The 111,716-nt window shown below is 75.0% G+C and carries 108 protein-coding genes, 1 tRNA gene and 2 pseudogenes (2 of these 111 only partly in view); 48 read left to right on the top strand and 63 right to left on the bottom strand.

Features of this window, described 5'->3' with window-relative positions; all coding sequences use genetic code 11:
* A protein-coding gene (gene smpB / locus GA0070213_RS02550; RefSeq protein ID WP_091056713.1) for an SsrA-binding protein SmpB crosses the window boundary here: on the top strand, positions 1-358 show its 3' portion. The gene continues 134 nt to the left of window position 1, outside the view; only the last 358 of its 492 coding nucleotides appear in the window; its start codon lies off the left edge, out of view; its stop codon occupies positions 356-358.
* Here the strand turns inward: smpB and GA0070213_RS02545 are convergent.
* On the bottom strand, positions 327-1,328 hold the full coding sequence (locus tag GA0070213_RS02545) for a helix-turn-helix transcriptional regulator (RefSeq protein WP_175441169.1): 1,002 nt from the start codon (positions 1,326-1,328) through the stop codon (positions 327-329). The two genes, smpB and GA0070213_RS02545, sit on opposite strands and share 32 nt — an antisense overlap.
* A gap of 118 nt (positions 1,329-1,446) precedes the next feature.
* On the opposite strand from GA0070213_RS02545, the gene GA0070213_RS02540 reads away from it, so the two are divergent.
* The 9 genes and pseudogenes from GA0070213_RS02540 to GA0070213_RS02505 all read left to right on the top strand — a co-directional run bounded on the left by GA0070213_RS02540 (position 1,447) and on the right by GA0070213_RS02505 (position 11,662).
* Positions 1,447-1,884 (top strand): VOC family protein, encoded by a 438-nt coding sequence (locus GA0070213_RS02540; RefSeq protein WP_091056324.1) that lies wholly within the window; start codon positions 1,447-1,449, stop codon positions 1,882-1,884.
* A gap of 103 nt (positions 1,885-1,987) precedes the next feature.
* Positions 1,988-2,563 carry a winged helix-turn-helix domain-containing protein gene (locus GA0070213_RS02535; protein ID WP_091056322.1) on the top strand — a complete coding sequence of 192 codons (576 nt, stop codon included), beginning with the start codon at positions 1,988-1,990 and terminating at the stop codon, positions 2,561-2,563.
* Positions 2,560-3,852: an MFS transporter gene (locus GA0070213_RS02530; protein ID WP_245716219.1), complete on the top strand. Its 1,293-nt coding sequence runs from the start codon at positions 2,560-2,562 to the stop codon at positions 3,850-3,852. Before GA0070213_RS02535 ends, GA0070213_RS02530 begins: the two co-directional genes overlap by 4 nt.
* Positions 3,853-3,920: 68 nt before the next feature.
* Positions 3,921-4,247 carry a CU044_2847 family protein gene (locus GA0070213_RS02525; RefSeq protein WP_091056319.1) on the top strand — a complete coding sequence of 109 codons (327 nt, stop codon included), beginning with the start codon at positions 3,921-3,923 and terminating at the stop codon, positions 4,245-4,247.
* Between the two features lie 79 nt (positions 4,248-4,326).
* Positions 4,327-6,087: a VMAP-C domain-containing protein gene (locus tag GA0070213_RS02520; protein WP_091056316.1), complete on the top strand. Its 1,761-nt coding sequence runs from the start codon at positions 4,327-4,329 to the stop codon at positions 6,085-6,087.
* Positions 6,084-7,049 (top strand): AAA family ATPase, encoded by a 966-nt coding sequence (locus GA0070213_RS02515; protein WP_091056314.1) that lies wholly within the window; start codon positions 6,084-6,086, stop codon positions 7,047-7,049. The genes GA0070213_RS02520 and GA0070213_RS02515 overlap by 4 nt, the downstream gene beginning before the upstream one ends.
* 2 nt (positions 7,050-7,051) lie before the next feature.
* Positions 7,052-9,250: pseudogene (locus GA0070213_RS32630) on the top strand (SAV_2336 N-terminal domain-related protein); the annotation flags it as partial.
* 723 nt (positions 9,251-9,973) lie between these two features.
* Positions 9,974-10,240 (top strand): annotated as a pseudogene (locus GA0070213_RS32000) (DivIVA domain-containing protein); the annotation flags it as partial.
* Positions 10,241-10,426: 186 nt separating this feature from the next.
* Positions 10,427-11,662, top strand: coding sequence for a glycoside hydrolase family 16 protein (locus tag GA0070213_RS02505; protein WP_091056308.1), 1,236 nt, complete (start codon positions 10,427-10,429; stop codon positions 11,660-11,662).
* Positions 11,663-11,690: 28 nt separating this feature from the next.
* Here the strand turns inward: GA0070213_RS02505 and GA0070213_RS02500 are convergent, their stop codons facing one another.
* Positions 11,691-11,933 carry a hypothetical protein gene (locus GA0070213_RS02500; protein ID WP_091056305.1) on the bottom strand — a complete coding sequence of 81 codons (243 nt, stop codon included), beginning with the start codon at positions 11,931-11,933 and terminating at the stop codon, positions 11,691-11,693.
* Positions 11,930-12,277 (bottom strand): hypothetical protein, encoded by a 348-nt coding sequence (locus GA0070213_RS02495; protein ID WP_245716234.1) that lies wholly within the window; start codon positions 12,275-12,277, stop codon positions 11,930-11,932. The genes GA0070213_RS02500 and GA0070213_RS02495 overlap by 4 nt, the downstream gene beginning before the upstream one ends.
* 120 nt (positions 12,278-12,397) lie before the next feature.
* On the opposite strand from GA0070213_RS02495, the gene GA0070213_RS02490 reads away from it, so the two are divergent.
* From GA0070213_RS02490 to GA0070213_RS02475, 4 genes are read left to right on the top strand one after another with little or no spacing between them, the layout of a single operon-like run.
* Entirely contained in the window at positions 12,398-13,165 is a 768-nt protein-coding gene (locus GA0070213_RS02490; RefSeq protein WP_091056703.1) for a Scr1 family TA system antitoxin-like transcriptional regulator, read from the top strand.
* The gene (locus GA0070213_RS02485; protein WP_091056302.1) at positions 13,156-13,347 is read left to right on the top strand and encodes a DUF397 domain-containing protein; all 192 of its coding nucleotides are present in this window, start codon (positions 13,156-13,158) and stop codon (positions 13,345-13,347) included. Before GA0070213_RS02490 ends, GA0070213_RS02485 begins: the two co-directional genes overlap by 10 nt.
* Before the next feature lie 5 nt (positions 13,348-13,352).
* On the top strand, positions 13,353-13,952 hold the full coding sequence (locus GA0070213_RS02480) for a GNAT family N-acetyltransferase (RefSeq protein WP_091056300.1): 600 nt from the start codon (positions 13,353-13,355) through the stop codon (positions 13,950-13,952).
* A 27-nt stretch (positions 13,953-13,979) separates the two neighbouring features.
* Complete coding sequence (locus GA0070213_RS02475; RefSeq protein WP_139128608.1) at positions 13,980-14,426, top strand: hypothetical protein; 447 nt, start codon at positions 13,980-13,982, stop codon at positions 14,424-14,426.
* Positions 14,427-14,435: 9 nt separating this feature from the next.
* Here the strand turns inward: GA0070213_RS02475 and GA0070213_RS02470 are convergent, their stop codons facing one another.
* The gene (locus GA0070213_RS02470) at positions 14,436-20,207 is read right to left on the bottom strand and encodes a WD40 domain-containing protein (RefSeq protein ID WP_091056295.1); all 5,772 of its coding nucleotides are present in this window, start codon (positions 20,205-20,207) and stop codon (positions 14,436-14,438) included.
* Positions 20,208-20,316: 109 nt separating this feature from the next.
* On the opposite strand from GA0070213_RS02470, the gene GA0070213_RS02465 reads away from it, so the two are divergent.
* Positions 20,317-21,546 carry an ArsB/NhaD family transporter gene (locus GA0070213_RS02465; RefSeq protein ID WP_091056292.1) on the top strand — a complete coding sequence of 410 codons (1,230 nt, stop codon included), beginning with the start codon at positions 20,317-20,319 and terminating at the stop codon, positions 21,544-21,546.
* Between the two features lie 18 nt (positions 21,547-21,564).
* On the opposite strand, the gene GA0070213_RS02460 is transcribed toward GA0070213_RS02465, so the two are convergent.
* Both GA0070213_RS02460 and GA0070213_RS02455 read right to left on the bottom strand, forming a co-directional pair.
* Positions 21,565-21,993, bottom strand: a complete 429-nt coding sequence (locus GA0070213_RS02460; protein ID WP_091056290.1) for a hypothetical protein — start codon at positions 21,991-21,993, stop codon at positions 21,565-21,567.
* Positions 21,986-23,386, bottom strand: coding sequence for a molybdopterin-dependent oxidoreductase (locus GA0070213_RS02455; protein ID WP_245716218.1), 1,401 nt, complete (start codon positions 23,384-23,386; stop codon positions 21,986-21,988). The genes GA0070213_RS02460 and GA0070213_RS02455 overlap by 8 nt, the downstream gene beginning before the upstream one ends.
* A 143-nt stretch (positions 23,387-23,529) precedes the next feature.
* Here GA0070213_RS02455 and GA0070213_RS02450 point away from each other — a divergent pair, with 143 nt between their 5' ends.
* Positions 23,530-24,600 (top strand): NAD-dependent epimerase/dehydratase family protein, encoded by a 1,071-nt coding sequence (locus GA0070213_RS02450; RefSeq protein ID WP_091056284.1) that lies wholly within the window; start codon positions 23,530-23,532, stop codon positions 24,598-24,600.
* Positions 24,601-24,991: 391 nt separating this feature from the next.
* Here GA0070213_RS02450 and GA0070213_RS02445 read toward each other — a convergent pair whose 3' ends face one another.
* Positions 24,992-26,410, bottom strand: coding sequence for a hypothetical protein (locus GA0070213_RS02445; RefSeq protein WP_091056282.1), 1,419 nt, complete (start codon positions 26,408-26,410; stop codon positions 24,992-24,994).
* Between the two features lie 145 nt (positions 26,411-26,555).
* Here GA0070213_RS02445 and GA0070213_RS02440 point away from each other — a divergent pair, with 145 nt between their 5' ends.
* Genes GA0070213_RS02440 through GA0070213_RS02425 form a run of 4 tightly spaced genes read left to right on the top strand, consistent with a single transcriptional unit; the run spans position 26,556 to position 29,599 of the window.
* Entirely contained in the window at positions 26,556-27,230 is a 675-nt protein-coding gene (locus GA0070213_RS02440; RefSeq protein ID WP_091056280.1) for a glycosyltransferase family 2 protein, read from the top strand.
* Entirely contained in the window at positions 27,227-27,907 is a 681-nt protein-coding gene (locus GA0070213_RS02435; protein WP_091056277.1) for a TIGR04282 family arsenosugar biosynthesis glycosyltransferase, read from the top strand. Before GA0070213_RS02440 ends, GA0070213_RS02435 begins: the two co-directional genes overlap by 4 nt.
* Before the next feature lie 56 nt (positions 27,908-27,963).
* Positions 27,964-28,656, top strand: coding sequence for a methyltransferase domain-containing protein (locus tag GA0070213_RS02430; protein ID WP_245716217.1), 693 nt, complete (start codon positions 27,964-27,966; stop codon positions 28,654-28,656).
* 55 nt (positions 28,657-28,711) lie between these two features.
* Positions 28,712-29,599 carry a GNAT family N-acetyltransferase gene (locus tag GA0070213_RS02425; protein ID WP_091056275.1) on the top strand — a complete coding sequence of 296 codons (888 nt, stop codon included), beginning with the start codon at positions 28,712-28,714 and terminating at the stop codon, positions 29,597-29,599.
* 6 nt (positions 29,600-29,605) lie between these two features.
* On the opposite strand, the gene sigJ is transcribed toward GA0070213_RS02425, so the two are convergent.
* Positions 29,606-30,484 (bottom strand): RNA polymerase sigma factor SigJ, encoded by an 879-nt coding sequence (gene sigJ / locus GA0070213_RS02420; protein WP_091056272.1) that lies wholly within the window; start codon positions 30,482-30,484, stop codon positions 29,606-29,608.
* A gap of 133 nt (positions 30,485-30,617) precedes the next feature.
* On the opposite strand from sigJ, the gene GA0070213_RS02415 reads away from it, so the two are divergent.
* Positions 30,618-31,427, top strand: coding sequence for an SDR family oxidoreductase (locus GA0070213_RS02415; protein WP_091056696.1), 810 nt, complete (start codon positions 30,618-30,620; stop codon positions 31,425-31,427).
* Here GA0070213_RS02415 and GA0070213_RS02410 read toward each other — a convergent pair.
* The 6 genes from GA0070213_RS02410 to GA0070213_RS02385 all read right to left on the bottom strand — a co-directional run bounded on the left by GA0070213_RS02410 (position 31,387) and on the right by GA0070213_RS02385 (position 36,331).
* Positions 31,387-31,791, bottom strand: coding sequence for a VOC family protein (locus GA0070213_RS02410; RefSeq protein WP_091056269.1), 405 nt, complete (start codon positions 31,789-31,791; stop codon positions 31,387-31,389). The genes GA0070213_RS02415 and GA0070213_RS02410 overlap by 41 nt on opposite strands.
* A 38-nt stretch (positions 31,792-31,829) precedes the next feature.
* Complete coding sequence (locus GA0070213_RS02405) at positions 31,830-32,726, bottom strand: inositol monophosphatase family protein (RefSeq protein ID WP_245716216.1); 897 nt, start codon at positions 32,724-32,726, stop codon at positions 31,830-31,832.
* A 21-nt stretch (positions 32,727-32,747) separates the two neighbouring features.
* Complete coding sequence (locus GA0070213_RS02400; RefSeq protein ID WP_091056264.1) at positions 32,748-33,401, bottom strand: hypothetical protein; 654 nt, start codon at positions 33,399-33,401, stop codon at positions 32,748-32,750.
* Positions 33,398-34,399: a hypothetical protein gene (locus GA0070213_RS02395; protein WP_091056262.1), complete on the bottom strand. Its 1,002-nt coding sequence runs from the start codon at positions 34,397-34,399 to the stop codon at positions 33,398-33,400. The genes GA0070213_RS02400 and GA0070213_RS02395 overlap by 4 nt, the downstream gene beginning before the upstream one ends.
* Before the next feature lie 55 nt (positions 34,400-34,454).
* Positions 34,455-35,231: a class I SAM-dependent methyltransferase gene (locus GA0070213_RS02390; protein ID WP_091056259.1), complete on the bottom strand. Its 777-nt coding sequence runs from the start codon at positions 35,229-35,231 to the stop codon at positions 34,455-34,457.
* 140 nt (positions 35,232-35,371) lie between these two features.
* Complete coding sequence (locus GA0070213_RS02385) at positions 35,372-36,331, bottom strand: TolB family protein (protein ID WP_091056257.1); 960 nt, start codon at positions 36,329-36,331, stop codon at positions 35,372-35,374.
* 140 nt (positions 36,332-36,471) lie between these two features.
* On the opposite strand from GA0070213_RS02385, the gene GA0070213_RS02380 reads away from it, so the two are divergent.
* Positions 36,472-37,065 carry an HD domain-containing protein gene (locus GA0070213_RS02380; protein WP_091056255.1) on the top strand — a complete coding sequence of 198 codons (594 nt, stop codon included), beginning with the start codon at positions 36,472-36,474 and terminating at the stop codon, positions 37,063-37,065.
* 75 nt (positions 37,066-37,140) lie between these two features.
* Here the strand turns inward: GA0070213_RS02380 and GA0070213_RS02375 are convergent, their stop codons facing one another.
* A complete protein-coding gene (locus GA0070213_RS02375) occupies positions 37,141-38,136 on the bottom strand; it encodes an ArsR/SmtB family transcription factor (protein ID WP_091056252.1) in 996 nt (331 codons plus the stop codon).
* A gap of 70 nt (positions 38,137-38,206) precedes the next feature.
* Here GA0070213_RS02375 and GA0070213_RS02370 point away from each other — a divergent pair, with 70 nt between their 5' ends.
* The 8 genes from GA0070213_RS02370 to GA0070213_RS31375 all read left to right on the top strand — a co-directional run bounded on the left by GA0070213_RS02370 (position 38,207) and on the right by GA0070213_RS31375 (position 44,063).
* Entirely contained in the window at positions 38,207-39,439 is a 1,233-nt protein-coding gene (locus GA0070213_RS02370; RefSeq protein WP_091056249.1) for an MFS transporter, read from the top strand.
* 108 nt (positions 39,440-39,547) lie between these two features.
* Positions 39,548-40,102: an AMIN-like domain-containing (lipo)protein gene (locus tag GA0070213_RS02365; protein WP_091056247.1), complete on the top strand. Its 555-nt coding sequence runs from the start codon at positions 39,548-39,550 to the stop codon at positions 40,100-40,102.
* A gap of 95 nt (positions 40,103-40,197) precedes the next feature.
* Positions 40,198-40,878, top strand: a complete 681-nt coding sequence (locus GA0070213_RS02360) for a response regulator transcription factor (protein ID WP_091056692.1) — start codon at positions 40,198-40,200, stop codon at positions 40,876-40,878.
* 7 nt (positions 40,879-40,885) lie between these two features.
* Complete coding sequence (locus GA0070213_RS02355) at positions 40,886-42,265, top strand: sensor histidine kinase (RefSeq protein WP_091056244.1); 1,380 nt, start codon at positions 40,886-40,888, stop codon at positions 42,263-42,265.
* Positions 42,265-43,158 carry a Gmad2 immunoglobulin-like domain-containing protein gene (locus GA0070213_RS02350; protein WP_091056241.1) on the top strand — a complete coding sequence of 298 codons (894 nt, stop codon included), beginning with the start codon at positions 42,265-42,267 and terminating at the stop codon, positions 43,156-43,158. The genes GA0070213_RS02355 and GA0070213_RS02350 overlap by 1 nt, the downstream gene beginning before the upstream one ends.
* A gap of 46 nt (positions 43,159-43,204) precedes the next feature.
* On the top strand, positions 43,205-43,684 hold the full coding sequence (locus GA0070213_RS02345; RefSeq protein ID WP_091056239.1) for a DUF2975 domain-containing protein: 480 nt from the start codon (positions 43,205-43,207) through the stop codon (positions 43,682-43,684).
* Positions 43,684-43,902 carry a helix-turn-helix domain-containing protein gene (locus GA0070213_RS02340; RefSeq protein ID WP_091056236.1) on the top strand — a complete coding sequence of 73 codons (219 nt, stop codon included), beginning with the start codon at positions 43,684-43,686 and terminating at the stop codon, positions 43,900-43,902. Before GA0070213_RS02345 ends, GA0070213_RS02340 begins: the two co-directional genes overlap by 1 nt.
* Positions 43,899-44,063: a hypothetical protein gene (locus tag GA0070213_RS31375; RefSeq protein ID WP_175441168.1), complete on the top strand. Its 165-nt coding sequence runs from the start codon at positions 43,899-43,901 to the stop codon at positions 44,061-44,063. The genes GA0070213_RS02340 and GA0070213_RS31375 overlap by 4 nt, the downstream gene beginning before the upstream one ends.
* Before the next feature lie 30 nt (positions 44,064-44,093).
* Here the strand turns inward: GA0070213_RS31375 and GA0070213_RS02335 are convergent, their stop codons facing one another.
* The 3 genes from GA0070213_RS02335 to GA0070213_RS32455 form a co-directional block, all read right to left on the bottom strand.
* A complete protein-coding gene (locus GA0070213_RS02335; RefSeq protein ID WP_091056233.1) occupies positions 44,094-45,293 on the bottom strand; it encodes an RtcB family protein in 1,200 nt (399 codons plus the stop codon).
* A gap of 25 nt (positions 45,294-45,318) precedes the next feature.
* A tRNA-Glu gene (locus tag GA0070213_RS02330) sits at positions 45,319-45,391 on the bottom strand.
* A gap of 73 nt (positions 45,392-45,464) precedes the next feature.
* On the bottom strand, positions 45,465-45,587 hold the full coding sequence (locus tag GA0070213_RS32455) for a hypothetical protein (protein WP_281182219.1): 123 nt from the start codon (positions 45,585-45,587) through the stop codon (positions 45,465-45,467).
* 148 nt (positions 45,588-45,735) lie between these two features.
* On the opposite strand from GA0070213_RS32455, the gene GA0070213_RS02325 reads away from it, so the two are divergent.
* A complete protein-coding gene (locus GA0070213_RS02325; RefSeq protein WP_091056230.1) occupies positions 45,736-46,116 on the top strand; it encodes a VOC family protein in 381 nt (126 codons plus the stop codon).
* A gap of 30 nt (positions 46,117-46,146) precedes the next feature.
* Here the strand turns inward: GA0070213_RS02325 and GA0070213_RS02320 are convergent, their stop codons facing one another.
* Positions 46,147-47,154, bottom strand: coding sequence for a S66 peptidase family protein (locus GA0070213_RS02320; RefSeq protein WP_091056228.1), 1,008 nt, complete (start codon positions 47,152-47,154; stop codon positions 46,147-46,149).
* A gap of 41 nt (positions 47,155-47,195) precedes the next feature.
* A complete protein-coding gene (locus tag GA0070213_RS02315; RefSeq protein WP_091056226.1) occupies positions 47,196-47,588 on the bottom strand; it encodes a hypothetical protein in 393 nt (130 codons plus the stop codon).
* Positions 47,589-47,741: 153 nt separating this feature from the next.
* On the opposite strand from GA0070213_RS02315, the gene GA0070213_RS02310 reads away from it, so the two are divergent.
* Positions 47,742-48,512 (top strand): alpha/beta hydrolase, encoded by a 771-nt coding sequence (locus GA0070213_RS02310; RefSeq protein ID WP_091056224.1) that lies wholly within the window; start codon positions 47,742-47,744, stop codon positions 48,510-48,512.
* Positions 48,513-48,567: 55 nt separating this feature from the next.
* Here GA0070213_RS02310 and GA0070213_RS02305 read toward each other — a convergent pair whose 3' ends face one another.
* The 4 genes from GA0070213_RS02305 to GA0070213_RS02290 form a co-directional block, all read right to left on the bottom strand.
* Positions 48,568-49,605, bottom strand: coding sequence for a zinc-dependent alcohol dehydrogenase family protein (locus GA0070213_RS02305; protein ID WP_091056221.1), 1,038 nt, complete (start codon positions 49,603-49,605; stop codon positions 48,568-48,570).
* Positions 49,606-49,735: 130 nt separating this feature from the next.
* Positions 49,736-50,242, bottom strand: coding sequence for a DinB family protein (locus tag GA0070213_RS02300; protein ID WP_091056218.1), 507 nt, complete (start codon positions 50,240-50,242; stop codon positions 49,736-49,738).
* A 68-nt stretch (positions 50,243-50,310) separates the two neighbouring features.
* Positions 50,311-51,120, bottom strand: coding sequence for a M15 family metallopeptidase (locus tag GA0070213_RS02295; protein ID WP_217628571.1), 810 nt, complete (start codon positions 51,118-51,120; stop codon positions 50,311-50,313).
* Positions 51,121-51,190: 70 nt separating this feature from the next.
* Positions 51,191-52,153 (bottom strand): acetylxylan esterase, encoded by a 963-nt coding sequence (locus GA0070213_RS02290; protein ID WP_091056216.1) that lies wholly within the window; start codon positions 52,151-52,153, stop codon positions 51,191-51,193.
* 199 nt (positions 52,154-52,352) lie between these two features.
* On the opposite strand from GA0070213_RS02290, the gene GA0070213_RS02285 reads away from it, so the two are divergent.
* Complete coding sequence (locus GA0070213_RS02285; RefSeq protein ID WP_091056214.1) at positions 52,353-53,378, top strand: LacI family DNA-binding transcriptional regulator; 1,026 nt, start codon at positions 52,353-52,355, stop codon at positions 53,376-53,378.
* Positions 53,379-53,393: 15 nt separating this feature from the next.
* On the opposite strand, the gene GA0070213_RS02280 is transcribed toward GA0070213_RS02285, so the two are convergent.
* From GA0070213_RS02280 to GA0070213_RS02245, 8 genes are all read right to left on the bottom strand, one after another.
* The gene (locus GA0070213_RS02280) at positions 53,394-54,692 is read right to left on the bottom strand and encodes a D-alanyl-D-alanine carboxypeptidase family protein (protein WP_091056211.1); all 1,299 of its coding nucleotides are present in this window, start codon (positions 54,690-54,692) and stop codon (positions 53,394-53,396) included.
* A 97-nt stretch (positions 54,693-54,789) separates the two neighbouring features.
* The gene (locus tag GA0070213_RS02275) at positions 54,790-55,512 is read right to left on the bottom strand and encodes a polysaccharide deacetylase family protein (RefSeq protein WP_091056209.1); all 723 of its coding nucleotides are present in this window, start codon (positions 55,510-55,512) and stop codon (positions 54,790-54,792) included.
* Positions 55,509-56,678: an MGDG synthase family glycosyltransferase gene (locus GA0070213_RS02270; protein ID WP_091056684.1), complete on the bottom strand. Its 1,170-nt coding sequence runs from the start codon at positions 56,676-56,678 to the stop codon at positions 55,509-55,511. The genes GA0070213_RS02275 and GA0070213_RS02270 overlap by 4 nt, the downstream gene beginning before the upstream one ends.
* 188 nt (positions 56,679-56,866) lie before the next feature.
* Positions 56,867-58,138 carry a D-alanyl-D-alanine carboxypeptidase family protein gene (locus GA0070213_RS02265; protein WP_091056207.1) on the bottom strand — a complete coding sequence of 424 codons (1,272 nt, stop codon included), beginning with the start codon at positions 58,136-58,138 and terminating at the stop codon, positions 56,867-56,869.
* 104 nt (positions 58,139-58,242) lie between these two features.
* The gene (locus tag GA0070213_RS02260) at positions 58,243-58,662 is read right to left on the bottom strand and encodes a protein-tyrosine phosphatase family protein (RefSeq protein WP_091056205.1); all 420 of its coding nucleotides are present in this window, start codon (positions 58,660-58,662) and stop codon (positions 58,243-58,245) included.
* A 98-nt stretch (positions 58,663-58,760) separates the two neighbouring features.
* Positions 58,761-59,390, bottom strand: a complete 630-nt coding sequence (locus GA0070213_RS02255) for a hypothetical protein (RefSeq protein ID WP_091056203.1) — start codon at positions 59,388-59,390, stop codon at positions 58,761-58,763.
* Positions 59,391-59,403: 13 nt separating this feature from the next.
* Positions 59,404-61,125: a DUF4012 domain-containing protein gene (locus tag GA0070213_RS02250; RefSeq protein ID WP_245716215.1), complete on the bottom strand. Its 1,722-nt coding sequence runs from the start codon at positions 61,123-61,125 to the stop codon at positions 59,404-59,406.
* Between the two features lie 133 nt (positions 61,126-61,258).
* Positions 61,259-62,494, bottom strand: a complete 1,236-nt coding sequence (locus GA0070213_RS02245; protein WP_091056665.1) for a glycosyltransferase family 4 protein — start codon at positions 62,492-62,494, stop codon at positions 61,259-61,261.
* 69 nt (positions 62,495-62,563) lie between these two features.
* On the opposite strand from GA0070213_RS02245, the gene GA0070213_RS02240 reads away from it, so the two are divergent.
* Entirely contained in the window at positions 62,564-63,193 is a 630-nt protein-coding gene (locus tag GA0070213_RS02240) for an arsenate reductase/protein-tyrosine-phosphatase family protein (RefSeq protein ID WP_245716214.1), read from the top strand.
* On the opposite strand, the gene GA0070213_RS02235 is transcribed toward GA0070213_RS02240, so the two are convergent.
* Positions 63,174-64,628: a tyrosine-protein kinase domain-containing protein gene (locus GA0070213_RS02235; protein ID WP_091056198.1), complete on the bottom strand. Its 1,455-nt coding sequence runs from the start codon at positions 64,626-64,628 to the stop codon at positions 63,174-63,176. The two genes, GA0070213_RS02240 and GA0070213_RS02235, sit on opposite strands and share 20 nt — an antisense overlap.
* A 185-nt stretch (positions 64,629-64,813) precedes the next feature.
* Here GA0070213_RS02235 and GA0070213_RS02230 point away from each other — a divergent pair, with 185 nt between their 5' ends.
* Together GA0070213_RS02230 and nhaA are read left to right on the top strand one after the other, a co-directional pair.
* Entirely contained in the window at positions 64,814-66,670 is a 1,857-nt protein-coding gene (locus tag GA0070213_RS02230) for a nucleoside-diphosphate sugar epimerase/dehydratase (protein ID WP_091056195.1), read from the top strand.
* 153 nt (positions 66,671-66,823) lie between these two features.
* The gene (gene nhaA, locus GA0070213_RS02225; protein WP_091056193.1) at positions 66,824-68,125 is read left to right on the top strand and encodes a Na+/H+ antiporter NhaA; all 1,302 of its coding nucleotides are present in this window, start codon (positions 66,824-66,826) and stop codon (positions 68,123-68,125) included.
* Between the two features lie 53 nt (positions 68,126-68,178).
* Here the strand turns inward: nhaA and GA0070213_RS02220 are convergent, their stop codons facing one another.
* From GA0070213_RS02220 to GA0070213_RS02185, 8 genes are all read right to left on the bottom strand, one after another.
* A complete protein-coding gene (locus GA0070213_RS02220; RefSeq protein ID WP_091056190.1) occupies positions 68,179-68,382 on the bottom strand; it encodes a hypothetical protein in 204 nt (67 codons plus the stop codon).
* 117 nt (positions 68,383-68,499) lie between these two features.
* Positions 68,500-69,087 carry a TMEM165/GDT1 family protein gene (locus tag GA0070213_RS02215; protein ID WP_091056188.1) on the bottom strand — a complete coding sequence of 196 codons (588 nt, stop codon included), beginning with the start codon at positions 69,085-69,087 and terminating at the stop codon, positions 68,500-68,502.
* A 225-nt stretch (positions 69,088-69,312) separates the two neighbouring features.
* Complete coding sequence (gene egtD / locus GA0070213_RS02210) at positions 69,313-70,284, bottom strand: L-histidine N(alpha)-methyltransferase (protein WP_091056185.1); 972 nt, start codon at positions 70,282-70,284, stop codon at positions 69,313-69,315.
* A gap of 34 nt (positions 70,285-70,318) precedes the next feature.
* Positions 70,319-71,065, bottom strand: a complete 747-nt coding sequence (gene egtC / locus GA0070213_RS02205; RefSeq protein WP_091056183.1) for an ergothioneine biosynthesis protein EgtC — start codon at positions 71,063-71,065, stop codon at positions 70,319-70,321.
* A gap of 9 nt (positions 71,066-71,074) precedes the next feature.
* The gene (egtB, locus tag GA0070213_RS02200; protein WP_091056180.1) at positions 71,075-72,397 is read right to left on the bottom strand and encodes an ergothioneine biosynthesis protein EgtB; all 1,323 of its coding nucleotides are present in this window, start codon (positions 72,395-72,397) and stop codon (positions 71,075-71,077) included.
* Positions 72,394-73,629, bottom strand: a complete 1,236-nt coding sequence (gene egtA, locus GA0070213_RS02195) for an ergothioneine biosynthesis glutamate--cysteine ligase EgtA (protein WP_091056177.1) — start codon at positions 73,627-73,629, stop codon at positions 72,394-72,396. Before egtA ends, egtB begins: the two co-directional genes overlap by 4 nt.
* 160 nt (positions 73,630-73,789) lie before the next feature.
* Positions 73,790-74,551, bottom strand: a complete 762-nt coding sequence (locus GA0070213_RS02190; protein WP_245716213.1) for a hypothetical protein — start codon at positions 74,549-74,551, stop codon at positions 73,790-73,792.
* 16 nt (positions 74,552-74,567) lie between these two features.
* Positions 74,568-75,224: an RNA polymerase sigma factor gene (locus GA0070213_RS02185; RefSeq protein WP_091056661.1), complete on the bottom strand. Its 657-nt coding sequence runs from the start codon at positions 75,222-75,224 to the stop codon at positions 74,568-74,570.
* Positions 75,225-75,747: 523 nt separating this feature from the next.
* On the opposite strand from GA0070213_RS02185, the gene GA0070213_RS02180 reads away from it, so the two are divergent.
* Positions 75,748-77,139, top strand: a complete 1,392-nt coding sequence (locus GA0070213_RS02180) for a serine/threonine-protein kinase (RefSeq protein WP_091056658.1) — start codon at positions 75,748-75,750, stop codon at positions 77,137-77,139.
* A 51-nt stretch (positions 77,140-77,190) separates the two neighbouring features.
* On the opposite strand, the gene GA0070213_RS02175 is transcribed toward GA0070213_RS02180, so the two are convergent.
* The 5 genes from GA0070213_RS02175 to GA0070213_RS02155 form a co-directional block, all read right to left on the bottom strand.
* Positions 77,191-79,671: an ABC transporter permease gene (locus GA0070213_RS02175; RefSeq protein ID WP_091056175.1), complete on the bottom strand. Its 2,481-nt coding sequence runs from the start codon at positions 79,669-79,671 to the stop codon at positions 77,191-77,193.
* 5 nt (positions 79,672-79,676) lie between these two features.
* A complete protein-coding gene (locus GA0070213_RS02170) occupies positions 79,677-80,441 on the bottom strand; it encodes an ABC transporter ATP-binding protein (RefSeq protein ID WP_091056173.1) in 765 nt (254 codons plus the stop codon).
* A gap of 147 nt (positions 80,442-80,588) precedes the next feature.
* Positions 80,589-81,254: a response regulator gene (locus GA0070213_RS02165; protein WP_091056171.1), complete on the bottom strand. Its 666-nt coding sequence runs from the start codon at positions 81,252-81,254 to the stop codon at positions 80,589-80,591.
* A complete protein-coding gene (locus tag GA0070213_RS02160; protein ID WP_091056168.1) occupies positions 81,251-82,474 on the bottom strand; it encodes a sensor histidine kinase in 1,224 nt (407 codons plus the stop codon). Before GA0070213_RS02160 ends, GA0070213_RS02165 begins: the two co-directional genes overlap by 4 nt.
* A gap of 38 nt (positions 82,475-82,512) precedes the next feature.
* A complete protein-coding gene (locus tag GA0070213_RS02155; protein ID WP_091056166.1) occupies positions 82,513-83,220 on the bottom strand; it encodes a DUF305 domain-containing protein in 708 nt (235 codons plus the stop codon).
* A gap of 138 nt (positions 83,221-83,358) precedes the next feature.
* Between GA0070213_RS02155 and GA0070213_RS02150 the strand changes: the two genes are divergently transcribed.
* A complete protein-coding gene (locus GA0070213_RS02150; protein WP_091056164.1) occupies positions 83,359-84,810 on the top strand; it encodes an LVIVD repeat-containing protein in 1,452 nt (483 codons plus the stop codon).
* A gap of 71 nt (positions 84,811-84,881) precedes the next feature.
* Positions 84,882-85,496, top strand: coding sequence for an HD domain-containing protein (locus GA0070213_RS02145; protein ID WP_091056161.1), 615 nt, complete (start codon positions 84,882-84,884; stop codon positions 85,494-85,496).
* Here the strand turns inward: GA0070213_RS02145 and GA0070213_RS02140 are convergent.
* From GA0070213_RS02140 to GA0070213_RS02115, 6 genes are all read right to left on the bottom strand, one after another.
* Positions 85,493-86,485 carry a linear amide C-N hydrolase gene (locus GA0070213_RS02140; RefSeq protein ID WP_091056159.1) on the bottom strand — a complete coding sequence of 331 codons (993 nt, stop codon included), beginning with the start codon at positions 86,483-86,485 and terminating at the stop codon, positions 85,493-85,495. The two genes, GA0070213_RS02145 and GA0070213_RS02140, sit on opposite strands and share 4 nt — an antisense overlap.
* A gap of 49 nt (positions 86,486-86,534) precedes the next feature.
* Positions 86,535-87,011, bottom strand: coding sequence for a DUF1203 domain-containing protein (locus tag GA0070213_RS02135; protein WP_175441167.1), 477 nt, complete (start codon positions 87,009-87,011; stop codon positions 86,535-86,537).
* Positions 87,012-87,091: 80 nt separating this feature from the next.
* A complete protein-coding gene (locus GA0070213_RS02130; RefSeq protein ID WP_091056157.1) occupies positions 87,092-88,054 on the bottom strand; it encodes a hypothetical protein in 963 nt (320 codons plus the stop codon).
* A 101-nt stretch (positions 88,055-88,155) separates the two neighbouring features.
* Positions 88,156-88,950 (bottom strand): isocitrate lyase/PEP mutase family protein, encoded by a 795-nt coding sequence (locus GA0070213_RS02125; protein WP_091056154.1) that lies wholly within the window; start codon positions 88,948-88,950, stop codon positions 88,156-88,158.
* Positions 88,947-90,011, bottom strand: coding sequence for a cytochrome P450 (locus tag GA0070213_RS02120; protein ID WP_245716212.1), 1,065 nt, complete (start codon positions 90,009-90,011; stop codon positions 88,947-88,949). The genes GA0070213_RS02125 and GA0070213_RS02120 overlap by 4 nt, the downstream gene beginning before the upstream one ends.
* Before the next feature lie 326 nt (positions 90,012-90,337).
* Positions 90,338-91,078, bottom strand: coding sequence for an ArsR/SmtB family transcription factor (locus GA0070213_RS02115; protein WP_091056152.1), 741 nt, complete (start codon positions 91,076-91,078; stop codon positions 90,338-90,340).
* Between the two features lie 130 nt (positions 91,079-91,208).
* Between GA0070213_RS02115 and GA0070213_RS02110 the strand changes: the two genes are divergently transcribed.
* Positions 91,209-93,404 (top strand): glycoside hydrolase family 43 protein, encoded by a 2,196-nt coding sequence (locus tag GA0070213_RS02110; protein WP_091056649.1) that lies wholly within the window; start codon positions 91,209-91,211, stop codon positions 93,402-93,404.
* 37 nt (positions 93,405-93,441) lie between these two features.
* Here GA0070213_RS02110 and GA0070213_RS02105 read toward each other — a convergent pair whose 3' ends face one another.
* The 3 genes from GA0070213_RS02105 to GA0070213_RS02095 form a co-directional block, all read right to left on the bottom strand.
* Complete coding sequence (locus GA0070213_RS02105; protein WP_091056150.1) at positions 93,442-93,975, bottom strand: 2'-5' RNA ligase family protein; 534 nt, start codon at positions 93,973-93,975, stop codon at positions 93,442-93,444.
* 62 nt (positions 93,976-94,037) lie between these two features.
* On the bottom strand, positions 94,038-94,643 hold the full coding sequence (locus GA0070213_RS02100) for a response regulator transcription factor (protein ID WP_091056147.1): 606 nt from the start codon (positions 94,641-94,643) through the stop codon (positions 94,038-94,040).
* Positions 94,640-95,782 carry a sensor histidine kinase gene (locus GA0070213_RS02095; protein ID WP_091056144.1) on the bottom strand — a complete coding sequence of 381 codons (1,143 nt, stop codon included), beginning with the start codon at positions 95,780-95,782 and terminating at the stop codon, positions 94,640-94,642. The genes GA0070213_RS02100 and GA0070213_RS02095 overlap by 4 nt, the downstream gene beginning before the upstream one ends.
* Positions 95,783-95,893: 111 nt before the next feature.
* Between GA0070213_RS02095 and GA0070213_RS02090 the strand changes: the two genes are divergently transcribed.
* Complete coding sequence (locus GA0070213_RS02090; RefSeq protein ID WP_091056141.1) at positions 95,894-96,721, top strand: hypothetical protein; 828 nt, start codon at positions 95,894-95,896, stop codon at positions 96,719-96,721.
* Positions 96,722-96,793: 72 nt separating this feature from the next.
* Complete coding sequence (locus GA0070213_RS02085; RefSeq protein WP_091056138.1) at positions 96,794-98,554, top strand: DEAD/DEAH box helicase; 1,761 nt, start codon at positions 96,794-96,796, stop codon at positions 98,552-98,554.
* A gap of 63 nt (positions 98,555-98,617) precedes the next feature.
* Here GA0070213_RS02085 and GA0070213_RS02080 read toward each other — a convergent pair whose 3' ends face one another.
* Both GA0070213_RS02080 and lon read right to left on the bottom strand, forming a co-directional pair.
* Positions 98,618-99,118 carry a hypothetical protein gene (locus GA0070213_RS02080; RefSeq protein ID WP_091056136.1) on the bottom strand — a complete coding sequence of 167 codons (501 nt, stop codon included), beginning with the start codon at positions 99,116-99,118 and terminating at the stop codon, positions 98,618-98,620.
* A gap of 226 nt (positions 99,119-99,344) precedes the next feature.
* Positions 99,345-101,681 (bottom strand): endopeptidase La, encoded by a 2,337-nt coding sequence (lon, locus tag GA0070213_RS02075; protein ID WP_091056134.1) that lies wholly within the window; start codon positions 101,679-101,681, stop codon positions 99,345-99,347.
* Positions 101,682-101,913: 232 nt separating this feature from the next.
* Between lon and GA0070213_RS02070 the strand changes: the two genes are divergently transcribed.
* Positions 101,914-102,261, top strand: a complete 348-nt coding sequence (locus GA0070213_RS02070; RefSeq protein WP_091056648.1) for a histone-like nucleoid-structuring protein Lsr2 — start codon at positions 101,914-101,916, stop codon at positions 102,259-102,261.
* 208 nt (positions 102,262-102,469) lie between these two features.
* On the opposite strand, the gene GA0070213_RS02065 is transcribed toward GA0070213_RS02070, so the two are convergent.
* Both GA0070213_RS02065 and GA0070213_RS02060 read right to left on the bottom strand, forming a co-directional pair.
* Positions 102,470-103,828, bottom strand: a complete 1,359-nt coding sequence (locus GA0070213_RS02065; protein WP_175441166.1) for a hypothetical protein — start codon at positions 103,826-103,828, stop codon at positions 102,470-102,472.
* Positions 103,829-104,078: 250 nt separating this feature from the next.
* On the bottom strand, positions 104,079-104,945 hold the full coding sequence (locus GA0070213_RS02060; protein ID WP_091056129.1) for a PDDEXK family nuclease: 867 nt from the start codon (positions 104,943-104,945) through the stop codon (positions 104,079-104,081).
* Positions 104,946-105,082: 137 nt separating this feature from the next.
* Between GA0070213_RS02060 and GA0070213_RS02055 the strand changes: the two genes are divergently transcribed.
* Positions 105,083-106,171 carry a DICT sensory domain-containing protein gene (locus tag GA0070213_RS02055; protein ID WP_091056126.1) on the top strand — a complete coding sequence of 363 codons (1,089 nt, stop codon included), beginning with the start codon at positions 105,083-105,085 and terminating at the stop codon, positions 106,169-106,171.
* Positions 106,172-106,175: 4 nt separating this feature from the next.
* Here the strand turns inward: GA0070213_RS02055 and GA0070213_RS02050 are convergent, their stop codons facing one another.
* On the bottom strand, positions 106,176-106,832 hold the full coding sequence (locus tag GA0070213_RS02050; protein ID WP_091056644.1) for a nitroreductase family protein: 657 nt from the start codon (positions 106,830-106,832) through the stop codon (positions 106,176-106,178).
* Between the two features lie 89 nt (positions 106,833-106,921).
* Between GA0070213_RS02050 and GA0070213_RS02045 the strand changes: the two genes are divergently transcribed.
* Complete coding sequence (locus GA0070213_RS02045) at positions 106,922-107,638, top strand: helical backbone metal receptor (RefSeq protein WP_091056123.1); 717 nt, start codon at positions 106,922-106,924, stop codon at positions 107,636-107,638.
* Between the two features lie 11 nt (positions 107,639-107,649).
* Here the strand turns inward: GA0070213_RS02045 and GA0070213_RS02040 are convergent, their stop codons facing one another.
* Positions 107,650-108,348, bottom strand: coding sequence for a CBS domain-containing protein (locus tag GA0070213_RS02040; protein WP_091056642.1), 699 nt, complete (start codon positions 108,346-108,348; stop codon positions 107,650-107,652).
* A 215-nt stretch (positions 108,349-108,563) separates the two neighbouring features.
* Between GA0070213_RS02040 and GA0070213_RS02035 the strand changes: the two genes are divergently transcribed.
* Together GA0070213_RS02035 and GA0070213_RS02030 are read left to right on the top strand one after the other, a co-directional pair.
* Positions 108,564-109,121 carry a DoxX family membrane protein gene (locus GA0070213_RS02035; protein WP_425412797.1) on the top strand — a complete coding sequence of 186 codons (558 nt, stop codon included), beginning with the start codon at positions 108,564-108,566 and terminating at the stop codon, positions 109,119-109,121.
* A 162-nt stretch (positions 109,122-109,283) separates the two neighbouring features.
* Entirely contained in the window at positions 109,284-109,652 is a 369-nt protein-coding gene (locus GA0070213_RS02030) for an FKBP-type peptidyl-prolyl cis-trans isomerase (RefSeq protein WP_091056121.1), read from the top strand.
* 54 nt (positions 109,653-109,706) lie between these two features.
* Here the strand turns inward: GA0070213_RS02030 and GA0070213_RS02025 are convergent, their stop codons facing one another.
* Positions 109,707-110,066, bottom strand: a complete 360-nt coding sequence (locus GA0070213_RS02025; RefSeq protein WP_091056119.1) for an anti-sigma factor antagonist — start codon at positions 110,064-110,066, stop codon at positions 109,707-109,709.
* 182 nt (positions 110,067-110,248) lie between these two features.
* On the opposite strand from GA0070213_RS02025, the gene GA0070213_RS02020 reads away from it, so the two are divergent.
* Positions 110,249-111,268, top strand: a complete 1,020-nt coding sequence (locus tag GA0070213_RS02020; protein ID WP_091056116.1) for an SMP-30/gluconolactonase/LRE family protein — start codon at positions 110,249-110,251, stop codon at positions 111,266-111,268.
* A 59-nt stretch (positions 111,269-111,327) separates the two neighbouring features.
* Here the strand turns inward: GA0070213_RS02020 and GA0070213_RS02015 are convergent, their stop codons facing one another.
* Positions 111,328-111,716, bottom strand: partial view of a L,D-transpeptidase gene (locus tag GA0070213_RS02015; protein ID WP_175441165.1) — the 3' end only. Its footprint extends 883 nt past the window's final position; 389 of the gene's 1,272 nt are visible here — the last part of the coding sequence; the start codon falls outside the window, past its right edge; it ends in the stop codon at positions 111,328-111,330.

The following is a 111,716-nucleotide window of genomic DNA, read 5'->3' as shown; positions in this document are numbered from 1 at the left end:
GTCGCTGGTCGACGCGTTCGCCCAGGAGCGCGACGGCGAGCTCTGGCTCTACGGCCTGCACATCGCCGAGTACGGCTTCGGCACCTGGACCAACCACGCGCCCCGGCGCACCCGCAAGCTGCTGCTGCACCGGGTGGAGATAGCCCGGATCCTGGAGAAGCTGCGCGACGGCGGCGTCACGCTGGTGCCGCTGTCGATGTACTTCGCCGACGGCTGGGCCAAGGTCGAGCTGGGCCTGGCCCGGGGCCGCCGGTCGTACGACAAGCGCCAGGCGCTCGCCGAGCGCGACGCCAAGCGGGAGATCGCCCGGGAGATGGGCCGGCGGCTCAAGGGCCGGGCGGCGACACGTCGGGGCTGAGCGCCCCGGCCCCGTCCGCTCCGGCGAGCGTCGAGAGGCGGCCGGCGAGCCGGGCTGCCGCCGCCCGCAGCTCGGGCGGCTCCAGCACCTCCGCCGGGAGGTCCAGCCGGGCCACGTGCGCGGCCAGCCACTCCAGGTCGTCCCCGCCGATCACCAGCACGCACCATCCGTCGCGATCGTCCTCGACCCGCCCCACCTGCGGCGGCACCAACCCGCGCAGTTCCTCCGGCCGGGCGCGCACCCGCACCCGGGCGAGATGACGGTACGGCGCCTCGGTCACCGCCCGTTGCACGTACGCGACCGGGTCGGGATGCTCCCGGGGCCGGAACCGCCAGGTGGTCGGGGTCACCGCGAGCATCCGGTCCAGCCGGAAGGTGCGCCACTCGTCGCGGTCGACGTCGCGGGCCATCAGATACCAGCGACGGCCGGTGGTGACCATCCGGACCGGCTCGACAGTGCGCTCGCGCCGCTCCCCGTCGCGGCCCGCGTAGCCGAACCGCACCCGGACCGCGTCTCGGCACGCTCGCGCCAGGGTCACCAGGACATCCGGGTCGATCTCGGCCCCGGGACCGACGAGCGTCTCCGTGGCGCCCTGCACCGCGCGCACCTCGGCACGCAGCCGGGGCGGCATCACCTGGTCGAGCTTCGCCAGGGCACGAAGCCCCGCCTCGCCCGCCCCGGCGACCGTGCCGCCCGCCGCGAACCGGAGGGACACCGCCGTCGCGATCGCCTCCTCGTCGTCGAGGAGCAGCGGCGGCAGCCGGGTGCCCGCGCCGAGGCGGTAACCGCCGCCGACGCCGGCGACCGCGTGCACCGGATAGCCGACCGCGCGCAGCCGTTCCACGTCACGGCGTACCGAGCGGTCGGTGACGCCCAGCTCGGCGGCGAGTTGGGCGGCGGTCCAGGACGGCCGGCGCGGCAGCAGCGCCAGCAACCGCAGCACCCGCTCGGTCGTTCCCTCGGCGGTCACCCGCGCATCGTTCCACGAATCACGGAACGGAACGGTCCGCAATAGGTGGCAGGCTGACATCACGGCCCGGGACGACGACCCGACCGCCGTCCGCACACCCGACAGGAGACGAGCTGACATGGCCCGCGACGTTCAATTCACCATCGACTGCGCCGACCCGGCCAAGCTGGCCGCGTTCTGGGCCGAGGCGCTCGGCTACCGGGTGCAGGGGCCGCCACCGGGATTCGACTCGTGGGAGCAGGCGCTGACCGCGATGGGCGTGCCCCCGGAACGGCACAACGACGCCTCGGCCGTGGTCGATCCCGACGGCGCCGGGCCACGGGTGTTCTTCCAGCGGGTGCCGGAACCCAAGCGGGTCAAGAACCGGGTGCACCTCGACGTACGGGCCGCGCCCGGGCTCGCCGAGGAGGCCCGGATGACGGCGCTGGAGGCGGCCGCCGACCGGCTCGTCTCGCACGGCGCCACCCGCCTCGAACGCCACGAGCCCGCTCCCCCGCTCGACGCCGGTCACATCGTGATGGCCGACCCCGAAGGCAACGAGTTCTGCCTCGACTGAGGGGAATCTCAAGGACTGACCACGTGACCGGGGCGGGGCGGTCACCGGTCGGTGATACACAAGACTCCTTGTACTTCATCTCTTGTCCGTCTAGCCTGTCTCCATGGCGGACGAGCCGAACCACGTACACCTGAGCGATCCGCGCGCCATGCGGGCGCTGGCCCATCCCACCCGACTGCGGCTGCTCGGCGAGCTGCGCATCCGCGGCCCGCAGACCGTGGGCATGCTGAGCGAACGCACCGGCGAGGCGGTCGGCTCGGTCAGCTGGCACATCGGCAAGCTGGCCGAGCACGGCTTCGTGGCCGAGGCGCCCGACCTGGCCCGCGACCGCCGCGAGCGGTGGTGGCGGGCGGCGCACGCCTCCACCGACTGGGACCCGGTCGAGCTGCTCGACGACCCGGAGCGACGGCTCGCCGGCGACCTGCTGCGCCGCGCCGCGATGGCGCGCTACGTGGCCCGCTACCAGGCCTACCTCGAGTCCGAGGCGAGCCTCGACGTGGCCTGGGTGCGCGGCACCACCAGCAGCGACACGGTGCTGCACCTGACCCCCGACGAGCTGGTCGAGCTGCGCGACGAGTTGTCCGAGCTGGGCCGGCGGTGGCGGGAGCGCGGCGCGTCCGGCCGACCGGGCGCGGAGATGGTCACGCTGATCTGGCAGGCCTACCGGGGGCCGCAGTGACCCGCGACCGCCGGCCGCTGGCCGGGCTGCTGATCGGGCACGCCGTCTCGCTGACCGGCAACGTGCTGACGCTCATCGCGCTGCCGCTCTACGTGCTCGCGGAGACCGGCTCACCGGCGGCCACCGGGCTGGCCGGCGCGTTCGCCACCGCGCCCGTGGTGCTCGGCGGCGCGTTCGGCGGCGTGCTCGTCGACCGGATCGGCTACCGCCGGTCCAGCGTGCTGGCCGACGTCGTCTCCGGCGTGACCGTCGCCGCCGTACCCCTGTTGCACGCCACGGTCGGCCTGCCGTTCCCGGCGCTGCTGGCGCTGGTCTTCGTCAGCGGCCTGCTGGACACGCCCGGCCAGACCGCCCGCACCGCGCTGCTGCCGGAGGCCGCCACCGCGGCCGGGGTGCCGATCGAGCGGGCGGTCGGCTGGGCGGAGGCCACCTCGCGGGGCGCCCGCATGATCGGCGCGCCGGTCGCCGGCCTGCTGGTCGGCGTGCTGGGTCCGCTGCCGGTGCTGGCCGTCGACGCGGCGACGTTCGCCGTCTCGGCTCTGGTCGTGACGCTGCTGGTGCCGCGCGGCCTGCGCCCGTCCACCGAGGACGACGAGGTGGAGGCGGGCGGCTACTGGCGGCAGTTCGCCGCCGGGCTGCGCTTCCTCGCCCGGGAGCCGCTGCTGCGCGCCATGGTGCTGCTGGTGCTGGTGACCAACCTGTTCGACGCGGCCAAGAGCAACGTGCTGCTGCCGGTCGTCGCCGACCGCGAACTCGGCGGCCCGGCCGCGTTCGGTCTGCTGGTCGGCGTCATGGGCGGCGGCGCGCTGATCGGCTCGCTGGTGTTCAGCGCGATCGGGCACCGACTGCCGCGCCGGGCCACGTTCGTCACCGCGTTCGCGATCTGCGGCGCGCCACCGCTGTGGGCGCTCGCCGCCGCGCCGCCGCTGCCGGTGGTGGTCGCGGTGGTCGCGGTGGCCGGGCTGGCGGCCGGCGCGCTCAACCCGCTGATGGGCGCGGTGGAGCTGGAGCGGGTGCCGGCATCGATGCGGGCCCGGGTGTACGGAGTGATCGGCGCGGGCGCCTGGGCGGCGATGCCGCTGGGCGCGCTGGGCGCCGGGCTGGCCGCCGACCGGTTCGGTCCCGCCTCCACGCTCGTCGTGATGGGCTGCTGCTATCTGCTGGTGGTGCTCACGCCGCTGCTGGGCGGGCCGTGGCGCACGATGGGCCGCCCGGCGCCGGTGGCGCGGCAACGGCCGCCGACCGAGTCGGCGCGGGAATGGGAAGAGTCAGAAGTCAGACAAACGTGAGGTCGATACGTGACCGCCTACCGATAAACTCCTTCACCATTCACTCCGTCCAATGAAGAGGGTTTCGCGTGCGGGAAATTGTCCAGGTCGAGCTACCCGACGGTCAGATCGCGTGGGCGACGATCGAGAGCAACGGGGTGAGTGACGTCGGTCTGGGCGCGCGGCTCCTACCGTTGACCGGGCTGTCGGAAACGCTCTCCGCGGTCGCCACGAATGTGCGCAACGGGGTGCGGAACGTCCGCCCGGACAATGTCTCGGTGGAACTCGGGCTCGATCTGGAGATCGGCAGCCAGGGTCTGGTGGCAGCGCTCGCCGGATCGGCCGTGAAGGCGGCCCTCAAGGTCACCCTTACCTGGACCGCGCCGGCTCCGCACGCCGCCGCCTCCGTCGAGTGAGCCGGCCCGCGTGTCGGATGCGGTGACGGCGTGGGCGGAGAGCCATCTCGGTGAATGCCTCGTGCTGGTCGACGGGCGAATGGCGGGCAGTGGCTTCTTCGTCGCGCCGGGCATGATCCTCACCTGCGCCCACGTGGCCGGTCCGACCGCGAGCCAGGTACGCGTCCAATGGCAGGGCGTCCCCCACCTGGGCACGGTCCTCGACGCCTCGCCGCCACCGACCGGCGCCGCGACCCTGTGGCCGTGGCCGGACCTCGCGGTGATCCGCGTCGACGGCCTGACCGGGCATCCCTGCGTCTGGCTGACGACCAGAATGCCCGGCCTGGGAAACCCGTGCGTCGGCGCCGGTTACACGAGCACCCTGGCACCGGCGTTGAAACCCGCGGTAGGGCTCCTGCACCTCACCGGCCGGCACGACTTCCCTCCCGGCGTCCTGCTGAAGATCTCGCACGAGGAGGTGACGCCGGGAATGTCCGGCGGTCCCGTCCTCGACCCGGCGACCGGGGGCGTCTGGGGAGTCGTCAAGGCCAAACGGGACCACGGAGGCGGTTTCGTCGCTCCCCTGATCGGTCTGCGACACCTGGCCCCCGCCGTCCATCGGGCGCTGTGGCGGGCCCACGATCTGCATCACCGCCGCGCCGACCACCACCGTCGGCCGGCGTTCGACGCGGACCGGTCCGGCACGTACGTCGTCCCCGCGGAGGAGCGGGATCTGCGGGGCATCCTGGCCGGCCTGCCGGAGATCCCGGCCGAGCAGCACCGGGCGGACTACGAACGCTCCGCCGGCCCGCTCGCGAAGCCTCCGTCGGCGCCGCACCACGACTACGGCGACGTCGCCGCGGACCTGATGGGCCTCGTGGCGCCACCCGCCGGCGAACCACCGCAGGTGCTGGCCTACGCCGCCGACCTGGCCCGACGACACGGCGAGCTGCCCGAGTTGCGGGACTGGTTGTTGTACCGGGCGGGCCGACTCGGCGTGTCACCGGTGATCCGGAACCGGCTGACCGAGACGTCGTCCACGGCACCGGTCTCCGTCATGGTGCGGCTGCGCCCCGCGGGCAACAACCACCTGCGCTACCACGTGACCATGTGGCGCTACGTGGACGCCGACCACGTCGTGCCGGTCGTCGACGACCTCGACGCCGTCCCGTGGCCCGAGGCCAGGCAGCGGGTGCAGGACAGTCTGGTCGAGCAGATCCGCCAGCTGACCGCCCACGAGCGGGACATCATGGTGGAGTTCATCCTGCCCCAGGAACTCCTCAACGAGCCGGTCCACTCCTGGGCCCTGTGGCGGTCGCGCCGGTGGGAGACGCTGGGCAGCAAGTACGCCGTCGTGGTCCGCGACCTCGAACGACTGGAGGACGCCGAGAGCATGGCGTTCCTCAAGCGACGGTGGCGGATGACCGCCCGGCAGTTCCTGCGCTCGGGTCTGGTGTCCGTCCACTGCGACGACCGGCGCAGCCACGAGGCGATGTGGGCCTGGATCGGCGGCCACCCCCTGCTGTCCGCCGTGGCACTCCCCGGTCCGCCGGACGACGCGCCGTCGCGGGTGGCGTTGGAGGTGGCGCTCCCCGAGGGGGTGCCGGCGTTGGCGTGGTGCGGCATGCGCTGCGAGAAGTGCTCCGGTGACGCCTGTCCGGTGCGGCTCTTCCAGAGCGCGCTGGCCGGCTCGTTGGCGGAGACCCGCCACGACGCACTCCCCCAGCGGGTCCTCGAACTGCGACGGGCCGCGGCGGCGGACAACCACTGGGGGCGGGACCTGGTGCTGCTCTGGGACGATCCGACCCGCCGTCCGCCCCGTCAACAGATGCTGCCGCCCGGCGAAGCGGAGGTCGCGTGAACACCTGGTGGGTCTTCCGAGGAAGCGGCGAGCCGCACGACGGCATCGCCCGGCTGCCGAGCCCTCCGCCGTGGCGGACCTTCGACGGGCGGGACAACCGGACACAGCGGCCGGAGCAGGCCCGCACCTATCAGGCCGACGAGGAAACGCTCAACCTCGTCAACACCGCGATCTACCTGCGCCGGCCGCTCCTGGTGACCGGGCAGCCGGGCGTGGGGAAATCGACCCTGGCGTACGCGATCGCGCACGAGTTGGGGCTGGGTCCGGTGCTCCGCTGGCCGATCACCAGCCGCACGACGGTCCGCGACGGCCTCTACCGCTACGACGCGATCGGCCGGATCGAGGAACACAACCTGCGCGGCACCGAGGGAGCGGGTGGACAGGATCCGCCGGACGTCGGGCGGTTCCTGCGTCTCGGCCCCCTCGGCACCGCCCTGGCACCGAGCGAGCGGGAACGGGTACTGCTCGTCGACGAGATCGACAAGAGTGACATCGATCTGCCCAACGACCTGCTGGACGCGTTCGAGGAGGGCGAGTACGAGATACCGGAGCTGTCCCGGCTCGCCGAGGCCGTGCCCCAGGTGACGATCGGCACCTCCGACGGCCGTCGCATCACCGTGGACAACGGCTACGTCCGCTGCACCACGTTCCCCATCGTGGTGCTGACCAGCAACGGCGAGCGGGACTTCCCGCCGGCGTTCCTCCGGCGCTGCGTCCGAATGGAACTGCGGCCACCGGACGAGGCCCGGTTGGACGACATCGTCCGGGCCCACCTCGGCGCCGACCTCGACGGCCGCGCCCAGCACCTGGTCCGCGCCTTCCTCGACCGGCGGGAGCAGGGCGAACTGGCGACGGACCAACTGCTCAACGCCGTGTACCTGACGCGGCACGTGCCCGGCGACCAACTCGATCCGGAGCGACTGGCGAACGTCGTCCTGCAGTACCTGACCGAGTTGTCGTAGCCGTGTCGGTCGCGCGGGTGTCGCGGGTCTTCGCCCGGGCCGGCCTGGAGCTGGATGCCCGGGGCCTCGCGGACGCGCTGTGGCTGGCCGATCACCTGCCGGCCGCGCGACCGCGCGACGCCGAGGAGCCGGTCTCCACCGTCGACGAGGGCGACGGCGTGCCGGTCGAGCCGGTCGAGCCGGTGCCGGACCCGCCGGACGACGACCCGGTGCCCGACCCGGATCCGGCTCCCGACCGCGCCGCCACGGTGTCGCCGGCCGACCCGCCGCAGGAGGACCTGCTGCCGCTGCACCTGCGCCCGCGGCAACCCGGGCGGCCCGAGACGAACCCGGCGGTACCGCTGCTGGCGCACGCCGCGCCGGCCATCCCCGACACCCTGCGCCTGATGCGGTCGCTGCGCCCGCTGAAGCGGACTGTCGACTCCCGGCACCGGACGGTCCTCGACGAGGAGGCGACCGTACGCCGGATCGCCGAGCGGCGGATCTGGCTTCCGGTGCTGCAGCCCGCCCGGGAGCCCTGGCTCGACCTGGTGCTGGTCGCCGATCTGGGCGCGGGCGGGCAACTCTGGGGCCGGCTCGCCCACGAGCTGTACGGCGTCTTCCGGCGGCTCGGCGCGTTCCGGGACGTGCGCCTGCGTCACCTGCACGCGGACTCCGAGGGCAGATCGTGGGTCACCACGTCCGGGCGGGGTGCGGGAAGCGCCCCACGAAGCCCGTCGGAACTGATCGACCCCACCGGCCGTCGCCTCATCCTGTTGCTGACCGACGGCATCGGCGCCGCGTGGCGCTCGGGCCACCTCGGGGCGGTGGTCCACCGTTGGGGCGGGTCCGGGCCGGTGGCCATTCTGCAACCACTGCCCGCCCATCTCTGGGAACGGACCGCACTGCGGCCGTCGCCCGGACGGTTGGGGACCCCGTCGCCGGGCGCGCCCAACAACCGGCTGTCCTTCGTCAGCTACCGACGCCGGCAGCACGGGCCCGACCTGCCCGTGCCGGTGCTGGAGATCGACCCCGGGTGGCTGGCGCCCTGGGCACGCCTGGCCGGCGGCACCGCGCACGGCGGGGTCGACGCGTCGGTCATCTTCCCGGGTGACGCCGCGCGCGGCACACCGGCCGACCGGCGGGAGCCGCACGACGCGGTCGAGCGGGTGCGGGCGTTCCGCGCCGAGGCCACGCCGGAGGCGTACGAGCTGCTCACGTACCTGTCCGCGGCGCCGTTGAGCCTGCCGCTGATGCGGACCGTGCAGGCGACGATGATGCCCCGCTCCTCGCCGGCGCACCTCGCGGAGATCCTGTTCAGCGGCCTGGTCGCGACCGTCGACGACGGGCCGGCGGCCGACGACCGCTACGAGTTCGTCGACGGGGTCCGCGACGTCCTGCTCGGCACGTTGCAGCGGCACGAGGCGGAACGGGTCGACCAGGAGGTCTCCGCCTTCATCGAGCGGTGGCTGCGGCTGCCCGGCGCCGGTCTGGCCGCGGCGGTGCCCACCCCGTCCGGTGCGCTGGACCTGCCGGCGGAGAGCCGCCCGTTCGCGAGGATCCGGGCCGAGATCCTCGACCGGATCACCGGTGTCTCCGCACCCGCTGCCTCGACCGTGCCGACCGACGACGGTGTGGCCGGCGAAGGCGCAGCGGCCGAGAGCGATGATCCAGAGGTCGACCCGGCTCGAAGCGGCGTCAGCGGCGGAGAACCGGGGGCGCCGTCGGGCATTCCCGGCGAGCCGGTGGTCGGTGAAGTGCTGAACGCGCATGGCCAGATCGTCGGCAGCGGCTTCATGGTGAGCCCGCGCTACCTCGCCACCTGCGCCCACGTGGTCAACACTGCCCTGGGCAAGAGCCCTACCTCCCAGATGTGGCCGTCCGACCAGGTGTCGGTCCTGATCGGTCGCCGCCGCGGAGGGTATGTCCGCACCGCAGTCATCGCGGCCTGGCCCGCTCACCAGTCCACCTTCGATCAGTTGGACGTGACGATCCTGAGGGTCGAGGGCGAGGCGCTGGCCGAGGTGCCCAGCGCGGTCCTGTTCGGAGCGCCGGAAGCCGATGAGATGGCGCACATCCTGTCCTCTTCCTCGAGGATGTCGGGACGGATCACCGCGGTGGCGTCGGGTGGGCTGGCGCACCTGCATCTGAGCGCCGACACCGGGGACGAGGTGCTCCAGCCGATGAGCGGCGCGCCGGTGTGGCGGCCCTCCACCGGAGAGATCGTCGGCATGGTGAACGGTCGTCCCGCCCTGTCGGGCAGCCGAGGCGAGATCGCCGTGCTGCCGGCCGCGGTCGTCCGGCAGGTCGTGGTCGACTACCTCGTCCGGCCCCAACCGGCCAAGGCGGAACCGTCGGACGACACGACGCAGGGGCGGCACGCCCGGCCCACCGCGACGCCGACCTCCGCACGCGTGGTCTCCGGATTCTTCCGGGGGGCCGCCATAGGCAAGGACGGGGAGTTCCACCCGTTGAACGAGGTGGAGAGGCACCTGTGGAATGCGATCCGGGTCTCCGTCGAGGAGGCGGTGAAGGTGCTGTCGTCCGCACCGCTCTGGGCACCGGCTGGTCCGTCGACGGGCTCGGCCACGGAACTGATCGCCGCGTTGAGGAGCCGCCGAGACGGCGTGATCGATGAGATCGTCCTCGTCACCGCACCGCAGCGCTTCAGCGAGCGGCCGTCCGGCCCCTGGCCCTTCCGCGAGGTGGCATCGGTGTGGCCGTCCAGCGCCACGATGGTGGTGAATCCCGGCACGCCCATCCGCCTGGCGTTGACCGCCTACGAGATCCGGGCCCTGGTTGCACCGACCGGCGAGCCGACGGTCGACCTGGCCACGTCGACCGAGACCAACGAGCCGACGGTCGACCTGACGACCTCGACCGAGACCAGCGAGCCCACCGTCGACCTGGCGACCTCCACTGAGACCGGCCCGCCCACCCTCGACCTGACGACGCCCAGGTCGACAGCACGGGGACAACGCTTCCCACGTCAACGCCTGCGTCGTGGCTACGACCCCGACGAGGTCGACGCGTTCGCCGAGCGCATCGACGACACGCTGTTCCATTACCAACACGGTGGCGCGCGTGCCGGTGCGCCATTGACCGCCCAGGAGGTGCACGATGTCGTCTTCCGGGTGCGCTTCAACGGGTACGACGAATGGCAGGTCGACCTCTGGCTGGACCGGGTGAGGCGGGCGATCGCCGAGGCCGAGCGGTAGCGCCGGCCGCAGCCTGTGGCGCGGCAGCGAAATCCCGGGCCGGAGTGGTGGGAAGCGCTCTCTTGACAGCGAGCGACTTCGTTCATACCTTCATCGAAGCCTATCTTTATAGTTTGTTTACCGTTCGACGGGGCCGGCCGACCGCACGGTGAGCGAACCCACCACCGCAGGAGGCACCCCGTGCGCAGTTTCCGTACCGTCGCCGCCCTGGCGATGGCGACGGTCGGCCTCACCGCCGCCCTCACCACCGTCCCGAGCACCCCAGCGGTGGCCGCCCCGGGCGCGGTCACCTGGTCCGACGACTTCACCGGCCCGGCCGGCGCCGCCCCTGACGCGAGCAAGTGGCGCTACGACATCGGCGGCGGCGGTTGGGGCAACAACGAGTTGCAGTACTACACCAACAGCACCCGCAACGCCGCGCTCGACGGCAACGGCAACCTGGTGATCACCGCCCGCAGGGAGAACCCGGCCGGCTACAACTGCTGGTACGGAAGCTGCCAGTACACCTCGGCCCGGCTGCTCACCAACGGCACGTTCACGCAGGCGTACGGTCGGTTCGAGGCGCGCATCAAGATCCCGCGCGGGCAGGGGCTGTGGCCGGCGTTCTGGATGCTCGGCAACGACATCGGCAGCAACCCGTGGCCCAACAGCGGCGAGATCGACATCATGGAGAACGTCGGCTACGCCCCGTCCACCGTGTGGGGCACGCTGCACGGCCCGGGCTACTCCGGCGGCAACGGCATCGGCGCGTCCACCTCGCTGCCCGGCGGCCAGGCCCTCGCCGACGCGTTCCACACGTTCGCGGTGGACTGGGCGCCGGACTCGATCACCTGGTACCTCGACGGCGTGCAGTACTCCCGCAAGACGCCGGCCGACGCGGGCGGCAACCGCTGGGTCTTCGACCACCCGTTCTTCATGATCATGAACGTGGCGGTCGGCGGCAACTGGCCCGGCTCGCCGGACGGCTCCACCGCGTTCCCGCAGACCATGACCGTCGACTACGTCCGGGTGCAGGCCTGGGACAACGGCGGCGGGGGCACCGGCGGGCAGATCGTCGGATACGGCGACAAGTGCGTCGACGTGGCCAGCGCGAACACCGCCAACGGCACCCCGGTGCAGCTCTGGACCTGCAACGGCACCGCCGCCCAACGCTGGACCTGGGCCGCCGACGGTTCGGTGCGCGCGCTCGGCAAGTGCCTCGACGTGACGTCCGGGTCGACCGCCAACGGCGCCAAGGTGCAGCTCTACGACTGCAACGGTTCCGGCGCGCAGAAGTGGGTGTTCAGCGCCGCCGGGGACATCGTGAACCCGCAGGCCAACAAGTGCCTGGACGCCACCGGGAACAGCTCGGCCGACGGCACCCGGCTGCAGATCTGGGAGTGCGGCGGCACCGCCAACCAGAAGTGGCGGCGCTGACCGCCCGGTGAGCCGGGGCGGGCGGCGCTCACCGCCCGCCCCGGCGCCGCGCCCAGCCGACGAAGCGCCGGTAGCGGTCCGCCGCCCCGCCGTCCGGCGCGGGTCGCTCCGCCTCGGCCTCCGCCCACAGCGTGGCCAGGTGCACCAGCAGCGCCGGCCGGGCGTCCCGAAAGGCGGCGAGCAGCCGCAGCTTCGCCGGCGAGCAGGGCCAGGCGATCCCGCAGGCCCGGCACCGCCAGGTCGGTCGGGACGGGACGTGCTCCCGGCTCACCGCAGCCTCAGCGCGACCGCGCGCGCCTCCTCGTCGCTCAACGGCAGGAACCACAGGAACCGCCGCACGATCTCCGGCGGCTGCGGCCCTCCGGGACGCCCGCGCAGGTCACGGATGGCCCGCCGGGTCAACCGGACGAACTCCGGCAACAGCTCCGCCCGCCGCGCCGCGTCCGTCGGCGCCGATGTCCACGCCGGACACGGCCAGTCCGCGCCGCAGCCGTCGCAGACCCAGGCCGGAGCGGCCGTCGAGTGCGACGCGGTCACCTCCGGCGCCGTCCGCGACTCGTCCGGTTCCCCGGTGGGTACGTCCGGCCGCTCGACGCGCGTCTGGTCCTCCGCCATCGGGCACCCCTCCGTCGCTCGACACACCGTCCACCAGAACCCTGCCGACCGTTGCGGGCCCATCACACTGCGTTGCAGGATGGTGTCGGGATGATCGGGACGTTCGAGGAGCGCATCGGGATGAACCGTGCCGTGGCAGCGGCGATGTCCGAGGCCGGGCACACCGCCGAGAGTCTGGCCGAGCGGGTCGGCGTCGACCCGAAGACCGCCGCCCGCTGGGCAAGCCAGGGCCGGATCCCGCAGACCCGGCACCGCGCCCAGGTCGCCGACCTGCTCGGCAGGGACGCCGCCGAGTTGTGGCCGGACGCGCTCAAGCGGCGCGAGCCCGCGTGGTTCCGCCCCTGGGCCGACATCGAACGCGAAGCACTGTCGCTCCGAACCTTCCAACTGGCCTGGATCCCCGGCCTGCTGCAGACCGAGGCCTACGCACGGGCAACCCTGGCGGGCGAGGCCCTGTCGGACGCCGAGATCGCAGGCCTGACCTCCGCCCGCATCGCCCGGCACGCCATCCTGCGTCGAGACCGGCCGCCGCTCCTGATCGCGGTAATCGACGAGTCCGTCCTCAGACGGACAGCCGGCGACGATCGGGAGTTGATGGCAGAGCAACTCGACTACCTGACGGAGTGCGCCGAACTGTCCGCGGTCCAGGTCTACGTCGTGCCGCTGTCGGCCGGCATGTATCCGGGACTCGGCGGACCGTTCACCCTGGCGGAACTGCCGGACGGCGGGCGGGTCGCGCACGTGGACAGTCAGGCGCAGGCGCAGATCATCGAGAAAGCTGAGGAGATTGCTACCCTGGAGCGGCGCTGGCAGCGGCTGCGCGGCGAGGCGCTGTCCAGGGCACACTCCCTCGACGTCATCAGAGAAGCGGCACGTTCATGGGCCTGACCGGTGCGCGGTGGCGCAAGAGCACGAAGAGCGGCAACAACGGCGGCGACTGCGTCGAGGTGGCCGACAACCTGGCTGCCGTGGTCGGCGTGCGTGACTCCAAGGATCCCGGCGGACCCGTCCTCGTCTTCGGGCCGCCGGCCTGGCGAGCCTTCGTCGCCCACCTGACGCGCCGGCGCTGACGCCGATGAGCGGGTTCGCGCCGGAGCCCGTCGAGACCGCACGGCTGCTCCTGCTGCCGCTGGCCGTCGCGCACGCCGAGGAGATGGCCGTCGTGCTCGCCGACCCGGCGTTGCACACCTTCATCGGCGGCGAGCCGGCCGCGACGGCCGCGTTGCGGGCCCGCTACGAGCGGCTGGTCGCCGGCTCGCCCGACCCGGCCGAGACGTGGTGCAACTGGGTCGTGCGCCTGCGCGACGACGGCCGGCTGGCCGGCTACGTCCAGGCCACCGTGACCGCGCCCGAGCGCCCGGCCCGACACGCCGACACGGCGGGCGCCCGCGCGGTCGGCCACCGGCACCTCCACGACGCGACGCCGGTCGACGCCGGGCCGGTCGCGGAGATCGCCTGGGTGGTGGGGACGCCCTGGCAGGGGCGCGGAATAGCCACCGAGGCCGCGCGGGGCATGACCGGCTGGTTGGGGCGACGCGGTGTGCGTACCCTCGTGGCCCACATCCATCCCGACCACCGCGCGTCGGCGGCGGTGGCCACGGCCTGCGGCCTGGCCGCCACCGACGTGTGGCACGACGGCGAACTCCGGTGGACCGGCCCGGCCGCGCACCCGTAGCGGAGCGTCGAGTTCACGCTCGATAGCATGCCGCGCATGTACGCGCTCTACGCCTGGGGAAACTTCATCAGCGAGGTCGGACTCGACCGGCGGCCGGCCTGGCTCGACCCGGCGGTGCTGCGCGGCGACCAACAGGTCGTCGATGCGAACCTGATGATCGGCGACACCGACACGCTGCTGGTCGACGGTGCCGGCACCTTCTTCGAGATCGATCACGACGACAAGAATCTCGTCCCCGGTCGTGAGCTCGTCGGTCGCGACCTCAGCGGTGTCACGTGGCGGGTCTCCCGCATCCGGGCGGCCACCGACGGCACCCGCGAGGACGCCCTGCGCATCGTCGCGGCGATCGAGGAGGACGGCGACTACTCCGAGGAGGACGAGCGGCACGCGTACAACTCGGTGCCGGTCGGCGAGATCGTCACGCTCTGGGAAGACGATCACGGCCAGTGGACGCTGGCCCTGGTCGAACTCTGAGACAGGGGGTCAGAAGGGGGCGTCGACGGCCAGGCGGCGGACCTGGGTGAGGTAGGGGTCCAGTTCGCCGACCTCGAAGCGGCAGGTGCCGATGACGTGCCAGAACTGGCCACCCGGGTCGCCGTCCAGCTTGTACCGGCCGTCCGGGCTCACCGCCGCCCAGCCGTCCGCCAGGCCGATCAGCGTGGTCCGCAACTGCGCGTGCTCCGGGTCCGCCACGTCCCACAGCCGGACCGTGCCGTCGTCGCCGGCGCTGGCGAGCAGGCTGCTGTCCGGGCTGAAGTGCACCGACCACACCCGCCGGGTGTGCGCGGCCAGGGTGCCGTGCAGCCGGCCGGTGACCGGGTCCCAGAGTCGGATCACCAGGTCGTCGCCGGCGGTGGCGAGCAGGTTGCCGTCCGGGCTGAACGCGCACGACCAGAGCCGCCCGACGTGCTCGTCGAGCACGAGGCGCCGCTCGCCGGTGGCCACGTCCCAGATCACCGCCGTGCCGTCGTTGCCGGCGCTGGCCAACAGCGTCCCCTCGCTGTTGAACCCGACCGAGTAGACCCGGTCGGTGTGGTGTTCCAGGGTCAGCCGGCAGGTGGCGGTGGCCGCGTCCCAGAGCCGGACCATCTGGTCGTCACAGCCGGTGGCGATGGTCTCGCCGTCCGGGCTGAACGCCACCGTGCGCACCCGCCCCCGGTGCGGGGTGAGCGTGGCGAAGTGCCGGCCGGTACGGCGGTACCACAGCCGCACGGTGTCGTCGTCGTTCGCGGTCGCGAGCGCGTCGCCGTCCGGGCTGAACGCGACCGCCCAGACGTGGTCGGTGTCCACGTTGAGTTCCCGCTCGTCGGCGCCCGTGTCGGTGTTCCACAGGTGCACGCCGCCGTCGCCGCTGGGCGTGGCGACCAGCGGCTCGTCCGGGCAGAAGACCACCGACAGCAGGCGGTCGGCCGGGCTGGCGAGCTGCCCCAGCAGGCGCCCCGTACGCGGCTCCCAGAGCCGGATCACGCCGTCGTTGCCGCACGCCGCCAGCACCTCCCCGTCGTCGCGGAAGGAGAGCGCGGTGACCCGCCGGCCGTGCCCGCGCAACGTGTGCTGGAGCTGCCCGGTGTGCACGTCCCACAGCCGGGTGGTGCCGTCGTTGCTGCTGGTCGCGACCTGGTTCTGGTCCGGCCGCCAGACCACCGGCCAGACCGAGCCGCGGTGCCGGGTCAGCTCGTGCCGCACCTGACCGTCGGCGGTGTCCCAGAGCTGGATCGCGCCGTCGCTGGCGGCGGTGGCGAGCAGGCTGCCGTCGCCGTTGAACCGGACGCTGTAGATGGCGCCACGCTGCCGGCCGAGCACCCGCACCGGCCGGCCGGTCTCCGTCTCCCACAGCCGCAGGGCGCCGTGCGTGTCACCGGTGGCCATCAGCGTGCCGTCGGGGCTGACGTCGAGCGCGTACACGTCGGCCTCGTGGCCGCGCGGCTGGCGCAGCAGCTCGCCGTCGGTGGCCCGGCGGATCCACACCCGGCCGTGCTGCCCGACGGCGACCAGCAGTCGCCCGTCCGGTGAGTGCACCACCCGGTAGACCACCTCCGGCTCGCGCACCTCGAACGCCTGCCGGCCGGTGTGGATGTCCCAGCCGCGCACCGTGCCGGCGCTGTCCGCCACCACCACCCGCCGGCCGTCCGGGCTGAACGAGGTGCCCCAGATCGGCGCGACGTGCCCCGGCCACTCGTGCCGCAGCCGGGCGGTGCGGGTGTCGAAGAGCCGGACCACGCCGGCCGCGTCGCCGACCACCAGCCGCCCTCGGCGCCCGTCGGTGAGCAGCGGCCAGACCCAGCCGGCGAAGACGTCCTCGATGACGTGCCGCACGTCGCCGTGGTCGGCGTCCCACAGCCGCACGGTGAGGTCGGCCGCGCCGGTGACCAACTGGTGCGAGGCGGCGTCGTAGCGGACCGCGTAGACCCGGGACCGGTGTCCCGGCAGGGTGCGCACCGGCAACCCGGTGGCCGTGTCGCAGAGCAGCACGCCACCGTCGTCGCTGCCCACCGCCAGCACCGCACCGTCCGGGCTGTACGCGACCGGCACCGGCAGGCGTCCCACCTCGAAGCCGTACCCCACGCCCACCGCGGGCGGGGCCAGGCCGGGCGCCACCGGGCGGCCCGGCGCGACCACGGCGCCGCGCAGTTCCGGCGCGCGCAGCGTCGCCGGGTCGGCGCTGACGTCGATCAGCGCGGTGCGGTGCCAGCTGCTGCCGGCGATCCGCGCCCCACGCAGGTCGGCCCGGAACAGCCGGGCGCCGGCCAGTTCCGCGCCGCGCAGGTCCGCCCCGGACAGGCGGGCCTGGTCCAGGCGGGCGCCGCGCAGCCGGGCGTGCTCCAGCCGCGCCTCGGTCAGGTTCGTGGCGACCAGCCGGGTGTCGGTCAGGTCGGCGCCGGTGAGGTCGGCGCCGGCCAGCTCCCGGTGCGACAGGTCCTCGCCGCGCAGCACCGCGCCGCGCAGGTCCGCCCGGTCGGGCAGGCGCAGCCGGGCGCTGAGCCGCAGCGCGTTGGCCCGCAGCGTCTCGCCGGCCGCCTCGTCGCCGAGCACCCGGGCCGTCCACGCCGTGCAGCGGGCCGGGTCGGCGAGGTCACCGAGGAACTCCACGGCCAGCGCGGACAACGACCGCACCGCCAGCGCGGCCGGCTCCTCACCCCGGTTGAGCTGCTCGGCCACGCCCTCGGCGACCAGCCACTCCATCACCGAGGTGTGGATGAAGCCGAACAGCCCGTCGTCGGTGCGGACCAGCAGGCTGCCCGCGCCGACCGCGTGGGTGGCCTGCGGCCCGGACAGCCGCGAGTCGGCCCGCCCGGCGAGCTGGCCGGTGGACTCGGCCAGCTCGGCCAGCCGCAGGTAGGCCTCGCCGCTCTCCCAGAGTTGGAACGCCAGCCGGCTCACCGCCTGCCACAGCTCCGGCCGGCGCAGGCTGACCGGCGCCCCCGGGATGCCCTGGGTACGCCGCTCCTCGAAGTCCAGCCAGGACTCCAGGATCTCGCGGTAGAGCGCGGCGGCGCTGAACGTGCCGCCGGCACCGGCCACCGCGGCCAACCGGCCCTCGTCCAGGTTGGCGATGAAGCCGAGCATGCGCGGGTTGCGGGAGAGGCCGAGCAGGTCCTTGACGCCGCCGAGCAGGGTCATCCGCTCCCGGGCGGCCTGCTCGTCACCGCCGTAGCGGTTGCGCAGGAACGCCTCGATCTGGCCGGGGGTGAAGTCCTCCACGGCCAGCACCCGGCGGTGCGGCAGCAGCCCGACCCGCTCGCCCAGCGCGGTCAGCACCTGCGAGTTGGTCTTGAAGTGCTGGGTCCGGCTGCTCACCACGATCTTGGCCGCGCCGTCGGCGGCCTGGAGCAGCGTCTCCAGGTGGTCGGCCGCCCGGTCGTAGGTCACCCGGGCCACCAGCTCGTCGAACCCGTCGAAGAGCAGCACGATGCGGCCCTGTCGCAGCATGTAGCGGAACGCCTTGAGGTCGATCACCTGCTCGCCGTGGTTAGCCAGGTGCGCGGCGACCAGGCCGTCGACGGAGTGCGCCTTGTCCAGCGCGCGCAGCTCCACCAGGATCGGGATCAGGTCCGGCGCGGCGGTCGGCAGCCGGCGGGCCACCTCGCGCAACGCGAACGTCTTGCCCCGCCCGAAGTCGCCGAGCACCAGCACGAACCGGCCGTCCGGCGCGGAGACGGTCTCCAGCAGCTCGTCCACCACGTCGTCGCGGACCCGCTGGTCGGCGCCGACCAGGTGCCGGTAGCGCTGCGGCACGTACTGCCCCGGCGGGTAGAGCCGGTCGGCCTGGAGCCGGGCGGTCTGCGCGGCGACGTAGTCGCGCAGGTCGAGCAGGCCCTGGAACTCGGTCAGGTGCAGCACCCGCACGCCGCGCCGCTGCGCCTCCTCGGCCAGCCCGCGCGGCACCCGGTCGCCGTCGTAGACCAGCTCGGAGGCGATGTCCGGGTCGGCGGCGTGCACCCGGCGGGCGAACCGGTCCAGGTCGGCCGGCGCCGGGGTGCCGACGTGCGCGCCGACCCGCTGCTGGCGCACCACGCCGTCGGAGCGGTAGCTGACGTACAGGTGCGGCGGGTCGGCCTCGACCCGGCGCACCACCACCCGGTCGTAGCGCGCCTCGCACACCTCGGCCAGCCGGTCGAGCAGCCGCTCCACCGGCGTCCCGGCCGCGGGCGTGGCCTCGCGCCGGGTGGCGCCCTCGACCTCGGCGGGACGACGCGGATCCGGCACCTGCGCCGGGCCGGCCGCGCCGAACGTCGCGTCGGCCCGCGGCCACGCCACCACTGTGGACTCGCCGCCGTCCAGCCGGTCGTCGCGGCCGAGCACCCAGCGGGTCATCCCGTCCGCCCCGAGACGCAGCACCTGGGCCCGGCCGTCGCGCGGGGCGGCGGCCAGCGGCACCACCGGGTCGGCCCGGCCGGCCGGCGCGGCGTCCGAGAGCAGCAGGTTGAGCATCGGGCCGACCAGCCGGTTGACCGAACCGCGGTCGCGCAGCGACACCCGGTCCGGTGGGGCCTCGTCGGCGTACGGGCTGCGCGGGCCCGGCGCGTGCGCCATCGCGCCCAGCCGCAGCCAGCCGGACTGCTGGTAGTGGCGCAGCCGCTGGGCGAACCAGCTCGACTGCGCCTCGCCGAGGAAGCCGTAGCGGTCCTCCTCGCGGTGGGTGATGGCGATCGTCGAGTTCAACCCGGCCACCACCACCCGCAGGTCGGGCACCGGGAACAGCGTCCACGGTTGCTCGCTGTCGAAGATCCGGTCCTCGAGGCCCTGGAACAGGTCGTCGAAGAGGCGCGCGTAGTGCCGCCACTTCGGCCAGTAGGGCGGCTGCGGGTCCACGTCGTCGGCCTCGCAGGTGGCGAAGTAGGCCCGGCAGGCGGCCATCGTCACGTCGCGCGGGCCGGGCACCACGACCAGGCGGTGCGGCTCCAGGCCGAGCAGCACCCGCAGCCCGGTGAGGAAGCTCAGCGCGTCGGAGAACTCGCGCGGGCTGCCCGACTCGGTCAGGTTGCCGGCCACCACCAGCAGATCCGGGCGGGGCACCCCGTCGTTCATCAGCAGCGTCAGGTCACCCATCAGGTGCTCCTGCAACTCGCCGGGCGTGACCGGGGCGCCCGGCTCGATCACCCCGCGGCCGAAACGGGGCCCGCCCACCTGCAGCACCGTGACGGTGTCGCGGGCCGTGGGCGGCGCGGTCGCGGCCGGCGGGAACGGCGGCGGGTTGATCGGGGTACGCCGGGGGCGGCGCTGCGCCGGCGCGCCCGCGACCGGTGCCGCCAGCACGTCGGCGGGGTCGTCGAGGTGCAGCGGGAACACGGGCTGGCGCATCGGCTTGGCCCGGCCGTCGAGCGTCTCGCGGATCCGGTTCAGCACCCGGGCGCGCGCCTGCGCCGGGTCGTCCACCCCGACCAGGTCGACGTAGGTGATGGTGGCGAGCAGGCCGTCGATCGGGCAGTCCTCGACCCGCACGGTGACCAGCTTGTTGCCGGTGCCGTCGGGGTCGGCGCGCAACGCCGCCTGCCACTCCAGCTTGCCGTACGTCGAGTGCAGGTAGCGTTCGGACAGCACCGCCACCACCACCTCGGCCTCGCGGACCCCGCGGTCCATGAAGTCGATGAAGTTGGTGCCGGCGACGAAGTCCCACGCCTGGATCATCGTGCGGTAGCCGGCCTTCTCGAACTCCCAGGCCAGCCACGTCGCCCACCGTTCGTCGGCCGGTGAGTAGCTGATGAAGAAGTCGATGGGGCGGTCGGACCGGGTGGGGTGCGCGCCTACAGCCACGTGGTCATTATGACCACCGACGGTCAACAGATCGACACCGTCGGCAGCTCGACGTGACGATCGCGTCGGGCCGGACCGGCCGGGGCCGGATGTGCGAGGATCAGCGTTCGTGGAGACCGTCGGCGAACCGCCGTCCGCCGCGCCGGACCGGCCCCGTCGGCGCCTGCACGTGCTGGACTGGATCGCGATCGCGCTGGCCGTCGTCGGCGTGCTCTGCGTGCTCACCGGGCTGCTGCCGCGCGCCGACGCCGAGGCCACCGTACGCCGTATCGTGCCCATCCTGATCTTCCTCGGCACCGTGGTGGTGCTGGCGGAGCTGACCGCGGTGGCCGGGGTCTTCGACGCGCTCGCCGCCCGGGTGGCGATCACCGCGCGGGGCAGCTTCCGGGCGCTGTTCTGGCTCTGCGTCGGCTTCGCGTCGGTGACCACGATCGCCCTCAACCTGGACACCACGGCGGTGCTGCTGACGCCGGTGATGATCGCCCTGGCCCGGACGCTGAACGTGCCGGCGACGCCGCTGGCCATGACCACGGTCTGGCTGGCCAACACCGCGAGCCTGCTGCTGCCGGTGTCCAACCTGACCAACATCCTGGCCAGCGACCGGATCGGGCTGGCCCCGGTGCCATGGGCGGCCCGGATGTGGTGGCCGCAGTTGGTCGCCATCGCCATCACCATGCTGCTGCTGTGGTGGTGGTACTGGCGCCCGGCCCGGGCCGGCGCCGATCCGTTCGTCCCGCCGCCGCCGTACGTGCCGCCGGACCGCCTGGTCTACCGGACCGCGCTGGTCGCCTGCCTGCTCTTCGTCGCCGGGGTGCTGGCCGGCGTCGAGATCGGCGTCGCCTCGGCGGTGGCCGCCGCGATCCTGGTGGCCGGCTTCGCGGTGCGGGCCCGGCACCGGCTGCGCCCGGCGCTGGTGCCGTGGCGGCTGCTCGTGTTCGTCACCGGGCTGTTCCTGGTCGTGCAGACCATCGGCCGGCACGGGCTGGACACGGTGATGGGCGCGTTGATCGGCGCCGACCCGGGCGCGGAGGGCGCGCTGCGGGCGGGTGCCGTCGGCGCGTTGTTCAGCAACGTGGTCAACAACCTGCCCGCGTACGTGGCCGGCGAGGCGGTCATCGCCGCCGACCGGCACACCCAGCTGCTGGCGCTGCTGATCGGCACGAACGTCGGCCCGCTGGCCACGCCGTGGGCGTCGCTGGCCACGCTGATCTGGTACGAGCGGTGTCGGGCGGCCGGGTTGACGGTGCCGCTGGGCCGGTTCGTGGCCACCAGCGCCGCGCTGGCCGCGCTGGCCACCGCGTGCACCGTGGCCGCACTGCTGGTCGGCCCGGGCGCGTGACCGCCCTTCCCCGGCCGGTCAGCTCCGGCGCAGCCGGCGGGCGGCGTAGAGCAGCGCGCTGACGGCGAAGAACCCGGCGCTGAGCGCCAGCCAGCGGCCGAGCAGCGGTTCCGGGGCGAGGCCGGTGGCCGCCGCGTAGGTGCCGTCGCCGAGGCCGAGCACGCCGGGCAGGTAGACCAGGAACAGCAGCGCGGAGGCGTACGCCGGGACCCGGACGTGGTTGCGCAGCGACCGGCCGGCCCGCCCCAACGCCCGGTCGGCCACCGCGTACGCCGGGAACAGCACCAGGTCGTGGACGACCGCCGCGCCGACGAACCAGAGCAGTATCCGGCCGGCGGTCGGCTCGCCGGCCAGCCGCAGCGCGACCCATCCGGCCACCGCCAGGCAGCCGACCGTCAGCAGCAGGTGCCACGCCGCCGCGCCGTACGCCCGCCGCAGGTCAGCCATCGAACACGATCTCCTCCACCCACTTGGTGCAGTGCACGCCGGGCAGTGCGGGCACCACGACCCGGGCCGGGAAGCCGTGGTCGGGGCTCAGGTCGACGCCGTTGACCCGCAGCGCGAGCAGCGCGTCCGGGTCGGTGACCTGGCCGCCGTGCAGGGTGGCCCGGTGGAACAGGCCGCTGCGCTCCAGCGACCGGACCCGTGCGGCGGCCGGATCGGCGGCGCCGACCAGGGCGGCCAGGTCACGCAGGCGTACCCCGGTCCAGGTCTGTGACGTGGACCAGCCCTCCACGCAGGCGATCGGCAGCGTGGCGGTGTGCTGCGGCAGCGCGAGCAGCCCGGCCCGGTCCAGCGTGACGGTGCGGTCGCCGGCCCGCAGCGACAGCCGCCAGCCCGGGCCGGTGCGGTCGGCGGTCACGCCGGCCGCGGCGGCGGTGCGGTTGACCGGGAAGCCGGTCGGCCCGTCGTCGACGCGCCGGCTGCGGGGCAGCAGCAGCGCGGTGCGCCGCAGCGCGTCCACGCTCTGCCCCACGGTCAGCGCGGCCAGCAGCAGCGCGCCACCGCCGGCCAGCGCCAGCACGCCGCGGCGGCTCATCGTCGCCGGGCCGGGGCGGCGGGCCACCAGGCCGTCCGGATCCGCCGGCTCCGGCGCGGTCCGCCCCACCGGGGTACGCGCGAAGCCCGGCCCGCGCAGCGCCGTCACCATCCGGGGCAGTTTGATCGCCACGTGCGTGACCAGCGCCGCCGTGAAGATCCACGCGCCGTACCAGTGCGCGGTGTAGAAGTCGAAGCCGAACAGGTAGGCGTACTGGACGTTGAGCAGGCCGGTCACGCTCTGGAACAGGATGCCGCCGACCAGCAGCAGCAACGACAGCCGCTCCAGCACCTGCGCGACCGAGCGGGCCGGCGGCCAGGCGAACAGCTTCGGCACCACCGACCAGAGCTTCGCCAGCACCACCGGCACCAGCACGATGCCGAGCGTCACGTGCAGCCCCTGGGTGAGCCGGAACAGCCAGGCCGGCCGGGTCGGCCAGTCGAACACCGGCGGGTGCAGCCAACCCACGTCCCGGGGGAACGCCTGGTCGAAGCGGGGACCGTAGGCGATCCAGTCGAGCAGCCCGGTGACGATCACCAGCGGCAGGGTGGCCAGCAGCACCGCGCCCAGCACGGAGGTCAGCCACGGCCCGCGTACCGGGCTGCGCCAGGCCCGGTCGACCACGTCGACGCCCGGCGGTCGGTGGCGGTCCAGGGCACGCCAGAGCCGGGCCGGCGCGGCGTACGCCGGGCGGGCCCGCGGTGCGACCTCGACGGGCGCGGGGCCGTCCGGGGGTGGGGCGTCGGTGGGCACGGCACCTCCTCCGGCGGCGGGGCCGACCCGGGCGGCCGGCGCTTCCACCGATGGGACGCTAGACGCCTCCGGCGGCCCGTGACGGCGTTTGCCGCATTACCGATGCCTTACCGCCGCGGTCCCTTACGGACCGCTGACATCCGGCGTGAACCGCCGTCCGAGCCGATCCGGGTGCCCTAGCGTGGGCCGGTATGCGGGTACTCGTCACCGGCGCGGCCGGGTTCATCGGATCGCAGATCGCCGACCTGCTGGCGGCCGAGGGCCACGAGCCGGTCTGCCTCGACGCCCTGCTGCCGCAGGCGCACGGCGGGGCGCTGCCGGAGTGGTCCCGGCGGCACGACCCGGTGGTCGGCGACGTGCGCGACGCCACGCTGCTCGGCCGGCTGCTGTCCGGGGTGGACGCGGTCTGCCACCAGGCGGCCATGGTCGGGCACGGGCTCGACCCGTCCGACGCGCCCGACTACGCGGCGCACAACGACCTCGGCACGGCGACGCTGCTGGCCGCCATGCACTCCGCCGGGGTACGCCGGCTGGTGCTGGCCAGCTCGATGGTGGTCTACGGCGAGGGCCGCTACACCTGCGACCGGCACGGCGTGGTCCGTCCCGCCGCGCGCCGCGCCGCCGACCTGGCCGCCGGCCGGTACGACCCGACCTGCCCCGACTGCGGCGGCACGCTCGCCCCGGCGCTGGTGCCCGAGGACGCGCCGCTGGAGCCGCGCAGCACGTACGCGGCCAGCAAGCTCGCCCAGGAGCACTACGCCGCCGCGTGGGCCCGGCAGACCGGCGGCGGGGTGTGGGCGTTGCGCTACCACAACGTCTACGGCCCGCGGATGCCCCGCGACACCCCGTACGCCGGGGTGGCCTCGCTGTTCCGCTCCGCGCTGGCCGACGGCCGCGCGCCGGTGGTGCTGGAGGACGGCCGCCAGCGCCGGGACTTCGTGCACGTCACGGACGTGGCCCGGGCGAACCTGCTGGCGCTGACCGCGCCGCCGCCGGACGGCCTGGTGCCGGTGAACGTCTGCTCCGGTGAGCCGCACACGGTGGGCGACCTGGCCGCCGCGCTGGCGGCGGCCATGGCCGGTCCGGCGCCGGTGGTGGCCGGCGGCGCCCGCGCGGCCGACGTCCGACACGTGGTCGCCGACCCCGCCCGCGCCCGCGACCTGCTCGGCTACACCGCGACGGTCACCTTCACCGAGGGCGTCACCGCCTTCGCCACCGACCCCCAACGCTCCCCCGCCACCCTCTCCCCCCAACCCGCCTGACCCCGCCCCGCCCCGCCCCGGCGCGGCACGGCACGGCACGGAAGGGCGGCACGCACTCCCGACCTGACCGCATCGTCGATCTTGGAGTTATGGCACCTCTGATAGGGGCCTGATCCGACATCCTGGGCGCCACAACTCCAAGATCGGCGAGCCACGGCCAGTCCGGTGAGCGCCGTGTCCAGAGCGCTTGCGGGCCGGAGAGCGCCCCGCGGATTCCGGTGGCGCTCGGGTGGAACGCGATGGGTGTCTGGGAGGGCCTGAGACACCCACAGCGTTCCAGTCACGCCCCAGCGGCGTGGTGGGTGGAACGCGATGGGTGTCTGGAGGGCGGGGGGCGGGGGGCGGGGCAGGTCCGACGGGGGCCGTGGGTGTTCGGCTGGGGTGGGGTGGGTCAGGAGACGGTCAGGAGCAGGTGGTTGACCAGGAGGGCGGTCAGGGCCTGGGCGGCGAGCCAGCGGCGGCGGGTCGGCGGGGGCAGGTGCGCGGCGGCGACCAGTAGCCAGACCACGAACGGCAGCCAGATCCGCTCCACCTCGGCCTTGCTCATCCCGGACAGGTCGGCGGCGGTCACCACCAGCGCGGCGGTGCCCGGCAGCAGCACCGCCGGCCCGAGCCCGCCGACCCGCCGCGCCCGGACGGCCCACGCCGCCGACCCACCGACGGACGACGACGCGTCGGCGGCACGCCAGGTGGCGCGGGCGGCGACGACGGTGCGGCGCAGCGCCGGGCCGAGCACCGGCCCGGCCGAGAGCAGCAGCGCGGCCAGGTTCGCCCACACCCAGTAGGCGTACGGGCGGTCCGCCGCCCAGCCCTGGTAGTAGCGCTCGACGACCTGGTCGTACCCCTCCCACCAGCGGAAGCCGGCCAGCACGAAGACTCCGGTGACGGTCGCGACGCCGGCGGTCGCGGCGAGCAGGGCGGCCCGGCGACGGTCGGGCCGCAACGCCAGCACGGTCACCGCCAGCGCCCCGACCAGCACGAACCCGTAGGACAGGTGCAGGGCGAAGCCGAGCAGCAGCCCGCCGGCCAGCGCGGCTCCCGGCCCGCGTACCGCCAGCAGCGCCAACCCGGCGGCCACCACGCCGGTGAACACCGCGTCGGCGGAGGCGCCCAGCCACACCGCGCCGGGCAGCAGCACCAGGAACGGCAGCACCGCCCGGGCCGCGTCGGCCGCGCCCAACGCGCGCAGCGTGGTCGGCACGGTGACCACGGCGGTCGCCCCGACCAGCACGCAGCAGAGCGCGGCGGCGGTGCCACCACCGAGCCCGACCCGGTCCAGCCAGACGAAGACCAGCAGCGCGCCCGGCGGGTGCCCGGCGGTGTGGGTGGACCACGAGTCGGGCTGGAAGTCCAGGATGCGCCCGGTGAAGCCGGCCAGCATGCCCGGGATGTCGGTCACCCCGGGCACCTCGTGCAGGTACTCCGCCTGCGGGGTCAGCCGCCGGGTCAGCCCCGCGGACCAGCCGTCGATCAGGGCCAGCGCCAGCGTCCAGGCCACCGCGGCCAGCCAGCCGGCGGACAGCAGCGGCCCCCACCGCGCGGTCCGCGACCAGCGCAGCCCCGGCCCGAGCACGACCAGCGCGACGGCCACCGCGAGCGGGGTACCCCAGCCGAGGTGCGGTCGCCAGGTGGCGTAGAGCGGCGCGGCGTCGGCGTGCAGGCCGACGCCGCGCCGGTTGAGCACCAGCCCGACCACCACGGCGGCGGCGAGCAGCGCCGCCTCGACGGCGACCGCGACCAGGTCGCCCCGGTGCGGGGGCCCGGCCCGGTCCGCGGTGGGGGCGCGGCGCAGCGTGGGTGCGGATCTCATGACGACCGGACGGTACGGCCCACCGGCGCCGGCCGGGTCGACAATCGCCGACCCGTCACGGGACGGTAAGAAATGCCTGCTCGGTAAGGGTTCCGTAAGCACGATCGGGGCTCGTCCGGGCGACTGCCGGCCTAGCGTCGGCGGCATGCGGACACAGATCGACGTGGTGTTGCCGTGCCTGGACGAGGCCGCCGCGCTGCCCGGGGTGCTGGGCGCGCTGCCGCCCGGCTACCGGGCGATCGTGGTGGACAACGGCTCCCGGGACGGCTCGCCCGAGGTGGCCGCCCGGCACGGCGCGCGGGTGGTACGCGAACCCCGCCGCGGTTACGGCGCGGCCGTGCACACCGGGCTGGAGGCCGCCGGGACCGAGCTGGTCTGCGTGCTGGACGCGGACGGCTCCTTCGACCCCGGGGAGCTGCCGGCGCTCGTCGCCCCGGTCGCGGCGGGCACGGCCGACCTGGCGGTGGGCCGCCGCCGGCCGGTGTCCATCGGCGCCTGGCCGTGGCATGCGCGGGCCGGCACCGCGCTGGTCGCCGCGTTGCTGCGGCAGCGCGGGGTGCCGTTGCGCGACCTCAGCCCGATCCGGGTCGCCCGGCGCGTGGAGCTGCTCGCGCTCGGCGTCACCGACCGGGCCTTCGGCTATCCGCTGGAGCTGATGATCCGCGCCGCGGCGGCCGGCTGGCGGATCCACGAGCACGACGTCCGGTACGCCCCGCGCGCCACCGGCACGAAGTCCAAGGTGTCCGGCTCGGTCCGCGGCACGGTCCGCGCCACCCGGGACTTCCTGACGGTGCTGCGCAGCGTGGACGGCCCCCGGTGACCGTCCTGCTGGTGGTGGCGAAGGCGCCGGTGCCCGGAGCGGTGAAGACCCGGCTCTGTCCCCCGGCCACTCCGGCGCAGGCGGCCCGGATCGCCGCCGCCGCGCTGCGCGACACGCTGGAGGCGGTCGCCGCCACCGGGGGCGTCCGGCCGGTGCTGGCGCTGGCCGGGCGCCTCACCGACGCCGAGGACGGCGTTGGGCTGGCCGCCACGGTCGCCGGGTGGCCGGTGCTGCCGCAGCGCGGCGACGGCCTGGCCGACCGGCTCGCGTACGCCCACGCCGACGTGGCCGGGGCGTACCCGGGGCGGCCGGTGGTGCAGATCGGCATGGACACCCCGCAGCTGACGCCGGCGCGGCTCGCCGCCGTCGTACGCCGGTTGTCGACCCCCGGCGTCGACGCGGTGCTCGGCCCGGCCGCGGACGGCGGCTGGTGGGGTCTGGGTCTGCGCGACCCCCGGTGGGCGGCGGCGCTGCGCGGCGTGCCGATGTCCACCGCCGACACCGGCCGGCTCACCCACGCGGCGCTGGTCGCGGCCGGCCTCCGGGTGGCCGCGCTGCCGACGCTGCGCGACGTGGACGATTGGGCGGACGCGCGGGCGGTGGCCCGGGACGCGCCCACCGGCCGGTTCGCCCGCGAGGTCGCCGCGCTGCGGCCCACCCTGGTGGGGCACCGGTGAGGGGCCCGCAGTCGCGAACCGAAGCCGGCACCGCGAGCGCGAGGAGCGAGCCGGGCTTGCGAGCCCCGCAGTCGCGAGCCGAAGCCGGCACCGCGAGCGCGAGGAGCGAGCCGGGGATACGGGCCGGTGGGGACGGGTTCGGGGCGGCGCTGCGGCGGCGGGCCGGCGCGCACTGGCTGGTGCAGGCCGACGGGGTGCGTCGCCGGTTGCCGGTGGAGCGGTGGCACGGCCCGGCGGAGCCGGCGACCGCCGCGGTGGTGGGCCGGTGCCACGGACCGACGCTGGACCTCGGATGCGGGCCGGGCCGGCTCGCCGCGGCGCTGACCCGGGCCGGCGTCACCACCGTCGGGGTCGACGTGTGTCCACGGGCGGTGGCGTTGACCCGGGCGCGGGGCGCGGTCGCGGTGCGGGCCGACCTGTTCGCGCCGCTGCCCGCCGAGGGGCGGTGGCGGCACGTGGTGCTGCTGGACGGCAACGTCGGCATCGGCGGAGACCCGGAACGGCTGCTGCGCCGGTGTCGGGCCCTGCTTCGCCCGGACGGCACCGTGCTGGTCGAGCTGGACCCGCCGGGCACCGGCGCGTGGCGGGGCCAGGCGCACGTGGTGTCCGGCCAGCGGCGGGGACCCAGCTTCGGCTGGGCGCGGCTGGACACCCGTTCGGTGCACGCGCCGGCCGCCGCGGCCGGGCTCGTCGTGCGGGACCTGCGCCCGGACGGCGGTCGCTGGTTCGCGGAACTGGTTGCCGCCTGAGAGGGCACCGGAAATCCGGTACGGCTGCGCTCCGCGCACCGACTACCGTGCCCGGATGACCGCCGCCACCCTGCACTTCCACGCCGACCCGGCCGAGTTCCTCGACGCCGCCGGCGACCATCTGGCCGCCGATCCGGTGGTCAACACCGTGGTCGCCTCCGTCGCGTACCGGACGGCCGCCCGCCGGGCCGAGGGGATCGGCCTGCCGGCGGACGACTGGTGGCTGGTGGTCCGGGACGCGTCCGGTGCGGTGGTCGGCGCCGGGATGCGGGCCGCGCCGTTCCCGCCGTTCCTGCTGCCGATGCCGGCGGAGGCGGCGGTCGCGCTGGCCCGGACCTGGCACGAACGCGGCGAGCGGGTGTCGGCGGTCAACGGCGCGCTGCCCGCGGCGCGCGACTGCGCCGCCGAGGTGGCGCGCCTGTGCGGCGGCCGGGTGGAGGTCGCCCAGCACACCCGGCTGCACGAACTCGACACACTGGTGCCGCCCGCGCCGGCGCCCGGCGCGCTGACGGTCGTCGGCGAGGACGACGTCGACCTGGTCGCCGCCTGGTTCGGCGCGTTCATGGCCGACGCCGACGAACAGGCGGGCCGCCCCCGCGGCGCCAGCGCCCACGAGACACCCGACCGCGACGAACTGCTCCGCCGGATCCGGGGCGGCCGGATCTGGTTCTGGACCGACGCGGCGGGCCGGCCGGTGCACCTCACCGCCGCGAACCCGCCGGCGTTCGGCGTCGCCCGGGTGGGACCGGTCTACACACCGCCGCAGCAGCGCGGCCGGGGGTGGGCCGGCAACGCGGTCGCCGAGGTGAGCCGGTTGCTGCGGGCCGAGGGCGCGCGGGTGTGTCTCTTCACCGACCAGGCGAACCCGACGTCGAACCGGCTCTACGCCCGCCTCGGCTTCCGGCCGGTGGTGGACATGGCCAACCTGGTCGTCGTGCCCTGACCGGCGTCAGTCGTCGAGGCCGAGCACGGCCAGTCGGCGTGGGTCGGCGATCACGTCGACGGCGACGACCAGCCCGCCGGTGACCGTGAACGCCATCACCGACAGCGGCCGGCCGCCGGCGCTCACCAGCACCCCGGCGGCGCCGTTGACCAGCACCGGCCGCGCGTACGGGAAGAGCCGGCCGAACGTGGTGGCCTGCGCGGCGACCTCCGGCGCGCCGGTCAGCACGGTGGTGTGCCGGGCGCGGGCGGAACCGCCGTCGGAGCGGAGCACCACGTCCGGGTGCAGCACCGCGATCAGCGCGTCGAAGTCCCCGTCGCGGGCGGCGGTCAGGAACGCGTCCACCACCGCCCGCTGGCGGCCCAGGTCCGGGTCCGGCGTGGGCGCCTGGCCGCGTACCCGGCGGCGGGCCCGGCTGGCGAGTTGCCGGGCCGCCGCCGGCGAGCGGTCGACCAGCGGGCCGATCTCGTCGAACGGCACCCCGAACATGTCGTGCAGCACGAACGCGAGCCGCTCGGTCGGGTTCAGCGTGTCCAGCACCACCAGCAGCGCCAGGCCCACCGAGTCGGCGAGCACCGCGGCGTGCGCCGGGTCGGCATCCGGCCGCGGCGTCTCGACCACCGGGTCGGGCAGGCGTACCTCCAGCGGCTCCTCCCGGCGGGCGGCGCGCGACCGCAGCATGTTCAGGCTGACCCGGGCCACCACTGTGGTCAGCCAGGCGTCCAGGTTGTCGACCGCGGCGGCGTCGGTGCGGGCCAGCCGCAGCCAGGTCTCCTGCACGGCGTCCTCGGCCTCGGTCAGCGAGCCGAGCAGCCGGTAGGCCACCGCGCGCAGGCGCGGCCGTTCCCGCTCGAACCGCTCCGCCAGCCCGGTGTCGCCGTTCATCCCGGTCTCCTCTCCGCACCCTCCCGACCCGCGGCGCGCCGCCGGTGTGACAACCGGTGACGCCGGTCACATCGGTCACACCGGACCGGCCCGGCGGGTCGACCCGTCACCGCACCTGATCCTGGAGGACGACATGCACACTCCCATCCTGGTCACCGGCGGCACCGGCACGCTCGGCCGGCACGTCGTACCGCTGCTGCGCGCGGCCGGGCACCCGGTCCGCGTGCTCAGCCGGCGCGGCGGCCCGCCCGGCGACGGGGTCACCCACGTCACCGCGGACCTGCGCACCGACACCGGCCTCGCACCGGCGTTGCGCGGCGTGACCACCGTGCTGCACCTGGCCGGCGGCGCCAAGGGCGACGACCGGGCCGCCGCGAATCTGGTCCGCGCCGCGCGCCGGGCCGAGGTGACGCACCTGGTGCACATCTCCGTGACCGGCGTCGACCGGGTGCCGCTGGCCTGGTTGCGGGCCAAGCTCGACGCCGAGCGGGCGGTCGCCGACTCCGGCCTGCCGTGGACGGTACTGCGGGCCGCGCAGATCCACGACCTGGTGCTGAGGATGCTGACCGCGATGACGAGGCTGCCGGTGGCACCGGTCCCCGGCGGCCTGCGGCTGCAACCGGTCGACGCCGCCGAGGTGGCCGCGCGGCTGGTGGACCTGACGCTCGGCGCGCCGGCCGGGCTGGTGCCCGACCTCGCCGGACCGGCCACGCACGGCCTCGACGAGTTGCTGGCCGGCTACCTGGCCGCCACCGGACGACGCCGGTTGCGGCTGCCGGTGCGGATCCCCGGCCGGGTCGGGCGGGCCTACCGCGACGGGGCGAACCTGGCCCGGCCGGGCGCGACGCGGGGCGTACGGACCTGGGACGACTTCCTGGCCGAGCGTCTCGGGCGCGGGTCGTTCAGCCCGGACCGGCCGGCGGGTGGAACTGCTCGCACATGACCTCGTACCCATCCGGGTCGAGGCCGTAGAAGATGCGGGCCCAGCCGACGTCCTCCGGCTCCAGCGTCACCGGCAGCCCTTCGGCGCACCACAGCGCGTACGCGGCGTCGAGGTCCGGTGTGGGCACGGTCAGCACGACGCCGAGGCCGGGCGGACCGTCCCTGGTGGCGCGTTCCCGCTCGGCGTTGTGGTGCCCGTGCCGGTGCAGGTCGGACAGGATCAGCCAGGTGTGGCCGAAGGTCAGGTAGCGCAGGTTGGGCTGGTCGGGCTGCGGGATCTGCCGGAAGCCCAGCCGGAGGTAGAACCGGTGGGAGCGGTCCAGGTCGCGGACGCGGAGCCCGAGCTTGAGCTGTCTGGCGGCCATCGAGGTGACGCTACCGGATCTCGATGGCGCCGGTCAGCTCACCAACCGACCGAGCCCAGACTGACCGGGGTCAGCCGGCGCACCTGCGGCTCGATCCACTGTGCCGCGGTGACCAGCTTGACCAGCCGGTCGATCGTCTCCGGCGGGCCGGCCACGAAGCTGCGCCGGTCCGCCGGGCAGCCGTACCGGTCGTCGAACGTGCCGCCGTCCAGCGCGCGCACGGCCATCCCGGCCTCGGCGGCCAGCAGCACCCCGGCCGGCAGGTCGACCGCCTCGGGGCGGTAGCCGACGATCCCGTCGATGTCGCCCCGGGCCAGCATCACCCAGGCCAGCAGCGGCGCCCACAGTTGCAGCACCCGGCGGGCGGTGGTGTCGAGGACGACCTTCAACGCCCGGGCGGTGCTGTCGTCCCGGCGTACCCCGTGCCCCTGGGTCCAGGCCAGCACCGGCGCGGCCGGCACCGGCCGGCGCGCGGCGCGCAGCGGGTGCCCGACCAGGTCGGCGCCGTGCACGAAGGCGCCCTGACCGCGGACCGCGGACCACGTTCGGCCGGCGATCGGGTCGTGCACCACCCCGAGCACCGGGGAGCCGCGTTCGCACAGCGCGATGCCGACCACGTACGCGGGCAGCCCGATCGCCACGTTGTTGGTGCCGTCGAGCGGGTCCACCAGCCACGCCCAGGTGGTGTCCGGCGCGTACTCGCCGCCCTCCTCGGCGATCACCCCGTGCTCCGGCCAGCGGGCCCGGATCCGGTCGACGATCAGCCGCTCGGCGGCCAGGTCGAGGTCGGTGACCAGGTCGCCGGAGTCGTCCTTGGCCCGGGCGTGCACCTCACCCCGGACGCCACGGCGCAGCAGCCGGCCGGCCGCCCGGGCCGCCTGCACCGCGAACCGGTGCGCGTCGCGCAGGTCGGGCGCGTCTCTGTTCGGCTCCACGTCCACGGCTCCTCCAGCCAGTCAGCCCCGTGCCACCAGTCGCGCGATCTGTCGCGCCATCCGCGCGGTCTCCGCCGCGTCGCAGCGGTCCCGGCGTACCCGGTGGCTGCGTCCGTCCACCGCGCCGAGGCTCAGGTCGCACGCGCCGGGGGTGGTCCGGCCGAGCGCCACGGTGACCGCGGGCGCGCCGGCGGTCACCTCCGAGGTGTGGAAGCCACCGGCGCGCAGCGCGTACGAGTCGCCCGCGGCGTGCGTCTCCACTGTCGCGGTCGTCGCGGTGACCAACCGGTCGGTGGCGGCCACCTCGTCGACCTCGCCGAGGCTGTGCACCTGGTAGACCCGCCAGGACGGGTCGGCGGGCGTGTCGGTGACGTCGATCAGCTCGTTGCGGACCGTGCCGTACAGCACGTGGCTGAGCAGGTCCCAGCTGTGCGAGTGCATGGCCGAGGTGCTCGGGCGCACCGGCGGCGGCTCGGCCGGCCAGGCGTGCACGCAGATCCCGTCCGGGCCGTCGCGTTCCACCGGCAGGCAGGTGAAGCCGAGCGGGTGCCGGACCGCCCGCAGCGGCCGCCGCCCGTCGGCGACGTCGCCGAGCACGCCGAGCACCCAGTCGCGCAGCAGCTCCGGCCGGGTGCCCCGGTCGATCTCCCGTTCCAGGTCGGCGTAGCTCGTCATGTGTAGGGGTTCCTCGCCTGGAGGGCCTTGCGCACGACGTCGGCGACCTCCCGGTCGCCGAAGGACCGGGGCAGGGCCAGGCCGAGCGCGGTGAACAGCCGACGCACCTGCTCGACCGACGGCTCGTCGTCGAGCCGGACCTGACCGGCGGACTCGATCGGCACCCGCCGGCTCTGCCGGCGGCTGTAGTCCAGCTCGATGGTGAACCGGTTGTAGTAGACCTCGCCGCGGTCGATGCGCAGCGCCGGGGTCTGCGGGTTCTCCTGGGTGATGACCACGCAGGAGGAGGAGAGGTCGTAGCGGAACGTGGTCATCTGCGCGGTGAGCCGCAGGTCGACCGTGAGCAGGCCGGAGCGCTGCGCGTACCAGCAGGCGGCGAGCACCGTCGCGTACGACTCCTTGCGGGTGCGGTCGACCGTCCACGGCTCGGTCGGCTCGTCCGACTCCAGGCTGCGCCGGAAACGCGCGTACCGCTCGCAGACCTCCTCGTCGGTCGGGTCGATGATCTCGACGGCGACGGTGAGCGTGGCGTTGCGCCGGCGGGCCAGCTTGAGGCACTCGGGCAGCGTGACCGCGCGCAGGTAGGTGCCGGTGCCGCCCTTGAAGTCCCACCGGTCGGTGTGCTGACGCGCCTCGGCGAGCGCTTGGCCGACCTCGCTGCCGTGCAGCACCCGCACCATGGAGGAGCTGTGGATCGCCTCCCGGGCCCGGCTCAGCGCACCCTCCGGGCCGGTCAGCTCGCGCATCGGCGGCACCAGGTCGGTGAGCCGCTCCCGGGTGTCCACGATGACCTGGCGGACCTCCTGCTCGGCGGTGCGGCGGCGCAGCCGGTCGCGCAGCACCGCCTGCGCGAGCAGGCCGAGGACCAGCAGGATGGCGCTGTTGACCACGTCCTGGCTGACCGTGTTGGTCAGGCCCAGGACCGCGACCGTGACGGCCAGCACCAGACCGATGAACGCGTCGAGATTGGTGACGACCCAGCCGATCAGGCGCGCCATGACAACCCCCGGTCGACGACGGAGCCTCCATGATAGCCCTTTGTCAATGTCGCGATCACGCCCTGTTCCGGGGCGGTGGCGGTGCGCCGCGCCGCCGGGCGGCACAGATCAGCGACCCGCCGAGCCCCGGTGCGGCCCGGGCCAGCCACCGCGACGTGACCCACCGTCCACCCGGCAGCCGCCATCCGACCTCGTTGGAGCGGATCGCCAGCGGGGCGAACCCGGCTCGGCGCAGGGTGCGCCGCAGCAGCGACGCGGTGAACGGTCGGATGTGCAGCCACAGGTAGGGGTGCAGCGGGTCGACCTGGCGCGGCGCCCGCCCGGCGAGGAACGCCAGCCGGTCCTGCACCGGCGCCAGGTTGGGGGTGGTGAGCACCAGCAGGCCGTCCGGGGCGAGCACCCGGTGGCACTCGCGCAGCAGCGCCAGCGGGTCGTAGACGTGTTCGATCAGCTCACCGGCGAGCAGGCCGGCGAAGCTGCCCGCCCGGAACGGCAGCTCTCGGGTGGCGTCCAGGCAGACCGGCAGCACCCGCCCGCCGGCCGCCCGCCGGGCGGTGCCCAGCGCGGCCTCGGCCATGTCGGCGAGCAGCAGCGGCCCGGGCAACGCGGCCGGGTCGAGCATGCCGCGCGAGCCGCAGCCCAGTTCGAGAACCGGGCCGCCGCCGGTCACCCCCTCGGCCACCAGCCGGGCCGCGACGGCTCGGCGCACCCGGTGGTACGGGTCGTCGACGTACCCGTCGACCTGCGCGCCGTCGTGGTAGCTGTGGTGGTTGGCGTGCCGGCCGTGCGCCTGCGCGCGCTGCGCCGAGGTCCCGGTCGGCGGCTCGGGCATCGCACCTCCCCCAGCGGTCGCCGGCCCCCTCGGCGGCGTCCTCCCCAAGCCTCGCACCGCGCGTGCCCGACGGGGCGCACATCCACTCCGGATACGCCGACGCGGCGGCCGTCGCCGGCCGCCGCGTCGGTGCGGACGCGTCAGATCGCCCGGGCCCAGTCCAGCCGGGTGCTGTCGTCGTACTCGTCGCCGGCGATCCACCACTGGGCGTCGAAACCCCTGGTGAAGACCGTGATGTTGCCACCGTCGGGGTATTCCTGGTTGGCCGGTGGGATCGACAGCGCGGCGCAGTAGCGGCCGTCCGGGGAGAACACCGGCGACAGGTAGAACTGCGGCTCGTCGGTGAGCTTCTTCAGGCCGTCGCCGCCGATCCGCACCGACCCCAGCGACTGGTTGTAGGTGTCCCGGTCCGGATACCACCGGGTGGTGCAGAAGACGACGCGCTGGGAGTCGGGGGTGAACACCGGCCCGCTGAAGCGCTCCCCCGCCAGCGGGGCGTAGAGCCGCCGCACCGTGCCGGTCGCCAGCTCCAGGACGCGCAGTTGCAGGCCCTCGGAGCGGCTGAGCCAGTGCATGACGATCATCGAGCCGTCCCGGGACCAGTCCGGCGAACCCATGCCATGGCCCTGGGCCAGCACCCGGGTGCCGCCGGTCGCCACGTCGACCGCGATCAGCGTGTCCCTGTCCTTCCCCGTCACCAGGGCGATCTCCCGGCCGTCCGGCGACCAGGTCGGCGCGCCGTAGAGCACGCCGGGCGGGTCGGCGAGCAGGGTGCGCTTCGCGCCGGTGACGCGGTCGTGCACCGCCACGTAGGGCAGCAGCGTGCCGTCACCCGACCAGGCGTTGTTCACCCAGGCCACGTACCGGCCGTCCGGCGAGGTCTTGGCGTGGTCCCCGTCCGGCAGCAGCGACCGTGGCGTGGTGTGGCCCGGGTCGATCCGGAGCACACCCCAGCCCACGCTCACCAGCCACGGCCCGTTGACGACCTCGGCGGCCGAGGCCGGCGCGGCGGAGACCAGGCCACCGGCCAGGCCGGTCGCGGCGGCGGCGCCGGTCAGGGTGGCGGCGCGCAGGAGGGTACGGCGGTTCAGTGCGGTCATGGTGGTCTCCCCGTGATGGACGTCCGCCCCACCCTCCTGATCGGACGCTCACCGGGGGATCGGGTGAGCGGACCGTTCACCGTCGGCCACTCGGCCAGGACAGGGGGTGACCGGCCGGGCCGGCCGGTACCCTCGCCCCGGTGACCTCCGACGCGTTGCGACACGCCCTGACCGACCCGGGTGACCCGCCACTGCTCCCGCTGCCCGGCGTGGCGGTCGAGCTGCTGGACGCCCTCGCCGCGCCGCCCCGGCTCGGCGCCCACCTGCGGCTGGTGCACGACGTGGCGTGGCACCTCACCGCCGCGTTCGCCGACCGCTTCGCCGCGGTGCCGTTCGACCGGCAGGCGGTGCTGTTCGGCGCGGCCGTGCACGACATCGGCAAGGTCGAGCACCCGGCCGAGCTGACCGGCCCCGGGTCGGCGCACGAGGAGGCCGGCTTCCAGCTGCTGTTGCGCTTCGGCGTGCCCGAGGAACGGGCCCGCTTCGCCGCCACCCACGCCGACTGGCACTCCCCCGGCGTGCAACTGGAGGACCTGCTGGTCAGCCTCGCCGACAAGGTCTGGAAGGGCCGCCGGGCCACCGACCTGGAGCAGCTCGTGGTGGACCGGCTCGCCGGCATCACCGGGCAGGAGGCGTGGCAGACGTTCCTGGACCTCGACGACGTGCTCGCCGAGCTGGCGGCCGGCGCGGACCACCGGCTGGCCTTCCAGGCCGAGCACCCGGTGTTGGGCTGAGCAACGTAAGGAGGGGCCCCCTCTTAACGGATTCGGTAGAGGAGGGGCCCCCTTTTAACCACCGGACGGTACGGATTACGGTCCACGCGGGCCTGGTGAGCCGGCGGCGTCGATCAGCGCCTGCGACGGGCCGGTCCGCGCGTACAGGAGGTAGCGCCCTGCCCGGTGGGTGCCGACCAGGCCGGCGTCGCGCAGCGCGGTGAGATGGTGGGAGATCGTGCCGGCGCTCAACCCGCAGCGCCCGGCCAGTTCCGTGGTGGAGGCCGGCACCGCCAGCTCGTGCAGCAGGACGGCGCGGGACCGACCGAGCACGCGGGCGAGCGCCGCGCTCGGCGGGGCGGCGCTGCGCTCCCAGAGCGTGCCGACGGCCCCGGCCGGGTAACGCAGCAGCGGCTGGGTCGGCCGCTCGGTCAGGTTGGACCAGACCCGCGCCCCGGCGAAGACGGACGGGACGAGCACCAGACCGCGCCCACCGAGGTCGACCGCGCCGGCGCGGGTCAGGTGATCGACGCGCAGCGTGCCGTCGTCCCAGGACACGTACCTGTCGATCCCGTCGAGCAGGCCGCGCAGCCCGTCGGTCGCCATCCGCCCGGCCGCCACCATGATCTCCCGCTCCAGCAGGGATCGCATGCGCGGCCAGTACGGCGCGATCGCCACCGCGGCGTAGTCGCCGATCACCGACGCGAGGCGGGCCAGCCCGGCCGTCGGGTCGGCGTGGAGGGCGGCCAGCCGGGGCGAGCGGGCCCCCGGCAGTTCGGCCACGCCGGCGCGGACCACGGCCGGCGGGGTGGCCACGAGCGCGGCCAGTTCCGTCTCCAGCGCCGGCAGCGCGGCCGGTGGCGCCGGGCAGACGAAGCCCGGGATCACCACGGTCGGCTCCGGCACCAGGTCGGCGAGCAGGCGCCAGTCCACCCCGGCCAGTCGCGGCGCGACCTGGTCGCGCCAGAGCTGGTGGGCGGGGAAGAACTCGGGCCGCCGCAGCGCCCGGACGCTCGCGACCACCTCCCAGAGCGGCGAGATCGCGAAGCGCACCCCGGCGAGATCCCGCACTCCCAACGCGACCCGCAGCACCGACGCCTCCCGGATTCGACCAGGCTCAAACTAATCGACCGGCGCCGGTGGCACGGGACAGGCTCCCGGCATGACCACCACCGCCCCACCCGCCCGCTGGCCCCGCGCGTTCCGCCACGTCTACGCGGCCAACCTCGTCGAGGGCGTCGGCTTCCAGGTGGGGCAGCTCGCCGTACCGGTGCTGGCCGTGTCGGTGCTGGCGGCCACGCCCGGTCAGGTCGGCCTGCTCGCGGTGCTGAGCACCGCCGCGTTCCTGCTGATCGGCCTGCCCGCCGGGGTGTGGGTGGACCGGATCCCCCGTCGCACCGTGCTGGTGACCGCCGGCCTGGCCTGCGCCGCGCTCTACGCCTCGGTCCCGCTCGCCCGGTGGGCGGGCGGGCTGACGCTCGGCCAGCTCTACGCGGTGGTGCTGCTCGTCGGCGTCGCCACCGTCTTCGGCGACGTGGCGTCGCAGAGCGTCCTGCCGGAGCTGATCGGCCGGGAGCGCCTGGTGGCGGCGAACTCGCTGCTGATGACCACCAACGCCACCGTCCAGATCGGCGGCCGGGGGCTCGGCGGCCTGTTCGTGCAGGCGCTCGGCGCGCCCCTCGCGCTGGCCTTGAACGCGGTCACCCACCTGCTCGCCGCGGTGGTCCTGACCCGGGTCCGCCCCGCGGCGGCCGCCACGGGGACGCGGCCGACCGGCGGCTTCGGCCGGGAGTTGGGCGAGGGGGTGCGGCACGTGCTGGGCCGGGGGGTGCTGCGTCCACTGGCCGTCTCCCTGGCCGGTGTCAACCTCACGGTGAACCTGATGACCACCATGCTGCCCCTGGTCTTCCTGCGAGAACTCGGGCTCGGTGCCGGCGCGCTCGGCCTCTTCCTGGCCGTCGGCGGGGTCGGTGCGCTGCTCGGCGCGATGACCGCCCGCCCGCTGGCGGCCCGGATCGGCGTCGGACGCACGCTGTGGCTGCCCGGGCTGCTGGTCGCCCCGGCCGGCGCGCTGGTGGCGATGATCGACCGCGGACCCTGGCTGTGGTCGGCCGGTCTCGGCTGGCTGGCCCTGGCCTGGCGGACCGGCATCGGCAACGTGATCGGGGTGAGCCTGCGGCAGCGGGTGACCCCGGACCGGCTGCTCGGCCGGATGAACGCCACGTTCCGGTTCCTGCTGACCGGCGCCATCGCGGTCGGCGCCGGGCTCGCCGGCCTGCTGGGCCAGTACGCCGGACCACGCGTCCCGCTCTGGGCCGGGGCGATCGGCGCCGCGCTGACCTGGCTGCCGCTCTACCGCGCCCGGGAGCGGGTCACCGGCGAGGCCCGACGGTGAGGCCGGCTGTTACCCGACGGTTACGCCGCTGCGAAGGCGCTGTTGCCGGGCCCGTCGACCGTCGGGGCAGGGACACCCGAGCGGGGTCCCGGCACACGGGAGGTCACCATGAGACTGAGGAGAACACTGCTGGCGCTCGTCGTCCTGCTCGGCGGGCTGGTCGTCGGCGTGAGCGGCGCGAGCGCGGCGGCGCCGTACTGCGGGATCACCTGGGGCAGCACGGCCAGGTCGGCCGGCACCCTGAGCGCCGCCCCGCTGGTCGGCGTCGCCACCGAACGGCAGGACTGCTGGGACCGGGTCGTCTTCGAGTTCGCCGGGCCGGTGAACGGCTACTCCGTCGCCTACGGCGAGACGTACACCGAGGGTCAGGGCCTCGCGTTGAGCCCGTACACCGCCGGCGGGGCGCTGCTGTCGGTGTCGCTGCGGGCGCCCGCGTACGACGCCGGGCACGTCGCGACCGTGCCGTATCGCGTCGGTGAGCACGCCGGGACCGCGCTGGGTTCCCGCACGTCGCGCGACGTCGTCTTCGGCGGCAGCTTCGAGGGCTACACCACCTTCGCGGTGGGGGTCCGCGCCCAACTGCCGTTCCGCGTCCTCGTGCTCAGCGGCCCCGGCACGCACGGCCGGATCGTGATCGACGTCGCCCACCAGTGGCAGGCGTGAACCACGTGGCGAGGTGCCGAAGGGCCGGTCGGCCCCTCGGCACCGTCCGATCCGCCCACGCCACCCGGGGTTCCGCAGGACTACCCTCGGTGATCGTGGAGGGCCGCGTGCTGGTCGTCGAGGACGACGCCTCCATCCGGGAGGTGTCGGCTCTCGGTCTGCGCCGCGCAGGTTTCCGGGTGACCACCGCCGCCGACGGTCCGGCCGCCCTCGCCGTCTGGCGAGCGGGCCCGACCGACCTCATCGTGCTCGACGTGATGCTTCCCCGGCTGGACGGATTCGAGGTGTGCCGGGAGATCCGACGCACCAGTCGGGTGCCGATCCTCATGCTCACCGCACGCACCGACACCATCGACGTGGTGGTCGGCCTGGAGTGCGGCGCCGACGACTACCTGCGCAAGCCGTTCGACCTTCCGGAGTTGGTCGCCCGGGTCCGCGCCGTGCTCCGCCGGACCGTCGCGCCGCCGCCCGAGGCCACCGTGACCGCCGGTCCGCTGGAGATCGACCCGGCGCGCTTCGAGGCCCGCCTCCGGGGGCGCGAGCTCACCCTCACGGCCACCGAGTTCCGGCTGCTGCTGGAGTTGGCCCGACGTCCCGGCCAGGTGTTCACCCGCGAGCTGCTGCTCCACCGGGTCTGGGGGTACGACCACCTCGGCGACTCCCGGCTGGTCGACGTGGCGGTGCAACGCCTGCGCGCCAAGGTGGAGGACGACCCCCGCGCGCCGGCCCTGATCCGCACCGTGCGCGGCGCCGGCTACAAACTGGCGACGGGGTGAGCGCGCCGTGGCGGCTGGCACTGTCGCGCCCGGCCGGCTGCGGCGCCGGCTGGTCGTCGCATTCGTGCTGGTCGCCGGCCTGTCCGCCGGGACGTTGGCCGGCGGCTCCTACCTCATGCTGCGGCAGGCCCGGTTCGACGGCTCCCTGCAACGCGCCGCCGCCGACGCCCGCTACCAACTGGTGGTCGCCGCCCAGTTCCTGCCGCTGACCGAGACCCGCCGCGCCGACCTGCTGGCCAGCTTCGAGGAGTCGGGCCGGCACGTGCTGCTCGTCACCGACCGGACCCGGGCCTCCAACCCCCGGTACGCGCCCACGCCGGGGGCGGACCTGCGGGCCACCGTCGCCGCCGGGCAGCTCGGCTTCCAGCGCACCCCCGGTCGGCCCCACCTGCTGGTCGTCGGGGGCCGGATCCCCGGATCCACCGCCGAGCTGTACGTGGTGACCGTCGAGGACGACCTCGTCGACGCGCTGGACCAGCTCCGTACCGCCTCGGTGCTGGGCTGGGTGGCGGTGGTGCTGGTCGCCGCCGCCGTGGGGCACGCCCTCGCGCGCCGCACCCTGGAACCCGTCGGCCGGGCCAGCCGGGCCGCCCGGGCCGTGGCCGAGGGGCTGCTGCGCACCCGGCTGCCGGTGCGCGGCCGCGACGAGTTCAGCGACTGGGCCGTCGCCTTCAACGAGATGGCCGAGGCGCTGGAAGTCAAGATCGAGGCGCTGTCCCGGGCCCAGGCCCGGGAGCGGCGGTTCACCGCCGACGTGGCGCACGAGTTGCGTACCCCGGTCACCGCCCTGGTGGCGGCGGCCTCGCTGCTGGCCGACGAGATGGACGCCCTGCCGGCCGGCGCGGTGCCGGCGGCCGAACTGCTCGTGGCCGACGTGGTCCGGCTGCGCCGGCTGGTCGAGGACCTGCTGGAGATCTCCCGTCTGGACGCGGGGCGGGAGTCGCTCGCGGTCCGCCCGGTGGACGTCGCGGCGCTGCTGCGGCGGATCACCGCCGCCGACCCGGGCGCCCGGGTCGGGGTGGCGGTGGACGTGCCGCCGGTGGTGACCGATCCACGCCGGCTGGAGCGGATCCTGACGAACCTGGTGGGCAACGGGATCACCCACGGCGGGGGCCGGCTCGGCGTCGAGGTCCGGCGCGCCGGTGCCGAACTGGTGGTCGAGGTGGCCGACCACGGCCCGGGCATCCCCGCCGAGCACCTGGCCCACATCTTCGAGCGCTTCTACAAGGTCGACCCGGCCCGCACCGGACCCGGCAGCGGGCTCGGGCTGGCCATCGCCCGGGAGAACGCCCGGCTGCTCGGCGGCCGGCTCGACGTGACCAGCGAGGTGGGGCACGGTACCCGGTTCCGTCTCACCCTGCCGATCGATGCCACCGGGGACACCTGATGCGACGCCTGATCCCACCCCTCGTCGCGCTGCTGCTGGTCGCCGCCGGTTGTGCCCCGCCGCGCACCGGCGCCCTCGGGCCGGCGCCGGCCGCCCCGTCGGCCACCACCACCGCGCCGGCCACCACCGCCGCGCCGGCTCCGCCCGCCACCCGCGCCCCCGGCGCCGGCCCGCCGGCCGGTTCGGGTACGCCGACGCTGCGGGCACCCGGCGGGCCGGACGGGACGCGGGACGTCCAGCTCTGGTTCGTCCGGGCCGGCCGGCTCGCGCCCACCCGGCACGCGCTTCCCGCCACCGTCGCCACGTCCCGCCTGGCGCTCGCCGAACTGGCCGCCGGCCCGTCCCCGGCGGAGCGCGTCGACGGCCTGACCACCCTGGTGCCGGCCGGCGCGGAGGTGACCCGCATCGCCGGCGGCGTCGCGACAGTGGTTCCGCCACCCGGGTTCGACGCCGGTGGGGCCGTCGTCGTCCGGACGCGACGGGCCCAGGTGGTCTGGACGCTCACCCAGTTCCCCACCGTCCGGCGGGTCGCCTTCGCCCCGGCCGGCACGGCGACCGGCCGGGACGACTACGTCGACCTGCTGCCCCCGATCGTGGTGACCGCCCCGGTGGCCGGCGACCGGGTGGCCAGCCCGGTCACCGTCACCGGGAGCGCCGACGTCTTCGAGGCCACCGTCAGCGTGCGGGTGCTGGACGCGGCAGGACGGGAGGTCGGCACCGGTTTCACCACGGCCTCGTGCGGCTCCGGCTGCCGCGGCACGTACCGGATGGCGGTCCGCTACCGGCGTGCGGCGGCCGGAGCCGGCGTGGTGGAGGTGTTCCAGGTGTCGGCGCGGGACGGTTCCCGGGTTGACGTGGTGCGCGTCCCGGTCACGCTGGCGTCAACCGGATGACAGCGGGTCGATTGACTTTCGATAGGTTGCGCGCGATAGTCGATATATGTTGACTACCGAGCGCGCGGTGACCGCACTCCGCGCCTTCCTCGTCCTCCTGTTCGGGATCCTGGTGCTGTTCCAGACGATGTCGCTGCCCGGGCAGTTCGCGCACATGGCCCGGGAGAACCCGGACGACGCGTATCTCCGGTGGCCGGCTACCGCGGTCACGGTGTTCTGGGTACTCTGCGTGCAGGTGGTGATCGTTTGCACCTGGCAACTCCTCACTCTGGTCAAACACGATCGGATCTTCACCGAGGCGTCCCTGGCCTGGGTCGACGGCATCGTCTGGGCGATCGCCGCCGGCTGGGCGAGCCTGGTCGGTGTCTTCCTCTGGGTCGGGTTTCACGCCGACGACCCGGGCCTGCCGCTGCTGCTCTTCCTGCTCAGCACCGGGGTCAGCGTGCTGGGGCTGCTGATGGTCGTGATGCGCGCGCTGCTGCGGCAGGCCACCACGCTGCGCACCGACATGGAAGCGGTGATCTGATGCCCATCGTCGTGCGCATCGACGTCGAGCTGGCCCGGCGCAAGATGAGCGTCGGCGAGTTCGCCGAACGCGTCGGGCTGACCCCGGCCAACGTCGCCGTGCTGAAGAACGGCCGCGCCAAGGCCGTCCGGTTCAGCACCCTGGAGGCGATGTGCCGGGTCCTCGACTGCCAACCCGGCGATCTGCTGGAGTGGGTCGACGACGGGGACGAGCGATGAGAATCCTGCTGGCCGCCGTCGTCGTCCTCGCCGCCGCGCTCGGCGTCGCCGGACTGGTGTACGGGGAGGCCGACGACTCCCCCGGGCTTCAACTCCTCTCCGCTCTGCTCGTCATCGGCGCGGTCGCCGTCGTCGCGCGCCACGCCCGTCGCCCCCGGTAGGGCCGGCGCCCCCTCGACGCCGGCCCTGCCTCAGCCCTTCACACAGACCACCTGCTTGAGGTGGGCGACCACCTCGACCAGGTCCTCCTGCTGGGCCATCACCTCGGTGATGTCCTTGTAGGCGCCGGGGATCTCGTCGACCACCCCGGCGTCCTTGCGGCACTCCACCCCGGCCGTCTGCGCGGCCAGATCGTCCGTGCTGAACGTCCGCTTCGCCTGCCCCCGCGACATCCGCCGACCCGCCCCGTGCGACGCCGAGCAGTACGCGTCGACGTTGCCCCGACCGCGCACGATGTACGAGCCGGTGCCCATCGAGCCCGGGATGATGCCCAGGTCGCCCGCGCCGGCCCGGATCGCGCCCTTGCGGGTGACCAGCACGTCCACCCCGTCGTAGCGCTCCTCGGCCACGTAGTTGTGGTGGCAGGAGATCGGCTCGTCGTAGCCGACCTGCGGAAACGCGTCCCGGACCACCTGGCCGAGCAGGGCCAGCATGACCGCCCGGTTGCGCCGCGCGTACTCCTGCGCCCACCACAGGTCCCGGCGGTAGGCGTCCATCTCCGGCGTGCCGGCGAGGAACACCGCGAGATCACGGTCGGGCAGGCCGGTGTTGTGCGGCAGGCCGCGCGCCACCGCCATGTGCCGCTCCGCCAACTCCTTGCCGATGTTGCGGGAACCGGAGTGCAGCATCAACCAGACCCGCCCGTCGTCCGGGCCACCCTGCTCAAGGCAGACCTCGATGAAGTGGTTGCCGCCGCCGAGCGTGCCGAGCTGCCGCTGCGCCCGCGTCTCCAGCTGCGCCACCCTCCGGTCGAGCGTGCCGAACCGCCGCCAGAACTCGTCCCAGCCGGCCTGCTCCAGCCCGCGTACCCGGCGCGGGTCGACCGCGTCGTCGCGCATCGCGAAGCCGACCGGGATGGCCGCCTCGATCGCCGAACGCAGCGGCCCCAGGTCGTCGGGCAGGTCGGCGGCGGTGAGCGAGGTCCGCACCGCGGACATGCCGCAGCCGATGTCGACGCCGACCGCGGCCGGCGACACGGCCTGCCGCATGGCGATCACCGAGCCGACGGTCGCGCCCTTGCCGAAGTGCACGTCCGGCATCACCGCGACACCCTGGACCCAGGGCAGCGCGCCGATGTTGCGCAGCTGCCGGGCCGCCTGCGCCTCGATCGTGTACGGGTCGGTCCAGACCCGGACCGGCGCCCGGGTACCGGCCAGCGGGGTGAAACCCATCGTCGTCTCCTCGTTCGTGGGGGTGTAGGCCGTACGGGACTCGAACCCGTAGCCTCCCGGGTGAGAACCGGGTGAGCTGCCAATTGCTCCAACGGCCCGTGACGGGCGGACGAAAAAACCGCCCGGCTCCGGTCTGGGGCGGGCGGTTCGCGCGAGATCGTCGCGTCGGCGCTAGACGCGCCACCACCCTGATTGCCACCGCTGCTCCCGGTAGCCACCGCAGCCCGACTCGGGCAGCAGGGCACCGGCGCGCGGCACGGACCGCTCGACGCGGGTGCGATTCTGCTGCGACACGGTGTGCTCCCCAGTGGATCGTTTCGGTGTTGCCCGCTCACGGTACGGCGGCCGGGTCCGGGGCGACAACCGGATATCGGCGGCAGTCTCTCGCGCCCGGCCGCGGGCCGAGTTGACCTTCGTCCCGGGCAGGCCGCAAGCTGGCCGGATGGGGACCGTCATCCGCAACATCGCATTCGACTGCGCCGACCCGTACGAACTGGCGCACTTCTGGGCCGAGGTCTTCGAGTGCCCGGTCGACCCCGGGTTCCAGCCCGACGACGAGGAGGTGGCCATCGAGCCGCCCGGCGGCGGCAGGCTCTACTTCCAGCGGGTGCCGGAGCGCAAGAGCGTCAAGAACCGAGTGCACATCTGCCTGCAGCCCGACGGGCCACGCGATCAGGAGGTCGAGCGGGTCGGGGCCCTCGGTGCCGCCATCGTCGACGACAGGCGTCATCCGGACGGCAGCGGCTGGGTGGTGATGGCGGATCCGGAGGGCAACGAGTTCTGTGTGGTACGCAGCGACGCCGAGCGCCCGGACACCGCGTAGGCCGGCGATCGGCCCCACCCGGCGCTCCGGTCAACGGTGAGCGGCCCGGACCGCCGGTTCGAGCAGAGCGAGCGTGCGTCGCTCCGCGTCCAGGGCGACCCGGATGCCGACCGGCATCGGCAGGTTCGGGCCGGCGTGGCCGAACTCGACGTTGCCCAGCACCGGGATGTCCCGATCGCCGAGGACGTCGAGCACGATCTCGGGCAGGGTCGGCGAGGCGTCGGGGGTCCCGAGGCCGTCGATCGCGTGCGGGACGCCCACCACCATGCCGGCGATCCGGTCCAGCACACCGCCGTGTCGCAGCACCTGCAGGTCGCTCCACACCCACGACGCGTAGCCGCCCATCTCCTCCCAGAACAGCACCGCGCCGTCGAACCGGTCGAGCGGCAGCGCCCACCGCGTCGCCTGGGCCCGCATGACGCGGTTGAGTACGCCGCCGATCAGCTGGCCCTCGACCCGGCCGGGGCGCCAGCACTCCCACGCGGGGCTCGTCGGCAGCGCGCCGATCGGTTCGACGGCGGTCAGCAGCGTCGCGTAGAGCCTCTCCAGGTCGGCCCGGCGCGCCGCCGGCGCGGCCTGCCACGAACCGCCGAGGCCGGGCGTGGCCAGGTCGGCGTGGAAGCCGACCAGCCCGGTGCGCGCGTGGAGCACCAGGTGCAGCAGCGAGATGTCGCTGTAGCCGAGGATCGGCTTGGGGTCGGCGGCGATCGCCTCGACGTCGATCAGGTCGAGGTAGCCGAGGGCCGTCTGGCCGCCGTCGTGGGCGACGATCGCGCGCACCTCGGGGTCGCGCAGGAGGCCGTTGAGCTCGGCGGCGATCTCCGCCGGCCGGGCCGCGCTCCACCAGTGGCGCCGACCCGCCTCGAGCAACGGCGCCCGGCGTCCGCGGAAACCCATCCGCTCCAGCACGGCCACCGCCTGCTCCAGGTCGGGCTCGTAGGCGGCGTGCAACGGCCCGGACAGCGACGCGACGACGACGAGGTCCCCCGGAGCCAGGGCGCGGGGCCGGAGCAGCGGAGGCGACGCGGAAGCGGTCATCGGCGCAGCATCACGGCACACTGCGACGACGCGCCACTCCTTTACCCGGCCTGCGTCACCGGGTGGCGCTTCATCTGCTCCATGAACGGGAAGCGCGCGGTGAGGTCGGCGAGCGTGGTCCCGGCCCGCCAGGCGTCGGCCACCTGCGCGACCTGGAGGAGGTCGGTGGCGTCGCCCCGGGCCTCGACCTCGCCGTCGACCCGTAGATCGATCATGAAATAGCGGGCCTGGGCGCCGAGGCTGACGCAGACCACGCCCCGCTTCGAGGTCAGCTCCGCGCAGGTGAACCGGCTGCGGCCCTGCTCGGGAGCGGTCACCTGGCCGACGTCGAGCTGGTGGGCGGTCGCGGTCTGCGCGAGCGCGGGAGCGAGGCCGCCGGGCTCGACCAGATCCGGGTAGAGGCGCACACCCAGTGCCGCCGAGACGTCGCTCATGCCTGACTCCCACTTCCTCGTGACAGAGACCAGCAGCGCGCAGGTTACGAACACGTTTCCGACACGCCTGCCCATCCTGTCCCGCCCGGGTGGCCCGCGGCAATAGGAACGGTCGATCAACCCCCCATCGGGTCGCGGGTACGCTGCCGGTTCATGGCGCGGATCCGCTGTGACTTCTTCTCCGAGGCGCTCGGCATGGGCACCTCGATGACCGTGCTGCTGCCCGACCGCGGCGCGGCCGGGATCGGCATGGCCGGTGCCGCCGGCGACGGCGACCCGCCGGTGCTCTACCTGCTGCACGGCCTCACCGACGACGACACCGCGTGGACCCGGCGGTCGTCGATCGAACGCTACGTCGCCCCGCTGGGGCTGGCCGTGGTGATGCCGCAGGTGCAGCGGAGCTTCTATCGCGACGAGGAGCACGGCAACCGCTACTGGACGTTCCTCAGCGAGGAACTGCCCGAGGTGTGCCGGTCGTTCTTCCGCCTCTCCACCCGGCGGGAGGACACGTTCGTCGCCGGCCTGTCGATGGGTGGCTACGGCGCGGTGAAGTGGGCGCTGCGCCACCCCGACCGGTTCGCCGCGGCGGCCAGCCTCTCCGGGGCGCTCGACGTGGCGCGGCGACGCGACCACCCGTCCAGCCCGGTCGACCCGGCGGTGTGGCACACCGTCTGGGGCGACCGCCCCCCGCCGGACGAGGACGACACCGTGGCGCTGCTGGAGCGGGCCGGCGACGACCTGCCGGCGCTCTACGTCGCCTGCGGCACCGAGGACTTCCTGTACGAGGACAGCGTGCGCTTCGTCGACACCGCGCGCCGCCTCGGCCGGCCGCTCGCCGTCGACTTCGGCCCGGGCGACCACGACTGGGCGTACTGGGACGCGCAGATCGCCGCCGTCCTGGCCTGGCTCCCCCTGCGGAGGTGAGGCGGGGCCCCCGGTTAACGCATTCGGTATGGGCGGGGGCCCCGCCTAACCCCCCTCAGCGGGTGAGCACGACCTTCAGCGCGCCGGTCTCGGCCGGCCGGGCGAACACGTCGTACGCCTCGACGATCTCCTCCAGCGCGTACCGGTGGGTCACCATGTGCGCGGTGTCGAGCTGGCCGGCGACCAGCATGTCCAGCAGCTTCGGCGTGGTGCGGGTGTCGACGAGGCCGGTGGTGATGGTGACGTCGCGGATCCAGAGCCGCTCCAGGTGCAGCGTGGCCGGCGCGCCGTGCACACCGATGTTCGCGACCCGCCCGCCGGGGCGGACCAGCGTGGTGCACAGCTCGAAGCTCGCCGGCACGCCGACCGCCTCGATCGCCACGTCCGCACCGAGCCCGCCGGTGACCGCGCGGACCGCGTCGAGCGGGTCGGCGTCGGCGAGCACGGTCAGGTCGGCGCCGAACCGCTTGGCCGCGTCGAGCCGGCTCTGCGCCTTGTCGACGGCGATCACGTGGGTGGGCGAGAAGAGCCGCGCGGTCTGGATCGCGGCCAGGCCGATCGGGCCGGCGCCGACCACCACGACCGTGTCGCCGGGCCGCACCCCGCCGTTGAGCACGCCCACCTCGTACGAGGTGGGCAGGATGTCGGCCAGCAGCACGGCCGACTCGTCGGAGACGCTCTCCGGCAGGCGGTACGTGGAGAGGTCGGCGAACGGGATCCGGGCGTACTCGGCCTGCACGCCGTCGACGGTGTGCCCGAGGATCCACCCGCCGCCACCGAGGCACTGCCCGTAGACGCCGTCGCGGCAGTACCGGCAGACGCCGCACGCGGAGATGCAGGAGGCGAGGACCCGGTCACCCGGGGTCAGGTTGGCGACGCCCTCGCCGACCGCCACGACCGTGCCGACCGCCTCGTGGCCGAGCACCCGACCCGGCTCGACCTCAGGCACGTCGCCGCCGAGGATGTGCAGGTCGGTGCCGCAGATGGTCACCGCGTCGACGCGGACGATCGCGTCCCGCGGGCCGGCGATGGTGGGGTCCGGGATCTCGGACCAGGACTTCTCGCCCGGCCCGCCGTACACGAGCGCCTTCATGGCTCCTCCTCACGCCGTTGTCACCCACCACGCTTCTCCCCGGTGGTGGCGGGTGGCAGGGCCGGAGGACCCGGAGCGCGGGACGTCGGTCCCGCGCTCCATGATCGACCTGTTGAGCGGGGGCCCCGCCCTACACGCCGACGGTGCCGTCGAGGGCTTCGCGGATGAGGTCGGCGTGGCCGTTGTGCCGGGCGTACTCGTGCAGCATGTGCACCATCACCAGGCGCAGCGAGACGTCCTCGCCCCAGCGGGCCTGGTGGCCGGTCACGTCGAGCGACTCGGCCTCCCGCTCGATCCGGCGGGCGTGCTCGACCTCCCGCCGCCACGCCTCGAACGCCTCCGCGCGGTCGGCCTCGCGTGCGTCGTACGCCACCTGGAAGTCGCCGCTGTCCGACCAGACCAGCGGCACGTCCTCGGCGGCGATGACGCGGCGGAACCAGGTGCGTTCCACCTCGGCCATGTGCCGGACCAGGCCGAGCAGGGACAGCGTCGACGGCGGCGAGGCGGCCCGGCGCAACTGCTCGTCGGTCAGCCCCTCGCACTTGAGGGCCAGGGTGGCCCGGTGGAAGTCGAGGAACGCGCGCAGCGTCTCCCGTTCGCCGGCCAGCAGTGGCGGGCCGATCCGTTCGGTCTCCACGGGACATCCTTCCGGGCAGGTGTGCGGACACCGGGAGCCTAGCGGTCATGGATCATGGAGCAACGGTATTACCGCAGCGAGGAGCGGGTCACCGGGAAGTCGAACCAGGTGTCCGGGTAGGGCTCGTCCACGTACCGGTAGTGCCACCACTCGCGCGGGTAGTTCTCGAAACCCTGCTCGGTCATCAGTCGCTTCAGCAGCCCACGGTTCGCCCGGGCGGCGCCGGTGATCCTCGGGTCGGCGGTGTGGGCCCGCGGGTCGAAGCAGTCGAACCCGGTGCCCATGTCGACCGAGTCGTCGGCGAAGCGGCGGCCGGCGGGGTCGGTGCAGGGCAGCAGGGGTTCACCGGGCGTGTAGTCGGGCTGCGCGGGGGTGGGTACCGGGACCAGCGTCAGGTCGAGCGTGCTGCCCCGGCTGTGCGCGGTGGGCGCGCCGATGTAGCCGTCGGCGAAGAGCCGGTCCTTCGGCAGGCCCGGGTAGAACTCCGCCTTCATCTGCTGCTCCGCCGGGCGCTTCGCCCAGGCGACGAACTCGTTCACGGCGCGCTGCGGGCGGTAGCAGTCGTACACCTTCAGGCTGCGCCCCCGGGCCAGCGCGGCGGCCTGCACCCGACGCAGCGCCTCGGCCGCCCGCCGGGTGAGCAGGCAGAGCGGCTCGGGGTAGCCGTCGATCGGCCGCCCGACGAAGTTGTGCGCCGAGGCGTACCGGATGTCGGTGCGCACGGTGGGGTCGACGGCGGCCAGGTCGACGATGTCGGCCGGCGCGCGCGGCCCGGTCGGGGTGGGCGACGGCGCCGGGCGCGGCGCGGGCCGCTGGCAGGCCGTCGCGACGGCCGCGACCACCACGACCAGGACAACCGCTGCCGTACGTCTGCGCACGCAGCCGTGTCTACCACGGGGTAAGGAGGGGCCCCTTGTCAACCGACGTCTGTTAACAAGGGGCCCCTCCTTACCCGAGCGCAGCGAGGAAGAAGTCGACCGCGGCGGCGTCGTCGTCGATGCCGCCCGCCTCGTGGCCGTTGAAGCGCCACACCGTCAACTCCTTCTCGCCGCGGTAGTCGTGGTAGGCGGCGTAGACGGTCGACGGTGGGACGATCTCGTCCATCAACGCCACGGAGAAGCGGGCCGGCACGGTGGCGCGCCGGGCGAAGGCGACCCCGTCGACGTAGGAGAGCGTGCGCCGCACCTGCTCCTCGCGGTCGCGGTGCACGGCCAGGTAGTCGCGGATCTCCCGGTACGGCGCCGAGTCGGTGAGCGTGACGGCACGCGGGATGTCGCAGAGGAACGGCACGTGTGCCACCGCCGCCCGGACCCGGGGCGCCAGCGCGGCGGCGGCCAGCGCCGCGGCCCCGCCCTGGCTGTGCCCGAGCACGGCGACCCGACCGGGGTCGACGCCCGGCAGGTCGACAACGGCGTCGACCGCCCGCACCGCGTCGGTGAGGAACCGCCGGTAGTAGTAGCGGCGCGGGTCGTCGACGCCGCGGGTGGCCATCCCGGGCGCCTGCGGCCCGGCCGCCGCCACGTCGGGCGTGTCGCCGCGGCTCCACCCGGAGCCCTGACCGCGGGTGTCCATCTGGAGGTGGGCGAAGCCGGCGGCGGACCAGAGCAGGTTCTCCAGCGGGTGGCCGCGCCCGCCGCCGTAGCCGACGTACTGCACGACGGTCGGCAGCGGCCCGGGAGCGCCGCGCGGAACCCGCAGCCAGGCCCGCACCGGCTGCCCGGCGAACCCGGGGAACGTCACGTCGAAGACGTCCACCCCCGCCAGCGGGGTGGACACCGGTGTCGCCGCGACCGGATCGCCGCACGAGCGCGCCTCGGCCAGCGTGTCGGCCCAGAAGGCGTCGAAGTCGGACGGTTCGCACAGGTCGCTGCGGTGCTGGCGGAGTTCCGCCTCGGGCAGGTCGGTGAACACGCCTCGGCTTTCTGTCGATTCGTGGGCCGGCCGGCGCGCGTCACCGCACCGGCATCCGGCGTATTTCCGGAAGGTTTCCGTAACTTGACCGAACGCTAGGACCGCACCGATCTGTCGTCAAGGCCTCGGCGTACGGCAAGATGTGCGTGGGGCGGAACGGTTTTCCGGTCGGTTCCGGCAGCCGGCGAAGGGAACACGGGTGAGCGGGGACGACGAGCGCAGGGTGACCATCACCGCGATCGCACGGGAGGCCGGTGTCTCGGTGCCGACCGTGTCACGGGTGCTCAACGGGCGCTCCGACGTCGCCCCGGACACCCGGGAGCGGGTCGAGAAGCTGCTGCGCCACCACGGCTACCGGCGTCGCGGCAGCCGTACGGTGCGCCGGGCGGACCTGGTCGACCTGGTCTTCAACGACCTGGACAGCCCCTGGGCCGTGGAGATCATCCGCGGGGTGGAGGACGTCGGCCACGCCGCCGGGGTGGGCGTGGTGATCTCGGCCGTGCACCGGGAGTCCAGCTCCACCCGACAGTGGCTGCACAACCTGCGCGCCCGCGCCTCGGACGGCGTGATCGTGGTGACGTCGCACCTGAGCCCTGCGGTGCAGGCGCAGCTGCGCCGGCTCAACGTGCCGGTCGTCGTGGTCGACCCGGACGCCGGCGTGGCCGGGACGGACGTCCCGGCGATCGGCGCCACCAACTGGACCGGCGGCCTGTCCGCCACCGAGCACCTGTTGAAGCTGGGCCACCGGCGGATCGGCTTCGTCGCCGGCCCGCCGCACCTGCTGTGCAGCCGCGCCCGGCTGGACGGTTACCGGGCGGCGCTGGCCGCGGCCGGCGTGCCCACCGACGACTGCCTGGTCCATCCCGGCGACTTCTACCACGCCTCCGGTTACACCGCCGGCGGCGCGCTGCTCGACCTCGACGACCCGCCCACGGCGATCTTCGCGGCCAGCGACCAGATGGCCTTCGGGGTCTACGAGGCGGTGCGTCGCCGTGGGCTGCGGGTCGCCGACGACGTCTCCGTGGTGGGCTTCGACGACCTGCCGGAGGCGCGGTGGGCCTCCCCGCCGCTGACCACCGTGCGCCAGCCGCTGGTGGAGATGGGTCGGCTCGCCGCCCGCACCGTGCTGCGCCTGGCCCAGGGCGAGGAGATCGAGTCGCCGCGGATCGAACTGGCCACCGAGTTGGTGCTGCGGGACAGCACCGCGGGCCCCGCCGGCCGGTAGCCGGACCGGTCCTTCTCAGTCCTCTTCCGGAATTTTCGACTCCCGCAGGACGGTGCCGGTCGACATGGCCGTCGCCGCGGCGTGCCGACGCCGCCGGGCCAGCAGCACCCCGCCCCCGGCCACCAGCACCGCGCCCACCGCGACCGTCAGGCCGGCGCCCGGCCGGGTACCCGGGGCAGCCGCGCCGGCACCCAGGTCGGCGTGTCCGGCCAGGGCCGACGCCGCACCGGTCGCGGGCGCCGCCGAGCGGTCCAGCTCGCCCGGCTCCACCAGCCGGCCGACCGTCGCGTCCCGGGGCGTCCCGAATCCCCAGTCCAGCAGCGCCGCGCCCTGCTGCCAGCCCCGCTGGGTGGGAGTCTCCGCGCCGAGCACCGTCACCACGAGCCGACGCCCGCCCCGCTCGGCCGCGCCCACGTAGGTGTGCCGGGCCAGGTCGGTGAAGCCGGTCTTCCCGCCGATCGCACCCGGGTAGTGGTCCAGCAGCATGTTGTCGTTCTGGATCTGGAAGGCCTTCTCGTGCAGTGCCGGCTGGGCGGGCACCTGCGCGGTCCGGGTGACGGTGTAGCGGCGGAAGGCCGGTTCGTGGAAACACGCGCGGGCGATCAACGCCAGGTCGTACGCGCTGGTGAACTGTCCCGGTCCGTCCAGACCGGACGGCGTGACCGCGTGCGTCTGCCGGGCGCCGAGGTGCTGGGCCTCGGCGTTCATCGCCCGCACGCCACCGGCCAGCCCGTCCGGCCCGCCACCGAGCCGGGCCAGGGCGTTGGCCGCCTCGTTGCCCGACTTCAGCAGCAGACCCAGCCAGATCGTCTCGATCCGGTAGCGCCCGCCCTCGGCGAGCCCGACCGCCGAGCTGCCCGGCTCGATCGCCACGTCACCGGCGGTCACGGTGACCTCCCGGTTCGGGTCCAGCCGGGGCAGCATGGTCGCGGTCAGCAGCAGCTTCTGCACGCTGGCCGGGGCGCCGTACTCGTGCGGGCCGCAGCCCCCGAGCACCGCGCCGGTGTCCAGGTCCGCGACCAGCCACGAGGTCGCGGTCACCGGTGGCGGCGCGGTCGCCGCGGGCGGCACGACGAGCCCGGTGGTGTCGAGCGCGGCGCCGCCGATCGAGCGGGCGGCCGGATCGGGTGCCGGCGGGGCCTGCGGTGGGCGGGTCACCGGGGCCGGCACGTTCGGGCAGGGCGGCGCGGCGCCCGGGAGCCGGCGGGCGGACGCGGCGCCGGGCCTCGTCCCCGCCACGGCGGGTGTCGCCGGCGTCGACAGCGGCAGCAGGAGGGCGGCGGCAAGCGCCACGGACGGTCCCCAGGTCCTCATGCCCCGCACGCTAGCCACGCCGACCCGAACGGGTCGCCGGCTCCGGGATTCGCGTCCCGGGACGGGTGCCGCGGGGTAGGGTGCCGCACCACTCGGGTCAGCGCGCGGTGAGGCCGTGCGCGGCGAGCGGGCCGACGTGCCACCCCCGTCGACGGCACTCGTCGATCAGCCCGGGCAGCGCGGCGAGCGCGGACCGCCAGGCACCCGGCTCGGCGGCGCCGGAGGAGTCGTGCAGCAGGACCGTGCCGCCGCCGTGCAACCCGGCCAGTACCCGCCGCCGGACGCCGTCCCCGGTCGCCGACGCGGTCCAGTCCCGCCCCCAGCAGCTCCACAGCACCGGGCGCAGGCGCAGCCGCCGGGCGGCCAGCAGGGTCGCGCCGGTCAGCACCCCGTACGGCGGGCGCAGGAACCGCGGCGGCCGGCCGGTCACGTCCGCGACCACGTCGTACGCCCGGGTCAGGTCGCGGACGGTGCCGGCCGGCCCGCGCAGCAGGAGGTTGTCGTGCGCCCAGCCGTGCAGGGCCACCTCGTGGCCGTCGGCGACCAGCCGCCGGCCCAGGTCCGGATGCCGGCGCAGCATCGCGCCGAGCACGAAGAAGGTGGCCCGGACCCGGTGCGCGGCGAGCGCGTCCAGGAAGTGGGGCGTGGACTCCGGGTCCGGACCGTCGTCGAAGGTCAGCGCGACCCGGTCGGGCGGCCCGAGGCCGTGCAGGCCGGGCAGCAGGCGCCGGCGGAGCGCCGGCAGCGCGGTCACCGCCGGCGCCACCTGGACCACCGGCAGCGCCACCGCCGCGACCCGGGCCAGGGCGGCGAGCCTCACCGCAGACCGCCGGTCGACTGCAGCAGCGCGGCGACCACGGCCACCGCGTCACCGACCGGATCGAGCAGCGGCCGGCGCTCCGGCTCGGCCGGACCGGCGGGGGCGGCCCGGCGGGCGGCCGCGGCGACCAGCCCGGCCGGGTCCTCGGGTGGCGGGCCGTCCCGCGGCGCGGCCGGCGGGTCCGCGCCGACGACGGCCGCGAGTACCGGCCCGAGCTGTTCGGGCGTGCCGGCCCAGCGGGTGAGGCCGGAGCGGGCCAGAATGGTGGCGTTCGCCCTGCCGTGCCCGGGAAGGGGACGGTAGGTGACCACCGGCACTCCGGCGGCGAGCGCCTCCTGGCAGGTCAACCCGCCGGCGTTCTCGACCACGACGTCGACAGCCCGCATCAGCGCCGGCATGTCGTCCACCCAGCCGAGCACGTGCCGCCCGGCGCCGCTCAACCGCCGGTACAGCGCCCGGTTCCGGCCGCAGAACACCACCGGCCGGACCCCGGTCGACAGCACCTCCGCGGCCGTGGCCGCCACCTCGCCGGCCCCCCAGGAACCGGCCACGATCAGGGCGAGCACGCCGTCCTGCGGCAGGCCGAACCGTTGCCGGGCCCGGCGCCGGTCGACCTTGTCATCGCCGCCGAAGGCACCCGACACCAACGGCTCGACCAGCGTGACGTCGACCCCGTCGGGCCGCCGCAGCTCCGCGTGGCGCACCGTGCAGTAGACGTCCACGCCGGGCGCCAGCCAGGTCGGGTGCACCACCAGATCGGTCACGTAGGTGAGAACCGGCACGCGGAGCCGCCCACGACGCCGCAGCGGCCCGAGGAGCTGGTTGGCGAACGGGTAGGTGCTCACCACCGCCCGGGTGTCCGGCGGGATGCGGCGGCGGATCCGGGCCCGGAACGGCCGCAGCAGCACGCGGATGGCGCGCACCGACGTCCGGGAGCGACTGGTGAGACGGAAGAGCAGGTGGTAGCTCCAGGGGAGCCGCTGCAGCACTCCCCGGTACGTCTCCCGCACCGCCCGGTGCACCGGGCCGGGCAGCAGGTGCAGGAGGTTCAGCCGGTCCACCTCGAAGCCCCGGCCGCGCAGTCGCGCCGCCAGCTCGTCGGCGGCCCGGTCGTGCCCGGCGCCGATGTCCGCGGAGACCACCACGATCCGTCCCGGGTGCTCCATGGGCGGCGCATACCCACGCGGGCGGCGTCCACGCGGCCGGCCCAGCAGCTCGGCCCGGCCGCGCTCCCACGACCGGGCGGCCCGCAGCGCGGCCGCCCGCACGACCGGGCGGTACCGTCTGGGAGGCCCGCAGCGCGGCCGCGCCCGCACGACCGCAGGGGCGGCGGGCGCGGGCGGTCGGGCGGAGGTCAGGCGCGACGGCGACCACGACGGCGGGTCCGGCTGCGGGCGGCGAACACCGCCGCGACGCCGCCGACGGCGAGCGCCAGGATCCCGGCGGCCGGTACGATGACCTGCCAGTCGCCGTCGGCCATCCGGTGCAGCGCGGTTCCCGCCGGCCCCCGCCACGGCTTCGGCTCGCCACCGGCGGGCGCCGCGGCCAGCGGCGCGTCGCCCGGCGGCTCGTCCGTCACGGCGTCCAGTTCGCCCGGCTCGACCAGCTTGCCGACCGAGGCGTCCCGGGGCAGCGAGAAACCCCAGTCGAGCAGCTGCGCGCCCTGCTGCCAGCCGCGCACCGGCCGGGCCTCGGCGCCGAGCAGCGTGACCACCAGCCGGCGTCCGCCGCGTTGGGCGGCCCCGACGTAGCTGTGCCGGGCCAGCTCGGTGAAGCCGGTCTTGCCGCCGAGCGCCCCGGGATAGCGGTAGATCAGCTGGTTCTCGTTCTGGATCTGGAATCCGCCCTTCTTCAGCGCGGGCTGGGCCGGGATCTGGGCCCGCTCGGTCAGCGCGTACCGGCCGAAGCGGGGGTCGGCGAAGCAGGCCCGGGCGATCAACGCCAGGTCGTACGCGCTGGTGAACTGTCCCGGACCGTCCAGGCCGGACGGCGTGACGGCGTGGGTCTGCAGCGCGCCGAGCCGGCGGGCCTCCGCGTTCATCTCGCCCACCCCCGCCCGGGCGCTGCCGGCTCCCAGCCGCGCCAGCATGTTGGCCGCGTCGTTGCCGGACTGGAGCAGCAGCCCCAGCCAGAGCGTCTCGACCCGGTAGCGGCCACCCACCAACAGGCCCACGGCCGAGCTGCCCGGTTCGATGTCCAGGTCGTCGCGGGTGGCGACGGCCACCTGCTTCGGGTCGAGGCGGTCCAGCATGGTGGCGGCCAGCAGCAGCTTCTGGGTGCTCGCGGGCGTGCCGTACACATGGGGTCCGCAGGAGCCCAGCACGGCGCCGCTGTCCAGGTCGGCGACCAGCCAGGTGGTGGCGGTGACCGCCGGCGGCGCGGTCGCGCCGGGCGGGGTGACGAGGCCCGGCGCCGCCAGCGCCTCGCCGCCCACCACCTGCTGTTCGGGCACCGACGCGGGCGGGACGGGACGCGGCGGCCGGGTGACCTTCGGGGCCGGCAGTCGCGGGCAGGGCACGGCGGCGGCGCGGGCCGCGGGGGCCGCCGGTGCGCCGGCGGCCGGGGTGGGCACCCCGGCGACGAGCAGCGTGACGGCGGTGACGGGGGCCAGGACCCGGGCTCTCATGAAGAGGCACCATACCGAGCGCGGCGTCCGGGTCGACGCGGCTCACCCGCTCGGTGACGCTGTGCCGATCCGGCGGTCCCACGCCGTGGTCGGCACGAGCGCCGTCACCGGACGCCGCGCAGCCACCGCCGCTGCCACGGCGTCTCCACCGCGCGTGGGTGGTAGTGCGCGCGCACCCAGGCCACCGCCCGGCCGGGGTCCAGCCCGTCGAGCACGGCGAGGGCGGCCAGCGCGGTGCCGGTCCGGCCGACGCCGCCGTGGCAGGCGGCCTCGACCCGCTGGCCGGCGTACGCGCGTCGCCACGCCTCGCGCAGCGCGTCGAGCGCGTCGGCGCGGTCGAGCGGGAGCCAGAAGTCGGGCCAGCGGATCCGCCGGGACGGCCACCCCGGCTCCGGCCCGGGCGCCAGCACCAGGGTGAAGTCGGCGGGCGTGGCCGGCGCGGCGATCCGACGTCCACGCACGGTGGCGCCATCGGGCAGCGTGAGCAGACCGGCCGGGTCCGTCCACGGCGTCGTCGGGTCCATCGGGTCATTGTGCGGCGTGGCGGAGACACGTGAGTGCCCGCCGGACGAGGTCCGGCGGGCACTCACGACGTGCCGGGTCCACCCCGGCTCGCCTCGGGTCAGCCGAGGCGACGGCGGCGCCAGGCCAGGGAGGCCAGCAGCAGCACCGCTCCGGCGCCGGCCAGGCCGCCACCGAGCTTCAGCGGCGTGCCGATGCTGCCGCCCGTGACGGGCAGGTGTCCGCCGTGGTGCGGCGGGCGCGGCGGGTGCGGCGGCCGCTTGGGCAGCACCGTACCGGTCGTGCTCGCGGTCCGGCCGGTCGTCTGACCGGTGGCGGTGAACGTGTACCGACCGGTACGGGTCGGACGGTACGTGGTGGTGAAGTTGCCGTTCGCGTCCGCCCGGACGGTGAAGTCGGTCGGTGCCGGCTGCGGTGCGGCATTCGGGGTGTACGCCACCGTCGACATCGCCACCGTGCTGCCGTCGCTGCGCCGCGCCGTCCCCTCCGCCGGAGCCGCGATCGGGAGGTTGGTGCGGGACACGTGGATCGAGACCAGCTCGTTCGGCCCGAAGCCCCGGCCCCGCAGGGTGAAGGTCTGGCCCTCGAAGATGGTCGGATTGATCAGGTCCAGCCGGACGGTGGTCGGCGGGTAGACCGGTGGCTGCGGCTGCGCCGCCCCGGCCGCGGTCGGCACGGCCGCGACGGCCAGGCCCACCGTGAGCGCCATGATGATGCGGGATAGCCGCATGATGGATTCCCTCCTACTGTTCACATCTGGGTGCGGTGACTATCTGGGTGGTCCACGGGGTGACGGTGGGCGTGAGCACCAGGTCGGCCGTGCCCGCGCCGTTCTGGCCGGTGAGCAGTGTGACGTCGAGCGTCCGGGTCTGCCCCGGCCCGACCTCCACGTTCGCCACCGCCACCTGGCGCCGGCGGTCGGTTCCGCCGCCCATCGCGGTGTCCCGCCCGTCCAGCCGGCCGGTGAGGACCGCACCCCCGCTCGGTGTGTGCACCGAGACGAAGGTCCGGGCGGTGTACTTGTCGCCGGACAGGGCCAGGCCGGTGACCGACTCGGTGAGGCCCGACCGCGGGGCGGTGGAGTGCACCGTGACCCGCAGCCGCAGTTCGCGGCGACCGTCCGGCTGGCACGCGCCGACCGTCAGGGTGGCCGAGAACCTGAGGTAGTAGCCGAGCTTCGCGCCGCTGCCGTCGTTGAGGAACACGCCGACCGTCGGCACGGTGTCCTTCTCCGGGAGTTGCCCGGCCAACCGGGTGCCGGCCAGCACGCGTTGCTCCTCGGATCGGACACTCCAGAACAATATCCGACGTTCCTGGATTGAGCGCCGCATAACGGTCAGAAGCGCCCTTGCGTCCACCGTTTTGGTGAACAGCGCCTCGAACACCCGCGCGGCGGCCCGCGCGAAGAACGTGTCCTGCGCTTTTACGTCCAGGTCTCGGTACGAGTCGCTGAGCAGAGTCCGCACCGCGGTACTGCCGCTCAACTCTGGCCCGTCCGGCACGGCGACCGGGCCGATCACGCCGAGAAGGTACGACAACACCACCGGATCCACCGCCAGGACGCCGTCAACGGTCGTCCCGGTGCGGCGGCGCACCATCTCCCGGTAGAGCGCGGCAGCGGTGGGGAAGTCCGGATCGAGGTTCACATCCGCGGGATACATCCCCGGCAGGTCCGACCAGAGCCGACGCACCTCCGGCGCGACCTTGAGCGGTGGATCGAAGTACAGCAAATCGGTCGCGTTGCCCTGCCCGGCCAGCCGGATCCGACCGTCGTCCGCCCGCAGCACCGCGTAGGCGCCGAGCATGCCGCCGGTGGCACGCAACTCGGCTGGATTCTGGGAGACGAGCAGGTAGGTGCGCGGGCCGTCGGCGCCGAGCAGCGGCGGCAGCAGCCGGGCGCCGCGGTCGGCCGCCGAGGTGAGGTCGCCCAGCTGGTCCAGCTCCGCCCGCAGGGCGGTGACCGCGTCCCGCACCTGTGCCACCAGGCCGCCGAGCGGGACCGCCCGCAACTGCTCCGAGCTGCGCCGGACCGCCTGGTCGGCGCGGGCCACCTCAGCTGAGACGGTACGCAGGCGGGTCACGTCGAGCCGGCCCTGCTTCGGCACCAGCGAGGCGAGGTCGACCCGGAGCAGGGTGGGAAAAGCGAGCCGGGCCAGGTCGTCCACCGCCACCGAGATCTGGCGGACCGCGGTCAGGTCGTCGCCGGCGTACGGCGTCCGCTGGCCGAGCCACCAGACCGGGTCCCCGGTCGCCCCGCGGGCCGCGGTGGCCTGCTCCTGCAACGCGGAGAGCGTCCGTTGGGCCCGGGCCATGTCCCCCTCCAGCACCTGGACGCTGAGGTCCTTGGCGAGCCCGGCGGCGTTGACCAGGTGGGAGCGGGCCTGCCAGCCCCGGAACGCGACCCAGCCACCGGCGGCCAGCACCACCGACACCACGACCAGTCCGGTCAGCAGGACCCGGCGCACGCGCCTCCGGCTGCGTCGCCGGGAGCGCTTGCGCCGACGATGCGAAGCACCGCGTTCCGTCACACCACTCTCCAATGCGTCAACCGGACAGAACATTGCTTTCTAGCCAGTATGTACATGATGAAGGATGTTTTTAGGTTTTTGGTGCTTTCTTCCCTCTATGTGCGGTCAGCTGACCGAGGGCCTCCTCGATCCGGTCGACGCCGGCCCGCAGCGACATCTGCCCGAGGTAGGCATCCCGGCCACGCCGGCCCATGTCGACCCGGGCCGCCGGGGGGATCGCCGCGGCCAGCCAGAACCGGTCGGCCAGCGCGGCCCAGTCCTCGGGCGGGCAGGACAGCCCGGCCCGGGTCCGCTCCACCAGCTCAGCGGCGGCACCGCCGGTCGAGGCGACCACCGGCGCGGCACAGGAGAGCGCGGCCGGCAACTTGCCGGGCACGGTGGCGCGAAGCTCCGGCAGGTCGCGCTGCATGACGAGCTGGTAGTCGGCGGCCGCGTACAGCTGCGGCATGTCCGCCGGTGAGCGCCGCTCGACGAACCGGACGTTGTCCGCGCCGAGCTCGGCCGCCAGGCCGCGCACCCGCCGCTCCTCGCTGCCCGACCCGACCAGGACCAGGTCCATCCGGTCACCGAGCGCGGCCGCCGCCCGCACCGCCGTCTCCAGACCCTGTCGCACGCCGATCGTGCCGGCGTGCATCACCACGCAGCGGTCGTCCCGGCGGATCAGTCGGCGCGCCACGGAACCGGCTTCGGCCGGCCGGAACAGACGCTCGTCGGTCCAGGTGGGCACCGTACGCACCCGTTCCGGCTCGGCGCCGCCGGCCAGCACCAGCTCGCGCATGGACGGCGCGCCGACCACGACCACGTCCGCCTCCCGGTACAACCGGCGCAGGCCGGCGTCCAACCGGCCCGCCCGGCGGCGCGACTCCCCCGGCCGGGCCGCGTCCTCCTCCGACCAGACGTCCTGCACGTGCAACACCGTCGGCACCCGGCCGAGCAGGCGCAGCAGGCCGGTGGCGGCGAACGTCACGGCGGGGAGCTGGAAGACGTAGAGGGCGTCGAGATCCCGGAAGTAGCGGCGGCCGGCGAGCGCGACGCTGCCGGCGAAGGAGAGCCAGTTGGCGGTCCGGGCCCGGGTCGAACCGTCGCCGCCGGAATACCGGGGCACCCGGCGAACGGTCAACCGCTCGCTGTGCGTCCGGTGCCGCCACCGCTGCCGCCAGCCCGGATAGACGTGGCCGCCGGGGTAGTCCGGGAAGCCGGTGAGCACGCGCACCTCGTGCCCGCGGGCGGCCAACTCCTCGGCCAGGCTGCCCGGGACGAACGCCGGCTCCGGCGGGAAGTGGTACGTCAGGATGCCGACTCTCACGTCCACCCTCCCGGCGCGGCCGGCCGGACCGTCGGCGCCGGTGCCACGTACGATGCCGGCATCCCCTCCGTGACCACCCGCGACCGGCGGCCGCCGACCGTCGCGGCGCCGCGCGGTGTCACCGCGCCGACCAGAGGGGTCCAGATGCTCGACGAGGTGCTCTTCGTCTGCCAGGCCAACATGTGCCGGTCGCCGATGGCCGAGTTCATCGCCCGCCGGCTGCTCGCCGACCTCCCGGTGACCGCTACCAGCGCCGGCACCGAGGCGGTCGACGGCGCGGCCATGCATCCGTACGCCGTCGAGGTGGTCACCGCGGCGGGCGCGGACGTCACCGCCTTCCGGACCCGCCGGCTACGGGCGGAGCACCTGACCGCGGCCGATCTGGTGCTGACCGCCACCCGGCAGCAACGCTCCGCCTGCACCGCGCTGGCGCCGGCCGCGCTGGGCCGCACGTTCACGCTGCACCAGTTCGCCCGGTTCGCCGCCGCGGCGGCGCCGGCCGGCGCGACCGGCGACACCCCGGTGCGGGCGGCGGTGGCCGCGGCCGTCCGCGCCCGGGGGCGGCTGCAACCCGCCGCCCCCGGCGCGGACGACCTGTGGGACCCGATCGGTGGCTCCCCGGCCGACTTCCGTCGCTGCGCCGAGGAGATCGAACGGTCGATCCGGCCGGTATGCGCGCTCATCGCGACAGCCGGGTGAGTTCCTGCGTCCGGTTCTCCTCGGCGGGTGGCGCGCCGCGCCGCGCCGCCTCGGCCCGGTCCGCGGGCACCGCGGTCGGGGCGGGCGGCACGACCACCTTGTACGTCTCGTACTGGTAGGCGTCCGCCTTGCCCACCTTGGCCATGTTGAGCACGCAACCGAGCAGTCGCACCGACACCGAGCTGAGCGACCGCGCCGCGGCGGCCACCTGCCCGCGCGAGGTCCGCCCCTGCTGGGTGATCAGCAGCGCGCCGTCGGCCTGCACGGCCACCACCACACCGTCGGTGACCGCCAGCAGCGGCGCGGTGTCGATGATCACGATGTCCGCGGACTCGCGCAGCGCCACCAGCAGGTCCGACATCGCCTTGGACCCGAGCAGCTCGCTCGGGTTCGGCGGGGCGGCGCCACTGGGCAGCACCAGCAACGACTTCTCGCCCCAGCGCTGCACCACGTCACCGACCTGGACGTCACCCACGAGCACGTCGGTCAGCCCGACCCCGCCGTCGACGCCGAGGTAGTCGGCCACCTTCGGGCGCCGCAGGTCGGCGTCGATGAGCAGCACCCGCCAGCCCGCCTCGGCCAGCGCGATGGCGGTGTTGCAGGCCATCGTGGTCTTCCCCTCGCCCTGCAGGGCGCTGGTGACCGCGATGACCCGGGCCGGCTCGTGCACGTCCACGAAGCGCAGGTTGGTGCGCAGCTTGCGGACCGCCTCGGCGCGCGCCGAGGTGGCCGCGTCGCCGACGATCAGCGGGGCCGCCTTGGCCCCGGACTCGAACGGGATCTCCCCCAGCAGCGGACTGCCGGTCACCCGCTGCAGCGCCGCGGCGTCGCGCATCCGCACGTCGGCCAGGCCGCGCAGCACGGCCAGGCCGACGCCGGCCAGCAGGCCGAGCAGTCCACCCACGACCAGGTTGCGGAACGGCTGCGGCGAGACCGGGCTGGACGTCACCCGCGGGCCGCTCACCACCTCGATCTTGATCGGCGGGGCCTTGCCGTCCCCCGGGGTCTCGACCTTCCGGACCAGCTCGGTGAACTTGGTGGCGAGCGCCTCGGTGGTCTTCAGCGCCCGGGTCTGGTCGGTGTCGGTGAGGGTGGCCTTGAGCAGCACCGTGCCGGTGGTAGCGGATGTGGTGATCCGGCCGCGCACCTGGTCGGCGGTGAGCCCGAGCGGCGCGTCGGCGACCACGCTCTGCGCCAGCCGGTCGCTGGTGAGCAGGTCACCGTACGACTTCACCCGCTGCTGCAGGAAGAGGCCGCCCTGGTAGGCGTCGGTCACGCCCTGACTGGGCGTGGTGACGAAGAACGTCACCGTGGCCTGGTACCGCGGCGGTGTCCGGACCGTCACCAGGGCGGCGGTGCCGACGGCGAGCATCACCGTGATCAGCACGATCCACCAGTGGCGTCGGACCAGGCGCAGGTAGCCGAGAACATCCATCACGCTCCCCCTCGCGACACGCCGGTCTGCCGATGAAACTGCACGAAAGCCCCCTAAAACCCACCGTCGTCATGCCAGGATCGAACCGCCCATTAAGCACGTTAGGCGACCAGATGGAATGTAAACGACGCAACATGCTTGCATGACCTGAAACTTCTTATTCCGGATAGGACACGAGGGCAACAATGGATCGTGACGCCACCGCCGCCGAAGACGTCGTGCGACCCCGTAGCCGGATCACCCACCGCGCCGCCACCCTCTCCCTGTTAACGCTGGACACGGCCGCGTGGTGCGGAGGATTCCTCGGCGCCGCCTGGACCCGGTACGAGTTCGACCTGACCGCCACCGGGGGCGCCCGGGTGCTCGCCGTCGCCCTCGCCTGCGCCGCGCTCTACGCGCTCCTCACGTTCGCGCGGTCCCGGCTCTACGGCCGCTACCCGATCGGCAGTGCCGGCGACGCCCGCGGCCTCGCCGGCACGGTCACCATCGCCGCCGTCGTCACGCTCGCCGCCGTGCTGCCCTGGACCGAGCGACCGATCCCGGCGACCACCCCGCTCGTCGGCGGCGCCGTCGCGCTGGTGCTGATGGCCGCCGGTCGCGGACTCTGGCGCGCGCACGCCGACCGCCACCGTCCCGCCGCGCGGCACGCCGAACGCTGCCTGGTGTACGGCGTGGACGCGGCCAGCGAACGACTCGTCCGCGCGCTGCTGCACGACCCGGAGAGCAACTACCGGCCGGTCGGACTGCTCGACGACGCCCCGGAGAGCCGCGGGCTCCGGCTGGAGGGACTACGCGTCCTCGGCGGGCGGGAGCAGGTCGGCGCCGTCATCCGCGGCACCCAGGCCCGCACCGTCATCTTCTCGATGAGCTGCTCGGACGCCGGGCTGCTGCGCGACGTGCGCACCCGCACGCTGGAGGCCGGCGCCGCGTTCAAGGTCCTGCCCCCGGTGCGGGAACTGCTCGACCGGCCGGTCGCCGCCACCGACGTCCGCGACCTCCAGCTCACCGACCTGCTCGGCCGCGCCCAGCGGGTGGCCGAGCTGACCGTCGAACGCGGCGGGCTCGCCGGCCGGCGGGTGCTGGTGACCGGCGCCGGCGGCTCGATCGGCTCCGAGCTGTGCCGGCAGATCGCCCGGTGCGAGCCGGACGAGCTGATGATGCTCGACCGGGACGAGTCGGCGCTGCACGCGCTGCAGATGTCCCTGCACGGCCGGGCGCTGCTGGACGGCCCCGAACTGATCCTGGCCGACATCCGCGACGCCGAGGGCATCGCCCGGGTGGTCGCCGACCGGCAGCCCGACGTGGTGTTCCACGCCGCCGCGCTGAAGCACCTGACCATGCTCCAGCGGCACCCCGGCGAAGCGATCATGACCAACGTCTGGGGCACCCTGAACGTGCTGGAGGCGTGCCGCGACGTCGCCCAGTTCGTCAACATCTCCACCGACAAGGCGGCCAACCCGGCCAGCGTCCTGGGCTACTCCAAGCGGATCACCGAACGGCTCACCGCCCACCAGGCCCAGCAGTTGGGCGGCACCTACCTGAGCGTCCGGTTCGGCAACGTGCTGAGCAGCCGGGGCTCGGTGCTGACCGCGTTCCAGGCGCAGATCCGGGCCGGGGTGCCGATCACGGTCACCCACCCCGACGTGACCCGCTACTTCATGACCGTGCAGGAGGCCGTCCACCTGGTCCTGCAGGCCGCCACCATCGGTCGCGGCGGCGAGGCGCTGGTGCTCGACATGGGCGAGCCGGTCCGGATCGCCGACGTGGCGCGCCGGCTGGCCGCCGAGGCGGACCACCCGGTGGAGATCGTCTACACCGGGCTACGGACGGGCGAGAAGCTGCACGAGCATCTCTTCGGCGCCGACGAGTCGGACACCCGCCCGCTGCACCCGTTGATCTCCCACGTGCCGGTGCCCCCGCTCGATCCGGACGAGGTGCGCGGGCTGGACCCGTACGCCGATCCGGACGAACTGGTCAAGCGGATGGCGGCGTTCTGCGAGACGGTCGGCTCGGCCCTGCCGGCGTTGCCCGGTCAGCGCTGACGCGCACCCCGCTGCGGGCGCCGTGCGGACGCGGCGCCCGCACCGGTCCGACTCGCCACCGGGCCGCCGCCAGCGATAGGGTTGACCCCGGTGTGCCGGGAAGCCTGGTCGGCGATGTGATCAGCCGACCCCTCTTCCCGGAACGGACGCCCCGTGTCTCATCGCCCTCCGCACTCCTCCCGCCTGCTGGCCCGCCGGTCCTGGCCGGAGGCCCGCTTCCTGGCCGACGTGCTGCGCACCGAGACGGTCGGCGGCGGGCTGCTGCTGCTCGGCGCGGTCCTCGCGCTCGTCTGGGCCAACTCGCCGTGGCGCGCGGCGTACGCCGCGCTGGGCGAGTGGGTGCCGTGGCCCGGCGGCGCGGCACTGCACCTCGACCTCGGCCTCGCCGCCTGGGCCGCCGACGGGCTGTTGGCGATCTTCTTCTTCGTGGTCGGGCTGGAACTCAAGCGCGAGTTCGTCGCCGGTGACCTGCGCGACCCCCGGCGGGCCGCGCTGCCGGTGGTCGCCGCGGTCGGTGGCATGGTGGTGCCGGCGTTGATCTACCTGGCGGTGACCGCGAGCGCCGGCGGCGCGGGGCTGCGCGGCTGGGCGATCCCCACCGCCACCGACATCGCCTTCGCGCTGGCCGTGCTCGCCGTGATCGGCTCCCATCTACCGCAGGGGTTGCGGGCCTTCCTGCTCACCCTCGCGGTGGTCGACGACCTGCTGGCGATCACCGTCATCGCCGTGTTCTACACCGCCGACTTCCGGCCGCTGCCGCTGCTCGGCGCGTTGCTGCCGATCGCCCTGTTCGCCCTGCTGGTGCAGCGGCGGCGCACGTGGTGGTGGGCGCTGATCCCGCTCGCGGTGGCCGCCTGGGTGCTGGTGCACGCCTCCGGCGTGCACGCCACGGTGGCCGGGGTGCTACTCGGCTTCACCGTGCCGGTGCTGGCCGGCCGCAACGGCGAGCCCGGGCTGGCCGAGCGGCTGGAGCACCGCTGGCGGCCGATCTCCGCCGGGCTCGCCGTGCCGGTCTTCGCGTTCTTCGCCGCCGGGGTCTCGCTCGTCGACGTCGACCTGGGTGCGGTCGTCCGCGACCCGGTGGTGCTCGGGGTGGCCGGCGGCCTGGTGCTCGGCAAGGTGATCGGGGTGTTCGGCTCGACGTTCCTGCTCGCCCGGTTCACCCGCGCCGAGCTGGACGAGGAGATCACCTGGGCGGACCTGGTCGGCCTGGCGTTGCTGGCCGGCATCGGCTTCACGGTGTCCCTGCTCATCGGCGAGCTGGCGTTCGGTCCGGGCAGCCCGGAGGACGCGCGGGTCAAGGCGGCGGTGCTGGCCGGTTCGCTGATCTCCGCCGCCCTGGCCGCCGTCGTGCTGCTGCGCCGCAACCGGGTGCACCGGCGGATCAGCGAGCGGGAGAGCCGGGACGACGACGGCGACGGCATCCCCGACGTCTACCAGGAGCGGCCCGCCTGACCCGGACGCGCCGGCCGCCGCCCCGCATCGGGACGGCGGCCGGCGCGCGGCGATCAGCGGCGGTGCTCGGCGCGCCGTTCGGCGCCCTCGTCCTCGGTCTCCTCCAGCGCGTCGGCGAACGGCTCGGTGAGGTCGTCACCCGGCACCGCGACCCCCTCCGCGCGGTCCTGCTCGTCCGCGCGACCGCCGGCCGGCGGCTGCGGTGCCGTGGCGCCCCCGGCGAAGCCGTACTCGTTGGGCTCGTCGTGCCTGCTCATGCGCGCAACCTCCCGGTCGTCCGATTCGGTGGCCCGCCGGGCGGCGCTCGTCGCGCCGGCGCGGCGTCACCGGAGGTACTTACCCACGGTGGTGGTTCCTGATCATCCGAGGACCGCTCAGCTCAGCTCCCGGATCGCCTCGAAGATCAGCCAGAGGCCGCAGATGGCGAACAGCACTGCCGCGCCGTAGCGGATGGCCCGCTCCGGCAGGTGCCGGCCGAGCATCCGGCCCACCAGGATCGCCAGCGCGTCCGCGGCCACCATGCCCAGCGTCGAGCCGAGCCAGGTGCCGAACCAGCCGTACTTGGTGGCCAGGGTGATGGTCGCGAGCATGGTCTTGTCCCCCAGCTCGGCGAGGAAGAACGCCACACCGACCGCGACGATCGCCGACTTGGTGCTGCGCTCGGCCTTGCGCTTCTCCTCCTCGGTCAGCTTGTCGCCGCGCAGCGTCCAGGCGCCGAAGCCGAGGAACGCCAGACCGGCGATCAACGAGATCCAGCCCGTCGGCAGGGCCGCGTTGAGGCCGACCCCGATGGCCACCGAGGCCAGGTGGACGATCGCGGTGGCGATGGTGATGCCGATGAGCACCGGCAGCGGGCGGAAACGCGTGGCGAACGTCAGGGCCATGAGCTGGGACTTGTCCCCCAGCTCGGCGACGAAGATGACGCCGAAGCTGACCACCAGCGCGACGAGGAAACCCTCCATGTGAACCTTCCCGATCAAGCCGGGAGGAGAGACAGGGATGCCCTCGACCCGGCTGCGACAGCCTGAGTCGAAGGTCTCGCCCGCCCCGGTGACCGGGGCCGCGTGGCCGGATGCGGAACGCACCAGTGTGTCGACCACGACATTGCGGGCTACTCCCCTTCGCGCCGACCAGCCTAACCGATCACCACCGCAGGCGCCCGCCGGGTGTGGGCGAGGCCACCGGCCTCAGTCGGCCCGGGCCAGGCTCACCCCGAACAGCCCGTCCGGGTCGGTCCAGAAGGCCTGGCGCACGAATCCGGCGCCGGCCAGCTCGGCCGCGATCCCGGCCGGCCGGAACTTGGCCGAGACCTCGGTCCGCAACTCCTCCCCGGCGGCGAACGCGACGTCCAGACCCAGCGCCGCCACCCGCACCCGGGTCGGGCGCTCGGCGCGCAGCCGCATCTCGATCCACTCCCGCTCCGGGTCCCAGACCGCCACGTGGCGGAACGCCTCGACGTCGAAGTCGGCCCCCAGCTCCCGGTTGACCACGCGCAGCACGTTGCGGTTGAACTCGGCGGTCACCCCGGCCGCGTCGTCGTAGGCGGGGACGACCACGCCCGGGTCCTTCACCAGGTCGGTGCCGACCAGCAGCCAGTCGCCGGCCTCCAACGCCGCGCGCGTGGCGGCGAGGAACCCGGCCCGCTCCGCCGGCAGCAGGTTGCCGATGGTGCCGCCGAGGAACGCCACCAGGCGCCGACCACCGGTGGGCAACCGGTCCAGGTGGCGGGTGAAGTCACCCACGATGCCCCGCACCCGCAGCCCCGGGTACGCGGCGGCGATCCGCTCGGTGGAGGAGCGCAACGCGCTGACCGAGACGTCCAGCGGCACGAACGTGCCGAGGCCGCCCTGGCGGGTGAACGCGTCCAGCAGCAGCCGGGTCTTCTCCGAGGAGCCCGACCCCAGCTCGATCAGCGTCTTCGCCCCGGTCATCGCCGCGACGTCGTCGGCGTGCGCGGCGAGCGCCGCCCGCTCGGCCCGGGTCGGGTAGTACTCCGGCAGGCGGGTGATCTCCTCGAACAGCTCGCTGCCCCGGGCGTCGTAGAACCACTTCGGCGGCAGCCACTTCGGCGACGCGGTCAACCCGACCCGTACGTCCTCCCGCAGCGCCCGGTCGAGGTCCTGCTCCTCCAGGTGGATCTCCAGCGGCTCCGCGCTCATCAAGACGTCCTCTCTCCTACCGGTGGATGGGTGGTCAGACGGTGGTCAACTCACGGACGTCCAGCCCGGCGGCGGTGGCCAGCACCAACCGACCCTCGGGCACCGCCCGCCAATCGGGGTCGTCGTCGAACGGCTCGGAGGCCAGCACCACCGAACCGGGGCGCTGCCGCACCGACAGCGCGTGCCCGGCCACGCTCGCCGCCACCGTCGAGCCGTCGGTCAGCAGCAGGTTCAGCCGCGAACCAGGCGCGGCGGCGGTGACCCGTGCGACCGTGCCGGCCACCGCCTCGCCGAGCGTCTCCCCGGCGCGCAACCGGTGCCGCACCAGCGCCCAGAGCACCGCCGAGTCGGTCGGCACCTCCAGGGTGAGCAGGTCCCGCACGGGCAGCCCGGCGGCGAGCGGCACCAGGCTGTCCGGCCAGCCCCGGACCACCCCGTTGTGGCTGAACAGCCAGCGCCCCTCGGCGAACGGCGCCGCCGCGGTCTCGTGCAGCGGCATGCCCACCGTCGCCGAGCGGACGGCGGCCAGCACCGCGCCGGCGGACGTCACGGCGGCCAGCTCCGGCAGGGTCGTGTCGCTCCACATCGGTTGGGCCCGCCGGTAACGGACCGGATCGGTGCCGTCGGGGTACCAGCCGACGCCGAAGCCGTCGGCGTTGATCGTGCCGCCGCCCCGCATGTCGCGCGGCGCCCAGGACTGCCGCAGCAGCCCGTACGGCGGGTCGTGCAGCAGGCTGCCCAGGGTGACCGGTGGACCGAGGTACGCGAGGTGACGGCACATCGGGCCGGTTCACTCCCCGGCGTCGCGGGCGCAGCGGAAGCCGCTGAAGATCTGCCGCCGGATCGGGTAGTCCCAGTTGCGGAACGTGCCCCGGCAGGCCGACCGGTCGGTGCCGAACGAGCCGCCGCGCAGCACCCGGTGCTCCGCGCCGAAGAAGACCTCCGAGTATTCGCGGTACGGGAACGCGGTGAAGCCCGGGTGCCCGTGGAAGGTGCCGGCGGTCCACTCCCACACGTCGCCGATCAGCTGGTGCACGCCGAGCGGCGAGGCGCCGGCCGGGTACGCGCCCACCGGCGCCGGCCACAGGTGACGCTGCCCCAGGTTGGCGTGCGCGGCGGTGGGGTCCTCGTCGCCCCAGGGATAGCGGCGGGAGCGGCCGGTGGCCGGGTCCCAGCGGGCCGCCTTCTCCCACTCGGCCTCGGTGGGCAGCCGCTTGCCGGCCCAGGCCGCGTACGCCTGCGCCTCGTACCAGCAGACGTGCACCACCGGCTCGTCGTCGCGCACCGCGGACCACCGGCCGAACCGGCGGTACGCCCAGCCGTCGCCGTCACGCCGCCAGTGCAGCGGCGCGCTCAGCCCGGCGTCGACCCGGTGCCGCCAGCCGGTCTCGCTCCACCAGCGCGACTGCTCGTAGCCCCCGTCGGCGATGAACGCGCGGTAGTCGCCGTTCGTCACCGGCGCGGCGTCGATGAGATAGGCGGGCAGGTCGACGGTGTGCGCCGGGCGTTCGTTGTCCAGTGCCCACGGGTCGGTGGAGGTGCCCATGGTGAACGGCCCGGCCGGCACCAGCACCTCGCCGGCGACGGCCGCCCGGGGCTCGGGCGGGGGCGGGGCGTCCAGCACCGGGACGCCGTCGCGCAGTTGGTGGGTGGCGAGCATCGTCTCGTCGTGCTGCTGCTCGTGCTGCACGATCATGCCGAACGCGAACCCGTCCTCGACCAACGGGCGGTCGGTGAAGCGGATGCCGTCCAGCAGGTCGTACACCTTGTTCCGCACCGTGCGCACGTAGGCGCGCGCCTCGGCCGGCGGCAGCAGCGGCAGCGACGGCCGGTCCCGCCGCGGCTGCTTGAACGCGTCGTAAAGATCGTCGATGTCGCGGCGTACCGGGTCACGCCCGCCGACGTCGCGCACCAGCCACAGCTCCTCCTGGTTGCCGACGTGCGCCAGGTCCCAGACCAGCGGCGACATCAGGGTGGAGTGCTGCCGGACCAGATCGTGGTCGTCCACCGCGTCGGTCAGCGACGCGGTGCGGGCCCGGGTGCGCTCCAGCTCCGCCGCGATCCTCGTGCGCAGGTGCTCGGCGTCGGTTCCCGGCCGCTCGGTGGTGGTCACCGGTGTCCCCTCTCCGCGGCGGCGCGGTGCCGCCGGATCGCTCGGTGGGTCTGGTCGTGGATCCCGGCCGGCAGGTCCAGCGCGGGCAGCGCGGTCAGCGCCAGGTCGAACAGGGTCGCCGCGGCGGTCGCCAGCGGACGCTCGGCCAGCCCGCGCCGTGCCGCCGCGTGCCACCGGTCGGCCACCGGAGAGGCCGCGGCGAGCGCGTCGCGGGTGGTCGACGGCTCGGCGAAGAGCGCGGCCAGCACCGCCGACGGGACGGTCCACTCCCGGCCCGGCTGGGCGTCGAGGTAGCGCAGCTCCAGGTAGCCGCGCGGCCGGACCGGCGGGAAGAGCGTGCTGACGTGGTATTCCAGGTCGTCGGTGGTGGGCGGGTGGGGCAGCGCCCCGGCCAGCCAGCCGGCGAAGGTCACGCCTTCCGGCGGGGTCCAGTCCGGGCCGTCGCCGCGGACGCAGAGCAGCGGCGCGGCGAGCACGTATCCGGTCCAGGCGGTGACCGGGTCGCGGTCGGCGTGCGCCGGCGACCACACCGGGCGGGTGCGCGCCGGGTCGATCGCCAACCAGGCGGCCATCCGGGCGGACACCCAACCGGTGGGCCGGCCGGCATGCCGGTCGGCGGTGGCGAACGCGGCCAGCAGCGGCGGCCCGACGGCGTGCGCGGCGGCCCACCGCTGGGCCAACTGGTCCGGCTCGCCGGCGTCCAGGCAGACCTGGAGCCCGGCCGTGCTGTACATCATGGCCCGCCCGGCCGGACCGCGCCGGTCGAAGACGCGGCGCATGGCGCGGTAGCGGGGGGTGTCGACGACCGGCCGCGGCGGGCGCCACGGATCCATCCCGGTGTCCCCCAGCACGAGGCCGGCGGCGTCCAGCAGGGCTCGCAGCTCGTCGATGTCGGCCTGGGTGGCGCAGACCAGCGCGGCGACCGACGGTCGCGGCGGAGCGGAGATCTCCACCTGCCCGCCGGGCTCCACGGTCACGGTGCCGCCGTGCCGGAGCTCGTGGGCCGGGCTGGTGGGGTCGAGGGTGACGGGGCCGTGCCGGCCCAGCGCCTCGCGCAGTCGCTCGCGGTCGACCGGACGGGTCGGGTCCGCGGCGTCGTGCACGGTCCATTCCAGTTCGACGCCGGTGAGGGTGGGTGGACCGGTCTTGAAGCAGATCCGGGCCAGGTGGCCGCGGGCCGCGGCCTCGTCCCCCAGGACGGTGGCCCGGTCCAGTTCCGGCGACATCACCACGTGACGGCTCCTCTCGCGGAGACGGGCGACCACGCCGTCGCCCTGGAACCCGACCCCGACGGCTCGGGTCCGCGCGTCCCACCATCCTCTGTCTAGCAGACGGAATCCGCGCGCCCGGAGAGATGAATTTTTGTCCGGATCCGATCGCCTCCGGGCCGGCTCAGTCGTCGTCCTCGTCGTCGGGACCGGGCCTGCGGTCCTCGTCGGCTGACGACTTCTTCGACTTCGGCTCCGGCGGCGTCGGCGCCGCGGCGCTCGGCGCCGTGCCCCGGCAGTAGCTCTCCACCCGGTCGGCGCCACCGGCGGCGGCCACCAGATCGGCGAAGCCCGGCTTGGTCAGGGCCTTGGCCCGTTGCCCCTCCGGCTTGGCCAGGTAGGCGCGGCACTGACCGGCGAGCTTGCCGTCGACCGGCGGCGGGGCCGGGTGCCCGCCGGGGGGCGGCCCGGCGGAGGACGGTGGCGTGGGTGAGGGCGGGGTCGGCGACGCTGCCGCGCCGGACGCCTCGCCGGCCGGGCCGCTGGGCGCCGGCCGCGAGGGCCCGGTGCCGGTGGGGCCGGTGCCGGCCGTCGTCGAGGTCGGCGGGACCACCGGTTCCGGGCCGTGGTCCAGCCGCACGGCGGCGAACGCCACCCCGGCCACCGCGGTGGCGGCGAGTCCGGACAGCGCGGCGGCGATCCGGAGCCGGCGGCGCGGGCGGGGCGCGGGCGCCCGCTCGGTGACCGCGGGGGCGGCGCGGGCAGCCCGGAAGGCGGCGAGCGCCCGTTCCTCGCCGGCCAGTTCGTCACCGGTGGCCGGCGCGGCGGCGGCGGCGAGCAGCCGGGCCAGCGGGTCGCCGCCGGCCGGCGGCGCGGCGCGCGCGGCGTCGAGGCGCCGGTCGGACTCCGCCCGGTCGGCGGGCCCTGCGGGCCCGGGAGAGTTCATGCCGTTTCCCCTCACGTCAGCCCTCCGCCGGCTCGGCCTCGGGCGCGTGCGGCGCCGGACGGTCGGTGCGGGGACGCTGCCGCACGGCGCCCCGGTCGCCCTCTCCGACCGCGCCCGGCGCGTTCTGCGGCGCGCCCTCCGCGGCGCGCTCCAGCATCGCCGCCAACCGGCGCAGCCCACGATGCGCCGCGGTGCGCACCGCGCCGGCTCGCCGGCCCAGCACCCGCCCGGCGGTCTCCGCGTCGAGGCCGACGACGGCCCGCAGCATCACCGCCTCCGCCTCGGCCGGCGGCAGGGTGCGGATCAGCGCCAGCGCGCTCTCGGTGCCGATGGCCTCACCGGCGCGGTCCGCGGTGTCGGCGTCCGCGGCCAGGTCGTTGAGGGCCTGCACGGGCACCGGGACGACCGGCCGCCGCCGCTGGCGGCGCAGGTGGTCCATGGCCCGGTTGCGGGCGATGGTGACGGCCCAGGCGCGGAACTCACCGCCGGTGAACGAGGGCAGGTCGCGGGAGATCTGCAGCCAGGTCTCCGAGGCCACGTCCTCCGCATCGGCACCCACCAACGACGTCAGGTAACGCAGCAGGGCCGGCTGCAGGCCGCGGTAGAGGGAGCGGAACGCCTCCTCGTCGCCGGCCTGCGCCGCGGCGACCGCCTCGTTCAGCTCGGCGGTCACGGGTGCCGCCCCGGCCCGGCCGGCGCCTGCGGCCGGGCGTCCGCCGACCCGGGAGACCACACCGCCATCCGCACCTCGGCCCCCCGCTGAGCTGATCGGCGACCGGCTCGGAGCCGGCGCACACCTGGACACCGCCGCCGGCACGCCGGGGCGGGACATACCGTACCGGCGTCACCGTGCGACCGGGAGCCCGGCCGACCGTGGCGGGGCGAGCCGGTGGCCGGCAAGGCACGGACCGGCGAAAAAGCGAGAGAAATGTCTAAGCCCACCGTCGGCGTGTCGGTGTAACGAAGGCCACCGCGCGGACGCTGCCCATCAGGCGAAATGGGGCGGATCAGGCCGGGAGGAGCGGACACCCGCCCGGAGACCGGCATTATCTGGCCGATCGTACCCGCCCGATCACGGTCAGCGCACCGGCCTACCCGCCCCCGGCCGTTCGGCCGAGCGGCCCGCAGCCGCTCGCCGACCGCGACAGGAGAGATCGCCGGAAATACTCCGGGGCCCGTGTGGGTACGGTATGGGGATGCTCACCTCCGACGTCGTACTCAGCGGTCGGTACCGCCTGGATGACCGTGTCGCCACCGGCGGCATGGGCGACGTCTGGCGTGCCAAGGACCTGGTGCTCGGCCGTCAGGTGGCGGTGAAGGTGCTCCTTCCCGCGCTGGTCAACGACCCCGACTTCATCGCCCGGTTCCGCTCCGAGGCGCGGATCATGGCGTCGCTGCGCCACCCCGGCGTGGTCCAGGTCTTCGACTGCGGCGAGGACGAACTGCCCGACGGCAGCCGCGCCGACTACCTGGTCATGGAGTTCGTCGACGGGGAGCCCCTGTCCCGGCGGATCGAGGACGCCGGCCAGCTCGAGGTCGCCGAGACCATGTCGATCGTGGCCCAGGTGGCGCAGGCGCTGCACGGGGCCCACGGCCGGGGCATCGTGCACCGCGACGTCAAGCCGAGCAACCTGCTCGTGCAGGACGACGGCACCGTCGTCCTGGTCGACTTCGGGGTCGCCCGCTCGACCAACGTCACCAGCATCACCAGCACCAACGCGGTGCCCGGCACCGCCCTCTACATGGCGCCCGAGCAGGCGTCCGGCCGGCCGGTCTCGGGCGCCACGGACGTGTACGCGCTCGGCGCGGTCGCCTACTGCTGCCTCACCGGCAGCCCGCCGTTCACCGGCGACAACCCGCTCCAGGTCGCCGTCCGTCACCTCGACGACGCTCCGCCGGAGCTGCCCGCGGAGATCCCGGCCCCGGTCCGTGAGCTGGTGGCCCGGGCCCTGGCCAAGGATCCGGCCGACCGCTACCCGAGCGCCGCGGCGATGGCCGACGCCGCCCGCGCCGCGCGGAGCGTGTCGCCGACCGCGACGGTGCCGGCGGCGCTGCGCGGCGCGGCCGGCCCGGCGCCGACCCGCGGCGACCAGCCGGTGGTGCGGTCGGCGGCGACCGCCGCGGCCCCCCGCCGCCGGGGCCGGCGCGGCGCGCTGGTCGGCGCCGCGGGCGCGGTGCTGGTGGCGGTGACCGCGCTGGGCGCGATGCTGGCCGCCGCCGGGGACGCGGAGGCACCCGCCACCCAGCTCGACACGAACCCGCCCGCGGTGGCGCCGAGCAACTCGGTCGCCGACACCGCCGTCACCGACGGGCCGACGAGCAGCGTCGACGACAACAACTGGCAGCCGGCCGGTTCGAGCGGTCGGCCGTCGACGTCGACCTCGGTGTCGCCGAGCGCCTCCCCGACCGGGTCGGTCCAGCCCAGCCCGTCGGCCACCCCGTCGACGGCACCGACCGCGCCGAGCACCGCACCGACCACCAGCCCGCCGCCGGCACAGACCACCGCACCGACCGAGACCACCACCACCACGACGGCCCCCGCCGACGGCGGCGGCGACGCGGGCGGCCAGCCGGTCTCCCGGCCCTGATCGCGCCCGGCCCGGTCCCGCCGTCGTCGGCGGGACCGGGCCGGACCGGGATCAGTCCGCGCCGAGCGACGCCACCACCGGTCGGGCCAGCGCACGCCGGGCCGGCACGACCGAGGCGAGCATCGCGGCGAGCACCGCCACCGCGACGATCAGACCGAGCCGCCCCCACGGCAGCACCAGCGTGAAGTCGCCGCCGATGCGTGCCACCACCGCCATCGCCCCCGCCGCGACGCCGATGCCCAGCGCGACGCCGAGCAGCGTGCCGACCAGCGCGGTGAGCACCGCCTCGACCGCGAGGACCGCCCGCATCCCGGCCCGGCTCAGGCCGACCGCGCGCAGCACCGCGTTCTCCCGGGTCCGTTCCACCACCGACAGGCTGAGCGTGTTGGCGACGCCCACCAGCGAGATCACCACGGCCAGGCCGAGCAACGCCGTGACGAAGCCCAGCACCAGGTCGACGGTGCCGGTGAGCATCTTCTTGTAGGCGGCCTGGTCCATCACGTTGACGGTGGGATAGCGGACGACCACGGACTCGACCGCGGCCCGGGCGACGTCCACGCTCACCCCGTCGGCCGGTTCGACCTCGGCCAGGAAGCCGTGCTCGGCCGGGAAGAGACGGCCGAAGTCGGCGTCCGCCATCTCCACCACGTGCCCGGCGGGCACCGCGCTGCCGCCCAGGAGCGGCCCGTCGTCGGCCACCACCGCCACGACCCGGAACGGCCGGCCGGCGACGGTGACCGTGTCGCCCACGGCCCATCCCCGGGCGGCGGCCAGCTCGCGGTGCACCAGCACCGAACCCGGTCCGAGGGCGCCCGGATCGCCGGCGTCCACCGCGGACAACGTCCGCCGGACCAGCGCCGGGTGCGCGGCGCGCACCTCGACGTCGTCGGTCACCCGGCTGCGCTGCTCGTGCACCACGCCCAGCTCCGGCCGGGCGGCCAACTCGCCGGCGAGCGGAGCCGGCAGGTCCGCGCCGATGCCGGTGACCAGGAAGTCCACCCCGACCCGGGCGTCCACCGCGCGCTCGATGCCGGCCTTGACGCTGCCCGCGCCGACCACGAACGACGAGACCAGCCCGATCCCGATCACCATGGCCGTGGCGGTGGCCGCGACCCGGCGCGGGTTGCGTACCGCGTTCGCCACGGCCAGCGCCGCCGGGGCGCCGAACAGCACGCGGGCCGGCACGCCGAGCACCCGGACCAGCGCCGGCACCAGCACCGGGCCGAACGCCACGACACCGCCGAAGGCCAGCAGCCCACCGGCCGCCACCAACGGCACCTGGCCGGTGGGGCCGGCGCCGAACAGCGCCGCCACGCCGGCGGCGAGGACCAGCGCCCCGACCACCAGCCGGACCCGGCCGGCCGGACGGGCCGGCCGGGTCGCCGCGTCGGTTAGCGCCGCCACCGGCGGAATCCGGGTGCCCTGCCACGCCGGCACCGCGGCGGCCCCCACGGTGAGCAGCGTGCCCAACGCCAGCGAGACGAGCACCGTACGGGCGGTCACGGTGACCCCGCCGGCGGCCGGTGCGCCGACGCCGCCCGGCAGCGCGCCGAGCGCGGCGGCCAGCGCGGTCCCGACCAGCACGCCGACCGCGGCGGCGACCAGCCCGGTCAGCGCCGCCTCGGCCAGCACGGCGCGGTAGACCTGCCCCCGGGTGGCCCCGACCAACCGCAGCAGCGCGGTGCGGCGGGACCGCTGGGCGATCACGATGGCGAAGGTGTTGGCGATGACGAAGCCGGCCACCACCACCGCCACCGCGGCGAACGTGCCCAGCATCAGCTCGAACTGCCGCAGGTCGCGGACCGCGTCGGCGACCGCCGCGTCGAGGATCGCGGCCCGGTCCCGCACCGTGACACCCGGCCCCGCCACGGCCCGCACCCGCTCGGCCAGCGCCGCGACGTCCGCGCCGGGCCGCGCGGCCACCATGATCCGCCCGTAGCCACGCTCACCGCCGACCGCGAGGGCGTCCGCGCCGGTCAGGCCGATGAACGGGCCGCCGGCGTCGCGGGCGGTGCCGGCCACGTCGACCGAGCCCACCAGGGTGTACGGCCGGGCCGCGCCGGCCGCCCCGCCGACCGAGACCGGACCGCCGAGGGCGAAGCGTTGCTCGGCGACCGTCTTCTCGTCCAGCACCAGCTCGCCCGCGCGCTGCGGCAGTCGCCCGGCGACCACGTCGTACGACTGGAGGGCCGGCTCGGTGGGGACGGCGGCGAGGACGGCGTAGCCGAGCACCGGCCGCCCGTCGGCGCCGACCACTCCGGCGGAGGCGGTCAGCTCGCCCGCGGCGGCGGCCACCCCGTCGACCGCGCGCACCCGGTCGACCAGTGCCGGCGGCAGGGGCGTGGCGCCGGCGTACGCGGCCAGGTCGGTGTGCCGGTCGAACGCGCCGGCCCGCTCGTACGCGCCGGCCCGCATGCCGTCGGTGAACATCAGGGTGCCGGCGACGAACGCGACACCGAGCACGATCGCCAGCGAGGACAGCAGCAGGCGCAGGCCGTCGGCGCGGATCTGGCGCAGGGTCAGGCGCAGCATCCCGCTCACCGCCCCGTTCCGGAGGTGGCCCGGTCGAGCCGGTCGAGCGCCTCGCGGACCTGACCGACGGTCGGCCGGTGCAGCTCGTCGACCAGCCGACCGTCGGCCAGGAACACCACCCGGTCGGCGTACCCGGCGGCCGCCGGATCGTGGGTGACCATGACGACGGTCTGGCCGAGCGTGTCCACCGCCTCCCGCAGCAGCCGCAGCACCTCGGCCCCGGCGCGGGAGTCGAGGTTGCCGGTCGGCTCGTCGGCGAAGATCACCCACGGTCGGGTGACCAGGGCCCGGGCCACCGCGACCCGCTGCTGCTGGCCGCCGCTGAGTTCGGCCGGCCGGTGGCCGAGGCGGTCGGTCAGGCCGACCGCGGCCACCACCTGCCGCAGCCAGGCCGGGTCGGGCCGCCGGCCGGCGATGGCCAGCGGTAGGACGATGTTCTCCTCGGCGGTCAGGGTGGGCAGCAGGTTGAACTTCTGGAAGACGAAGCCGATCCGGTCCCGACGCAGCCGGGTGAGCCGGCGGTCGTCGAGCCGGGCCAGGTCGGCGTCGCCGATGCGCACCGCGCCGGCCGTCGGCCGGTCGAGGCCGGCGAGGCAGTGCAGCAGTGTGGACTTGCCGGAGCCGGAGGGGCCCATCACGGCGGTGAACCGGGCGGCGGCCAGGTCGAGGTCGACGCCGTCCAGGGCGACGACGCGGGACTGTCCGACGCCGTACTCCCGGCGCAGGTCACGGGCGGCGAGGGCGACGCCGGTGGTCGGGGCTGCGGACAACGTGGTGCTCCTGTCGGACGTGGTCTGGTGACCCTTCCGACGCTATGGCCGCCGCACCGTCGACGATTCCACCTGCGCGCTCGACCGCGGTACGCCCCCGGTCGTCCCCGACCGGGCGGACCCCTACGACCTGCGGCGTACGCCGGGTCAGCCGCCGGGGGTGACCAGCCCGCTCTCGTACGCCAGCACGACGGCCTGGACGCGGTCGCGGAGCTGGAGCTTGGCCAGGATCCGCCCGACGTGGGTCTTCACTGTCGCCTCCGCCACGTGCACCCGCGCGGCGATCTCCGCGTTGGACAGACCCTGCGCGACGAGCAGCAGCACCTCCCGCTCCCGCTCGGTCAGCTGGGCCAGCCGCGGGTCCTCGGCCGGCGCCGGGCCGAGCTGCCCGGCGAACCGGTCGAGCAGTCGCCGGGTGATCGACGGGGCCACCACCGAGTCGCCCTCGGCGACCACCCGGATCGCGGTGAGCAACTCCTCCGGCGGCACGTTCTTGAGCAGGAATCCGCTCGCCCCGGCGCGCAGCGCGGCGAACGCGTCGGCCTCGGTGTCGAACGTGGTCAGCACCAGCACCCGCGGTCGCGCACCGGCCGACCGGGCGCAGATCCGCCGGGTCGCCTCGACCCCGTCCATGGTCGGCATCCGCAGGTCCATCACCACCACGTCGGCCTCGACCCGGTCCAGCACCCGCAGCGCGTCCGCGCCGTCGATCGCCTCACCGACCACGGCCAGGTCGGGCTGCGAGTCGAGCACCATCCGGAAGCCGGCGCGCACCAGCGCCTGGTCGTCGACGATCATCACTCGCACGGTCACGCCGCCGCGCTCCCTTCCTCGGTGCCGGCCGCCGCGGGCAGCGGCAGTCGCGCCTCGACCCGCCAGCCGCCGGCCAGCGTGGGGCCGGCGGCGAGGCTGCCGTCGTACACCCCGACCCGTTCCCGCATGCCGACCAGGCCGTGCCCGCCGGACGGCGCCGGCCGGACCACCGGACGGCCGCGGCCGTCGTCGACGGCCCGGACCGCGACGGTGTCGGCGGCCCAGTCGAGCGTCACCTCGACCGACGCGCCCACCCCGGCATGCTTGAGCGCGTTGGTCAGGCTCTCCTGCACCACCCGGTAGACGGTCAGCTCCAGGCCGGGCGGCAACGCCACCGGCGTGCCGGCGCCGCCGCAGTCGATGCGCAGCCCGGCGGCGCGGAACCGGTCGAGCAGCGCGGGCAGCTCCACCAGCGCGGGCCGTCGGTGCGCCGGCTCGCCGGCGGGCTCGTCCGCCACCGCGGCCGGCTCCGGCCGGCTGGGTTCCCGGAGTACGCCGACCAGCCGCCGCATCTCCTCCAGCGCCTGCCGGCCGGTGTCCGCCACCACCTTGGCCGCCTCCCGCGCGGTCGCCGGGTCCCGGTCGAGGGTGAACCGCACGCCGTCCGCCTGCACGATCATGACGGCCAGGCTGTGCGCGACCACGTCGTGCAGCTCGCGGGCGATGCGGGTGCGTTCCTCGGCGACCGCCGCCCGGGACTCCGCCTCCCGCTCCCGGTCCGCCGTCGCGGCGCGTTCCTCCAGGCTGAGCACGTAGAGGCGGCGGGTCCGCACGTTGAGGCCGACCAGCCACACCGCGCCGGTGACCAGGCCGTAGTAGAGCGCGCCGGCCCACCAGGGCGACGGCCCGGGCCAGGAGAGCGCGGAGAGCAGCACGCCGATCGCGGCGCCGATCCCGGCCAGGATGCCGTCGCGCGACCGGGCGGCGTACTTGACCACGCTGTAGAGCGCGATCAGCACGCCGATGTCGTAGCCGAGCGGGCCCCAGCCGACGATCACCTGGACCAACGCCAACGCGGCCACCGCGACGGCGACCGCGGACGGGTGGGTGCGCCGGAAGAACAGCGCCGCCGCCATCGCCACGCCGACCGCGAACGCGGGCAGGCCGCCCTGCTCGGCCAGCAGGCCCAGCACGGCGAAGACGGCGACCAGGCCGGAGACCGCGGCGTCGAACGCGACGCCGCGCAACGGCCGGCCGAGGATCAGGCGGTCCACGGTCACCCAGCGTACGGGGGTGACCGGTGTCTCTTCGGCCCCGGTCAGGAGGCGAGCAGGGCGCGCATGCGGCCGATCTCGGCGGACTGCTCGACGGCCACCCCGGTGGCGAACTCCTGCATGGTCTGGTCGGCGCCGACCTTGAGCAGGTCGCTGGACATCACCACCGCGCCCTCGTGGTGGGCGGTCATCATCCGCACGAAGAGCCGGTCGAACGCCGCGCCGCGGGCGTCGGAGAGCTGTCGCATCGCCTCGGCGGACTGCATCCCGCGCATGGTGGCGTGGTCGTGGCCGGCGACCTCGGCGGGCAGGTCCCGGGTGCTCAGCCAGGCGCGCAGCACGCCGACCTCCGGCCCCTGGGCGGCCCGGATCCGGTCGGCGACGGCGCGTATCCGGGGGTCGGCGGCCCGGTCGGGGGCGAGCTTCGCCATCTCCAGGGCCTGCTCGTGGTGCGGGATCATCATCCGGACGTACCAGACGTCGAGGCCGTTGTAGCGGGGCTGCGCCGCGTCGCGGACCTGCCCGGCGGCGCGGGTCGTGGCCGGCTCCCCGGGGCGGCCGGGGACCAGCACCGGTGGCGCCGAGACGGTGCCCGTCACGCTCGGGGTGGCCGGGCCGGCGGTGGTCGGACCGGGCCGGTCCGCCGCCGGGCGGCTGTCGTCGTCGCAGCCGGCCAGCGCCGGGCCGCCGATCGCCAGGAGCGCCGCCAGGGCTGTGACGGGAAGCCACACCCGTGCCGGTCGACCGGTCATACGGTCCTCCCTCAGGTCGAGGTGACAGCGATCCTATCCATAGACGAAAGTTCCCGGATGTGACTGGGGTCACATTGATGACGGTCGTATATCGGTAAGGTGTGGCGAATCATCATCCCCTTTCGAAGGGTGTTGCCGATGATCAACATCCAGCTGTCCCGTGTCCGGACCGTCAGCCTCGCCGCCGCCGGCCTGCTGCTCGCCGGCGTGATCGCCGCGCCACCCAGCAGCGCCCAGGAGATCCCCCGCGCCCAGGCCGCGCCGGCCACCGTGGACAACGCCGTCCCCGGGGTCGACGAGATCTCCAGCAGCCCCAACCTGCGTCAGGTCGCCAACCTGCCGAAGCAGGGCCCGTTCGACACCACGTCCGCCCTCGGCACCGACATCGCCTTCCAGGGCCGGTACGCGTTCGTCGGCAACTACGAGGGCTTCGTCATCTACGACGTGTCGCGGCCGAGCCGGCCGACGATCGTGTCGCAGGTGCTCTGCCCCGGCTCGCAGAACGACATCTCGGTCAGCGGGAACCTGCTGTTCCTGTCGACCGACTCGTCGCGCAGCGACGACTCCTGCGCCAGCACCGCCCAGCCGGCGTCGGTGAAGGAGTCCTGGGAGGGCATCAAGATCTTCGACATCCGCGACAAGCGCAACCCGCGCTACATCAAGTCGGTCGAGACGGCGTGCGGCTCGCACACCCACACGCTGGTGCCGGGCAAGGACAAGCGCAACCTCTACCTGTACGTCTCCTCGTACAGCCCTCGCGCCGACTTCCCGGACTGCCAGCCACCGCACGACTCGATCTCCATCGTCAAGGTGCCGGTGAAGAACCCCACCACGGCGTCCGTGGTGGCGACCCCGAACCTCTTCCCCGACGGCGGCTACCCGGGCATCCCGGGCCAGACGTCCGCCACCACCGGCTGCCACGACATCACCGCGTACCCGGCGAAGGACCTGGCCGCCGGCGCGTGCATGGGCGACGGCATCCTGCTGGACATCAAGAACCGGGAGGCGCCGCGGGTCATCGAACGGGTCACCGACACGGTGAACTTCGCGTTCTGGCACTCGGCCACGTTCAACAACGCCGGCACCAAGGTCGTCTTCACCGACGAGCTGGGCGGCGGCGGCGCGGCGACCTGCAACGAGGTGGTCGGGCCGAACCGCGGCGCGGACGCCATCTACGACATCACCGGTCGCGGGGACGCCCGCAAGCTGGCGTTCCGCAGCTACTACAAGATCCCGCGGGTCAACGCGGACACCGAGAACTGCGTGGCGCACAACGGCTCGCTGATCCCGGTGCCGGGTCGCGACATCATGGTCCAGGCGTGGTACCAGGGAGGCATCTCCGTCTGGGACTTCACCGACTCGGCCAAGCCCAAGGAGATCGCCTACTGGGAGCGTGGTCCGCTGGACGCCGCCCAGCTGCGCACCGGCGGCTCCTGGTCGGCCTACTGGTACAACGGTCACATCTACTCCAGCGACATCCAGAAGGGCCTGGACGTGCTGGAGCTGCGGGACCCGCGCACCTGGTTGGCCCAGCTGATCCGGGTGCCCGAGCTGAACGTGCAGACCCAGGCGGGTTACCTGAGCTGGTGACCTGACCGCGAGACCGGCCGGGCCCGGCACCCTTCGGGGTGCCGGGCCCGGCTCGTGGAAGGAACACCGACATGACGATCGAGCACCGGACGGCGGTACCGACCGACGAGCAGATCCGATCCCTGCACGAGCGGTTCGCCCCCACCGAGGAGGCGTACCGGCTCGTCTGGACGCACTGCCGGATCGTCTGCGAGGTGGCCGAGGAACTGCTCGACCGGCACGGCGCCGGCCTCGACCGCGCGCTGGTGCGGGCCGGCAGCCTGCTGCACGACATCGGCGTCTACCGCCTCTACGACGCCGGTGGGCGGCTCGACGAGCAGAACTACGTCCGGCACGGGGTGCTGGGGCACGCACTGCTGCGCGACGCCGGCCTGCCGGAGTCGCTGGGCGGCTTCTGCTCCCGGCACACCGGGGTGGGGATCACCCGGGCGGACGTGCTCCGGCAGCGCCTGCCGCTGCCGGTGGCGGACCACACGCCGCGCACCGGCGAGGAGCAGCTCGTCATGTACGCCGACAAGTTCCACAGCAAGACCACGCCACCCACATTCGTCTCCGCGGCGTCCTACGCCGCCGCCGTGGCGCGGTTCGGGGCGGACAAGGTGGCCCGGTTCGCGGCGCTCGTCGCACGGTTCGGCGAACCGGACCTGACCGCGCTCGCCCGCCGGCACGGGCACCCGATCGGCTAGCCCATCGGCAGCCGGTAGCTGCGGGCACCGCCACCCGCGGTGACCAGCCGCACCTCGCCGGTACGCAGCCCGTACGTCACCGACCAGCGGGTGTGCGGCTGGCGCACCGCGTCGAGCAGCCGCAGCGCGGCGGCGGCGTCGACCGTACCGCCGGTGCGGTCCAGCTCCTTCGCCAGCACCCCGTAGCGGTGGTCCCGGCGCAGGTCCTTCTCGGCCACCCCGACCGCGGGCACGTTCGTCAACGCCTGCCACGGGCCCCGCCGGCGATCCACCGTCAGCTTCCCGTCGACGAACTCGACGACCGCGGAGGCGCCGGTGGCGTCCGCGAGCAGGTAGTGCAGCGGCGGCCCGCCGTCGAAGTCCAGGTTGTACCGCCCGAACACGGCCACCGCCTCGTCCACCGTGGCCGCCGAGTCGAGCACCAGGCGCAGGATGCGCACCGAGCCCACGCTGGGCCGCCCGGGCACCGGCTCGGCACGGGCGCCGTCGTCGGCGGCCAGCCCCACCGCGAGGCCCCGCTCGTTCATCCCGTCGAACGGCAGCAGCGGCGCGTCGAGCAGCCGCCGGTCGCCGGTCGGGTCGGCGGCGACCCCGAGGTAGGAGATGTCCACCAGGGAGATCGAGGCGTACCCGTCCGGCGGGTCGGTGCGCAGCACCAGCGCCGGGTTCGGCTCCCAGTCGAAGTTGCGGGCGAACAGCGGACGGTCCCGGTCGGCCAGCGCGGCGAACAGGGAACAGCCGAACGGGCTCGGCGGGGTGCTGCCGGCCAGGCCGGCGGTCGGGTCGTAGTCGCCGGCGTAGGTCATCTCGTACAGCGGCAGGTCGTCGACCTTGCGCAGGCTGGCCAGCGTCCGTTCGACCTGACCCGGGTCCTGCCGGGAGGCGGTCGGCGTGCCGGCGGCGGCCGGGCCGGCGGGCGCACCGCCCTCCCCGCAGGCGGTGCCGAGCAGGAGCAGGGCGAGCCCGGTGGCGACGAGGGTCCTCCGCATGCCCGCGACGCTAGAAGAGTCGGCGCGCGGTGTCCATCGAGGAAACGGCTCAGCTCCGCACGACGGCGAACATCCAGCAGCCGTAGACCACGTTGCGGCTGTGCAGCACCCGCACCGCCGGATCGGCGAACAGGTCGGCGATCACCGTCTCCGGGGCGTCGCCGTCGTGCCGTCGCCCGCCGACGATGCGACCCCGATCGTCGTACGCCCGCAGCACCTGCGCCCGCCCCCGCCAGCCGGCCGGGTATCCCGCCCCGTCGGCCGGGCCGGCGCAGGCACTCGCGTGCGCGAAGACCGGGCCCACCTCGCGGTACGGGCCGGGCGGCAGCGGCGGGGCGTACCCGAAGAGCAGCAGCGGCTCCCCCGGCTCGGCGTCGCGCAGGCAGCAACGCAACGGCTCGCCGCCGCCGGCGCGGTGGCGCTCCGGCGGCTGCCCGCCCGCGTCACGGTCGGTGCGCCGCAGGTCGGCCAGCACCTCGGCGGGCAGCGGTCGGATCAGGAAGGCGGTCCGGGTCGTGGTCACCATGGCAGCCTGACGCCGCGCGCGGCGGATTGCTGGCGGCGATCGGACCTGGCGTCACCCCATCTCCTCGGGGCGAGGCCCTGTCACACGCCCATCTCGGCCTCGTACGCCCGCCGGAACCGGGGACGGGCGCCGGGGGCGAGGCAGACGTGCCAGGCCCGGCCCTCGTCGACCACGTTGACCTCACCGGCGTCCTGCCGGGCCAGCAGCAGCCCGGCGAGGGCCGCGCGGGCGCCGAACCGCTCGTACCAGTCCACCTCCACGTCGGCGGCCCAGCCCAGGCAGTGGCCGCCGGGCACCGTGGCGGGGTGACCCAGCCGACGCAGCCGGTACTGGTGCTCGGCGCTGCGGACCAGGCCGGTCACCCAGAGCGGCGGCGTGCCGGCCCGGGTGACCGAGACGAACTCCCGGGCCAGGTCGTTGAGGAGGGCGATCATCTCGCGACGGGCGCGGGGGATCAGCAGGCCCCCGGTGGCCGGGCCGGCGGCCGGACGCACCCGCCGCCGGACCGCCCACCACCCGCGCCCGAGCGCGGTGGCGGGCTGCTCCCGGTAGCGGAACCCGAGCAGGCCCCGGCGCCGCAGCCATTCCAGGTCGACCAGGTCGATGCTGGTGCGCACCTGGTCGTCGGTGAGCAGGGTGGGGCTGTCCCGCCACCACAGCACGTCGATCCGGGACAGCAGGTAGGTCCGGACCAGGGTGGTCAGGTCCGGTGCCGGGGTGCGGGAGCCCGGCCGGTGGCGGGCCATCTCCAGCAGCAGCGTCTCCCGGGCGCCGACCAGTCCCTGCGGGGTCGCGTCGAGGACCGCGGCGATGGCCGGCTCACGCAGCCGCTGGTCGAGCAGCACCTGCCGGGCGGCGGTCGACGGCGCGTCCGCCAGCGCGCCCACCTCGACCAGCAACTCCGCCACCGCGGCCCGGTAGGCTGCCAGGTCGGGCCGCGAACCGTCGGCGGGCCGGTCAGCCGACGGCAGCCGACGGCTGGGAGTGGTGGACGCGACGGCGGGACCGGGCTGGCGACCGGGGCTGCGGTTGGGCACTCGCATGGTCTCCGCCCCCTCTCGACAGAACACGGTGTAGTCGATTCTGCACACACCGTAATTGGCCGCGAGGGATCACCGGGGACAATCCTCCCCAAGGCGCCCGATCAGGTAGCCGCTCCTCCCGCCAACGCCTGCACCTCGGCGTAACCGGGAGCCGGCGGCAGCCCGGGGTCCCGCCCGGCGGCGACCGCGTCGACCAGGTGCAGCGCCGCGCCCAGGGCCGCACGGAACGGCAGCGAGCCGGTGCTGACCCGGGCCACGCCGAGCCGGCCCCACCCGGCCAGGTCCGGGCCACCCGGGCGGTGCAGCACGTTCAGCGGCAACCCCACCTCCGCGGCCAACGCCCCGACCTCCTCGTCCGGCGCGCCGGGGACGAAGAAGCCGTCCGCACCGGCCGCGCGGAACACCGCCGCCCGATGCCGGGCCTCGGTCGACGGCGACGTCACACCCAACCACCACGCGTCGGTGCGGGCATTGACGAACAGACCCGGGACGGCCGCCCGCACCGCCGCGATCTTGGCGGCGACCAGCGGCGCCGGCGCCAGCGTGCCGTCCGGACGACCGTCCTCCAGGTTCACCCCCACCACGCCGAGCGCGGCCAGTTCGCCTGCGTACCGGGCCACCGCCGCGGGGTCGTCGTCGAAGCCACCCTCCACGTCGACGGTGAGCAGCACCGGCACGCTGCGCAGGCGACGGACCAGATCCCACGATTCCACCCGGGTCGCGCCGGCGCCGTCCGGTCGGCCGGCGGCCGCCGCGACGCCGAGGCTCGTCGTGCCGACCGCCGGGTGACCCCGGGCGGCGAAGGCGGCGGCGGAGGCGTGGTCCCAGGCGTTGGGCAGCAGCAGGGGGCGGCCCGGCCGGTGCAACTCGCGGAAGGCGGCGAAACGGTCGGTCATCGCAGGATCACCTCGATACGGGTCGGGACGCGCAGCGTCGGGTGCGGGGCGTACCGAACCGGCCGGTCGACGCGACGGCAGCGGCGGCGCACCACGTCGACCACGCCCGCGGCCAGGGCCAGCGCGTGCCGCTCCCCCGGGCAGCCCCGGGGTCCGGCCCCGAAGGTCAACGCCCCACCCGCCCGGCCGACCACGAACCGGTCCGGCATCGGGTGGACCGCCGGGTCCCGGTTGGCCGCGTCGAAGCGCAGCAGCAGCGGTTCCGCGGCGCGGATGGTCCGGCCGCCCAGGTCGATCGCCACGGTGGCGACGCGCCGAGTGACGCGGACCGGCGGGTCCAACCGCGACACCTCGGCGAGCAACCCGGCGGTCCGGAGGCCCGCCGGCGCGGCGAGCCCGTGCCGGACCGCGCCGCCGATCAGCCCGGCGGTGGCGTCGGCGGCCTGCACCAGCAGGCCGATCCGGTTCGCGGTCACCTCGTCGGGGGCCGGTGGCGACATCGCCACCAACGCGGCCACCGCTCGGTCCGCGCGCGCCACCGCAACCGGACCCGCGCCCGGATGGTAGGCGGCGGCCACCGCGGTCACCGCCGGGACGGCCGCCGCCGGGTCGGCCAGGCCGAGCCGATCCGCCAGCACCCGCACGGGTACGCGCCGGGCCACCGCGCCCATCACTTCGAGCAGGCGGGGTCCCCTGTCAACGCCTCCGGTACCGGCCGGGCCCCCTGTCGACGCCTCGGCGGCGACGCGGTCGAACAGCTCGTCGGTGAGCCGCGCCGCGGCGCGGGACAGGTCGCGCGGGTCCAGGCGGTCGAGCGCGGCCACGCCGATCGACCGACGGGCGGGATGCGAGCCGGGCGGGCTGAACCGGCTCACGAAGGCGCGCAGCCAGCCCAGCGTGCCCGGCGGCGCGTCGGGGTCGGCCGAAGGCACCACGCAGCGGGGGTCGGTCAGCGCGGCGACGACGTCCGCGTGCCGGGTGACCACCCAGCCGTCGTCGCCACGCACCGGCGGCCCGCAGTTCGGCGTACCGGGGACGGCCGTGATCGTCGGTAGCTCCACCGTCCGACCGTAGGCGGCCGATCGTTCGGCCGGAACCGAAGGATCGCCCCCCTGGCGGGTCGGGTCGGGCCCGTTCCTGGCGAGCGTGTTCCGGTTGGGCTCGGTCAGGCGGCGCCGGCTCGGCGAGGTGGCGGCATCGACCGCGCCACGACCCCACCACGCCGCCGAGGTGGAGTCGATCGAGCGGGGATCGGACACCGGACCCCGGCCCGGGCGGCCGGCACGGCCGAGCGCAGTCCGAGTGGTGGGCACGGCCGAGGCCACGGGTCGAGCCGGCGGCACGGCCGAGGCCACCGGTCGAGCCGGCGGCACGGCCGAATGCCAGGTCAGGCGCGGGCGGGGCCGCCGTCGCGGGGCGGCGGGGCGAGCGCGGACGGGTCGAGCGCGAGCGCCTCGGCGAGCGCGGGCCGGCCGGCCCGGGTGAGCCGCACCGACCGGCCGGTCCCCCGTTCCGTCCAGCCGAGGTCGAGAAGGCGTGTGCACAGCGCGGCACCGAGCGCCCCGGCCAGGTGCGGGCGCCGCTCGGTCCAGTCGAGACAGTCGCGCACCAGCGGCCGCCGGGCGGCGCGCAGCGGTTCGACCGGCACGCCGAGGTCGGCCAGCCAGGACGTCCCGGCCGGGGTCAGCGCCAGCCCGCCGGCCAGGTCCAGCACGCCGCGCGCGAGCAGGGCGTCGTACAGCAGCACGCCGAGCCGCCCGGCGAGGTGGTCGTAGCAGGTCCGGGCGTACGCCAGGGCGGCGCCGGCGGAGGCGGCGCGCAACGTGCGCGGCGGCGTGGCCGGGGTGGGCGCCCGGCCGGCGAGGTCCTCGACGAGCTGGGCGACCGCCGGGTCGGCGAGCCGGACGTAGCGGTGCCGGCCCTGGCGTTGCTCCACCAGCAGGCCGCCGCGCACCAGCCGGGTCAGGTGGTCGCTCGCGGTGGAGGCCGCCACCCCGGCGGAGCGGGCGAGTTCCCCGGCGGTCCAGGCGCGCCCGTCCAGCAGGGTGAGGCAGAAGCCGGCCCGGGTGGGGTCGGCGAGCAGCGCGGCGAACCCGGCCAGCCCTCGGCCGTCGGCACGGGTGGTCATCGGCCCATGGTGGCACGGGCACGTTTCGGCCGGCGCCGAACGGTCCGACGACAACTCTTTACATCGTTGTATCCAACGTTGTAGAAACGGGTGCACCGCAGTGACCTCCGTCTACTCCGAGGCAGGCCCGATGCGACACCTCCACCGCGGCGGCGTGCTCGCCGCCGTACTCACGCTTCTGCTCGCCGGCGCGGCGCCCGCGCCCGCCGCCGGGCCCGACCGCTACCGCAACCCGGTCTCCGCCGGGTTCGCCGACACCTTCGCCGACCCGGTCGTGGTCCGCGGCGACGACGGGATCTGGTACGCCTTCGGCACCTCCGACCCGCTGCGTGAGGGTGAGGGGACGGCGCACCGCGTGCCCATCGCCCGCTCCACCGACCTGGTCGACTGGACCTTCGTGGGCGACGCGTTCACCGCCGACCAGCGCCCGGCCTACGCCGCGCCCGGCTCGGCGTTCTGGGCCCCCGACGTGCGCCGGGTCGCCGGCCGCTGGGTCATGTACATGACCGTCACCGACACCACCGTCTCCGACGACACGTTCGACACCGCGGTCGGCGTGGCCACCGCGCCGAGCCCGGCCGGCCCGTGGACGTTCGCCGACACCCCGGTGGTCGCCCCGCGCCCCGGCGCCGGTGGCGGCTACCTGTGGACCATCGACCCGAGCCAGCTCACCGGCGCCGACGGCCGGTCCTGGCTGTACTACGGCAGCTACTACGGCGGGATCTCGGTCACCGAGCTGTCCCCCGACGGGCTGCGGGCGGTCGGCGACCCGACCCCGGTCGCGGTGGACAACAAGTTCGAGGGCGCGTACGCGCTGCGCCGCGACGGTTGGTACTACCTGTTCGCCTCCGCCGCGAACTGCTGCGCCGGCCCGGCCACCGGCTACTCCGTCCAGGTCGGCCGGTCCCGCGACCCGCGGGGGCCGTTCGTCGACCGCGACGGCCGACGCCTCGACGTCTCCCGGGCCGGCGGCACGCCGGTGCTGACCCAGAACGGCAACCGCTGGATCGGGCCCGGCCACAACGCGGTGCTCACCGACCTGTCCGGGCAGGACTGGATCGCCTACCACGCGATCGACCGCGCCGACCCCTACCTGGACGAGCCGTTCGGCGTCAACGAGCGGCCGATGCTGCTGGACCGCCTCGACTGGATCGACGGGTGGCCCACCGTCAACGCCGGCGCCGGCCCCTCCGAGGGCGCCCGCCCGGCACCCGTCACCACCGGTCGCGTCGACGCCCGCTTCGACACCTCCGACCTGCGCGGCTGGCGGACCGAGGCGGGCTCGTGGCGGGCGGCCGGCGGAACGCTGACCGGCACCGGCACGCTGGCCTCGCGTACCGGAATCGGCGGCGACCTGCGGGTGGAGACCGACCTGCGGCTGACCGGCGCGGACACGGCCGGGCTGCGACTCGGCGCGGTGGACGTGCGGGTCGGCCGGGGCCGGCTGACCGCCGGGACCGCGAGCACCCCGCTACCCGCCGGCACCGACCTGCGCAACCGGCACAACCTCGCCGTCGAGGTACGCGGCCGGCAGCTCGTCGCCACGATCGGCCCGTCCCGCCTCGGTGACCCGGTCGCCCGGGTGACCCTGCGGCTCCCCCGCCCCGCGAACGGCACGCTCGCCGTCCGCGCCGAGGGCGGCCCGGCGGAGTTCGACAACGTCAGCGCCGCCCGGCTCTACCGACCGGCCCGCCACGCGGTCGCCCCGCCCCGGGTCGGCCCGGTGCTGCGCGACTGGTCCGACGAGTTCGCCGACGGGCTCGACCCGGCCTGGCGGTGGGTCCGCCAGGACCCGGCCGCCACGGTGTCCGGCGGCGCGCTGCGCTGGCCGGTGCAGGACGCCGACCTGACCGGCACCGGCAACACCGCCGGGGTGCTGCTGCGCGACGCGCCCACCGGGAACTACGTCGCCGAGACCAAGGTGACGCTGGACCTGGGCGAGGAGACGGTCCGCAACTACCAGCAGGCCGGCCTGGTCGCGTACGTCGACGACGACCGGTTCGCCCGGTTGAGCACGGTGGCGATCTGGAACACCCGGCAGGTCGAGTTCGGCTACGAGTTGCCCTTCGCCGGCCAGCCGGTGTACGGCGGCAGCATCGTCGGCACCCCGGGCACCACCACCTGGCTGCGGCTGGCCCACCGGGTGGACCCGGTGAACGGCGAGCACGAGTTCCGCGCCGGCTCCAGCCCCGACGGCCGGCACTGGACGTGGGGCGCGGTCTGGACGTTCCCGGCGGACACCACGCCGCGGATCGGACTGGTCGCGCACGGCGGCGCCACCCCGGCGGTGACGGCGCAGTTCGACTACCTGCGCTTCCACCGCTGAGCGGTGCCGGGGCCGTCCCCGCTCGGGGCGGCCCCGGTCACCCGCCGGCGCGCGGGCCGACAGTGGTCAACTCGCTCACCGTGCGGGTCTCGCCGTGGTAACTGCGGGCCGCCACGAACTCCCCGGCCGGCCGCTCCGCCCCGGCGACCGCGCGGGCCCGCCGCCGGTCCGCGCCCCGGAAGCGCAACGCCAGACTGAGGTGCGGGACCCACCGGCCGGGCAGGTGCCACGGGTGCGGGCCGGCGGCCTCGGCGAGCACGTCCCACACCGCCCCGTGCAACGCGACCAGCTGCGGCGTCGGGCGGACCAGCCAGACCAGCGGGGCGCTGCCGTCGAGAACCTCCAACCGACCCAGTCGCACCGGCAGCGGCAGCGCGGCGTCGCAGAGGTCGGTGAGACGTTGCTCGGCGCCGGGTGGGAAATCCTCGACCGAGGCGAGCGTCAGGTGCGGCCGGTTCGTCGGGTGCGTGTTGCCGGCCAGACTGGGCAACCCGGCGGCGGCGAGCCGGCTCCAGGCCGCCCGTACGCCCGCGTCCAGCTCCGGCGAGCAGATCAGTTCCACCGTCCGCACGGAATCAGGCTAGTCCCCGGCGGCGGGCCGCGACGCCCCGTGCCCGGTGCCGGCCGGCACGGTCACAGCCAGCCGGCCTCGCGGGCGCGCCGCACGGCCCCGGCGCGGTCGGCGACCCCGAGCTTCTGCACCGCGGCGCTCAGGTGGTTGCGGACCGTCCCGGCGGCCAGGTGGGTCCGCCGGGCGATCACCGCGACCGGCGTGCCCAGTTCGGCCAACCGGAGCGTCTCCAGCTCGCGCGGCGTCAACGGGCACTCGGGCAGGGTCAGCGCGTCGGCGGCGAGCGTGGGGTCGACGTAACGCGCGCCGGAGTGCACCCGCCGGATCGCGTCGGCCAGCGCCCCGCCGGGGGCGCCCTTGGCGAGGAACCCGCGCGCCCCGGCGGTCAGCGCCGGCCGGAGCAGGGCCGGACGGGCGTGCCCGGTGAGGATCACCGGCGCGCAGCCGGGCAGCAGCCGGCGCAGTTCGGCGGCGACCTCGACCCCGCCGGGCGGCGGCATCTCCAGGTCCAGCACGGCGACGTCCGGGCGGTGGGCCGCCGCCGCGGCCAGGGCGGCGCGCCCGTCCGCGGCGTGCGCCACCACCTCGATGTCCGGCTCGAGGTCGAGCAGCGCGGCCAGCGCGAGCCTGATCAGCTCCTCGTCGTCGGCGAGCAGCACCCGGATCACGGGGTCACCGGCACGGTCGCCACCAGGCTGAACACGCCCTCCTCGGCGGATGCCCGGACCCGGCCGCCGGACGGGGCGAGCCGGTCGGCGAGGCCGCGCAGGCCACCGCTGAACCCGTCCGGCCCGACGCCGCGGACGCCGTCGTTGCGTACGGTCACCGTCACCGCGCCGTCGTCGCGGGTGAACTCGATCCGGCACCAGCCGGCCCGGCTGTGCCGCAGCACGTTCGTGCCGGCCTCGCGCAGCACGGCGGCCAGGTCGGCGGCGACGTGGGCGGGCAGCTCACCCGTCGGCGGCTCGACCGTGCAGCGCACCCCGCTGGAGCGCAGCACCTCCCCCACCGCCGCCGCCTGCTCGGCCAGGTCGACGGCGCGGTAGCCGTGCACCGCCGCGCGTACCCGGGTCAGCGCGGACGCGGCGAGCCGCCGCGCCTCGGCCGCCTCCCGACCCGCCCGGGCACCGTCCACCGGCGCCAGCCGCTCGGCCAGCTCGGCCTTCAGCGCGATCACGGTGAGATCGTGTCCGAGGAGGTCGTGCACGTCGCGGGCGAACCGCAGCCGCTCCTCGGCCACGACGAGTCGAGCCCGGGCCGCCTGCCCCTGCCGCGCGTCGACCAGCAGGTCCCAGAACCACACCTGGACCCAGGTGAGCAGCGCCACCCCGGCGCCCACCCCACCGGTGACCAGCAGCGCCGTGGCCGGCGGTCCGCCGGACGCCACGGTGACCACGACGGCGGCGCCGAGCACCCCGGCCCCGGTGGCCGCCGCCGCTGCCGGTCGGAACAGCAACGGCGTCATGCCGACCAGCGACGCGCCCAGCCAGGCCCAGGTGGGCCAGGCGCCGGCCGCCACCGGGCCGAGCAGCGGCAGGCTGAGCAGCGCGGCCACCGCCAGCGCGAGGTGCCGGCGGCGCCGAGCCGCGGTGGCCAGCCACGGCGTGACCGCCGCGTGCAGCACCGCCACCTGGGCCACCGTGAAGCCGGCCAGCGCGACCGCGCCGAGCACCACCCGCACCGGATCCGGCTCCCGGGCCAGGCCGACCGCGGGCAGCAGCACCGTGGTCCACACGTTCGTGGCCAGCGACAGCAGGGTGACCCGCCGGGCCCGGCGCATCCGCTGGTCCACCGGATCGACCGTCATGGTCGCCGATCCTAGGCCTGCCGAATGTCACGGCCGACCCGTGCGTTCCGCACGGTTCTCCGATGACGGACGCGCCTGGTTCCGGCCGTCCCGCCGCGGCAGGGTCGGGGCATGACGGAGATGACGATGGACGTACCCCGGTCGCGGGCCGGCTGGACGCGGACCCGGCACCTGGCCGGGATGGTCGTGGCGATGGTGGCCGGCATGGTGCTGCTCGGCCCGGTGTGGCGGGCGGCCGGCGAGGTGGTCGGCGGTGCGGGCGTGCTCGCCCGGGCGGACGTCGCCGCGCTGGTGATGGCGACGAACATGTCCCTGGGCATGGTCGCCTGGATGTGGCACCGCGGCGACGGGTGGACCGCGACCGCGGAGATGACGGCGGCCATGTACGTGCCCTTCCTCCTGCTCCTCCCGCCCTGGTGGGCCGGACTGGTCGGGGACCACGCGCTGATGCTCGGCGGCCATCTGCTGATGGTGCCGGCGATGGTGCTGGTGGCGCTGCGGCACCAGCACGCGCCCGGCGACACGCCGCGCCGGCACCCGGTGGCGGCGGCCGTGGCACGCCGCTGGCCGTCCGCCCTGGCGCTGCTCATGACAGCCGACATGTGGTTCGCCCCGACCGTGGTCCCGCCCTGGACGTTGCTGGTGCTGCCGGCCGGCTACCTGTTCCTCGGCACCTGGCGGCGGCAGTGGACCGACCGGCGGCGGCTCGTGGTCCAACTCGTCGGGCTGGCCGGCTGGGGCGGTCTCGCCGCGGCGGCGGCGGCCGGACCGGTCGAGGCGGCCGGCGTGCTGGTCGGCCTGGGATGGCTCGGGCACGCCGGCTGGGATCTCTGGTTCCACCGCACCGGCCGGGTGGTGCCCCGGGGGTACGCGCAGTGGTGCGCCGTGCTGGACGTCGCGGTCGGGATCACCACGCTGCTGGCCGTCCTCTCCCGGTGACCCGGGGTGGCGTGGCGAACGTTTGCGCCGGTCGCCGCGACCCGGCTCCGGTCGTGATGAAAGGCTTGCCACATGAGCGCCGCACCGACCCCGACCGACCCCACCACCCCCGCCGACGCCGAGGAGGCCACCGCCTTCGCGGATCTCGGGCTGCGCGCCGAGCTGCTGGGGGCGCTGTCCGCCCTCGGCTACGAGGAGCCGACCCCGATCCAGAGCGAGGCCATCCCGCCGCTGCTGGCCGGGCGGGACCTGCTGGGGCAGGCGGCGACCGGCACCGGCAAGACCGCCGCCTTCGCCCTGCCGCTGCTGCAGCGGATGCCCGTGGCGCGTCCGGACGGCGACCCGGTGTCGCTGGTGCTGGTGCCGACCCGGGAGCTGGCCGTGCAGGTCTCCGAGGCGTTCCACCGCTACGGCAAGGACCTCGGCGCCCGGGTGCTGCCGATCTACGGCGGCCAGCCGATCGGTCGGCAGCTGCGCGCCCTCGACCACGGGGTGGACGTGGTGGTGGCGACGCCCGGGCGCGCGCTCGACCACATCGCCCGGGGCACGCTGCGGCTGGGCTCGCTGGCCACCGTCGTGCTGGACGAGGCGGACGAGATGCTCGACATGGGCTTCGCCGAGGACATCGAGGCGATCCTGGAGCACGCCCCCGAGGGCCGACAGACGGTGCTCTTCTCGGCCACCATGCCGGCCCGGATCGACGGCCTGGCCCGGCAGCACCTGAGCGACCCGGTCCGCATCCGGATCGAGCGGGAGCGCCCGGTGGCCGGTGCGGCGCCGAAGGTGCGGCAGAGCGCCTACCTGGTGGCCCGGGCGCACAAGCCGGCCGCGCTGGGCCGGGTGCTGGACGTGGAGTCGCCCACCGCGGCGATCGTGTTCTGCCGCAGCCGGGAGGAGGTGGACCGGCTCACCGAGACGATGAACGGCCGGGGTTACCGGGCCGAGGCGCTGCACGGCGGGATGAGTCAGGAGCAGCGGGACCGGGTGATGGGCCGGCTGCGCGGCGGCACCGCCGACCTGCTGGTCGCCACCGACGTGGCGGCCCGGGGGCTGGACGTCGAGCAGCTCACCCACGTGGTCAACTACGACGTCCCGTCGGCGCCGGAGGCGTACGTGCACCGGATCGGGCGGGTGGGCCGGGCCGGGCGGGAGGGGGTGGCGATCACCCTCGCCGAGCCGCGCGAGCACCGGATGCTCAAGACGATCGAGCGGGTCACCGGCCAGCGGATCACCATCGACAAGATCCCGACCGTCGCCGACCTGCGTACCCGGCGGTTCGAGCTGACCCAGGCCGCGGTGCGGGAGGCCCTGCTCGAGGACGACCTGGAGCCGTTCCGGGCGGTCGTCGAGTCGCTCACCGACGAGTTCGACCTGATGGAGGTGGCGCTCGCCGCCGTCCGCCTGGCGCACGAGGCCACGCTGCCGGGCACCGCCGACGAGGAGGAGATCCCGCAGGTCGCCGTCCGCGCCAACCGGGACGCGCGGCCCGGGGCCGAGGGTCGGGACCGGCGCGGCGGCGTACGCGCGCGGGGCGCCGGCACCACGCAGGTCTTCATCGGCCTGGGCCGGCGGGCCGGGGTGCGGCCGCAGGACCTGGTGGGGGCGATCACCGGCGAGACCCGGGCCAGCGGGCGCGACATCGGCTCGATCGAGATCGCGGACCGCTTCTCGCTGGTCGAGGTGCCGCAGGCGCTGGCCGACGAGGTGATCGCCGGCCTGCGCGGCAGCACCATCAAGGGCCGCAAGGCGACCGTACGCCGCGACCGGGACGGCGAGGGCGACCCGGGCGGCGAGCGTCGCTTCGAGGGCCGGGACCGGCGCGACCGTCGGTGACCGGCGCCGACCGCGCGCCGGATCGGCCCGACGGGGGCGACCCGGCGCGGTGCCGTGCGACGGTCAGGTGCAGTTGCGGATGGACCAGACCGGGTCCCAGTTCTGGGAGCCGGTGCCGGTGCCGGTGAACGAGTTCACCACGTTGCCGGTCTGGCCGTAGAAGGTGACGGTGGGGCCGCCGGTCTGGGAGTTGACGTAGAAGCCGGCGCCGTGCCAGTTGGCCAGCGAGTAGCGGGCGCAGGTGAAGAGGTCGAAGATCTTCCAACTGGACGTGGTGGGGTCCCAGACGAACGTGCAGAGGTTGCCGCTGGCGCAGGTGGCCGGTTTTCCGGCGGCCACGTGCCGCACCTGCCGGGCGGCCGGTGACACGGTGGGCGCCACCGCCTGGACGCGCACCTGCCGCGCGGCGGCCGGCGCCGCCGGCAGGGTGAACGCGTGGTCCCGGCCGGGCGGTCCGCCCGGCCGGGCGGACGCCGGGGCGGCCAGGACGAGGACCCCGGCGAGGGCCACGCCGGCGAGCAGCGCGACCCGGCGGATCAGATTCAGCGAGGTGGTGGTGGACATGGGATGCCCCTTTCCGAAAACTGTTCCCGAATCCGGCCAGCCGCGGTTCACATTTCCCGCCCGAGCCGAATAACCGCAGCTTAGGACGGCTGCCACCACCCCACCAGGCCGGTATGTCGACAGTTTCAGAAGCTGCACGACCGCAATTGCGCGCCGAATTGCGCTCGCATTTTCCCGTGCCGAACCCCCGCCGCCGTGCGGCGACGGGGGTTCGGCGGCGGCCGGGTCAGGCCGCGGCGAGCGGCTGGCCGCCCAGGCTCTGCGCGTCCACCTCGGCCGGACGCAGCGCCAGCGCGAGCACGTCGGCGACGTCGGCGAGGGTGTGCACGGTCAGCGCCTCCCGGACCTCGGCCGGCAGGTCGTCCAGGTCCGGCTCGTTGCGCTTCGGGATGATGACCTCGGTCAGGCCGGCCCGGTGCGCGGCGAGCAGCTTCTGCTTCACGCCGCCGATGGGCAGGACCCGGCCGGAGAGGGTCACCTCGCCGGTCATCCCGAACTCCGGCCGCACCGGGCGGCCGGTGACCAGGGACGCCAGCGCGGTCACCATGGTGATGCCGGCGCTGGGGCCGTCCTTGGGCACCGCGCCAGCCGGGAAGTGCACGTGGATCCGCCGCCCGGCGAGGGCGTTCGGGTCGATGCCGAGGCGTCGGCCGTTGGAGCGCAGGTACGACAGCGCGATGTGCGCCGATTCCTTCATCACGTCGCCGAGCTGGCCGGTGAGGGTCAGGCCCGGCTCACCCTCCATGCTGGTGGCCTCGATGAAGAGCACGTCGCCGCCGGCGCCGGTGACGGCGAGGCCGGTGGCCACGCCGGGCACCGCGGTCCGCTCGGCCGACTCCGGGGTGAACTTCGGCCGACCCAGGTAGCGGGCCAGGTTCCCGGTGTCCACGCGGACCGCCGCCGGTTCGGACGCCAACGCCACGGTGACCTTGCGCAGGATCTTGGCGAGCGCCCGTTCGAGCTGCCGGACACCGGCCTCCCGGGTGTACTCCCCGGCGATCAGCGCCAGCGCCTCGTCGGCGACGGTCACCTCCTCGGCGGTCAGGCCGGCCCGCTCCCGCTGCCGGGGCAGCAGGTGGTCGCGGGCGATGGCCACCTTCTCGTCCTCGGTGTAGCCGTCCAGCGTCACCAGCTCCATCCGGTCCAGCAGCGGGCCGGGGATCGCCTCCACCACGTTGGCGGTGGCCAGGAAGAGCACGTCGGACAGGTCGAGGTCGACCTCGAGGTAGTGGTCGCGGAAGGTGTGGTTCTGCGCCGGGTCGAGCACCTCCAGCAGGGCCGCCGCCGGGTCGCCGGAGTAGCCGACGACCAGCTTGTCGACCTCGTCGAGCAGCACGACCGGGTTCATCGAGCCGGCCTCACGCAGCGCCCGCACGATCCGGCCGGGCAGCGCGCCGACGTAGGTGCGCCGGTGGCCGCGGATCTCCGCCTCGTCGCGCACGCCGCCGAGGGAGACCCGGACGAAGTTGCGCCCGAGCGCCCGGGCGACCGACTCGCCGAGGCTGGTCTTGCCGACACCGGGCGGGCCCGCCAGGGCCAGCACCGCGCCGGAGCCGCGCCCACCGACCACGCCGAGGTTGCGCTCCGCGCGGCGGTTGCGCACCGCGAGGTACTCCAGGATGCGCTCCTTCACGTCGGCCAGGCCGGCGTGGTCGGCGTCGAGCACGGCCCGCGCCGCGGCCAGGTCGGTGTTGTCCTCGGTACGCGTGTTCCACGGCATCTCGAGAACGGTGTCCAGCCAGGTGCGGATCCACCCCGCCTCGGGTGAGGCGTCGCTGGCCCGCTCCAGCTTGCCGACCTCACGCAGGGCCGCCTCGCGGACGTCGTCCGGCAGGTTCGCGGACTCGACCCGGGTGCGGTAGTCGGCGGAGCCGTCCGGCTCGTCCTCGCCGAGTTCCTTGCGGATCGCGGCGAGTTGCTGCCGGAGCAGGAACTCGCGCTGGGACTTCTCCAGCCCCTCCCGGACGTCGCTGGTGATCTGCTCGGTGACCTCCTGTTCGGCCAGGTGCTCCTTCACCCAGCCGACCAGCAGCTCCAGCCGGGCGGTGACGTCCGGCGCGGCGAGCAGCTCGGTCTTCTGCGCCAGGCTGAGCCAGGGAGCATAGCCGGCCGAGTCGGCCAGCTCGGAGAGGTCGGTCATCCGCTCCATCGCGTCGATGACCTGCCAGGCGCCGCGCTGCTGCAGCACCGAGGTCATCAGCGCCCGGTACTCGCGGGCCAGTTCCCGGGCCCGGCCGGCCGGGGTGGGCTCGTCGAGGGCGGTCGCCTCGACCCAGAGGGCCGCGCCGGGACCGGGCACACCGGAGCCGATGCGGGCGCGGGCGAGACCGCGGACCACGGCCGCCGGCTCGCCGCTGGGCAGCCGGCCGACCTTCTCGATGGTGGCGACCACGCCGACCGAGCCGTACTCGCCGTCGATGCGGGGCACGGCCAGCAGTTCCTTGTCGCCGGTCGCGCGGGCCGCGTCGACCGCGGCCTGGGTGGTCGGGTCGAGGGTCACCGGGATGACCATCCCGGGCAGCAGGACGGCGTCGGTCAGGGGAAGTACCGGAAGAGTTGCCATCGAACACCTGCCATCACGTTGGTTGAGCGTGTCTGGCTCAAGTTACAAACCGTGTCCCTTGTTCCGACTTGTGACCCAGGACACACACCGGCTCCCGACGCCGGTGTCCCCCTTTTCGCCGTCCACGGATTCCGCGACCCGCCGAATGGCGCCGGGCGGGTATTGTTGCGAAATTACCGCTTGGTAGGCCAAACTCTTAGCCACACCCCGCCCGACACAGGGAGTAATGGCGATGGCAAGGAAAGTAATCACCGTTCTGACCGACGACCTCGACGGTGGAAAGGCCGATCGGACCGTCGAGTTCAGCCTGGACGGCGTGGCATACACGATCGACGTCTCCGACGAGAACGCCGGTGTCCTGCGCAAGGCCCTCGACCCCTACATCAACGCTGGCCGGCGCATCGGCCGCGGACCCGTCGACGCCGGCCGCACCACCCGGCGCGCCACCCGGCCGAGCACCTCGGGAATGGACCGCGAGCAGAACCGCGCCATCCGCGAATGGGCAGCCAAGAACGGCCACGAGATTTCCGAGCGGGGCCGCATCCCGGTCTCCGTGGTGGAGGCGTACAAGAACCGCTGAGCCTCCCGGTTCACCGTCGGGCACCCCCCGGGGTCACGCTGAGATGCCAGCGTGACCCCGTTCTGCTTTTTCCGGTCGCAATTTTCATCCGGCCGGATCGTCGTGGCACGAACTTTCATCCCGCCCGCCCCGATGTCGCTCCGGCGCCGGGAGACGGCGAGAGCCGCCCGAGGTCCTCCCCGGGCGGCTCCGCGTCGTCGTCGTTCGGTCAGTTGACCTGGATGCGCACCACGTCGATGGCCGGGGTCTGGTTGGCCCGCTCCATCATCGGGATCCGGTGGGAGCCGTCACCGGCCCACACCGAGCACTGGGCCAGGCCCGAGTCCGGCAGGCCGGGGATCTGGATCAGCACGTCGTCCGGCTGGCCCCCACCCTTGCCGTCCTCGGTGGCGACGAAGAAGGCGGGCACGTCCTGCGGGTTCGGGGGCTGCCGGGTGCTGCCGAGCATCCGGCACGCGGTGTGGAAGTGGCCACGAACCAGGCCCTGGTCGTTGAGCAGCGAGCTCTCGATGTAGTAACCACCCTGCCCGGCGGCGAGGAAGCGGTCCCGCACCAGGTTCTTCGTGGTCACCCGGAGGGTGAACGGCTGGTTGCGCTGCACCTGGTTCGGGAACTGGGTGATGAGCAGCGACGGGTTGTTCGCCGCGGCGCCGACCTCGCCGAAGGAGGTGCTCACGCAACGGTTGCCGTTCTGGAAGCCGTTGTGCGCCTCCAACTGGCTGTTGGTGCAGTCCTTGGCCAGCGCCTGCAGGCCGCCGCCGTTCTGGCCGCCGCCGTTGTTCCCGCCGTTGTTCCCGCCGTTGTTGCCACCGTTCTGACCACCGTTGTTGCCACCGGTCTGGCCGCCGTTGTTCCCGCCGGTCTGACCGCCGTTGTTACCACCGGTCTGACCGCCGTTGTTCCCGCCGTTCTGGCCACCACCGTTGTTGGCGCCGCCGTTGTTGCCGCCGTTCTGCGCGTTGTCGGCGAGGGCGCACTGCGCGAGCTTGTCCAGGCCCTGCGGGCGCTGGCCGCCGCGACCGATCGCCGTGGCGATCCGGTTCAGGGTGGCGGTCCGCTTGTCGGCCAGCGGACGGAGGATGGCGTTGTTGATGAAGTTGCCACCGTTGCGGCCGTCCGCCGCGAGCCGCCGGTTCGCCTCGGCGATCTGGCTGTCGAGCAGCGCCAGGTTGCGGTCCACCTCGGCGCGGGCCCGGTCGGGCACCTGCGGCAGCTTGCTCTTGACGTCCGGGCAGGCCACGGTCGGGGTGCCGGCACCCGCGCCGCCCGCGTTCGTCTGCTGGCACTCGGCCGCGGACATCTGGCCGTCGCCCCAGTGGTTACGCACCCAGCGGCCGTTCTGCCAGGTGCGGGTGGTGCTGCCCTGACCCCCCGGAGCGGTCGCCCCCGGGCTCGAGGCCACGCAGGACGCCGAGGCGGCGCGAGTGGTCCTCCGCTGGTCCTGGGCGGACGAGATCTGGGTGACGGCGACGATGCCGCCGAAGACGGCGAGCGTGCCGACCACGGCCAGCACCCGCTTGCTCCGCGCGTTACCGGATGACCGGCGCGCCCGTGTGGACCTGCGCATCGAATTGCTCTCCTTCTCGATCCGGTAGTTGACTGGTGATCCCGGCGGATGTTCTCGGGGTGGGGATCACTGCGACGCCGTGGTCGCGCGTCAATGGCCGACGATGCCCTCTCCGCACCGTCTCCGCGCCGTCCGGGCGCGGCGGAAGATCTGCGTCCATTCCCGCTTAGGTACGGAGCGCCGTCGGCGAAGGTTCAACCGGAGATCGGGAAAAAAATCGAGGGCCCGGCCGGCGGCCGGAACGGGCGGATCAGTCGGCGCAGAGATGGTCGAACGCGAAGCCGCCGTCGAAGGAGTCCCGTCGGGCGGCGAGCCGTCGCACCTGCCCGCGCAGGTCGTCCCGGTCCACCAGGGACGTCGCGTCGGCGTCGAGGGCGCGCAGCCGCTCCCCCAGGGCCATCGCGGCCAGGTCCTCGGCGAGCCGGCCCGGCTCCACCCCGCAGGAGAAACCCCGGGACGTCAGCCGTACCCGCTCCACCAGGCAACGGCCGGGCCGCACCTCGACCCAGCCCCAGCCCTCGGCCGGCCCGTCCGTCCACCGCACGTGCAGGCCGCGCACGATCGGGTCGGCCAGCCGGCCCGCCACGTACGCGCCGACCGCGTCGGCCCGGGCCAGCGCGCCGAGGTCGTTGACCGGGCCACGCCGGCCGTCCGGCAGCCGGCCCACGATGTCGCGGAACCCGACCGTGTCCCCGCCGTCCGGGTCGGTGCCCTCGGTGTAGGCGCGCGCGTCGAGCACGTACGCGACGAACCGGCGGACCTGGTCGCCGCCGCCGAGCGTCGACGACTCGACCCGCAGCAGCGGCAGGCCCACGGCGGCGCAGACCGCGTCGGTCAGCCGGTCGGCGCGGCGGGCGGGCGAGCCGTCGGGCGCGGGCGCGCCGAAGCGCACGGCGAACCGCGGCAGGCCGGTGTCGGCGGCGCAGGCCACCAGGTCGAGGCGGGCCCGTCCGGCGGTGCTCCACTGGCTGCCGGTGATCCCCGGTGGACGACCCAGCGCCAGTTCGGCGAGCCGACGGTCGGCGTACCCGAGGTGGCCCGCGTGCGCCAGGCGCGGCGCGGCGCCGGACGGGATCGGCCGCAACCAGGAGGCGGCCACGCTGCCGGTGCTCGTCATCTCGCCACAATCCGTCCGTCGCCTGCGTCGACGTCCGAGTGTAGGGCGTCGATCATGGCGGCCGCCTCGGCGGTGCGGCGGAATCCGGCCGCCCGACGGGCGGTGCGTCGCCGGGTCCGGCGATCTAGGCTCGGCGGGTGCACAGCGGACTGACCCCGGAACGGTTCACCAAACGCAGTCTCGTCGCCGTCTCCCACGCCGTCGAGCGGGCCGCGCTGGCGGAGGCAGAGGACGGCCCGCTGGTCGTCCTCGCGCTCTTCCAGCGGCTGCCGTACTTCGAGCGGGAGCGAGCGGTCTACCGGCGCATCGCCGGTCGGGCGGCCGTCACCGTGGTCGGCATGGTCGGCGGTCCCCCGCCGGACCTGCCCGACGGGGTGTACGGCGTGGTGCTGGACGAGACGGAGGAACTGGCCCGGGAGTGGAGCGTGGTGGCGCTGACCCCCCGCTTCGGCGCCTCGCTGGTGGCGTACGACCGGGGTGAGGTCACGCCGGCCGCGACGCTGGAGGCCGGCCGGCTGTTCGAGGGCCGCTGGGGGTTCCGCCGGGACGCGGCGCTGCACGAGGTGATCCGCCTGCGGGAGCGGCTCGCCGAGCGGCTGCCCGGCCCGGCCCGCTCGGCGCTGGACGAGGCGGTCGCCCGGGTGCGCGACATCCCGGCAGGTCCCGGCGAGGCGCGCGCCGAGTCGGCGCTGCGGCTGCTCGCCCGACGCGGTGACCGGAGCGCACCGCCGGTCGAGACCACGGACGGCATGCTCGACGACAGCGGCCTGCGCCGCTGGAGCGGGGCGGACGGGGTGACCGCCTCCGGCACCCTGCCGGTGGCGCTGGTCGGCCTGCGGGTCGACGAGCCGGCCGGCTCACCGGAACGCTTCGGCCGGCGCAGCGCCGCCCGCGAGGGCCAGGCCCTGCTCGCCGCCGTCACCGGCGTGCTCCGGCCGGTCGACCGGGCGGTCCGGGTGGCCGACAACGAGTTCCACCTGGTCCTGCCGGCGCTCGGGGAGCCGGAGGCGCTGGCCGTGGTGGGCCGGTTGCACGACGCGATCGGCGCGCTGGCCCGGTCTTTCCCGTTCGTCGCCTACTCGGTGCACGCGGCGGTCGCGGTGACCGCCCGGCGTCCGCTGCCGACGGCGGACCTGCGCGCCGCGGTGGAGTGGGCGGTGCGCGAGGGGGTGCCCGTGGCGGGCCTGCCGCCGGAGCCCGCCGTCGCCCCGGCCGGAGCCCGCTGACCGGTCAGCGCCAGACGACCACCTCGGTGGCCGGTTTACGGTCGATGTCCGGCACGGTGGCGTCGGGCGCGGGATAACCGACCGGGATGATCAGGTTGCCCCGTTCCTCGGCCGGCCGGTCGAGCAGCTCGTTGAGGAACCGCATCGGGCTCGGCGTGTGGGTGAGCGTGGCCAGCCCGGCCCGGTGCAGCGCGGCGAGCAGGAAGCCGACCGCTATCCCCACCGACTCCTTGACGTAGTAGGGGCGGGGCGAGTGCGGGCCGCGGTGCACCTCGAACACGACGACGATCGCCGGCGCGGTCTCCAGGAACGGCTTGCTCGCGTCGGTGCCGAGCGGGGCCAGCGCGGCCAGCCACTCCTCCGGCGCCCGTCGCTCGTAGAAGACCCGCTCCTCGGCCTCCGCCGCGGCCCGCAGCCGCCGCTTCAGCGCCGGGTCGGTCACCACCACGAACCGCCAGGGCTGCCGGTTGGCTCCGCTGGGCGCGGACGCCGCCGCCCGCAGCGCCTCGGCCAGCACGCCCGGCGGGATCGCCCGGTCACTGAAGTGACGTACGGTCCGGCGGCGGACCAGCTGGTCGGCGAACTCGCGGGCCCGGGGCAGCGCCTCGGCCGGCGGGACGCCGTAGTCGGGGACCGGCCGGCCGGTCGGGTGCGGAGGCATCCGCTCATTCTCGGCCGGTCCGCCGGAGCCGGCCACCGGACAGGGATCCGTCGATGCGCGAGGATGGGCCGGTACGAGGGGAGGGCGGCGTGCGGGTGGTGTCGCTGGTGCCGTCGCTGACCGAGGCGGTCGCGGCGACCCGGCCGGAGGTCCTGGTCGGCGCGACCGACTGGTGCACCCACCCGGCCGGGCTGGACGTCCCCCGGGTCGGCGGGACGAAGTACCCCGACCTGGAGCGGGTCCTCGCCCTGGCGCCCGACCTGGTGCTGCTCAACGAGGAGGAGAACCGGCTCGCCGACGCGGAGGCGCTGCGCGCGGCCGGGGTCGAAGTCCGGGTCACCTTCCCGCGTACCGTGCCGGAGGCGCTCGACCAGCTCGGCGCGCTCGTCGCCGCGCTCGGTGCGCCGGCCGAGCCGCCCTGGTTGGCGGCGGCCCGGCGGGCCTGGGCCGCCCCGCCCGTGCCGGCGCGGGTCCGCACCGCGGTGGTCCCGGTGTGGCGGCGACCGTGGGTGGTGCTGGGCCGGGACACGTTCGCCGGGGACGTGCTGCGCCGGCTCGGCGTGGTCAACGCCTGGGCCACCGACCCGGAGCGCTATCCGCGCCCGACGCTCGACCGGTTGCGCGAACGGGCGCCGGACCTGGTGGTACTGCCGGACGAGCCGTACCGGTTCACCGCCGACGACGGGCCGGAGGCGTTCGGCCCGGTGCCCTCGGTGCTGGTCTCCGGCCGGCACCTCACCTGGTACGGCCCGTCGCTGGCCGAGGCGCCGGCGCTGCTCGCCGCCCAGCTCGCCACCCCGGTCTGAGCCGGGACCGGTCACGCGATCGGGGTGGCGTGCACCGGGTCCAGCTCCATCAGCGTGGTGTCGTCCACGTCGTACGAGATGGCGTTGTGCACCGCGACCACGCCGGCGACCTGGCCGGCCAGACGGCCGGCGAGCTCGACGGCGCTGCGGCGGTCCAGTCGACCGTCCATGGTGACCTCGCCGCCGCTGACCTGCACGGTGACCAGGCCGTCGCGGACCGAGAGCACCCGGCGCAGCACTTCCTGGACCACGTCCTCGCGAATCTCCGCGTCGGTGCGCAGGTGCACCCGGAGCAGGTCGCCGCGGGTCACGATGCCGGCCAGCCGGCCGAGGTCGTCGAGGACCGGCAGGCGCTTGACCGCCTCGCGGTCCATCAGCCGGGCCGTCGCGGCGAGCGCCGCCCGCTCGTGCGTGGTGACCGCCGGCGCGGTCATCAGATCCCTGGCCACCAGCGCGCCCGCCTTCTCCCGCGCGGCACGACGACGCCGCCCCTCGAACACCCGGCGCTCCTCGGGCCGGCCGGACCGCTCCACCTTGTGCAGCAGGTCCGCCTCGGAGATCACGCCGAGCACCCGGCGGAACGAGTCCACCACCGGCACCCCGCTCACCCGCTCCCGGACCAGCACGTCGACGACGTCGCGGTACGGCGTCTCCTCGCCCACCGTGGCGACGTCCCTGGTCATCACGTCGGCCACCTGCCACGTCCTCATCACGACCTCCTCGTGCCGGGCCTCCACCGGGAACGCTAGGCCGCCGGGAGATGCCGGGGCAGGGGCCGCGGGCCGGTCCCGGGCGGGCCGAGAGGACCGGGTCCGGGCGGGACCAAGGACCCGGTCCGGAGGGCACCCTCGGCCCTGCTCCACCGCGCCCCCGGGAGATGGAATGGAGGTGCCACCGAAGCGCGGTGCCAGGCACAGGAAGGGACGTGGAGACCATGACCGCGACAATCGAGCGGACCCCCGCCGCCACCAACGCTCCGGCGGTCGAGACCCCCCGCCAGAAGGCCACCCGGTACGTGTGGGCCGGGCTGCGGATCGCCCTGGGCTGGATCTTCCTCTGGGCCTTCCTGGACAAGATGTTCGGGCTGGGGCACGAGACCCCGACGAAGAACGCCTGGATCAACGGCGGCAGCCCGACCAAGGGCTTCCTGGGCAACGCCGTGGCCGGCCCGTTCGCCGGGGTCTACCACGACATCGCCGGCGCGGCCTGGGCGGACTGGCTGTTCATGCTCGGCCTGCTCGGCATCGGCGTGGCGCTGCTGCTCGGCGTCGGCACCCGGATCGCCGCCGTCGCCGGCGGGTTGCTGCTGGTCCTGATGTGGACGGCCGTGCTGCCTCCGGAGAACAACCCCTTCATGGACGACCACCTCATCTACGCGGGCCTGCTCGCCGGCCTGGCCCTGGTCGGCGCCGGCAACACCCTCGGCCTCGGCCGGGCCTGGGCGAAGCTCCCCCTGGTCCAGCGCCTCCCCTGGCTGAAGTGAGCGCAGGTCGCCCCGGGCGGGCGTCGCCGGCAGGCGACGCCCGCCTCGTCGTGCGCCCCGGCGGGCGAGGTCGGTGGCGAGGCGGGGACCGGCGCGTATCGGCCGGTCGCGATCCGGCAGGATCGACGGTGACCGCACCGTCAGCACCGAGGAGACCCGCTCATGGACAAGCCCGAGGTTGGCCCGATCGAGGGCGCCCCGCCCGCCGATCTCGTCATCGAGGACATCACGGTCGGCGACGGCCCGGAGGCCCACGCCGGCCAGCTGGCCAGCGTGCACTACGTGGGGGTGGCCCACTCGACCGGCCGCGAGTTCGACGCCTCGTGGAACCGGGGCGAGACGTTCGAGTTCCCGCTCGGCGGCGGCCAGGTCATCGCCGGCTGGGACCAGGGCGTGATCGGCATGAAGGTGGGCGGCCGGCGGCGGCTCACCATCCCGCCACACCTGGGCTACGGCGCCCGGGGCGCCGGCGGCGTCATCAAGCCCAACGAGACGCTCGTCTTCGTGGTGGACCTGCTCGGCGTGCGCTGAGCGCTCCCCCTGGCCACCGGGCCGTCGGCGTCGCGTCGGCGGCCCGGTCGCCGCTCAGGCGGCGACGCAGGTCAGCAGCTCGCGGGCACGGCCCGACTCGCGCACCGGAACGACCCGGTGCAGGCCGGTGACGCGCAGCACCCGGGCCACCACCGGCGCCGGGTCGACGAGCACGAGCTCGCCACCGCGGGCCCGGACCCGCAGGTGGGCGGCGGCCAGCGCCCGCACCCCGGCGGCGGAGAGCAGCGGCACGCAGGACAGGTCGACGCGCACCACCGGGCGCGCCGGCGCCGCCCAGAGCGCGGCCCGGAACGCCGACACGGTGGCGATGTCGATCTCACCCACCGGGCGCAGCTCGACCGCGTGGTCGAGCACCTCCATCACCACCGAGAAGCGGTCGCCGCTGTCCGTCATGCCGGTAAACCTACCCCCGCCCACCGACAGTTCCGGCTGCTCGGCGGCGGGGTTCCGGGTAGCTTCCGGTGCCGACCCCGAGCCGTCTCAGGGTCATCCCGCAGCCGCCCGTCGCCCGCGCCCGGCGGCGGGACACGCCGCGCGGACTCCCCACCCGGCCGGGGGCGGGCCACAATGACCCGATGGCCGTCCCCCGCCCGCGCGTCCCCCTGCTGATCCGCCCGGTCCGCGAGCCGGCGACGGTGCCGCCGCCGCTAGCCGGGGTCTGGGCTCCCGACGACACCCGGCTGGACCGGGCCGACCTGCTGCCGCTGCCCGACGGCGGGCACGGGCCGGAGGACGTGGTCGTCGACGCCGACGGCCGGGTGATCAGCGGCGACGAGGACGGCCGGCTCTGGTGGTGGCCGGTGGACGCCCCGCCCGGCACCCGCCCCGCGCTGCTCGCCGAGACCGGCGGCCGGCCGCTCGGCGTCGAGCTGGACCCGGTCGACGGCGGGCTGCTGGTCTGCGACGCCTACCGGGGGCTGCTGCGCGTCGACCCGGCCGGCGCGGTGCACGAGCTGACCGGCACCGCGCCGCCGGTGCACCTGGCCGACAACGCCGCCGTGGCCCGCGACGGCACCGTCTACTTCACCGACTCGTCCGACCGGTTCCCGCTCTCGCACTGGAAGCGGGACCTGCTGGAGCACCGGCCCAACGGGCGGGTGCTGGCGTACGACAGGCGCAGCGGACGCACCGACGTGGTCGCCGACGGGCTCTACTTCCCGAACGGGCTGGCGCTCACCCCGGACGAGTCGGCGCTCATGCTGGTCGAGACCGCCACCCACCGGCTGCTGCGGGTGGACCTGCCGGGCGGGCGGGCCACCGTGCTGGCCGACCTGCCGGCATACCCGGACAACGTCTCCGCGGTCGGCGACGGGACGTACTGGATCGCCCTGCCCAGCCCTCGGCTGCCGGTCATGGAGCGGTTGCTGCCCCATCCCCGGGTCCGCCAACTCGTCGCGTTGCTGCCCGGGGCGGTGCAGCCGCAGCCGCGCCGGTACGGGCTGGTCGCGCTGGTCGACGGCGCGGGGCGGGTGCTGCGGACGCTGCACGGGCCGGGCGGCGCGTACCCGATGGTGACCGGCGTGCGGCAGCACGGCCGGCAGCTCTGGCTGGGCAGCCTGACCGCGACCGGCGTGGCCCGCGTCGACCTGGACTGAGCCGGCGTCGGGCCGGCCCGCGTGCCCGCGAGCCGGCCCGTGGCCGTTCCTCCCCGGTATCAGCCGCCGCTGTTGCTCCTGGTCGGGGTGGGTGCCGGCGCGGACCCGCCGGCCACCGCCCCCGGATGCGGCGTCGGGCTCTGCGTGGGCTTCAACCCCGCCGGCACGGGCAGCGCGCTGCCCTTGGCGAACTCGTTCCAGCTGACGTTCCAGGCGGTGAAGCCGTTGCCCGGCTGGAGTTGCACCTCGGTGCCCTTCACCGTCACCAGGTCACCCACCTGCGTGACGCCCATCAGCCAGTCCGCGCCGGCGGCCGAGACGTTCGTGCACCCGTGCGAGGTGTTGTTGTAGCCCTGCTCCCCCTCCGACCAGGGCGCGGAGTGGATGAACTCACCGCCCCAGGTGAGCCGCTGCGCGTCGTCCACGTCGACCACGTAGCCGCCGTCCG

The sequence above is a fragment of the Micromonospora humi genome (genome assembly GCF_900090105.1).
Classification (GTDB): Bacteria; Actinomycetota; Actinomycetes; order Mycobacteriales; family Micromonosporaceae; genus Micromonospora; species Micromonospora humi.
This window is presented reverse-complemented; position numbering and strand designations above follow the sequence as displayed.

Coding starts and splice junctions, on each gene's coding strand:
- GA0070213_RS02540 (WP_091056324.1), top strand. CDS start 1,447: ATGGCCCGCGACGTTCAATTCACCATCGACTGCGCCGACCCGGCCAAG.
- GA0070213_RS02535 (WP_091056322.1), top strand. CDS start 1,988: ATGGCGGACGAGCCGAACCACGTACACCTGAGCGATCCGCGCGCCATG.
- GA0070213_RS02520 (WP_091056316.1), top strand. CDS start 4,327: ATGGCGGGCAGTGGCTTCTTCGTCGCGCCGGGCATGATCCTCACCTGC.
- GA0070213_RS02495 (WP_245716234.1), bottom strand. CDS start 12,277: ATGGCGGAGGACCAGACGCGCGTCGAGCGGCCGGACGTACCCACCGGG.
- GA0070213_RS02490 (WP_091056703.1), top strand. CDS start 12,398: ATGAACCGTGCCGTGGCAGCGGCGATGTCCGAGGCCGGGCACACCGCC.
- GA0070213_RS02485 (WP_091056302.1), top strand. CDS start 13,156: ATGGGCCTGACCGGTGCGCGGTGGCGCAAGAGCACGAAGAGCGGCAAC.
- GA0070213_RS02480 (WP_091056300.1), top strand. CDS start 13,353: ATGAGCGGGTTCGCGCCGGAGCCCGTCGAGACCGCACGGCTGCTCCTG.
- GA0070213_RS02475 (WP_139128608.1), top strand. CDS start 13,980: ATGCCGCGCATGTACGCGCTCTACGCCTGGGGAAACTTCATCAGCGAG.
- GA0070213_RS02460 (WP_091056290.1), bottom strand. CDS start 21,993: ATGGCTGACCTGCGGCGGGCGTACGGCGCGGCGGCGTGGCACCTGCTG.
- GA0070213_RS02450 (WP_091056284.1), top strand. CDS start 23,530: ATGCGGGTACTCGTCACCGGCGCGGCCGGGTTCATCGGATCGCAGATC.
- GA0070213_RS02445 (WP_091056282.1), bottom strand. CDS start 26,410: ATGAGATCCGCACCCACGCTGCGCCGCGCCCCCACCGCGGACCGGGCC.
- GA0070213_RS02440 (WP_091056280.1), top strand. CDS start 26,556: ATGCGGACACAGATCGACGTGGTGTTGCCGTGCCTGGACGAGGCCGCC.
- GA0070213_RS02425 (WP_091056275.1), top strand. CDS start 28,712: ATGACCGCCGCCACCCTGCACTTCCACGCCGACCCGGCCGAGTTCCTC.
- sigJ (WP_091056272.1), bottom strand. CDS start 30,484: ATGAACGGCGACACCGGGCTGGCGGAGCGGTTCGAGCGGGAACGGCCG.
- GA0070213_RS02415 (WP_091056696.1), top strand. CDS start 30,618: ATGCACACTCCCATCCTGGTCACCGGCGGCACCGGCACGCTCGGCCGG.
- GA0070213_RS02410 (WP_091056269.1), bottom strand. CDS start 31,791: ATGGCCGCCAGACAGCTCAAGCTCGGGCTCCGCGTCCGCGACCTGGAC.
- GA0070213_RS02400 (WP_091056264.1), bottom strand. CDS start 33,401: ATGACGAGCTACGCCGACCTGGAACGGGAGATCGACCGGGGCACCCGG.
- GA0070213_RS02395 (WP_091056262.1), bottom strand. CDS start 34,399: ATGGCGCGCCTGATCGGCTGGGTCGTCACCAATCTCGACGCGTTCATC.
- GA0070213_RS02390 (WP_091056259.1), bottom strand. CDS start 35,231: ATGCCCGAGCCGCCGACCGGGACCTCGGCGCAGCGCGCGCAGGCGCAC.
- GA0070213_RS02385 (WP_091056257.1), bottom strand. CDS start 36,331: ATGACCGCACTGAACCGCCGTACCCTCCTGCGCGCCGCCACCCTGACC.
- GA0070213_RS02370 (WP_091056249.1), top strand. CDS start 38,207: ATGACCACCACCGCCCCACCCGCCCGCTGGCCCCGCGCGTTCCGCCAC.
- GA0070213_RS02365 (WP_091056247.1), top strand. CDS start 39,548: ATGAGACTGAGGAGAACACTGCTGGCGCTCGTCGTCCTGCTCGGCGGG.
- GA0070213_RS02350 (WP_091056241.1), top strand. CDS start 42,265: ATGCGACGCCTGATCCCACCCCTCGTCGCGCTGCTGCTGGTCGCCGCC.
- GA0070213_RS02345 (WP_091056239.1), top strand. CDS start 43,205: ATGTTGACTACCGAGCGCGCGGTGACCGCACTCCGCGCCTTCCTCGTC.
- GA0070213_RS02340 (WP_091056236.1), top strand. CDS start 43,684: ATGCCCATCGTCGTGCGCATCGACGTCGAGCTGGCCCGGCGCAAGATG.
- GA0070213_RS31375 (WP_175441168.1), top strand. CDS start 43,899: ATGAGAATCCTGCTGGCCGCCGTCGTCGTCCTCGCCGCCGCGCTCGGC.
- GA0070213_RS02335 (WP_091056233.1), bottom strand. CDS start 45,293: ATGGGTTTCACCCCGCTGGCCGGTACCCGGGCGCCGGTCCGGGTCTGG.
- GA0070213_RS02325 (WP_091056230.1), top strand. CDS start 45,736: ATGGGGACCGTCATCCGCAACATCGCATTCGACTGCGCCGACCCGTAC.
- GA0070213_RS02320 (WP_091056228.1), bottom strand. CDS start 47,154: ATGACCGCTTCCGCGTCGCCTCCGCTGCTCCGGCCCCGCGCCCTGGCT.
- GA0070213_RS02315 (WP_091056226.1), bottom strand. CDS start 47,588: ATGAGCGACGTCTCGGCGGCACTGGGTGTGCGCCTCTACCCGGATCTG.
- GA0070213_RS02310 (WP_091056224.1), top strand. CDS start 47,742: ATGGCGCGGATCCGCTGTGACTTCTTCTCCGAGGCGCTCGGCATGGGC.
- GA0070213_RS02305 (WP_091056221.1), bottom strand. CDS start 49,605: ATGAAGGCGCTCGTGTACGGCGGGCCGGGCGAGAAGTCCTGGTCCGAG.
- GA0070213_RS02280 (WP_091056211.1), bottom strand. CDS start 54,692: ATGAGGACCTGGGGACCGTCCGTGGCGCTTGCCGCCGCCCTCCTGCTG.
- GA0070213_RS02270 (WP_091056684.1), bottom strand. CDS start 56,678: ATGGAGCACCCGGGACGGATCGTGGTGGTCTCCGCGGACATCGGCGCC.
- GA0070213_RS02265 (WP_091056207.1), bottom strand. CDS start 58,138: ATGAGAGCCCGGGTCCTGGCCCCCGTCACCGCCGTCACGCTGCTCGTC.
- GA0070213_RS02260 (WP_091056205.1), bottom strand. CDS start 58,662: ATGGACCCGACGACGCCGTGGACGGACCCGGCCGGTCTGCTCACGCTG.
- GA0070213_RS02255 (WP_091056203.1), bottom strand. CDS start 59,390: ATGCGGCTATCCCGCATCATCATGGCGCTCACGGTGGGCCTGGCCGTC.
- GA0070213_RS02235 (WP_091056198.1), bottom strand. CDS start 64,628: ATGGATGTTCTCGGCTACCTGCGCCTGGTCCGACGCCACTGGTGGATC.
- GA0070213_RS02230 (WP_091056195.1), top strand. CDS start 64,814: ATGGATCGTGACGCCACCGCCGCCGAAGACGTCGTGCGACCCCGTAGC.
- GA0070213_RS02220 (WP_091056190.1), bottom strand. CDS start 68,382: ATGAGCAGGCACGACGAGCCCAACGAGTACGGCTTCGCCGGGGGCGCC.
- GA0070213_RS02215 (WP_091056188.1), bottom strand. CDS start 69,087: ATGGAGGGTTTCCTCGTCGCGCTGGTGGTCAGCTTCGGCGTCATCTTC.
- egtD (WP_091056185.1), bottom strand. CDS start 70,284: ATGAGCGCGGAGCCGCTGGAGATCCACCTGGAGGAGCAGGACCTCGAC.
- egtC (WP_091056183.1), bottom strand. CDS start 71,065: ATGTGCCGTCACCTCGCGTACCTCGGTCCACCGGTCACCCTGGGCAGC.
- GA0070213_RS02190 (WP_245716213.1), bottom strand. CDS start 74,551: ATGAACTCTCCCGGGCCCGCAGGGCCCGCCGACCGGGCGGAGTCCGAC.
- GA0070213_RS02180 (WP_091056658.1), top strand. CDS start 75,748: ATGCTCACCTCCGACGTCGTACTCAGCGGTCGGTACCGCCTGGATGAC.
- GA0070213_RS02175 (WP_091056175.1), bottom strand. CDS start 79,671: ATGCTGCGCCTGACCCTGCGCCAGATCCGCGCCGACGGCCTGCGCCTG.
- GA0070213_RS02155 (WP_091056166.1), bottom strand. CDS start 83,220: ATGACCGGTCGACCGGCACGGGTGTGGCTTCCCGTCACAGCCCTGGCG.
- GA0070213_RS02150 (WP_091056164.1), top strand. CDS start 83,359: ATGATCAACATCCAGCTGTCCCGTGTCCGGACCGTCAGCCTCGCCGCC.
- GA0070213_RS02145 (WP_091056161.1), top strand. CDS start 84,882: ATGACGATCGAGCACCGGACGGCGGTACCGACCGACGAGCAGATCCGA.
- GA0070213_RS02140 (WP_091056159.1), bottom strand. CDS start 86,485: ATGCGGAGGACCCTCGTCGCCACCGGGCTCGCCCTGCTCCTGCTCGGC.
- GA0070213_RS02135 (WP_175441167.1), bottom strand. CDS start 87,011: ATGGTGACCACGACCCGGACCGCCTTCCTGATCCGACCGCTGCCCGCC.
- GA0070213_RS02130 (WP_091056157.1), bottom strand. CDS start 88,054: ATGCGAGTGCCCAACCGCAGCCCCGGTCGCCAGCCCGGTCCCGCCGTC.
- GA0070213_RS02125 (WP_091056154.1), bottom strand. CDS start 88,950: ATGACCGACCGTTTCGCCGCCTTCCGCGAGTTGCACCGGCCGGGCCGC.
- GA0070213_RS02115 (WP_091056152.1), bottom strand. CDS start 91,078: ATGACCACCCGTGCCGACGGCCGAGGGCTGGCCGGGTTCGCCGCGCTG.
- GA0070213_RS02110 (WP_091056649.1), top strand. CDS start 91,209: ATGCGACACCTCCACCGCGGCGGCGTGCTCGCCGCCGTACTCACGCTT.
- GA0070213_RS02095 (WP_091056144.1), bottom strand. CDS start 95,782: ATGACGGTCGATCCGGTGGACCAGCGGATGCGCCGGGCCCGGCGGGTC.
- GA0070213_RS02090 (WP_091056141.1), top strand. CDS start 95,894: ATGACGGAGATGACGATGGACGTACCCCGGTCGCGGGCCGGCTGGACG.
- GA0070213_RS02085 (WP_091056138.1), top strand. CDS start 96,794: ATGAGCGCCGCACCGACCCCGACCGACCCCACCACCCCCGCCGACGCC.
- GA0070213_RS02080 (WP_091056136.1), bottom strand. CDS start 99,118: ATGTCCACCACCACCTCGCTGAATCTGATCCGCCGGGTCGCGCTGCTC.
- lon (WP_091056134.1), bottom strand. CDS start 101,681: ATGGCAACTCTTCCGGTACTTCCCCTGACCGACGCCGTCCTGCTGCCC.
- GA0070213_RS02070 (WP_091056648.1), top strand. CDS start 101,914: ATGGCAAGGAAAGTAATCACCGTTCTGACCGACGACCTCGACGGTGGA.
- GA0070213_RS02065 (WP_175441166.1), bottom strand. CDS start 103,828: ATGCGCAGGTCCACACGGGCGCGCCGGTCATCCGGTAACGCGCGGAGC.
- GA0070213_RS02060 (WP_091056129.1), bottom strand. CDS start 104,945: ATGACGAGCACCGGCAGCGTGGCCGCCTCCTGGTTGCGGCCGATCCCG.
- GA0070213_RS02050 (WP_091056644.1), bottom strand. CDS start 106,832: ATGCCTCCGCACCCGACCGGCCGGCCGGTCCCCGACTACGGCGTCCCG.
- GA0070213_RS02040 (WP_091056642.1), bottom strand. CDS start 108,348: ATGAGGACGTGGCAGGTGGCCGACGTGATGACCAGGGACGTCGCCACG.
- GA0070213_RS02030 (WP_091056121.1), top strand. CDS start 109,284: ATGGACAAGCCCGAGGTTGGCCCGATCGAGGGCGCCCCGCCCGCCGAT.
- GA0070213_RS02025 (WP_091056119.1), bottom strand. CDS start 110,066: ATGACGGACAGCGGCGACCGCTTCTCGGTGGTGATGGAGGTGCTCGAC.
- GA0070213_RS02020 (WP_091056116.1), top strand. CDS start 110,249: ATGGCCGTCCCCCGCCCGCGCGTCCCCCTGCTGATCCGCCCGGTCCGC.